The organism is Mammaliicoccus sp. A-M4 (assembly GCF_022386955.1).
Classification (GTDB): Bacteria; Bacillota; Bacilli; order Staphylococcales; family Staphylococcaceae; genus Mammaliicoccus; species Mammaliicoccus lentus.
Window position 1 is genome coordinate 1 of record NZ_JAJNHH010000012.1, and the last position, 110,302, is coordinate 110,302.

The following is a 110,302-nucleotide window of genomic DNA, read 5'->3' on the forward strand; positions in this document are numbered from 1 at the left end:
CAGGATCAAACTCTCCATAAAAGAAGTAAGCTTGATTAGCTCTTGTTGATTGGTTAAGCCAATCACTCTTTGAAGTACTTTCAGTACTCAAATTATTGGAATTAACGTTGACATATTGTCATTCAGTTTTCAATGTTCATTTTAAAAATTTTATGGAGCGGGTGATCGGAATCGAACCGACATCATCAGCTTGGAAGGCTGAGGTTTTACCACTAAACTACACCCGCTTATTCGATTTAAATTGATGAATGGTGCGGCCGAGAGGAGTTGAACCTCCACGGGATTTCTCCCACTAGGCCCTCAACCTAGCGCGTCTGCCATTCCGCCACGACCGCGCATGGTTTGCAGCTCTTTCAATCAATTTCTTATTTAAGTGACTGTCATTAATTATATTACTTAATGTTTACAAAGTCAACAATTTAGTTTAACTTTTTAATGTAATTTTACTTTCTTGAAATTGCCTTAACGTTTTGGTTCGTTTTGTTTAAGCAACGTTTATTATCATACGACGGATTTCTAATTTCGTCAACAACTTTTGTACGTTTTTTTATAAAAAAAGTACTACACTTCAAATTTCTAGCGTAGTACTTTCCTTTAGTTTATTTTTGATACTATTTTTAACTTTCCACCACATTGTCCACATCTATATTTCTGTGTATTTACCTTTTTGATTCTTTTAAATTTCAATTTACATTTAGTACATGTATATACATAATTAGCTCGTTCATCATAACTTTTAATAGGTTTACAAAATCTCGGTGCATCTACTAATTGTATTAACTGCTTAAAATCTTTATCTCTATGTTGATATCCTTTACCTTCTATATGTAGATGATAGTGGCAAAGTTCATGTTTAATAATATCAATTAGTGCTTTTTCACCGAAATGATTAAGTTGTTCTGGATTAATTTCTATATTATGTGAATTAAGTAGATATCGCCCACCCGTTGTTCTTAAACGTTTATTAAATATTGCTTGATGTTTAAAGGGCTTTTGAAAATACTCCAACGAAATTTGTGAAACAAGTTCTTGTAGTTCATTATTTTCCATTAGGATCTATCATTGTTAGTGATACTTTTTGTTTTTCTAGATTAACATCTAACACCCATACATCTACAATATCTCCAACACTAACAATATTCATTGGATGTTTTACAAAACCTTTAGATAATTTAGATATATGAACTAAACCATCTTGTTTAACTCCTACATCTACGAATGCACCGAAATCTACTACATTTCTTACAGTACCACTTAATGCCATATTTGGTTTTAAATCTTCCATGGATAAAACATCTGATTTCAGAATTGGTGTTTCAAACTGATTACGTGGGTCCCTAAGAGGTGCAATTAGTGAAGAAATGATATCTTCTAATGTAGGCACACCTATATTTAGTTTCTCACTCGTTTCATTTAATTCTATTTTATTTAATTTTTCTTTTAAGTTATCTGTTCCTATATCTTCTTTAGATAACCCTACATATTTAATTAATTCATAAGCTGCTTCATAACTTTCTGGATGTATAGCAGTTTTGTCTAAAGGTTCTGTACCTTCTAAAATTCTTAAGAAACCGATACTTTGTTCAAATGTCTTATTACCTAATCTAGGTACTTTTGCAATTTCAGAATGATGTTTTATAGCGCCTTGCTCTTCTCTAAACTTGATAATATTATGCGCTACAGTATTGCTCAAACCAGATACATAACTTAATAATGATGGTGAAGCCGTGTTTACATCAACACCAACTTGGTTTACAGCAGTTTCTACAACGAATTTTAAAGTTTCTGATAAACTCTTTTGATTAACGTCATGCTGATATTGTCCTACACCTATTGATTTAGGATCAATCTTCACTAATTCACTCAATGGATCTTGTACACGTCTACCTATTGACACTGCACTTCTTTCCTCAACTTTAAAGTCTGGGAATTCTTCACGTGCAACTTCCGAAGCTGAATATACTGATGCTCCCGCTTCGTTAACAATTATAAACTGACAAGATAAGTTATGTTTTTTAATCATTTCTGCCACAAATTGTTCCGACTCTCTACTTGCAGTACCATTACCTATAGCAACCAGTTCAATCTGATGCTTATTAACCATATCTAAAAATACTTTTTCCGATTGTTCTATTTTAGATACTGGTGGATGAGGATAAATTACATTCTTATCTACAAATGAACCGTACTCATTTATTACTGCTAATTTACAACCAGTTCTATAGGCTGGATCTAGTCCTAATATCTTTTTACCTTTCAATGGAGGTTGTAATAATAAGTTTTTCAAATTCTCAGAGAAAATTTCAATAGCATGATTTTCAGCTTTTTGAGTTAATTCAGTTCTTATTTCTCTTTCTATAGATGGTAATATTAAACGTTTTAAACCATCTTGTATTGCTTCTTTTATAACTTCAAAATGTTTATGCTTTTCACCAATATATTGTTTTATCAAATATGACTCTAACTTTTCTTGGTCTATATCAAAACTTACTTTTAGTACACCTTCTGTTTCGCCACGATTAATTGCCAACACTCTATGAGGTACGATTTTTTTTATAGGCTCTTCATATTCGTAATACATTTCAAATATATTTTTTTCATCTTCTGCTTTTTTCTTTTTCTCAGTTACCAGTTTACCTTGAGTTTCAATTTGATTTAATATGTATTTTCGGTATTTTGGTTCATCAGAGACAATTTCGGCGATTATATCTTGTGCACCTTTAATAGCATCTTTTTCTGATTTAACTTCTTCAGTAATATATTGAGCCGCTTCATCTTCAAGTGTATGTGTATCTTCGCCTTTAATAATCCATGTTGCTAAAGGCTCAAGCCCTTTTCTTTTTGCTTCTGTTGCTCTCGTTTTTTTCTTTTTCTTAAATGGACGATACAAGTCTTCTATTCTTTGAAGTTTTGTTTGTTTTAAAATATCATTTTTTAAATCTTCAGTAAGCAACCCTTGTTCATCGATAAGTCGTATAACTTCTTCTTTTCGTTTCTGTAAATTAACAGCATAATTATATTCAGTTTCTATAAGTTTGATTTCAACTTCATCTAATCCACCTGTTAGTTCTTTTCTGTATCTCGCAATAAAAGGAACTGTATTCTTATCTTCTAGCAATTCTAGAACTGTTTTAATTTGTTTTTCTGAAAACGGATGGTTATTTTTTATAATGTTAATCAATTCTTGATTCATAGTTGCCTCCTAAAAATGTTTATAATTTATTTTAACATAAATCACGAAGTTGAAATTATTGCTAACTTATTATTAATATAAAAAAGTCCGAGACATAAATAAATGTCCCAGACTCTCTATCGTTATAGTTTATTTACTTCATGGCTGCTTCTTGCAACTTTTTAATTGCCGTTCTTTGTAATCTAGAAACATGCATCTGGCTAAGTCCAATTTTTTCTCCAGTTTCTTTCTGACTCAAGCCTGTTATAAACGTGTATTGAATGATTTCCCGTTCACGCTCTGTTAATATTGGTAGAATTTTTTCAAGTATCATTCTTTTTTCAGTTAAATCGTAACCTTCTTCTGAATCTCCCATTATATCTAACAGCGTAACAGTCGATCCATCTTTATCTGCTTCAATAGTGTGGTCGACACTCAATGCATTATAACTTTGTCCCATTTCCATAGCTTCTAATACATCTTCTTCTGTTACTTCTAACCTATTTGCAATTTCAATAATTTTAGGCGAACGACCTAATTCATTCGTTAACTCTTCATTAGCTCTTTTAATCTTTGGGCCAATTTCTTTAATTCTTCTAGGAACGTGTACACTCCATGTTTTGTCTCTAAGATATCTTTTAATTTCACCAATTACTGTCGGCACTAAAAAAGCTTCGAATTTACGCTCGAACGATGTATCAAATCTTTTAATTGCGCCTAACAACCCGACCATACCTACTTGAACGAGATCTTCATGGTGTGCTTGACCTTTAGAATATCTATAAGCTAATGATTCGATTAACTTTTGATAATGTAATACAAGTTTTTCTTGAGCATCATTATTATTATTTTCCTGATAGTCTGCAATCCATGCATTTATTTCATTTGGTGAAACTTCTTTATAAGCTTTGGACTCTTCCGTCATGTGTTTGCACCTGCTCTTTAGATAAATACTTTATCATACTTATTGTAACACCAGCGTCTTTTTGAACACTCACTTCATCCATTAATGATTCAATAAGAAACAAACCTAATCCGCCTTGTCTCATGAAATTAACATTATCACTTTCTTGATATGGACCTAACACTTTTTTGGCTTCTTCATAGTTAAAGCTTTTACCTGAATCAGAAACGATAATTTCAATTTTATCTGTATATACAAGATAACCGATAAGTATTTCTCCATCAACTTTATCACTATAAGCATGTTTCACTGCGTTTGTGACCGCTTCTGATACTGCAATTTTTGAGTCTTCTATATCTTCATATGAAGCACCAGCACGATTGAAGACACCAGATAATGTTAATCTTACTAGTCCTACGTATTCCGCTGCTGCAGGAAATCTCATCTCTATATAATCATAGTTAGATGTCATTTTATTTTACCTCCGTTCCCTTGTTGACATGCATGAGTTCTTTAAGACCCGTAATTTCAAATAATCTTTCAATTCTTTCTGATACGCCGAGTACATATAAAGATTTCCCATGCTCGTTTAATGATTTTAATGTGCCAACAAATAAACCTAAACCGGTAGAATCTAAATAACTCACATCTTGCAAGTTTACATGTATATCATGAGTTCCTTTTTGTCTAATTGGTTGTAAAACTTCTTGTAGTTCTGGCGCAGTGTATACATCTAATTCACCACCAACCTTTATTTCGTAATAATTTTCATGTTCTGTTGTTTCAATGTTAAGATTCATTCTTCCTTACACCCCTACTTATATTAGACTTTCATCATTAATATCTACCCTATATATTTAATATTAATCTTATTATTTTACACGTTTTACAATTAATATCGTTAAGTCATCTCGTTTGTTAGGATTTTGAAGCTTCACAAGCTCTTCATATAGTATTTGTACGATATCTTGTGGATGTAACTGTTTATGTTCTTTTATCATATTAAGTAAATCTTTAGTTTTGATGAATTCATTTTGCTGATCTCTTAATTCAGTAACGCCATCTGTAAATACTATAATCATATCTTGCAATTCAATTTTAATTTCGCTTTGTTTATACCTTGTATGTTTATTTACACCAAGTACAATTCCTCTTTCGGTCATTTCCTCAAACTCTCCAGTTTGATCTCTGTATATATAACCAGGTTCATGACCAGCAGAGCTATAATAAAGCATATTATTAATTTCCTCATAAAGTCCATAAAACATCGTGACAAACATATTTTGGTTAACGTTTTTTTCGACTACTCGGTTTAAACGTTTTAAACCATCACTTGGTAATTGAGAATGGCCGTATGAGTCCATTCCAAATTTAATCATACTCATCGCAAGTGCTGCAGGAATACCTTTCCCTATAACATCTGCCACTGCAAAGCTCATTGTGCCATCATTATGGTCAATCAAATTGAAGTAATCTCCACTTACTCTTTGTGCTGGCACAGAAATTGCCCCAATTTGAATGCTATCAAACTGAGGGATTTGGGGTTTCAGCATCGTTTGTTGTAGACTTGACGCCACATCCATTTCCTTATCATGAATTTTAATCTTGTTTAACAATTTCTTATAGTCTCTATATGTGAAACCATAGCCAATGATTACTTCTATTAATACGTCAAAAGAACTTACAATCTGTTGTTTTGTTAAATCATTTTGATTGCGAATGATTTCTAAATGCAATTGCACGATTTCTTCTGGCGAAACATTATCTTCAATTGCTTCATTAGAATAAGTTTGGCAATTTGATAGAATATCATCATTTGAAGTATTTACGTATTCTAACAATAATTGTTGATAATATTGCTTCTTCTGCTCTGACACAAAGTCACCTCGTTTCTAAAAGACTAAAAAAGCTTTAGGCTAATCCTAAAGCGATTGTTGCTTTAAAAGATGTATAATTCTTCTAAAACATATATTCAATATCCTATGTATTACCTAATGTATCAAATTTATATTGCAAAGTGAGATTGAGGCTAATTGCAATTGCAGAATCAACCTCTTTCATCTTTGCATCAGATAAATATGTTAATTTTTCTTTCAACCGTTTCTTATCGATTGTTCTAATTTGTTCTAGCAAAATAACTGAATCTCTATCTAGTTTATATTTCGCTGCTTCAATTTCTACATGTGTAGGTATTTTAGCTTTATTAATCTTCCCAGTAATCGCTGCTACAATAACAGTCGGACTATATCTATTACCTGTGTCATTTTGTATAATAACGACTGGTCTTGTTCCCCCTTGTTCAGAACCAGTTACTGGAGAAAGATCTGCGAGATATACATCTCCTCTTCTCATTTATTCACCTTGTTGAGAAGTTAAGTGTGACTCATTAGAATCACAAGCTTCACATTCACTATAATATGCTTCAGACGCAAGGGAGAGATTTAAATCAGCCATATAACGGTATCCTTCTTTCAGTGTTTGTTCTAAACTTTGATTGCGATTTTGTGTTAACGATGTCATAACAAATACCTCCAGATTAATTAAGCGTTAAAATTATGAAAATTAAGTTATTAATATCATAACAAATGTATTTAGTTTTGACTATATCATTTTAGTAATTCATTTGTAATTTCACTATTTTCACCTGCGTAATATATACGTGGTAATCGTTTTTTCAGATTACAAAGCACCTCATAATTTATTGTATCTAAAGCGTTTGCAATTTTTTCAGCTGACTGTTCCGAATCAATATCGTTATCCATGAGAATAACCTTATCTCCAACTTCTACATCATCAGGTACTTTAATCATTGTTTGATCCATGCAAACTCTACCTATTACAGGGCACTGAGAACCATTGACATTAACATACGTATTTTGCATTTTTCTTAAATAACCGTCTGCATAACCAATAGGCAAAGTTGCTACTTTCGTTTTTTCTGAGGTCGTGTACGTTGCTCCATAACTAACAGTATCGCCTGCTTCGAGATATTTAGTTTGAACAACTTCTGTTACAAGTTGTGCTGCTGGCTTTAATTTCAAGTTTGAAATTTCTTGTATATATTGTGATGGATAATATCCATATAGTGAAATACCAAACCTTACAGCAGTACAAATAGAAGCGTCATATCTTAAAGCACCAGCAGAATTTTGAGCATGAACATACTCTGGAGTATGTGAAGATTCTACAAATTTCTCGAATAAATTATATTGTTGTTCAGAAAAGTCATTTGGTTCATCAGCAGATGCAAAATGGGTATAAACACCTTCAAAAATTAAACGTTCATTCGTTTCAATCGTATTAATGACATGTTGGTATGATTCGATACTTCTCAGTCCGATTCTACCCATTCCTGTATCTATTTTAACATGCATCCAAAGTGGCTTATCTGTTTCATCATTTAAATATTCAATTGCACTTGATAACCATTCTTCTGATGGCACCGTTACTGCTACTCTATGTTGAACTGCTTTATTAATATCTTGAGTGCTGATTACACCTAATACTAGAATCTTAGCTTTAATACCATGCATTCTCAGTTCTATTGCTTCGTCTAAAGTAGCAACAGCAAAAAAGTCTACCCCTTCATTCATAAGATATGTTGCTATTGGCACACTTCCTAATCCATATCCATTAGCTTTAACTACCGCCATAATCTTTTTATTTGGGTGTAAACGGCCTACTGCTTGATAATTTTCTAGAATCGCTGGTAGATCAACGTTGATATAAGTTGGCCTATAATATTTTTCGGACAACAGCAAAGCACCTCCTTGTATAATATTTGTATTTTATCATATCGCTGTTATTCTTGCTTACTATTATCCACTTCTACTACAACAAATGCTTCCGCGTACGATTGAGTATGTGCAATGGAAACATGCGTTATAAATCCCTCACATTTAATATTCGGTTTCCCTTTTGAATCAGGTAAACAATTAACAGAATGAAATCCATAATCTTTTCCTATACCTGTTCCCATTGCTTTAGTAAAAGCTTCCTTTACAGCAAATCTACCTGCCAAAAATTCTACTTTCCTATCTTCTAAAGAAATGTTATTAAAAATTTCTATTTCATCATCTGTGAGTATTTTTTGTGCCATTGATGGTCGTTTATTATACCAATCACGAATGCGGTCAATCTCAATTAAATCAATCCCTACTCCGTGAATCATACGTTTTCACCTTCATTTTCATATTCATCTTTATTATCATCAATTCTATTTTGTATAGAACGTTTAATTTCGTTTGCTATATCAACTTTTAAATATTTTAATCCGCTATTTCCACCTGCAGTAGATAATGAAATACTAGCTAAGTTAAATTTTCTCATGAAAAAACCTTCATACAAGTCAACATTCTGAATTCTACCCATCGGTATTGTCGATTCTTCAATCATAAAAATACCTGATTTAATATTTACTTCATCATTTGTTATGTCATAACGGAAATTGCGGTACATATAATATGGTTGAATGATTAAGCCATATATACCAATAATCAAACCTATTCCAATAGGAATTAATATAAACCATTTCGAAATATCTGTTAACCACAATTTAAGTACGACAAACATAGCGATTGTTATGATTAAAATTATTGCTAAAGTAATCAGAGTACCTATTCGTTCAACTGTTTTTCCTTTTGGATTCATTTTATGTTTAGGAAGCATCTTCACTTACCTCCTTTTCCTTATACCAATTATAAATATCGATAGCGTCTTTTTTATTAATAAATCTCAAGCCTTTAGACAACATTCCATTACCATATGCAAGATGAATATTAAAATGTGCTATATCTTTTCTTTTAATAATAGGATTTTCGCTTAACTCATACGTTAAAATTTTATCTCTATTTGCCCAAATTGTTTCATATTCAAATGGCGATGCATTTAAAATACTAATCGAATCATCAAATACTTTAAATCCGGATTTTGTAGTTTGAACAGTCGCATATAATAACATGATTAAAATAATTGCCGCTCCTATAATCCAAGTGTATGACCATAAGTATATTTGTATAGGTAATACAATAGCGATAATAAATAAGCTTGGAATAAAAATTCTTCTTCTAATTCCTTGTAATGGTAATCCTTGTTTTACTGGTTTAAATTGAAATTGTGGAATAATTTCTTCAAGTAACTTGTATGCTTTCTGTTTCTTTAAAAATGGTAATATCGTTACATGTGTAACATCTAACTCTTCAGCATTTTCAAAATTACCGTCTGTCGTTATAATTGCAGAAATTTTAGTATAACCAATCATTCTTCTAAAAAGTGTTTCTTCTTCTTTCAATGCTTGAATTCTTGTAATTGGTACTGTTCTTTTCTTAACTGTTAACAATCCGTATTTTACAGTTAAAAGTTCTCCGTCAAACGTTAGCTGATACCTAAAGTTCTTAACAAAGACAATTAATGAACCAATAATATAACTCAATATAACAAATATTACGCCTAAACTTACCATAATAACTGTTAAATTAACAAATTGGTTAATAAGCGGATCTATTAATGCTTCGACATCCATAACTTGTGCTAAAAAGCCATACAGTGACCCTAAAGCTGCGAACACTATTAAAATACCACCACTTGTAAAACTCATTTTCAATAATTCTTTTACTGATAATCTGTAGAAAACGACATCTTCTTTCTCATTTATCGTTTCTTGTTCATTTTCATTTCGTTCTTCTTTATGTTCATCATTTAAATCAGCATCATTATCACTAACTTTACTATTTGCATTTTTAATTTTATTTTTTCTTTCTTTTATGTAATTAGATAAATCATCGCTTTGTTTTTTAGTGACCGTATCTAGTTCTATACCATCACTTGCAGTTTTTACACTTAGATTAACACCACCTAATATTTGATGGACTATATTTTGAGATGTATCCATAGATTGTATACGTGCAATGTTTAGTTCTTTTCTATTTTTAGAAAAAACGCCCCATGTCATAATAAGTTGGTCATTTTCAATCCAATATCTTGTTTTGTATATTTTAATACTTTTAGTAATTGTGCCCAATACTGAAAAAATTAAGATAGCCCCTGGAAATATTAACTCGAAAATATTATCGAATCCACTTCTAATTACTAAAAAGATACCTATAATTAAAGGGAATAAATTGGATTTTATAGATTGTAATAGTCCACTGACATATGAGATTGGATGTAATTTTTGAGGATTAAACATCATCTGTCACCTCTTTTACTTTAGTAATGATTTTCTTCCTTGTTTCTTCGGCTAATTTTCGATTAACCATTGGTAGTCTGATTCTACTGCCCGCTGTTACGACTACAACGAAATATATATTAAATCTTCTAGAAATTGGTCCATGTTCAATTTCAATAAATTGAATTCTATTAATAGGCTGTACTGAACGCTTTTGATAGTATAACCCTTTTTGAATTTCAATTGAGTGTTCACTTATTTCAAATGAAGTTCGCTTCAATCGTATAATCGGATTTATAAAACCTAAAACAATTATGATTACCAATAAGGCTGTAACAGGATAAATTAGAAAATGCCACCAATCAAACCTTTGCCATAACCAAATAAAAACACTGTATAACAAAATTAAAAAAACAATTGAAATACAATGATCGATATAATCATATTTTATAGATTGCTTTGGCATTTTGTTATCTAAAACTTTTTTATACATACTATCTCCTTCTCCATTACAATTTAGGTGTATTATATCATAAAAAAAGACGCATAACCTTTGAGATTATGCGTCTTTTTTAATTATTATTTTGAATGCTCAGCGAATGTTCTACCTGAGAATTGTTTTTTTGAACGTGGTTTACTAGGTTTATTATTTTTACCTTTATTACGATCAAAATTATTGTTTTTATCATTGCTACGACGTTTGTTTTTGCCATCAAATCTAGTTCTAGATTTACCACGACTACCGCCACCACTGCGGTTGCCTTGTTTACCTTTGTAACCTGATTTTTTAGATAATGGTTTCTCAAATGTTAATTGTACGTCAGCCTCATCATTAGATTTAATTAATTCTTGTAATAAAGCTGCTACTAATTTTTGATTACCGTATTCACTGATTAATTCTTCAGCAATTTTTTCGATACGGCCTTCAATTGGGTTTTCTACCCATTTTTTAACTTTATCTTTAACATCTGATTCTTTTGCTTTCATTACTTCACCTGGTGTTGGTGGACGTAAAGCAGTCATTTGACGTTTGTTTGCTTTTTCAATTTGACGGATATAATCCATTTCAATTGGGTTAACAAATGTTACTGCAGCGCCTTTTTTACCTGCTCTACCTGTACGACCAATACGGTGAGTATAGCTTTCAGTATCTTGAGGAATATCAAAGTTATAAACATGACTTACGCCAGAAATATCTAATCCACGTGCCGCTACATCAGTAGCAACTAGAATATCAATTTGGTCATTTTTGAATTTTTTCAATACTTCTAAACGTTTAGCTTGTGTAATATCTCCGTGTAAACCTTCAGCACGATAACCTTTAGTGATTAAAGCACTTGTTAATTCATCTACACGTCTCTTTGTACGGCCAAATACAATTGCTAATTCTGGATTTTGTACGTCTAGTAAGTTTGTGAAAGTTTCGAACTTCTCAAGTTCTTTAACAATAGTATAATATTCATCAATTTGAGGATCAGAAAGTTCGTTTGACATCGTCTTAACGATTTTAGGGCTCTTCATGAATTTTTGTACTAATTCTTGAATTGCTTTAGGCATAGTAGCAGAGAATAGTAATGTTTGACGATTTTCACTTGGAAGTTTAGACATTATAAATCTCATATCATCTATAAAGCCCATGTTCATCATTTCATCTGCTTCATCTAATATTAAAGTGGTAATAGAATCTGTTTTTAACGTTTTTCTATTTAAGTGGTCAATAACACGTCCAGGAGTACCTACTACAATTTGAGGTCCTTTTTTCAATGATTTAATTTGTCTATCGATTGGCATACCACCAAATACAGTGATAACATTTACGTTTTGACCTTTACTAAAGGTACGTAATTGTTCTGCTACTTGCATTGCTAATTCACGCGTCGGTGCAAGTATTAATGCTTGTACGCCTTGTTTGTCGGCTACTTTATCTATTAATGGAATACCAAAAGCACCTGTTTTACCTGTACCAGTTTGTGCTTGACCTAACACATCTGTACCATTTAATGTATGTGGAATACTCTCCACTTGAATAGGTGTTGGTTCAGTAAATCCCATTCCGTCCAAAGCGTTTAAGGTAGCTTCGGAAATACCTAATTCTTTAAATTTTTGCAAAATAATTCTCCTTTTATATAGTTAATTCTCTCGTCTTTTTTATTCAACTTCTATATACTACCACCCTTTTTACAATAGCGCAATCTGATAAAACTGTAGTTTACATTTAATTTTCACTAATTAAAATGCAAAAAAACTGCGCTAAAAAAGGGTTTAGCCCAGTTTTAAAATATTTTTTTATTTTTAAATATAAATTTTTCAACTTCATAAAAAACAGTTTTATTAACTTTTGATATACAAATTTCATGTGGTCCTCTATCAACTTCTACCAATTTAGCATTTTTCATTCTTTTAACTAATTGACGAGATTTTTCAATTGGTACTAGTCCATCTATTGTACCATGTATAATTAAAGTTGGTGAAACTATTTGTTCTGGTATATATAAAGCTCTTTGTTGTAATTTCTTAAACGATAGAAAGGATTCAAAATTAATTCTAATTGTTCTTAGGAGAATCATTTCTAAAATTTTAACATCAGCGTATCTCATGTTATTAATAAATCTATATGGATTTTTAGCTAAATATTTAATATTAACATTCTCATAAGCTGGCGCTATCAAAACTAATTTGTCTGGAGGATGTATTTTAGCAAGTAACCCTGCAATGATTCCTCCCATAGAAAAGCCTACTATAACAATTTTATCTACTTTTTTACTTAGCAGCTCGTATGATTGTTTCGCTTTTTCGAACCACATATCTTCGTCTGTTCCTTTTAATAATAGAAGTGAACCATGTCCTGGATATTCTGGTGCTTCTAGCATAAAATCATAGCGTTCACTTAAATACTCAATCAATGGTAATAATTCGTATCTGCCACCTGTGTACCCATGTAAAAAAAGTATGCCTAATTTCATTTTAGTTCATCAATAATCGTTTCAAGTGACATTCCTCTCGAACCTTTAAATAAAGTGACAGAATCAGAATTTAAATGTTTGCTTAAATATGTTTTTATATCTTCTTTGTTTTCAAAATGACGAGCATCAGTTACAAAGCCTTGTGCCTTATTATAAATATGCGCCGCTTCTTGTCCATAAGTTAAAAGTCTTTGAATATCTTTACCTTCAAAATATAATCCCACTTGTTCATGCATATCTTTACTGATAGAACCTAATTCTAATACATCCGCTAAAACAATTGTTTTATCTTTTTGTTCTATATTATGAAGTGTATCAATTGCTGCTTTCATGCTCGTAGGACTAGCATTATAAGCATCGTTTATAAATAAACCATATTGAGATGTATCAATTTGTTGCATTCTCATGTCTGTAATCGTTAAATCTGCAAGTGCATTTTGTATAACATCATCAGTTACACCTAATTGCTTAGCGACTTGAATAGCATATGTTGCATTTTTCACGTTATGTGCACCTAATATATTTAAATGATAGACAATATGTTCATTATTCAAATTAAAGTTAATACCACTACTTGAAGTTTGGTTCGTATATATTTTAACTTTATTTTGATCATTGAGACCAACAGAAATTGATGACTTATCTAATTCTGCAACTAATGGTTGAAGTAACGGTTCATCACCATCGTAAATCAAGATGCCATTGTCATTTAAACCTTCAGCGATTTCGAATTTAGCTTTTGCTATTCCTTCTCTAGATCCTAAATCTTGCATATGTGATTCGCCAATATTTGTGATTATTGCAATATCTGGTTGTGCAATTTTCGTTAATTCTCTTATTTCTCCAAAGCCGCTCATACCCATTTCTAATATAGAAACTTCAGTGTCTTCATCTAAATCCAATATCGTAAGCGGGCAACCAATTTCATTATTATAATTACCTTGTGTTTTTTTTACTTTGAAGTTTTGACGAAGTACACTTTCTACCATATCTTTAGTTGTTGTCTTACCATTTGAACCAGTTATAGCAACAACTTTTGGATTCACATATTTTAAATACGCTTTAGCTAAATCTTGAAGAGCTTTTAAAGTATCTTCTACTTGAATAATCGGACCTTCAGGTGGATTTGGTATGTCTTTTTGCCAAAAGGCAGCACCTGCTCCATCAGCTAAAGCTTGTTTAACAAAACGATGTCCATCAACGTTTTCTCCTTTAAATGGAATGAACAATTGTCCTTTTGTTAAGCTTCTAGAGTCAATACAAGTACCGTCGACATATGTGTCTAAAAATTCATCTTGAATTTCGCAATCTATCCAATCTTTTATTTTACTTAATTTAAATTTCATACGCATAACCCTCAGTCAATTTTGTATTTAATTTCTTTTTTACTATTATATCTCTCAATAGCAAGTTCAATTAACTTTGTAATTAATTCAGTATAGCTAAGATTCATGTTTTCCCATAATAATGGATACATACTATACTGTGTGAAGCCTGGCATTGCATTTGTTTCATTTATATATATAGTGTTATCTTCTGTTAAGAAGAAGTCTGCTCTTGCTAAACCAGAACAATCAGTTGCTTTGAAAGCTTCTATTGCCATATTACGTAGAGTAGTTGCAGTTTCATCATCTATATCAGCAGGAATTTGAAGTTTTGCCTTCCCATCCTGATATTTAGATTTATAATCGTAGAATTGAACTTCTTTTACAACTTCACCAGGTAAAGTTGTTTCAGGATAATCATTTCCCAATACTGCAACTTCTATTTCTCTCGCGTCAACACCTTGCTCAATAACAAGTTTACGATCGAATTGAAAAGCTTCTTTAATGCCTTCAAGTAATTCTTCTTTATTTGTACACTTACTTATACCAACACTTGAACCTAAGTTAGCTGGTTTAACGAACACTGGGTATTCTAATTTGTTTTGTATAAGTTCAATAATATTATGTTCATACTTTTCATATTCACTTTTTAAAAAGCTGACATATGGTAACTGAGGTAATCCTCTATGTGCAAATAAATGTTTCATCACTAATTTATCCATACTACTAGACGCAGCTAGTACCCCGTTTCCAACATAAGGTATATCTAAGACTTCGAATAAACCTTGTATTGTACCGTCTTCACCATTAGGTCCATGTAATAATGGGAATACCGCATTATACGGTTCACCGTGATTACTTTGTTCTAATAGTCTTGAGATAGGTGTTAATTCTTCAGATTGAAGACGTAGCTTTTCAATATCTTCAATTTTATAATCGATGGACTCTGCTCCTTTTATCCAATCACCATCATTCGTTATGTAAATAATATCTACGTTATATTTATTTAAATCTACTGCATTTATCACATTTTGTGCTGTGAGAATAGATACATCATGTTCTGCGCTTTTCCCACCATAAATGATACATATATTTTCTTTAGACATTAAGACGCCCCCATGTAAATTAGTAGACTACATTTTATCATGTTTTTAATGATTGTTGCACCTTTCTACATCTTTAATTTAAAAATTAACTTCTTGAAAATGGCAAAATTGTACCATCTTATGTACAATCGAGTTATAATGGAAAATATGTAATTTAGCGTTAATTAAAGGAGTATATTAATGGAAACTTCTACTCGTACATTAAATAAGTCATTTATTCAAAGAATCGATTGGCGATTAATATTTATCGTCCTTCTTCTATTTGCAACAAGCTGTTTAATTATCAATTCAGCAATGTCTAGTGGACAATATGAAACAAACTTTTTGTTAAAACAAGTTTTGTATTATGCCATGGGCTTTATTTTGGCCATAATTTTAATATTTATATCGCCAAAAACAATACGTAAATATGTATGGATTGTTTACATCTTAGGTAACCTGTCTTTAGTTGGTTTAATAGTGTCACCTGAATCAAGTTTTACACCGATTATTAATGGCGCTAAAAGTTGGTACAGACTTGGACCAATAAGTGTTCAACCATCCGAGTTTATGAAAATTATATTAATATTGGTGTTAGCAAATGTTGTTTACCAACATAATAGGTTTACATATAATAAATCAATAACAAGAGATTTTAATTTATTATTCAAAATCTTCTTAACTTCTCTCGTTCCAATGGGATTAATCTTGTTCCAAAACGATTTAGGGACGACTTTAGTTTTAATAGCGATTATTTTAGGTGTTATTATCGTATCAGGCGTTACGTGGCGAATTTTGGCTCCAGTGTTTATAGCATTATTTGCTTTTGGATCTAGTGTTATTTTGCTAATGATTTATAAGCCAAGTATCATTGAAAAAGTTTCAGGCATTCAAACTTATCAATTTGGACGTATTAATTCTTGGTTAGATCCATACACATATAGTTCTGGAGACGGGTATCATTTAACAGAATCTTTAAAAGCAATCGGTTCCGGCCAAATATTCGGTAAAGGACTGAATAACGGCGAAGTATATATACCAGAAAACCATACCGATTTTATTTTCTCTATAATTGGTGAAGAGTTTGGTTTTATTGGAACAATAGCGGTGCTTATAATATTTTTAATGTTATTCTTCCATCTCATAAAACTGGCAACGACTACTTCGCACCCGTTCAATGCTATTTTCATCATTGGTTATTTAACATTTGTACTATTCCATGTTGTACAAAATATTGGTATGACGATACAGTTGTTACCTATTACAGGTATACCTTTACCGTTTATTAGTTACGGTGGATCTTCACTATGGTCGCTTATGGCCGGCATAGGTATTATCCTATCAATTTATTATCATGAAAAAGATAAATTTGCAGTTGTCAAAGAAGATAAATAAAAAAAGGATTTATTCATTAGATAAAAACCTAATGAATAAATCCTTTCTTATTTGAGATTGGAGATATTTATTCCAAACTCAATTTATACACAATCTACTGAACAATTATTTCAATTTATTTGTAGCTACGTTTGGTAAACTGCGCATAATCTCAATGCGAGACTTTGTTTCTGTTATGTTTACGCCTAATGATGATAAAAGTTTGACCACATTCTTTACCTTTGACTTAGGTTGTTTCATGGGTACCACCTCTTATTCAAATTAAATATCTTATTATCATTTTACATTATTATATAGTATTTGACTATACTTCAAATGGACTATTTTGTTATTTTTCTATATATTTTGTTAATTTATACTAAAATTTTAACATTTATATCTTAAATAACTTCATATCCTGCATCAAAAATTGCATTTTCAATATTATCTATGCTTGCTGGATCTTCAAATACAACACGCACTTGATTATCTTCAGGGCTTGCTACAACTTCTTTAACACCAATTAATTGCCCTACTGATTCTTCTACAGCTTGTTTACAATGAGCACAACTCATTCCTTCAACATCTATGATACGCTCTTTCATTATGAACATCTCCTAATCATATTTTTATTTATTTACATTGATTTATATATATACCTATTTTGTTTAATTATATGTATATATATGAAAATGGTCAAATACAACCTTTCCATTTTTATTTTAAATGTATTATACTAGTTTAAAGATACAGAAATGGAGGCATTGATATGAATTTTGCACCAAATTTTTCATTTGATTTTTCTCTTATTATATCAGTGCTATTGGTATTGGCATTTATATTAAACGTTGTATTTGGATTTGTTATCATATTCCTAGAACGTAGAGAAGCGAGCGCAATTTGGGCATGGTTGTTAGTATTATTATTCGTACCATTACTCGGTTTCTTTTTATACTTATTATTTGGTAGACAAATTCAGAATAAAAGCATCTTTAATTTAGATGAACAAGATAAAATAGGTTTAGAACATATTGTTAATGAACAACTTAAAGCAATTGATGAAAATAATTTCGAAGTAGATAAACCAGAAATAGCGAATTATAAACATTTAATTCATATGCTTTTATACAATAATTCAGCCTTTTTAACAACTGATAATAAAGTGGAAATTTTTACTGATGGCAATGATAAATTCGATGCATTAATCGAAGATATTAGAAATGCTAAACATTACATACATATTCAGTATTATATTTTTAGAAAAGACAATCTAGGTAAAAAAATATTAAACGAACTCGAGAAGAAATTACACGAAGGCTTAGAAGTCAAAATGTTATATGATGATATGGGCTCACGTAAACTTAACCTTTCATCATTCAAAAAGTTTAGAGAAATTGGCGGAGAAGTGGCAAGTTTCTTCCCTTCTAAATTACCTCTCATTAACTTTAGAATGAACAACCGTAATCATAGAAAAATCGTAGTGATTGATGGCGAAGTTGGTTATGTTGGTGGATTTAATGTTGGCGATGAATATTTAGGACTAGATAAAAAGTTCGGTTATTGGAGAGATACGCATTTACGATTAGAAGGCGACTCTGTTAATGCCTTACAACTTAGATTTATGATGGATTGGAACTCTCAATCAACACGTGACAAAATGCGTTATGAATCAAGATACTTCCCAGATGTTGAATCTGGAGGTAAAGTTGGTGTACAAATTGCTTCCAGTGGTCCCGACGAAGACTGGGAACAAATCAAATATGGTTATCTTAAAATGATTTCAGAAGCTAAAAAAAATATCTATATTCAAACACCATATTTTATACCTGATTCATCATTCTTGGACGCTGTGAAAATAGCTGCATTATCTGGTGTAGATGTGAACGTCATGGTACCTAATAAACCAGATCATCCTTTTGTTTATTGGGCTACTTACGCTAATGTTGGTGAATTAATAAAAGCCGGCGTTAATGTTCATATATATGAGAAAGGTTTCATTCATTCAAAAATGGTCGTTATAGACGACGAAATTGTAAGTATCGGTACGGCTAATATGGATAACAGAAGCTTCGTATTAAACTTTGAAGTCAATGCATTCATTTATGATGAGGAAATAGCTGAATCATCAAGATTAGCATATCAAAACGATATAAAACATTCTTCAACATTAACTATTGAAAAATATGATAGTAGAAGTACATGGATAAAACTTAAAGAAGGTTTAGCTCGATTGCTAACACCACTTCTTTAAACAATATGAGAGTGAGACAAAAATCTTATTTTGTGAAAATGGTTTCGTAGTCCCACTTAGTCACCTTTACCAATATAATATACAGTCCGGGACAATTATTTATGTCCCGGATTTTTTTAAGGAGAAAATAATATGGATAAACAATGGATTATAAAAGATGCTGAACGTCATGTCCGTTCATTACACAAAGAGGATACAACAGGTCATGATTTTGAACACATTATGAGAGTGAGGCATATTGCATTAGATATAGCTCAACATGAACAAGTAAATACTTTCATAGTAGAACTAGCAAGTTTGCTCCATGATTCTGTAGATAGCAAATTATTTAAAGACGCCAATAAAGCTTGGGATAATTTATACGTATGGATGAACAAAGTACAACTTTCAACTGAAATACAAAAAGAAATCATTCATATTTTAAAATACATCAGCTATAAAGGCGGCAAAAATAAAGGTAAGCTTAATAGTTTAGCTGGTAAAGTTGTACAAGATGCGGACAGAATAGACGCTTTAGGTGCTATAGGTATTGCTCGAACATTTCAATTTGCAGGTCATTTTAATGAACCTATGCATATTACAGATTCAAAACCTAGAGATTTAAATACGATAACAGCAGATCAATATCATAATGAGCCTAATACTGCGATTAATCACTTTTATGAAAAGTTATTATTACTTAAAGACCAAATGAATACAGTTAGAGGAAAAGAAATCGCAGAAGATAGACATAAATTTATGCTAATGTTTTTAGAACAATTTTTCGAAGAATGGAATGTCGGAATATAGTGTCGTCGAATGTTGCACGTGGACCTTGTCTTGCAACTTAGACAACAAAAAAAGCGGAAATTCTTATTTAAAAGAATTTCCGCTTTTTCTATTTTACAGGATTGTTGTTACCCTGACTTATTTCTTTTTCTTTTTATTTGAAACGAGCTTAGCTGGTTTCTTATCATTGTTAGCTTCTTGTTGGTTTTTTTCGTGCGCTTCAATGATTGGTTTCATTTCTTCTTCAACTTTACTGTTATAGAAGACATTACCTAACCAAGTTTGAACAACTAGGAAAGCACCACCGACAGCCCAGTATAAACCTAATGCTGAAGCTGAAATGTATGACATCCAAATAATCATGATTGGAGAAATGAACATCATCATTCTCATCATATTCTTTTGTTCATCAGGTACATTAGCGTATTTCATAGAAACAAATGCTTGTAATGCATAGATGATACCTGCAATTATAGTAATGAAGATATCTGGTTGCGTTAAGTTGAACCATAGGAATTGTGGATATTCTGTAATTCCACCTTCAGTTGGGAACTTCAATACATAGAACAAGCCCATTACGATAGGCATTTGAATAACAATTGGTAAACAACCCATGTTCATTGGGTTAATACCGTGCTTTTTGTATAGTGCCATCATATCTTGATTGGCTTCCATTTTTTCTTCTTGAGTTCTAGCACGTTTAACTCTTTCCTGAATTTTTTCCATTTCAGGTTTAGCTAATTTCATTTTTTCACGCATTAATTTTTGATTTTTATACGTTTTCATCATGAATGGGAATAAGACTAAACGCACGATTAACGTAATAATTATAATTGCTAGTCCATAGTTGTGATCTAAGTTAGCGCCGAGCCAATGAATTAAATTGTCCATTGGTTTAACAAATGTATTATAAAAGAATCCATCTCTATTCTCAGGTTTAGAATAATCACACCCAGCTAGCACAACCATTACACCGAATAATAATGGCCATAAAGCTTTTTTCTTCATTTTTCCACCTCTATTGATATACTCACATAAAGGTTATTCTACCATAGTTTCTATTCAACATAAATCAATATTTTAAATTTATAGTACTTTTTTATATTGATTATGAAAGCCCTTCACAGTTTGTTCAATATTTGTACTTTTTGCTATAGCTGAAATAATACTAACCCCATCCGCACCAGCGTTTATCAAAGGTATGACGTCAGCTTCTGTTATACCTCCAATAGCAACAATTGGTATATTTTCATCATATTTTCTTAAGTTAGAAATGAGGTCATAACCACCTTCTTCACCTGCATCACTTTTTGAAAGCGTTGAATGTATAGGACCTGTACCTATATAATCAACAAGTGAAACATCTGATAAATCATATTCTTCTTTATTAGCAACGCTTAATCCAATGATTTTATTTTCAAAATTATCTTTAAATAACGATACATTTTTATCGTCTTGTCCAACATGGATACCATCAGCATTTATTTTTAAGGCTAAATCGACATCGTCATTTACTATGAACGGTACATTATATTTTTTACATAGTTCAAATAATTGTTTCGCTAATGTTTCTTTGTCTTTGCCTGTTTTACTATTAGGTCCTTTTTCTCGATATTGAAACATTGTAATACCTGATTTTAATGCTTCCTCAAGAACAGTATATAAATTTTTGTTAGGGACGTCTTGGCTGCCTGCTATAAAATAAACTTTTAGCAATTCTTGTTTAAACATTATTTCACTTCTTTCACATTCTGTTTTTGCTTAACAATTTCATCCGTTATTGCATTCAATTGATCAATAAATGCAACTTTGAATGTACCTGGTAAATGTGCGCCGGATTGTTCACTCGCAATTTCGCTAGCGATATTATACGTTGATAATGCTTCTCCTAATAAATCTACTGTAATTTGTTTTTTATTTGCAAGAAAAGCACCCACTACAGCACCTAGTAAACATCCTCCACCAGTAATTTTTGTCAGCATTTCACTACCATTATTTAATTCTAAATATTGATTATTACATGCAATAACATCTGTTTTTCCTGTTAATATAATCGGTAAATTCAATTGTTTATGCGCTTTTTTAGCAATTTTTACTACGTCTAACGAATCATCACTATCTGTGCCTTTCATAGTTGTTTCTTCGTCAACTAAAGCTAATATTTCTGATGCGTTACCTCTTATTACATCAACTACTTGATCGTTAAGAAGTGTTTGGCAGAATGTCTTTCTAATTGTGGATGCTCCAACTGCAACTGGGTCTAGTACAACGGGCACTCCGTTATCATGCATTATTTTCGCATATTCTTTCATATCATATGCTTTATCGGTTGTAATTGTACCTATATTTACTAAAAAGGCGCTTGCTACTTTCGAAAATTCTTCCGCTTCTTCTGGTTCTTCACTCATAGCTGGACTTGCTCCTAGCGATATTAAACCGTTCGCTGTAAAGTTTTTTACAACATCATTTGTATAACATACTACGAGTGGTCCTGTTTCTCGAATATTTTGTAGTTTACTCATAATCCAATCCCTCTACTTTTTGATATGCGAAATGATTTACTGGTCCTCTACCTTTTCCTATTTCTGGCGTGTACTTAATTGCTAAAGTAATAAATCTCTTAGCTGTATTAACCGCTTCTTCTATCGTATGTCCTTTAGCTAATTCTGCTGTAATCACTGCGCTAAATGTACAACCAGTCCCGTGGGTGTGTTGCGTATCAAATCTTTCACTCTTCCAACTTCTTATACCCTCTTGTGTAAATAAATAATCAATAGCATCACCTTCTAAATGACCGCCTTTAATGACAACACCTTTAGAACCAACTTCATTTAAGAAAAATTCTCCAGCTTTTTTGATTTGTTCTTCTGTTTGAATTTTATACCCTGTTATATCTTCAGCTTCTGGTATATTTGGCGTTACCACAGTAGCTAATGGTAATAATATAGATTTTAATTTATTTTTACCTTTATCATCCATCAGTGAATCTCCACTTTTAGCGACCATTACAGGATCAATGACATAAGGTTTATTAGCTTGTTCAATATAAGGTTTGATTGTTTCCATCATTTCTTCTGATGCAATCATGCCCGTTTTTATTGCATCTGGCGTTTCATCATCGAATACACTTTTCAATTGAGATTCAAGTACTTCTATAGGTAAATGGTAGACATCTTGTACACCTAAAGTATTTTGAGAAACGATACTAGTTGGAACTGCCATTCCATATACTCCTGACGCTTGAAATGATTTTAAATCCGCCATGATACCTGCTCCGCCCGTTGGGTCGGTACCAGCAATCGATAACGCAATGTTTGGTTTTTTCATATTTATCTCTCCTCAAATTTCCATTTTTCTTGAATATACGACATGTTGAAGAAATTGCGTTCATGAACAGTGCTTTCTAAAAAATTTCTTTCGACTAGTTCTATTTCTGCTTTAGATGCATTTTCACTAAAAGTATCGAGCCAGTTGTCTAGTACGTCCATTAGTTCATCCATACCTTTATAGTAAAATTTAAACCATTCTTGTAACTTATGATTAGACGAAAAATTATTTCTCTCAATAGCTAGTTGAGCTATCCTTCTATATACATATGGACATGGTGCCATAGCTGCTACAGTATAAGCAACATTTTCATGTGCGTACGCATTATAATACATATGCTTAATATAGTGATCTGCAGTAGGATACCATGCCCCATCTTTTATTACTTCATGATAACCTTCACCGATATAATCCGCTAATATTTGATGAGCTCCTACTTCCCCTGAAGAAGCGAATTCTATTTGTTCTAATAAAAATTTCAACTCTTCTTTAGAGTCTATTTTAGGAATTAATAGCGCATAGATTTTAGCAAATTCATTTAAATATCTGGCATCCGCTTTTAAATAATGCTTTACAGCTTCTGCTGAAATGTCATCATTTACAAACCCTTGAATGAATCCATCATTATATATTTCTTCAATAATTGGTTCTACTTTTTGTTGTAACTGCTCAGAAAAACGCATGTTATCTCTCCTAATAATTTTTTAAATAAAAAATGACTTCTTTCGTATAAAAAGAAGTCAATTAAAAGTAGAGTATACGTTAATTGACCACTTTCCTACGTTGGCATTATCCAAATCAGGTATAAGGGACTGAACGAATTCATCTCAGCCTATAGGCGCCCCTAGTAGTCATTCCTTTATTCAATTACTTTAAGATTATCAAATACATTTATAATGGTCAAATTAAACAACATTAGTAAAATATAAAAAATCGCCTAGGATATTTCCTAGACGATTGAATTAATATTATTTATATAACTTGAAAATTAAGCTTTTAGCTTACCACCAATTGTTTTGAGCACGGAAAGCTATTGCTGCGTCAACAGAACCATAACGTTGTTTCGCGTAGTTTAACATACCTTTAGTTTGTGTAGCTACAGAACCAGTTCCCCATGATTCTTTAGTTTGACCTAAACCTTGGTAACCGTTAGGGCTTACCGCATTTGGATTACCACTTGATTCTGGTAATACAATTGTATTCCACATTGCTTCAGTTCCACCTGCAGCTAAGAATTGAGCTTTAGTAGATCCACCAGTGCTAGCCGATTGAGCTTTAGTAGATCCACCAGTGCTAGCCGATTGAGCTGGCGCTTTATATGAAGTTTGTGAAGTTTGAACTTTATTATATGTTGGTTGAGCTGGTGCTTTGTATGATTGTGTTGGTGCTTGATAGTTAGCTTGGTAAGCTGGTGCTTCAACTTGTGTTTCAGTTTGTTGAACCGGAGCTTGTTGAGCTACTGGAGCTGTTGCTGGTTCAGCTGATTGTGCTGGTGCTTGTAATGATAAAGTTTGACCAACAACAATTAGATCTGAATTTAAGTTGTTCCATGCTTTCAATTGAGATACTGTTACATCATATTTAGATGCAATTTTCCCTAAAGTATCTCCTGAAACTACAGTGTATTCTGTAGTCGCTTCAGTATTTTCTGCTTTCGCTTCATTAACTTTAATTACTTGGTTAGGTAAGATTAAGTTTGAATTTAAACCATTGTCCGCTTTAAGTGCGTCAACTGTTGTTCCGTATTGTTTAGAGATCTCAAATAAAGTGTCTCCCGATTTTACTGTATGAGTTGCTGCATCAGCTGTAGCTGTTACCCCTGTCGTAACTGCAACTGCTGCTGTTGAAACTGATAATAATTTTTTCATGATTGAATATTTCCTCCTGTAAGGTTATCTCTTTATTTATGATTTTTACTTTATAAACTATATCATTAAATTTGATGACATAGGTTACAACCATATGAAAAATTACAGCCAATTATTACAATTGTATTACATAAATCTCAAGAATATTTTACAGCTATATACTTTCTTGAGAACTTTCATGAAAGTATTCTTTTAAGTTGTGTAAAATTAATTAAAGTGCAATTTGTAACACCACTGTAATTGGTTACACAATTATAATTAAACTCTTAAGTCATATATAAACTACTTATAAAATATAAAATACTTCCCACAAATTTTAGAATAAGTTTGTAGGAAGTAATTAAACGTCCAATAATTTGAACAATTTAATAAGCGTCTGGCTATATATATTCTAGACACACTGGAATATAGAATCGAGAGTATTTTAGTTTTGGAAGACTATTTTTATTAATAGAGGAATTAGAATGAATCTATGATTTTACTACCATAGATTTATTCGAGGTTTGTGGTTGTTCAGATGTGTCTGTTTCATCATGTATAATTTCAATCATTTTATTATACTGTTTATAAACTTCATCTTGCGACAAGTTATCTTGTTCGTTCTCTTTGGCCTTTTGTTCAGCTGTATTTCTTTCATCGCTCATTCTAACAGATAGTTCTTCTGAATAAGTGTCAGCACTTTCACTTATTAAATCACTTATCTCTTCTTTAGATTGAGGGACACCTTTCCTATTTGTTGAAGGCATATTTAAAAACTTTATCGTTTCACAAATAATTTCAGTAATATATTGCTTTTTATCATCTTTAATATATACACGTGTTTGTATTTGGCCTGTTAAAGCTATTAATTGACCTTTCTTCGTATATTGATGTATGTTATAAGCTAATTTCCCAAAAGCTTTGCACACAATAAAGTCAACAACCATATTACCTTCTTTAGATTTATAACCCCTTTCAACTGCTAAACAAAATGTAGAAATGATAGTGTCACCTTTCTTAAAATAGGCAGGGTCTTTAGTTAACCTCCCAACTAAAACAGATTTATTAAGCATATCTTTCACCTCCTTATATTTTTAATATAAGGAATCAACATTTTTACGTCAAAATCCATTTTTTTATATTTTCCATCATAATTTTCAACAATATCCTTAGAATATTGTTATTTACTTAAAAAGTGCTTTATAATAGAACACAAAGTTAAACATTCGTAGTTTTAACATTTAAGGGGGATGTTTATGAAAACATTTAAAGCAGTTCGCTTTCAAATCGTAAATGATGAACAGATTACAGAATATGAATTGTTAGATGGTATTATTATAAATAAAGAAAATAGTGGAACAGGTTGGTTATTAGAAATTTTAATCTCTGATATTCATTATGAACAAATGAAAGAATATCATGACACTCAAAAATTATTAGACACACGCGTCGTTATTACAAGACCATCTAATGATCCTGCATTATTTGATGCGACTATAAAATATATAGAGCAATTAGATGAAAAAATTTCAGTAGTATTTGAATGTCATATTTATACTTTAAGACAAGTTTATGCTGAACGATTACTAGAACAACTAATAGAAGAAGGATTAACAGGTGAAGAACTTAAAACTTCATTTAATCGACTTATGCAATCTAAACCAAAATTAAAAGATGAAAAAAGTAATATATAATAAAGAGTGAGATATAAATTTCTCGACTATTTACAACAAATAAAGCCACACCATTGAACATTCAATGGTGTGGCTTTATACATCTATATATTTTTTATTTTTGATCCACAAGTGCAAAGCTAATTTCACAACTACATGCAACTTCTCCATCTACTGTTGCTTTAGCAGTACCTTTTCCTATTGGACCTTTAATTCTATTGATTTCTACTTCTAATCTTAGCGTGTCACCAGGCACTACTTGTCTCTTAAATCGACACTTATCGATTCCTGCAAACATAGCTAACTTACCTTGGTTTTCTTCTAATCGTAGCATTGCTACTGCACCTGTTTGCGCTAAAGCTTCAACGATTAGTACGCCAGGCATTACGGCATAATCAGGAAAATGACCTTGGAAGAAAGGCTCATTTCCAGATACTTGCTTAATACCAACACAACGTTTACCATCTTCTAATTCTACAATTTTATCTAATAATAAAAATGGATAACGATGAGGTATTATTTTTTTAATTTCATTATAATCGTAAATAATTTCTTCCATCATGAACTCCTTCCTGTTAATTCAAAGATGTGCTGCCAAGTTTCAGGTTTAAATACACCAAATGGATTATGCAAAATGCCATAACCAATCATAGTCCCGACAACAAATAGCAAGACCATTAAAATTAGCAATATAAGTAATTTCATCCATAACGGTATTACACGATGTTCAACTTCAATACCTTGAATCGTTTCAACTCTACTCGTTTGAATTTTTTCTTTAAACCTTTTAAATGGCGACTTTCTATTTTTTTCGTCAGTTCTCGATGATTGTGTTTCAGTCATACTAAACCCTCGCTTTATCTTTTAACTTGCCTTCATCATTAATGCGTTCTACATCTGCACCTAATGTTTTTAGTTTACCATGAAAATCAACATAACCTCTATCTAAATGTTTAAGTTCTGTAACATTTGTATAACCATCAGATACTAGTCCAGCAAGTATAAGTGCTGCACCTGCTCTTAAGTCTGTTGCTTTTACATCTGCACCTTGTAAGTCATCATGTCCCGTAATCATAGCACTTCTATCGTTAATAAATATATCAGCATTCATACGTTTAAATTCTTCAACATGCATGAATCTATTTTCAAAGACAGTTTCAGTTATTTTACTTGTTCCGTTAGCAGTTAATAACAACGCCATAATTTGAGATTGCATATCCGTAGGGAAACCAGGATGTGGCATCGTTTTAACATCGATAGCTTTAATTTCACCAGGCACTTGAATATTTAAACCATCTTTAATTTCTGTTATTTGAACACCAGCTTCTTCTAGTTTCGAAACTAAGCTTGACATATGTTCTCTTATTGCTCCGATTACATTTATATTACCTCTTGTAATAGCACCAGCGATCATAAATGTACCAGCTTCAATTCTATCAGGAATAATAGAATGCTCCGCACCTACTAAATGATCAACTCCAATTATTTTAATTGTATCCGTACCTGCTCCATGTACTTGAGCACCCATTTCATTTAAATAATTAGCTAAGTCAACTATTTCTGGTTCTCTAGCAACGTTTTGTATTTCAGTTTTTCCGTCTGCTAATACAGCTGCCATCATAATATTTTGAGTAGCACCAACGCTTGGGAAATCTAAATAAATTTTACTGCCTTTTAAACCATTAGGTGTAGTTGCTTCTATAAATCCATTATGTAATTCTATTTCAGCACCCAATGCTTCGAAGCCCTTTAAATGTTGTTCAATTGGTCTTGATCCAATTGCACAACCTCCAGGTAAAGCAACTCTAGCATGACCTTCTCTTGCTAATAATGGACCCATTACTAATATGCTTGCTCTCATTTTGCTTACATATTCATAAGGTGCCTCTATTTTTAAAGGATTAGATGAATCAACCTTTACAGTATTATTATCTGCCTCATATTCTATTTCTGCATTTAAATGTGTTAATACGTTATTTATTGTATCAACATCACTTAACTTTGGTACATTCGTTAAAACGCTTTGACCTTCAGACGGTAAAAGTGTAGCTGTCAATATAGGTAGAACTGCGTTTTTAGCCCCTTCTACAACAACTGTTCCTTCTAGACGTTTCCCGCCTTTTACGACGATTTTATCCATATAATTGTCCTCCACAAATACATCACTATTATTTAATTTACAAAAGTATATATATATTAAATACACACTTTTAATTAATCATAAACATTCACCAAAACATTATACTACTTTTTTGTTCTTTTTACATACATTTATGTATTTTCTTGTAATTTTTAGAAAAGTAATTTTAATTGTAACGAATATTGGAGGATATCTAAAATAAAACGACTCAGACTTGTACCTAATAAAACAGCTAAAATGATTATAAATGTTTGAGCTTGCGCTATATGATTTTTCTTGAAAATTTGCTCTAACCTAACGCCTTGTAACGCCCAAAAAGCTAAACATACACATACAACATGAAGAATTAATCCTATAATACCTAATTGACCATAATATTCCATACTCTCAATCCTTTCACTAGAACAAAGGGAGTGGGACAGATATTTCATTTTCCTAAAAATATTTCATAGTCCCATCCCGGCAAAGATGACCAGAATTGAAATAACTTTGATATAAGCGTATTTTCAGTCCAGTCAGCTACTGCCATTATAATAAATTAGGCTGAGACATATATTTTTGTCTCAGCCTGTATAATTATCTAAATTTAGCCACTTCAATTCGATTAATTGCACGACTTAACGCGCGTTCAGCACGTCTATAATCAACATCATCACGATTACTATGTAATCGTTCTTCTGCACGTTCTTTAGAATTAATCGCACGTTCTTTATCTATATCCTCAGCTGTTTCAGCTGACTGAACTAGAACAGTAACTTTATCAGTTCTTACTTCAACAAATCCTTCGGAAACAGCTAAATACTCTGTACCACTTGCTTTGTTTACTTTAACATATCCTGTTTTTAATGCTGCAACAGTTGGAATATGGCCAGCCATTACACCCATTTCTCCAGTTTCAGTATGTAAAACAACAAGTTCAACATCTTTTGCTGAGTAAACAGATCCATTAGGAGTGACAACATCTAAGGTAAATGTATTCATTTTCCATTCCTCCTAATTAGTATTAGACCTCTACACCCATGTTTTTAGCATTTTCAAGAACTGCTTCGATACCACCGACTAAACGGAAAGCATCTTCTGGTATATGGTCATATTGTCCCTCTAGTATTGCTTTGAAATCTTGTACAGTTTGACTAACTGGTACATATGATCCTTTTTGGCCAGTAAATTGTTCTGCTACATGGAAGTTTTGAGATAAGAAGAATTGAATACGACGAGCACGTTCAACTGTTTTCTTATCATCATCTGATAATTCATCCATACCAAGGATAGCTATGATATCTTGTAATTCTCTATACTTTTGTAAAGTCTGTTGAACACGACGTGCAACGTCATAATGCTCGTCACCAACAATTTCAGGTGTTAAGGCACGCGACGTTGAAGCCAAAGGATCAACCGCTGGGTATATACCCATTTCTGTTAATTTACGCTCAAGGTTTGTAGTTGCATCTAAGTGAGCGAAAGCAGTAGCTGGCGCTGGGTCAGTATAGTCATCGGCTGGTACGAATACCGCTTGAATAGATGTAACTGATCCTTTATTAGTAGATGTAATACGTTCTTGTAATTGTCCCATCTCAGTAGCAAGAGTTGGTTGATAACCAACTGCTGAAGGCATACGACCTAATAATGCAGAAACTTCAGAACCTGCTTGAGTAAAGCGGAAGATGTTATCAATGAATAATAATACATCTTGTCCTTGTTCATCACGGAAGTATTCAGCCATAGTTAAACCTGATAATGCAACTCTAGCACGAGCGCCTGGTGGTTCGTTCATTTGTCCAAAGACCATTGCCGTTTTCTTAATAACGCCTGAATCGCTCATTTCATAGTATAAGTCGTTACCTTCACGTGTACGTTCACCTACACCTGCGAATACAGAAATACCACCATGCTCTTGAGCAATATTATTAATTAATTCTTGAATAAGAACTGTTTTACCTACACCGGCACCACCGAATAGACCGATTTTACCACCTTTAATATATGGCGCTAATAAGTCTACTACTTTAATTCCAGTTTCAAGAATTTCTACTTTTGTAGATAAATCTTCAAACTTAGGAGCTAAACGATGAATAGGGTCACGACGAACACTTTCATCAAGCTCTTCACCTAAATCAATTTTTTCACCTAAAACATTAAACACACGACCTAATGTAGCATCTCCAACCGGTACTGAAATAGCTTTACCAGTGTCTACTACTTCTTGACCACGTTTCACACCATCAGTTGATGCCATAGCTATTGTACGTACAACATCATCACCAAGGTGTAATGCAACTTCTAATGCTAAATTAAAAGTGTTACCGTCGGGACGGTCTACTTTAATTGTCAAAGCATTATTAAGTTCCGGCAATTCACCATGTGGGAAACGTACGTCAATAACTGGCCCTGTAATTTGCGTTACTCGGCCTAATCCCATGTAAATTCCTCCTAATCTTATTCTAGTGCAGCTGCTCCGCCTACAATCTCAGTAATTTGTTGAGTAATTGCAGCTTGTCTAGCTCTGTTATATTGTATTGATAATTCGTCAATTAATTCAGAAGCATTGTCTGTAGCATTTTTCATAGCCGTCATTCTAGAAGCATGCTCACTTGCTTTACCGTCTAATACAGCACCATAGATTAAACTAATAGCATATTGTGGTAATATAACTTCTAAAATAGTTTCTTTATCTGGTTCGAATTCGTAGCCAGCCATTAAGCTTGAACCTTTTCCTGTATCTTCATCAGATAAAGGTAGTATCCTTTTAGACCTAACTTGTTGCTCAAGAACACTTACAAAGTGACTATAGTATAAAGTCAGTTCATCGTAGAATTCTTCGTTGAATAAGTCTACTGCTTTTTCAGTTAAAGCTTGAACATCTTTAAAAGTAGGTTGATCTGGTAATCCCGTATATTCTTCAACAACATTATAATCTCTGTTCTTCAAGAAATCTCGACCTACACGACCTACTACAACAATTGCATATTCATCTGGGTTGTTGTTATGTTTTTCTTTAATATCATTTACTAAATTTTTTAATATATTTGCACTATATGGTCCTGCTAATCCTTTGTCAGAAGTTATCACTAAATAACCTGAACGTTTTACTTCTCGTTTTTTAAGCATCGGATGAGATACATCCGAACTTTTAGAAGCAATAGCTGTTATTGCATCTTGCATTTTATTCATATAAGGTTCAAATGCACTTGCGTTTTCTTCAGCTCTACGTAATTTAGAATTAGAAACCATGTTCATTGCTTTTGTAATTTGACTCGTACTTTGCGTAGAAGTGATTCTTCCTTTGATTTCTCTAAGTGAAGCCACAATTTCACCACCTTTTATTTAAAGCTTAATATTACTCTACTTGAGATTTATTAAATACTTTTTTGAATCCTTCGATAGCAGAAACAAATTTATCATCAGATGGTAATTGTTTTGTTTCGCGAATTTCTTTATATAAATCGCTAGCATTAGAATCGATCCAATTTAAGAATTCATCTTCAAATCTTGTAATGTCTACAACAGGAATGTCATCTAAATGACCTTTAGTCAATGCGTATAAGATAACAACTTGTCGTTCAACAGATAATGGTTTATTTTGATCTTGTTTAAGTACTTCTACTGTACGTTTACCACGTTCTAATTTCGCTTTAGTTGCAGCATCTAAGTCTGAACCGAATTGAGCAAATGACTCTAATTCACGATAAGAAGCTAAGTCTAAACGTAAAGTACCAGCAACTTTCTTCATTGCTTTAATTTGTGCCGAACCACCAACACGTGAAACTGATAAACCTGCGTTAATCGCTGGTCTTACACCTGAGAAGAATAAGTCTGATTGTAAGAATATTTGACCGTCTGTAATTGAAATAACGTTTGTCGGTACGTAAGCAGAGATATCACCTGCTTGCGTTTCAACGAAAGGTAATGCAGTAATTGAACCGCCACCTAATTCATCATTCAATTTAGCAGCACGTTCTAATAAACGACTGTGTAAGTAGAATACGTCACCTGGATAAGCTTCACGGCCTGGCGGACGACGTAGTAATAATGATAATTCACGGTAAGCTGCCGCTTGTTTCGTTAAATCATCATAAACAACTAATACGTGTTTACCATTGAACATGAACTCTTCACCCATAGCTACACCAGAATAAGGTGCAATATACAGTAAAGGAGCAGGTTGAGCTGCAGATGCTGATACAACGATTGTGTAATCTAATGCACCATGTCTACGTAATGTTTCAACTGCTGTACGAACTGTAGATTCTTTTTGACCTATAGCTACGTATATACAAATCATATCTTGGTCTTTTTGGTTTAAAATAGTGTCGATTGCTACAGTAGTTTTACCTGTTTGACGGTCACCGATGATTAACTCACGTTGTCCACGTCCAATTGGTACTAATGCATCAATCGCTTTAATACCAGTTTGTAGAGGTTCATCTACTGATTTACGATCCATAACACCTGTTGCAGGTGATTCTACAGGGCGTGTTTTAGAAGTGTTAATTGGACCTTGTCCATCTATTGGCTGTCCTAAAGGATTCACAACACGTCCGATTAATTCTTCGCCTACTGGTACTTCCATGATACGTCCAGTACGCTTAACTTCATCGCCTTCTTTAATACCTTCTGCAGGTCCTAAAATGACGATACCTACGTTATTTTCTTCTAAGTTTTGTGCCAAACCTAAAACGCCAGTATGAAACTCTAAAAGTTCACCAGCCATAACATCATTCAAGCCATGAGCTAATGCAATACCATCCCCGACTTGGATAACTGTACCAACATCGGTAACTGACATTTCAGACTCATAGTTTTCAATTTGAGAGCGTAATAAAGCACTGATTTCTTCAGCTTTAATGGCCATCTATGTCACTCCTTAATAATTATTTCATTTGATGAAATGATTTTGTTAATTGATTTAAATCATTCTGAATCGAGCCGTCGTAAACTTTCGTACCTATCGTTACACGAACACCGCCAATTAAAGAATCATTTATTTCATTTTCTAAAATTAATTTCTTTAAACCTGTACGCTTAATAAAAACTTTCCCTATTTCATCTAATTCTTCGTTAGATAACGGATAGACAGATTCAACTTTCATTAAATCTTGACTATGTACTTGATTATAAATATTTCTATAATCTATAAAAACACTAGGAATTAAAGACAATTTGTTGTTATTAGCTAATAAGAATAATGTGTTCATTAAAGGTTTAGATATGCCTTTGAATACATTTTCAACTAAAGCTTGTCTGTCTTCTTGAGCTAACTTTGGATTATAATCTATAGCCTTAATTTCATCTAGATTTGGTTTCACACTATTTTCTAGCGTTTCGAGTTCGTTTAATATTGTGTCTTCTATGTTATGTTCTTCTGCTACATCATATAAAGCTTGGGCATATTTTTGACTTATATTCGCCATTATTTTTCCCCTGCCTCTTTAATGTATTTTTCAACAAGTTCTTTTTGATCTTGTTCAGAAATCTCTTTATTAATTACTTTAGAAGCTATTAATACAGAAAGTTCAGATACACGATTATTAATATCAGCAATTGCTCTTTGTTTCTCTTGCTGAATCTCTGCTTGTGCTGATTGAATTAACCCATTTGCTTTAACATTTGCATCACTTATAATTTGCTCTTGTTGTACTTTAGCTTGATGTTTTGCATCATCAAGAATTGTTTGTACTTCTTCTTGAGTCTTTTTAAGGATGTCTCTATTTTCTTCTTCTAATTTTTTTGCATTTACCTTTGCTGCTTGAGCGTCATCAATATCTTTATTGATAGTTTCTTCACGTTCATCCATTATGGATTTCAATGGTCCCCAAGCATATTTCTTTAATAAAGCTAACAGGATTAAAAACGTGATTAATGTGAATAAAGCTGTTCCCCATTCAACGCCACTGCCTGTTGCACCTAAAACCAATACGTTATGATCCACTGCCAATTACACTCCTTTCATTGCAAGTCAAGGTTCTAACACCTCATAAATGAATGGCGAAATCCTTTTTAGATAGACTCCGCCTGTTCTAAAAATATGTTAGCTTATCGGTTCATTACCATGAATGCTACTACAACTGCAATGATAGGTAGGGCTTCAACTAAACCAACACCGATAAACATAATTGTCATTAATGGACCACGTGCTTCTGGTTGACGTGCAACACCTTCAACTGTTCTTGAAACGATAAGACCGTTACCAATACCTGCTCCTAATGCTGCTAAACCGATTGCGATTGCCGCTGCTAATACACCTAAACTCATTATAATTTTCCTCCTAGAATTAAAAATATTAATTGTTTTTTAAATTTTATATTAATGATCTTCTGCCACTTTGTGGGACATATAAACCATTGATAACATTACAAATATGTACGCTTGAATTGAACCTATAAAAATTGAGAATGCTTGCCATACCATAGCAGGTAAAAATGCGCCTAAAACTCCTAAAGCGCCGCCAGCAGCTAAAGTACCTAGTAAACCTAATAATACTTCACCTGCAAATATATTACCGTACAAACGTAGACCAAGCGTCAATGTTGAAGCAAATTCTTCAACAATTTTGAATGGTACCATTAAAGCTACCGGTTGAACGAACGATTTTAAATATCCACTCGTTCCACGCATTTTCACACCGTAGAAGTGTGTGAGCAATACCATTAAAGTAGCTAATGTTAATGTCACAGTAGGATCTGCTGTTGGTGATTTCCACCATAATGTGTGTCCTACAACAATTGAGAATGGAAGTCCTAACATATTAGAAACAAAAATAAATAATATTAATGTTACTGCAAGGAAATGGAATTTCCCTCCCTCTTTCCATGCCATATTACTTTGAATGATGCCTTTAACGAAGTCAAAAATCCATTCAATAAAGTTTTGAGCACCAGAAGGTCTTACTTTTAAATTTCTAGTACAAGCTACAGCTATCGCAAAAACGATAATTGCTGAAACTACTATCATTAAGACACTTGAAAGATTGAATATTAAGTCAAACCCTCCAAAATTGATGGACCACAAAGGTGATTCGTGTTCCATATTTTCACCTCTTTTCACAATTTTAATTATTTAATCGAGATTTTTGAGTGACCTAAACATGATTAACACATATGCAATCATCAGCCCTACTAAAATTCCGATAATATCAACAATTATTGGATATTTAAGCCAGAAACAACATGCAACAATAGTTACAAGGTACCTTACCCAGTTTCCAGTTGATAATTGTAATGATTCAGCATTTTTTGCTCGATTGAGGTAAACTTCCCATGAAAACAAGTTAACAGCTGATGCTATTGTTCCAATTATTAGTCCTAAAATGAACTCATGTTTCAAGAAGAAATAAACGACAACTAGAAAAATAACGAAGAAAATAAAATACTGTAAATAAGACTTGAAAAAGCCCTTGAAATCAAACATACAGCTGAAACTCCTTTAATTAGTTGTATATCTTTGAAAACCGTTTCATCACACAATTTTCATGATAATATAGTGGCCTTATAGTGTCAATGCTATGTCAAAAATAGAAAACAAATTTTTGTCATTTTTTTGTCACAGAATTGACACAAACCACTTCTAACTTATTTTGTTTTGAACGGTGCAGGTGCTTCAGTCAAAATATCAAAATAATACTTAATATTTTCACATATTCTCTTAGATGCTAAGCCATCACCATATGGATTTTGAGCAATGCTCATGCTTTCATATGAAGATTGATCATTTAATAGTTTTTTCGTTTCGTTGTAGACATCCTCTTCTTCTACGCCAACTAGTTTTAACGTACCAGCTTCCACCCCTTCTGGGCGCTCAGTTGTATCTCTCAATACAAGGACTGGCTTCCCAAGTGAAGGTGCTTCTTCTTGTACACCGCCAGAATCAGTAAGAATCAAATGAGAATTTGCCGCAAAGTTATGAAAATCAATAACTTCTAATGGCTCTATTAGTTCGATACGATTATGATCACTTAATAATTGTCCAGCTATATCTCTGACCTTTGGATTTTTATGCATTGGGTATACAACGACAACATCTTCATGCTCTTCAACAATACGTCTAACAGCTTTGAAGATATTTTCCATTGGTTTACCAATATTTTCACGTCTATGCGCTGTTAACAACACGATGCGTTTATCTTTATGGCGGTTAATGATTTCACTTTCGTAATTTTCACTAACCGTTGTTGATAATGCATCAATAGCTGTATTACCTGTAACAACAATAGATTCGTCTTTTTTATTTTCTTGAAGTAAATTATGTTTAGACTGATCAGTTGGTGAGAAGTGTAAATCAGCAAGGACCCCCGTCATTTGTCGATTCATTTCTTCTGGGAATGGAGAATACTTATTCCAAGTTCTTAAGCCTGCTTCAACGTGTCCAATTGCGACTTCGTTATAAAAAGCAGCTAAGCTACCAGCAAAAGTAGTAGTTGTATCTCCATGTACCAATATCATATCTGGTTTCGCTTCTTGAATAACACTTTCAAGTCCACCTAGCACTCTAGAAGTTACTTCAGAAAGTGTTTGCCCTTGTTTCATGATATTCAAATCATAATCTGGTGTGATATCAAATGTTTCAAGAACTGAGTCCAGCATTTCTCTATGTTGTGCAGTCACAACTACAATTGGTTGTAACTCCGGATCATTTTTCAGTTCTGAAACCAAAGGTGCCATTTTAATAGCTTCAGGTCGCGTACCAAATATCGTCATAATTTTCTTCATTGTAATAAAATCCTCCTATTATTATTTAGTGCCAAACAGACGGTCGCCTGCATCACCAAGTCCTGGTGTAATGTATGCATGCTCGTCTAATTTTTCATCTAAAGCGGCAATATATATATCTACATCTTCATGTGCTTCTTGTAGTGCCTTAACCCCTTCAGGTGCAGCAACTAATCCCATAAAGCGGATTTTAGTAGCGCCACGATTTTTTAATGATTGAATAGCTTCAATCGCAGATGCACCTGTAGCAAGCATAGGATCTACTACAATAATTTCACGTTCTTCAATATCTTGAGGTAACTTAACAAAATACTCTATTGCTTCAAGTGTTTCTGGGTCACGATATAAACCAACGTGGCCAACTCTCGCAGCAGGTACAAGTTTCATAATACCGTCTGTCATACCAAGACCAGCACGTAAAATAGGAATGAGCGCTAATTTCTTACCTGATAATCTTTGCGCTGTCATTTTTGTAACAGGTGTTTCAATTTCTACGTCTTTTAAATCAAAATCTCTTGTAACTTCATAAGCCATAAGCATGCCTACTTCGTCAACAAGTTCTCTAAATTCCTTTGTTCCAGTTTTTTTATCACGAATATAGCTCAATTTATGTTGAATGAGCGGGTGATTAAAAACATGTACTTTACCCATAAGGCAATCCTCCAATAACTATTATTTGTTGTAAAGTGGGAACTTAGAAGTTAATGATAATACACGTTCATGTGCTTCTTTTAATGTAGTTTCATCTTCAGGATTTTTTAGCACTGTCGCCATTATTCTACCAACTTCTTCCATTGCACTTTCATCAAATCCACGAGATGTAACAGCTGGTGTACCTAATCGAATACCACTTGTTACGAAAGGCTTTTCTTGATCAAATGGTATTGTATTTTTATTACAAGTTATGCCTACTTCATCTAAAGCATTTTCAGCAACTTTCCCTGTAATACCAAGAGAACCTTTAACATCGACACAGATTAAATGGTTATCTGTTCCACCAGATACAATACGTAAACCTTCTTCTTCTAGTGTAGCAGCTAACTTTTGAGCATTCTTAATCACTTGTTTTTGGTAATCTTTAAATTCTGGTTCTAATGCTTCACCAAATGATACAGCTTTACCTGCAATGACATGCATTAATGGACCACCTTGGATACCAGGGAAAATGATTTTATCGATTTCTTTAGCATATTCTTCTTTACAGAAAATCATGCCACCACGAGGTCCTCTAAGTGTCTTGTGCGTCGTAGTTGTAACAAAGTCAGCATATTCTACTGGGTTTTGGTGTAATCCAGCAGCAACTAAACCAGCGATATGAGCCATATCTACCATTAATTTAGCGCCTACTTCATCTGCAATTTCTTTGAAACGTTTAAAATCAATTCCTCTTGGATAAGCAGAAGCACCAGCAACTATTAATTTTGGTTGAGTTTCTTTAGCTACTCTTAAAACTTCATCATAGTCAATTTGTTCATTTTCTTTAGACACGCCATACTCCACAAAGTTATATAGTTTACCACTAAAGTTAACTTTAGCTCCGTGAGTTAAATGTCCACCATGACTTAAATTCATTCCAAGTACAGTATCACCTGGTTCTAAAGCAACAAAATACACAGCCATATTTGCTTGTGAACCAGAATGTGGTTGTACGTTAACATGGTCTCCACCGAAGATTTCTTTTGCGCGTTCTCTCGCTATATCTTCTACGATATCAACATGCTCACAACCACCATAATAACGACGACCAGGGTAACCTTCTGCGTATTTATTAGTTAATACAGAACCTTGAGCTTCCATCACCGCTTCAGAAACAAAGTTCTCAGACGCGATTAATTCTATGTTGTTATTTTGTCTGTCGAACTCTTTCTCCATTGCTTCGAAAAGTTTTTCGTCTTGCTTTTTAATAAATGACATGTACAATCCCTCGCTTTTAAGAATTTAATACTTTGCTCTTTCACCGCCAATTAATTTTGGACGGCTTGTTGCTACTGTTACTACTGCTTCACCGATTTGTCTAGTTTCAACTGATATCGGTACTGCTACATGCTTAATATGCATACCAATTAATGTTTGACCAATATCAATACCTTTATCGCATTTGATATGTTCAACTAATACAGGATCATCCATATGTTGATATGCATAGGTTGATAAGCTGCCTCCAGCATTCCGTTGTGGAACAACAGAAACCTCAGTCATTAAGTAGGGATCAAACAGTTCGCGTTCGATTGTAATAGCTCGATTTATATGTTCACAACCTTGAAATGCAAAATGAACACCTGTCTCTTTATGTATTGAATCAAGCGTTTCATACAATTCTTTCGCAATCTCTGCTGAACCATTCGAGCCTATTTTTGCCCCTCTAATCTCTGAAGTAGAACATCCTATAATACATAGTTCATTTTCATTAAAAAATTGTTTAGACTTAAGTTCATTGATTAATTGTATTAAATTATTTTTCATGAACAATCGCCTTCAATTTTATCTATGCGTTTTTGATGTCTACCGCCTTCGAACTCGCTCGTCAACCAAGTTTTGACGATGAGAAGTGCTAATCCTTCACCGATGACACGTTGGCCTAATGCTAATACGTTTGAATCATTGTGTTGCCTTGTTACTTCCGCAGTAAAAACATCATGCACAAGTGCACAACGTACCCCTTTTACTTTATTAGAAGCAATCGACATACCAATGCCAGTTCCACAAATTAAAATACCTTTATCGAAATTACCATTTGCTACATTTTCTGAAACAGGTTTAGCATAATCTGGATAATCCACTGATTCACCTTTATGTGTTCCAAAATCTTTATATTCAATGTTCATTTCTTCTAATAATTTTTTAATTGCTTCTTTGTATTCAAAGCCTCCATGGTCTGCTGCAATAGCTACTTTCATCTTCCCACCTCCCAATTTGTTTATACTTTCATATTATAACGTATTTTTCATGCGTGATATAGCTATTATACAAATTATTTGTATTCTTAATTACTCTGTAATAATTCGATTATCAATTTCTTAATTTCTTCATAAGTATTTCTATACACACCTATTTGCTGTCCAATTGGATCTACTACGTCTCCAGCTTTTCCACTCGTATAATGTTTTAATGAATCAATATTTTTATGTTCATACATGGATTGCAATATCGATTTGTGATTTTCTGTCATAGTCAAAATTAAATCTGCATCTAAATCTGCATCGCTAAATTGTTGCGCTGATTCAGGAATCGGTAAATTATTTTCCAATATAATATCCATTGATTGTTGAGATATCGGTGCACCGTTAAATGCTGAAATACCTCTCGAATGTATTTCGTAATCAGGCATCAAATCTTTAGCTATAGCTTCTGCTAATGGACTTCTACAAGTATTACCTGTACATACAAATATTATTTTCACAATTCATCTTCCCCTTTAAATCTATGTCCGCTTGCTTTATCTATTCTATTCATTAATGCAACAGTTTGATCTGTTCGTTCATAACCATTTATCAATATATGTTCAATATCATTTAATTGGTCTGCGATTCTTAATGCATCGTACAAATCATGATGAGCACCTTTAATATCATTTTTATTTTTTCCTAAAGGAATAAATTTAATGGTTTCAGGAACTAAATGCTCTATGCTTCTTGGACCAATAAAAGCTAGTTTTTTACTATTTAATAAATTAAGGTCGAGCGGTTTTGTTATACCACCCTCTATTAACGTTACTGGTTGAGAAGGTGCATAGTGCTGATATTTCATTCCTGGGGCAATTGGTTTATTTATATCTATTTTTTTATCTATAATACTATTCGGCAAAACCTCATTAATCATTTCAGCAGTTATAGACCCTGGTCTTGCTATTTTAAAAGGAAAAGTCGTACAATCTATTACTGTACTTTCTATTCCTTCATCTATATCTTCAGCTTGTATAATTCCATAAATCCTCGTATTTAAGTCATGTTTTACATGTTCAAATTTTGTAGGCGAAGGTCTCCCACTTAAATTTGCACTTGGAGCTGCAATTGGTAAATTGACTAATTGCAAAATCTCTCTTCCAATAGCATGACTAGGCATTCTTACAGCAACTGAATTCAACCCTCCCGTTACTCTATCATCTAAATATCCTGACTTATATGGAACGATAAATGAAATTGGACCTGGCCAAAAAGCATCCATCAACAATTCTGTTTCTTCTGAGATATTTTCTGTAAAATCTTTTAATTGATTTTTATTATGAATATGAACGATAAGTGGGTTATCAGATGGACGACCCTTAGCTTTATAAATATTTTTAATCGCTTCTTCGTCTTTTGCATTTGCTCCTAATCCATATACTGTTTCCGTCGGCAAAGCTATAAGTTGATTTTGACGGTAACCATCTATAATCTGATTGATGTGTGGATAACTAGCTAAGTTATGAACAAACTTACGCACATCCCAAACATATGTTTCCAAGGCTATACTTCCCTTCCTCATCGTATTTACTGTATACAAATAAAAGTTATACACATTTCGTGGATAACTCAACCCTTTTGTGCATAACTTATTAACAACCCATCCAATTAAATTGTATCATACGATTCTTTTGATTTATATCTTTGATAATTGCCAAATTTTTAACTTTATAGTGTTCATGGATATATGATTTTAAAATTTCACCTTGTAAATGACCGATTTCAAATATGACTAGTCCATCTTTTTTCATCACTTTATCTAAATCATTTAGTATGCGTTTGTAAATAGCTAAACCATTGTTTTGTGTGAATAAAGCAAGGTGTGGTTCATATTCCAGTACGGTTTCTGACATTTCTACTTTTTCTTCGTAGCTTATATAAGGTGGGTTTGATAAAAGTACATCGACTTTAATGCCATTATTAATCAGAGGTTTCAAAGCATCGCCTTGAAGAAACTCAATTTCTGCTTGATTTAATCGAGCATTTTCTTTCGCAACTTTTAATGCATCATCGCTAATATCAGTTGCAATAACATTTAAATTAGTACGCTCCTTCTTTAAGCTAATTGCAATAGCCCCTGTGCCTGTTCCAATATCGCAAACTGTTTGTTCGTGTTGATTTATAGTATTTAATGTTTGCAAAACTAATTCCTCAGTTTCAGGTCTAGGGATTAGAACATCATTATTTACTATGAATTTTCGTCCATAGAACTCAGCAAATCCAACGATGTACTGTACGGGTTCCCCTAAATACATTCTTTCTCTATAAGTCAAAAATTTCTTAAGTATATTATCTGGTACTGGCTCTTGTTGTTTTAAAAGGATTTGTGTTCTGGACAAACCAGATATGTCTTCTAATAGCCAATCAGCACGAGAAGTTTCTAACCCTCGTGCTGATAAAGCTTTATATGTTTCAGTTAATAATGTATGAAAATTATAATTCTCCATTGTTTAAATCTTCCAATTTCTCTGTTTGTTCATGCATCGTTAACGCATCTATAATTTCACCAATTTTACCGTCCATTATTTGATCTAATTTTTGAATTGTTAAACCTATGCGATGGTCAGTAACTCTGTTTTGTGGGTAATTATATGTTCTAATACGTTCAGAACGGTCACCTGTCCCAACAGCTGATTTCCTTTTTTCAGCATATTTGGCATGTTCTTCACGAACCATCATATCAAAAACTCTTGCTTTTAATACTTTTAGTGCTTTTTCACGGTTTTTAATTTGTGATTTTTCAGAAGATGTTGCAATAATACCTGTAGGTACGTGTGTAATTCGCACAGCTGAGTCAGTCGTGTTAACGTGCTGACCACCTGCACCACTTGAACGATAAGTTTCAATTTTCAAATCTTCACTACGAATATCAACTTCCACGTCTTCAGCCTCTGGTAATATAGCAACAGTCGCAGTTGAAGTATGAACTCTACCACCCGATTCAGTTTCTGGAACACGTTGCACACGGTGAGCACCATTTTCATATTTTAATTTACTAAACGCACCTGTCCCTTGAACAGAAAAACTGATTTCCTTATAACCACCATGATCGCTTGGGTTTTCTTCTACTACGTCTATTTTGTATCCTTCCATTTCAGCAAAACGAGAATACATTCTAAATAAATCTCCAGCAAATATTGCAGCTTCATCTCCACCTGCTGCACCACGTATCTCAACGATTACGTTTTTCTCATCATTTGGATCTTTCGGAATAAGTAAGAACTTCAACTCTGACTCTAATTCTGGGATGCGATCAGTTAAACTGTTAATTTCATCTTTTAACATTTCTTGATCGTCTTTGTCATCTGTTTCTTCTAGCATTACTTTCGCGTCTTCGATATCAGTTTTCACTGATTTATATGTTCGATAAACGTCTACTGTTTTTTGTAAATCAGATTGTTCTTTAGAATACTCCCTAAGCTTATCCGTATCAGATACAACATCAGGATCACTCAATAGTTCGTTAAGTTGTTCATATCTATTTTCTACGATTTCTAATTGATCAAACATTTATATCACTCCTTGTTTCTGTTCTTATAATATGATGATCTCTACATCTCGGTTCATAACTTTCATCTGCCCCTACTAAAATAATAGGATCATTAATATGAGCGGGTTCCCCGTTAATAAGCCTTTGTGTGCGACTGGAAGGTGATCCACAAACAGCACAAACAGCCTGTAATTTAGTTACGATTTCAGCGACTGCCATCATTTCAGGCATAGGTTCAAAGGGCACACCTTTGAAATCCATATCCAGTCCTGCTACAACTACACGATAGCCTTCTTCGGCTAATTTTTGTGCAACTGCAACGATTTCATTGTCAAAAAATTGAACTTCGTCAATACCAATTATATCAATACCTTGTAAATCGTGCTTTAAAATTTCACTTGAATGTTCAATGCTTATAGCATCTAATTGATTACCGTTATGAGACACGACTGCTTGTTCACTATAACGATTGTCGATAGCCGGTTTAAATACTTTAACATCTTGTTTAGCATACAAACCTCTTCTGAGCCGTCTAATTAGTTCTTCAGATTTACCACTAAACATACTTCCGCAAATACATTCTATCCAACCGGAATGGTAATTTTCGTACATATTACTTGTCCACCTTTTTCAACATAATCGCTTAATTATATCATATTATAAATTTCTGTTCTTAATTTTTACAAAAAAAAGCACCCTTTAAAAAAGGATGCTTGATGCGCTTCATGATTAGTTGTTTGATTTGAAACCAAATTTTTTGTTGAAGCGTTCCACACGACCATCCGCAGATGCGAATTTTTGACGTCCAGTATAGAATGGATGTGAATCAGAAGAGATATCTAAACGGATAACTGGGTATTCGTTGCCATCTTCCCATTCCATTGTTTCACTAGAAGTACGAGTAGAACCACTTAAAAATTTGAAGTCTGTAGTCGTATCTAAAAAGATTACTTTATGATACTCTGGATGAATTCCTTGTTTCATTTCTTTCAGCTCCTTTGCCCTGAACCATCTGGAACAGAGTTTATTTGTGACTTATTCACTCAATACTTACATATTATATATGTTGAGTAATTAAATTGCAACCTTAAATTTTATATGATGGACTTGCCAGTTTTAGCACTTTCTAACATAGATTTTCTTAAAACTTCAAAGAACTCTTCATTAGTTTTTGTGCGTTTTAATTTTCTTATAAAACGTTCTGCAAAATCATTTTGGTCCGTAAATAGGTTTCTTAACTGCCATACCATTTCTAATTCTTTTGGATCAAGTAACAATTCTTCTTTACGTGTTGAACTTCTTCTTATGTCAATTGCAGGGAATACTCGTTTCTCTGATAATTTACGATCTAAATGAAGTTCCATGTTACCTGTACCTTTAAATTCTTCATAAATCATATCATCCATGCGTGAACCAGTTTCAACAAGTGCAGTTGCTAAAATTGTTAAACTACCACCCGCTTCAATATTTCTTGCAGCGCCGAAGAAATGTTTAGGTCTGTGTAAAGATGCTGGATCTAAACCACCGGATAAAGTTCTACCACTTGGTGGAATAACTAAGTTATATGCACGTGCTAATCTCGTTAATGAATCCATTAAAATGATTACGTCTTCACCAATTTCAACAAGTCGCTTAGCGCGTTCTAATAACAACTCAGCTACTTTGACATGGTGTTCTGGTGGCTCATCAAAAGTAGAATTCACTACTTCTGCTTGTTCTACAGATCTCTCAATATCTGTAACCTCTTCAGGTCGTTCTCCAATTAATAATACAAATAATTTCGCATTAGGTTGATTTATTGCAATAGCATTAGCGATTTCTTTTAATAATGATGTTTTACCTGCTTTAGGAGGGGCAACTATCATTCCACGTTGTCCAAGACCAATTGGTGTAATTAAATCCATAATTCTTGTTGAATAATTTTTTTCTGTTGTTTCTAATTGGATACGTTCTTGTGGGTATAAAGGGGTTAACGCTTGAAAGTGTGGTCTTTTTTTAACTTCTTCTGCATTTTGATCATTCACAAAATCTACTTGTAATAGACCGTAATACTTTTCATTTTCCTTAGGTTTTCTAACTTTACCAGTTACTTTATCACCTTTTTTTATTTCAAAACGTCTTATTTGGCTAGCTGAGATGTAAATATCTTTCTCACCTTTAGAGTAGTTAACTGTTCTTAGGAAACCATATCCATCAGGTTGTATATCATCTAAAATGCCTTCCATATAATAGTTTCCGTCTTTCTCCATTTGTGCTTCCATAATGGCTAAGACAAGTTCTTTTTTATTTAATTTACTATAGCTACTGATTTTGAGTTCTTTAGCCTTAGTTGTTAATTCTTTAGTTGTATAATTCTTGTATAATTCGTGAAACGATTCATACTGAGGACTTGTTCTGACTCTTTCTGCCATGATATTGACACCCATTTCTTAAAATCTATTTATTACTTTTACCCAGATTTACAATCTGCCATTAAACTATAGCATTTTTTTACGTTTAAAACAAAATATGTTGTGAACTTTAATTAAAAAATACTTTTATATGGTAAAATATACCTAAACATCTATTTTTATCTCTTTTTATAGTAAAATTATACTAAAATTTGTTACTTCAATCGTGAAAATAGCTTAAAACATCAAGAAATAATACATTATTTTTGTAATTATAACTTAATTATACAATGTGAATTTACTCAATTTTGAACGTTAGTAGCTGTTAATTTCCAAATCCTAATTACTATTTATTAAAAAACCAGCAACTTTCTATTTTGATTAAGAAAGTTGCTGGTTTTAATATTCACAGGAATAATTTATCCTGTATCATTTTTATAATACTTATTTAAAGTAGCCTGGTATTGCTTTGACTTCTAGGAATTCTTCTATACCATAGTCTCCCCATTCTCTACCAATACCTGATTGTTTATAACCACCGAATGGTAAGTCAGGTTTTCTACCTGCGTCATTTAACTCGACAGTTCCTGCTTCGATTGATTTAGCTACTTTTCTAACTTGATCTGTATCATTACCATAAACATAAGCTGCTAATCCGTATACTGTATCATTAGCAATTTCAATTGCTTCATCTAAATCTTTATAGGTAATGATTGTACCTACCGGACCGAATATTTCTTCTTGAGCAATTGTCATATCGTTTTTAACATCTGTAAACAATGTCGGTTTTATGAAATAACCTTTTTCTAGTCCTTCAGGTTTGCCTACTCCACCTGCTGCTAGTGTTGCGCCTTCATCGATACCTTTTTGAATATAACTTTGTACTGTATCAAATTGTTTTTTAGAAATAACTGGACCAATATCTTGTCCTTTTTCTCTAGGTTTACCAACTTTTACATTGTTTATAGCTTTTGTTGCAGCTTCTATAAATTCATCTTTAATACTTTCAGGTATAATTGTACGAGTTGCTGCTGTACAAACTTGACCAGTATTTAAAACAAATTTAGCTACTGCTCCTTTAGCTGCTTTTTCGACATCAACATCATCTAAAATAACTAATGGTGATTTACCACCTAATTCTAATGAAACTTTCTTGAAGTCTTGTGCAGCTTTTTCCATAATTTTTCTACCAGTTGGGCCTGAACCTGTAAATGACATCATGCGAACATCTGGATGCTCACTTAATGGATTACCTACACCTTCACCATCGCCATTTACTAAGTTGAATACACCTTTTGGTACTCCAGCTTTTTCAAATATTTCAGCTAAAATGATAGCTGCAAACGGCGTTTCTTCTGATGGTTTTAACACTACAGGTGAACCTGCTGCAAAAGCACCAGCTAATTTTAATGATGTTTGGTTAGTTGGGAAGTTCCATGGTGTAACTAAACCTGCAACACCAATACCTTCTTTAACAACTAAGTCATCACCACGACGTTCTTCAAATTCTATTCTATCTATCGCTTTACTTGCTTCTCTAAAATGATTTAATCCCATTTGATAATGAACTGATTCTGATTTTTCTATCGGTGAACCAAGTTCATCTGTCATTGCATCTATTAAATCTTCTTTTCTATTTTCATACTCATCAGCAATTCTTTCTAATAATGCTTTTCTTTCTTCTACTGATGTGTTTCTAAATTTTACATATACACTTTTTGCTGCTGCTACAGCATCGTCAACATCTTCTTTGTTACCTGCAGCAATCTTACCTGCAACTTCTTCAGTTGCTGGATTGATTACGTCAAGAGTTTGACCACTATGACTATCTACCCATTCGCCATTAATATATTGCTTTACATCTTGTCTCATATATTATCTTCTCCTTTATAGTCATTACATTATTTATTATAGTATGTTATACCCACTTTTTTAAAATAATGTGTTTATAGAAATAAAAAAGAAGTAGGACAGAATTCTAATTTTCCAATCAGATTCCTGTCCTACTCCTATTTTCGTATCTTAAACTTAAATAATTTTTAGATAAGTTTATAAAACAAAACACTGTTTTATGAATGGTTTTCCTCTAGTTCTACATTGCGTTGCGCCCACTCTTCTAATGGGACAAGTGCTTGCGCTAATTCGTAACCTTTGTTAGTAAGATGATATTCAACTGATAGAGGTGTTGTTGTCACAACTTTCTTTTCTACTAATCCCCATTCACTTAATTCAGTTAGTTTGAGGGATAAAGCTCTTGGTGTAATACGTTTCAAATCTCTCTTCATATCAGAAAAATGAGCTGCTTTGTCATTACAACGAGATAAATAATTGAGTATTAAACCATTCCAACTACGCCCGATAACTTTAAAAGTTTCTTCTAAGTATGGACACATTTCCATGTTACTCACCTCTTTTACTTCATACTCCTATATTACTACATTTTATATATAAAGTATATATTTTATACTCAAACTTCTTCAGTCCAAATATCTGCCCCTAAATGTTTTAATTTGTCTACTATACCACTATAACCTCTATAAATATGGTTAACATTATATACAGTTGTAACGTCTTCAGCAATTAATCCCGCAATTAATAATGATGCACCCGCTCTCAAATCACTAGCAGCCACACTGGCACCTGTAAGCTTTGATGGATAATATATAGCTGTTCCGTTTTCTAAATTAACTTTTGCTCCCATTCGCAATAATTCATCAACATGTTTAAACCTTGCTGGGTAAATTGTTTCTACTACTTTACTTTGTCCTTTTGCTTTTAATAAAAGCGGTGTGAATGGTTGTTGTAAATCAGTAGCAAAACCTGGGTAAACTGATGTTTGAATGTCTACAGGTTTATATTCATCCCTACCTCTAATAATGATAGAGTCTTCTCCTAATTCAATCTCAGTGCCCATTTCTTTTAATTTCGCAATCAGAGGTTCTAAATGTAGAGGGATGATGTTTTCAATCAATACTTCTTCTCCCATAGCAGCTGCTGCACACATATATGTTCCAGCTTCTATTCTATCAGGAATAATTGAGTGATTAGTTCCATGTAAATTCTCGACACCTTCAATTTTTAAAGTATCAGTACCTGCGCCTCTAATTTTTGCACCCATATTGTTTAACAACGTAGCAACATCTACTATTTCAGGTTCTTTAGCAGCATTTTCTATAACTGTTTTACCTTTAGCTAAGCATGCAGCTAACATGATATTAATAGTTGCTCCAACACTTACAACGTCCATGAAAATTTTTGCCCCAGTTAATTCTTCAGCAATTAAATACATAGCACCTTGTTCATTCGTTACCTTAGCACCTAAAGCTTCAAACCCTTTAATATGTTGATCGATTGGTCTCGGACCAAGCGGACAACCTCCTGGCAAACCAATTACACACTTTTTAAAACGCCCAAGCATTGCACCCATCATATAATAAGAAGCTCTTAATGATTGAACTTTATTATTAGGTAATGGTAGATTAACCGCATCACTTGAATCAACAACGATTTGATCACCATTTAATTCAGTTTTTATATTTAAATCTCCAAGCAGGCTCATTAATGTCTTAACATCTGAGATATCTGGCAAGCCGTCTAGAGTTACAACATCATTGGCCATTAAACTAGCAGGTATTAATGCAACCGCACTATTTTTGGCACCACTAATTTGGACTTTGCCATTTAGTTTTTTTCCGCCTTTGATTTTTATTACTTCTTGAGACATATGTTTACTCCTTTACTTCATCGTCTTAGAGAATGCATACTCTCTCAACATGAATAATATGATAATTAATTCCATTATATACTATTCAATAACATAAACGCAAAAACGTAAAAAGTAAATAGTAAGAAATAAATTCATAAAAAAAAGACCTTGAAAAAGGTCTTTTTTTAAATAAATTAAGCTTGGTTTGAAGTACCAAATTCTTGGATTTTACCTTGTACAGTTGCTTTAATCGCTTCACGAGCAGGTCCTAAATATTTACGTGGATCGTAAACTTCACTGTCGTTGTTTAACACTTCGCGAACTGCTTTAGCCGAAGCTATTTGGTTCTCAGTGTTAACGTTGATTTTAGCTGTACCGTATGAGATAGCTTTTTTGATATCGTGTGTTGGGATACCAGTACCACCGTGTAATACTAATGGTAAACCAGTTGAAGCACCGATTTCTTCCATTTCTTTAAATCCTAAGTTTGGTTCACCTTTGTAAGGTCCATGAACTGAACCTAGTGCTGGAGCTAATGTGTCGATACCAGTTCTTTCAACTAGTTCTTGACATTCTTTAGGGTCAGCATAGATAACACCTTCAGCGATTACGTCGTCTTCTTGTCCACCAACTGTTCCTAATTCCGCTTCAACAGAAACACCGTTAGCGTGAGCATATTCAACAACTTTTGACGTGATTTCAATATTTTCTTCAAATGAATGATGAGAAGCATCAATCATAACTGAAGTGAATCCAGCATCGATTGCTTCTTTACATTTGTCGAAACTTGAACCATGGTCTAAATGAATAGCTACAGGTACTGTAATGCTATAATCTTCAATTAATCCTTCAACCATTTTTACGACAGTTTTGAAACCGCCCATATAACGTGCAGCTCCTTCAGAAACACCTAAAATAACTGGTGCATTTTCTTCTTGAGTAGCTTGAAGAATCGCTTGTGTGAATTCTAAGTTATTTAAGTTGTATTGACCAACTGCATAACTATTTTCTTTCGCTTTAATTAACATTTCTTTCATTGAAACTAAAGGCATTGAGTTTCCTCCTATATGTGCAAGGCACGAATATTTACAAACTAATTATACCAAATTATTTTCATATTTGCATCTTTTGAAAGCCCTATCCTAAATGTTTTCTTACAATTTTCATAACTTCTTCAATTGTAAACGGCTTCATTAATACACCAGTTATATTGTCTTTAGTGAGCGTCTCTATATCTGTAGACGTTTGGAAAGCCGAAATGATATAAACTGGAACATCTGGATTTGTTTCTCTTATTTTAAATAAAACTTTTTCTCCTGATATACCCGGCATTCTTTTATCTATAAATATAAGTTTATATTCATTTTCGAGAAATTTATTTATACCTTCTTGGCCATTTTCAGCTGTATCAACATGATATTGATTTAACTCAAAAATTTCCTTTAATAATTGTCTTATATTTTTTTCATCATCTATAATAAGTACATCCATTGAAGATACCTCGCTTTTTATATAAAATAAATTTATTATCATTTAAAGGAGAATGCAATAGTGCTTAAAATTTTTAATACACAGCTGAACGGCATTTTTAGTAAAATAGATGCACAAGAAGAAGAAATCGCAATTGCTTCACAATTACTTATGCAAGCTGCTGGTGGTGAAGGTAAAATCCATATAAAAACTTTTGATGAGGCTAATCACCTTTCATCATTTATAACAGATAGCAAAGAAAGTTTGCCTCAATCTCAAACAATGTCTTCATTAACAGATATAGATTCCATCGATACAACGGATCGCGCTTTATTAATTGCGCCATTCTTTACTGATGAATTAAATACTTGGATAGAGAAATTAACTGATAAAGATGTTGATTTTGTTGTTATAGCGAATAAAGACAAAGAAAATAAGGCCCACGAAACTTTAATGCATTATATTGATTTATGTACACCACGACCAATCGTACCTACAGCTGATTACAGCAAAATTATAACACCACATATGATGGCAATAAATTACATACATTATATCATGTATGCTGAAATGTATGAGATTACTCAAGACTTAAATGAAGAAATATAATAAGCAAATGTTGCAAGACAAACGCCACGTGCAACATAGAACGTCAGAATGTTGCTAGACAAGCGTCACGTGCAACATAAATTCTCCTTATTGACAAGACTATCGAGAAAAGTCAATAAGGCCCTCGTTATTGACACGTTTGGTGAGAAAAGACAATAACTTGCCCGATACAACCTAAAACTGAGAATCACTAAAAAAGAAGAGTCTGGGACATAAATAATTGTCCCAGACTCTCTTTAATTTAAAACCTATAATTATTGTTGATGATTAATACTTGCTTCTACAAATCCATGGAATAATTTTTGTGGACGTGTAGGACGAGATATAAATTCTGGGTGGAATTGACATGCTACAAACCATGGATGATTTTCTAATTCTACAATTTCTACTAATCTTCCATCTGGGCTTGTACCAGAGAATCTCATACCGTTTGCTTCTAATTTTTCACGGTAATCGTTATTGAACTCATAACGATGACGGTGTCTCTCTTCTACTTCTGTTTCGCCATATACTTTATGTGCAATTGTCCCTTCTTCGATTTTACATGGATAAATGCCTAATCTTAAAGTACCACCTAAATCTTCAATGTCTTTTTGTTCTGGTAATAAGTCGATGATTGGATAAGGTGTATTTGGATTTAATTCTGCTGAATGTGCATCTTGTAAACCTACTACGTTCCTTGCAAATTCAACTGTTGCTAATTGCATACCTAAACAAATACCTAAATAAGGTACATTGTTTTCACGAGCATATTGAATTGCTAAAATCTTTCCTTCAACACCTCTATCTCCAAAACCACCAGGTACTAAAATACCATCAACATCTGCTAATTCTTCTTTATAATTAGTTGAATCTAAATTTTCAGAGTTAATCCATTTAATTTCAATATCTTTTTTAAAGTCATAACCTGCATGTTTTAAAGACTCAGCTACTGATAAATAAGCGTCTTGTAAACTAACATATTTACCAACTAATCCTATTTTTACAGAACCATCTAGATTACGTACTGTTTCTAGTAATTGATTCCATTCAGTTAATTCTGCTTCTGGTGCTGCATCTAATGATAAACGATTAATAACGATATCATCCATATGTTGTTCTTGTAATGCAAGTGGGATTTGATAAAGTGTATCTGCATCTCTACATTCTATTACTGATTGTTTCTTAATATCACAGAACAATGCAATTTTATCTCTTAAATCTTCCGTCATTTCATACTCAGTACGAACAACAATTAGATCTGGCTGTATTCCTAAGCCTCTTAGTTCTTTAACACTATGTTGAGTTGGTTTTGTCTTCATTTCACCAGCAGCTTTAATGTATGGAAGTAAAGTACAGTGAATATACATAACGTTTTCTCTTCCAAGATCACTTTTAATTTGTCTAATTGCTTCTAAGAATGGTAATGACTCTATGTCACCTGTTGTACCACCAATTTCTGTAATAACAACATCAGCATTTGTACTTTCACCCGCCATTAACAATCTTGATTTAATTTCATTTGTAATATGCGGTATAACTTGAACAGTACCACCTAAGAAATCCCCACGTCTTTCTTTTTTAAGTACGTGTGAATATACTTTCCCAGCTGTTACGTTTGAATATTTATTTAGATTAATATCTATAAATCTTTCATAATGTCCTAAGTCTAAATCTGTTTCAGCGCCATCTTCTGTTACGAAAACTTCACCATGTTGATAAGGACTCATTGTCCCTGGATCGACATTTAAATATGGATCGAATTTTTGTATCGTTACATTAAGTCCTCTATTTTTAAGTAATCTTCCTAGTGATGCTGCTGTAATACCTTTACCAAGAGACGAAACTACGCCACCTGTAACAAATATGAACTTTGTCATGTCCTTACCTCCATTTGATAATTAAAAAATAAAAAAGCTCCCACTTACATTAATTAAAATGTAAGATGGGAGCTATAGTTTATACGTTTGTCCTATTTAAAGGAGCCCAAATAAAATATTACCATCTTTTAATGAAAAGTCAATTATAATTCTTCTTCTTCCTCTTCTTCCTCGTCGTCGTCTTCTTCCTCTTCTTCGTCAACGACTAACCCAGCTTCATCTAATTCATCTTCAACTTCTTCATCTTCTGGATCTGCAGGATCATTTAATCCTTCTTCATCATCTTGAGCGATTGTTATATCAACATCTTTAGTTTTATCTTCTTCACCTAATAATGTGATGCCTGTATCTTCTTCATCATCTTCATCTAACACGTTGAATTTTTGAATAGTTGGTGCTATCTTCTCTTCGATATCTTCAACTGAATACCAGTCACGAAGACCCCAAATATTCTCGCCTACACTTAAAAAGCGTCCATCTGTATTTAAATCTGTATAAAATTGTAGGATACGGTTTTCAATTTCAGAATCTTTATAATTACCGATACGTTTAAACTCATCAACCATGTCATATAAATTTGTTTCTTTGCTATTCTCACTTAAGTAAATATAAGCCATTTCTATAAATGAATGTTCATCGACCATTTCTTTAGTAAAATCTTTTAATTTCATGCTTTACTCTTCCTTTCAACAATCGTACTATTGTCGCGCATTAATATTTATAATCATAACAGTTTACGATTATAATTGACAAGCTGATTTTTAGCAAATGTTTGTTAATAGTTAATATATTTCATCAACTTAATATAATCGTCAGCTTTTTGTATTTCAACAAAGTTCGCTTTGTAACATAATGCTTTTAATTTATTGTTTGAACCAAACAGAGATATGTGCAACTCTTTCTTGTCTGGGAACTTCCTTCTTACGAAAGTACTAAGTTGTCTTAATGCACTTTCAGCTATACCTTCTTTTCTTTCGCTCTCTTCAACTTCTATACTTCGAATATCAAAGTTATCACTTTTATGTTCTAAAACAATAATGCCCACTTTTTTATTATCTTTCATTAAATGTATGTTTATAAATTCATTATCGTAGTCGTCATCATGTAATTCTAGTTTTAACGAAGATACATACTTAGAATCTAAATCTAAATAATACAATCGTTCTTTGCCAAGTGGTCCTTCTTCTTTAGTTGCGGTATGCATGAAGCCTGCTCTTTCATACAAGTTCCATGCTGCCTCATTTTCAGCATCTACTACTAAAAATAAATGATCAAAATCAGGAAACACTAATTGTACATATTCAGGCAAATTCATCATGATTGTCGTACCATAACCATTACCTTGATATTTTTCATTGATTGAAAGTGAACGAATATACACAACATTTTCTGGTGTTTCATAACCTTCATGCTGATAATATTTATGTAAAACGAAGAAACCAACTATTTCATTGTCTCGATTAACTACGACATTTGGTCTTCTATCAGAATCTTGTATCGCTTCATCTAGAACTTCTTTAGGTAGTGAAGAATATACTTGTTGACGCTCATTTAATTGAAATTCAGATAGTGCTGTTCTCATACTTTCTTCAAATGGTTTAATAAAAATATCACCGAACTGTTTTTCTTTAATCATTTACGATCCCCCCGTTGATTTAAATATATCATAACCAATTATAAGTTACTTCCGCAATTAAGAACCTTTTATTTATAAAATATGTATGTTATCTCTATAATTTTTAGGGTACTTGAATATAGACTGTTAAAGTTTAAAAAGGGGGAAAACAATGAGTCAGTCGAATGAACAACCAGATAATCAGAGTAACAAAACAACGTTAGTGTTCTGGGTATCCATGTCTATAATCATATTAATCACTTTATTAGCCGGAGTATTTCCTTCAGGCTTTGGAAAGTACGCCAATATTTTATATGGATGGATATCCAATAGTACGGGATGGTTATTCCTTATTATTGTATTTGTTTTAGATATATTTTTAATAGGGTTAGCTATAACTAGATTTGGACGTTTTAAGTTAGGTAGAGATGACGAAGAGCCAGAATTCTCATTCATATCATGGGTTGGTATGCTGTTTTCTGCAGGCTTAGGTGTAGGTATCGTCTTTTGGGGCGTTGCCGAACCGATGACACATTATTTAAAATCACCTCTTCCTAATGAAGTAGACGGTAGTACATTAGAATCAGCAAGATTAGCAATGGGATATACATTTTTCCATTGGGGTATATCTCAATGGTCAATCTTTGCTATGGCTGGGCTAATCGTAGCATTCTTCCAATTTAGAAAAAGAAGAAATGGCCTAATTTCTACTGCTATGGAACCAGTATTTGGTGAAGCTTATAAAAAGCCATATAGAAATGTCATTGATGTGTTAGCGATTGTAGCTACTGTTATGGGTATTGCTACTTCAATCGGTTTAGGTATTATGCAAATCGGTGGAGGGCTTAATCATGTATTTGATATACCCAACAATAATTGGACTAAAATTATTATTACTATCATTATGACATTAATATTCCTAGGATCTGCCGCTTCAGGCTTGAACAAAGGCGTAAAATGGTTAAGTAATTCAAACATTTTTATATGTTTTGCATTACTAGTATTCATTCTAATTTTAGGACCAACACAATTTATATTTGAAACATTCACAGTTGCAATTGGCGATTATATCACGAATTTTGTTCAATATAGTTTAAGATTAAATCCATATGAAGGAGATAATTCTTGGATACAACAATGGACAGTGTTCTATTGGGCATGGGTGATTGCATGGTCTCCATTTATAGGTGGATTTGTAGCTCGTGTTTCTCGTGGTAGAACAATACGTGAATTTGTAATCGGTGTTCTAATTATACCACCACTTATCTCAATGAGTTGGATTGCGACATTCGGTGGAACAGCAATGTATCTTGTTATCAATAAAGGTGCAAGTATAGCAGAAGATGTTAAAGGTGATTACACAGTAGCACTCTTCTCATTATTATCACACTTCCCTCTATACGAGTTCACAAGTATACTAGCGATTATTTTAATTTTCTTATTCTTAGTTACGAGCGCTGATTCAACTACATTTATTCTTTCAAGTATGTCGGACAGAGGCTCAATTACACCACCATTCAAATACAAATTAGTTTGGGGTATACTGATTGGAGCTATATCAGTCGCAATGACGTTAGCAGGTGGTTTAGAAAGCTTACAAACTGCTTCCATCGTCGCCGGTCTTCCATTCGCATTCATACTCTTTATGATGATATTCTCTATCATGAAAGCATTACGAAGAGAGCCTACTAAGCATTTCAAAATGACTTATATCGATGACGACACAGATTTTTCTAAATCATTAGAAGAACGTGAAGACGAAGAAAATAAAAAATAAAAAATATATACACTTTCACATAGAAAATTTGAATTTCTATGTGAAAGTGTTTTAATTTATACTTAACTTTCTTATCATTATATTTATAGTATAATGAATAATAATTTATGTCGTTATATTATTAAGGTACAAACGCATATTATAATAAGGAGTACATTCATGAAAATTATTCAACCAAAAATAAAGAAAGAATTTGAATATGAACCTGAAGAACACTATACACTATTACAATCTTCTTATGATTTATATTTTAACAAAGCGCATATTGAATTCGATGAAGACACAACGCAAATGGATACACTATATTTTAACCAATGTACGTTTGAATCTATTGATTTTACAAAAATACATGGGCTTGACCTTGTGTTTCATGGCTGCGACTTATCAAATTGCCAGTTTGAAGACGCTTCATTAAATAGAATACAATTTAAAGATTGCCGTATGATTGGTGCGACATTTACTGACTTAACACTTAAACATGTCCAATTTTCAAATTGTCAGTTAAAGATGAGCCAATTTGTTAATTGCCAATTTGACCACGTTTTATTTAATGATAATCAAATGTCTGAAACTTACATATCATTCTGTAAGCAAAAAGCTCTTGAAATTAAAGATTGTAGTTTAACTTCATTAGAAGTAGTAGAAACATCTTTAAATGGCGTTGATTTATCATCAAATGAAATAGAAGAACTTGTAATACAGCCTACAGATTTAAAGGGCGCTACTGTTTCGGAATACCAAGCCTATGACATACTCCCTTTATTTGGAGTCAAGGTAACTTAAAGTTAAAGGATGATCAGCATGAATAAAATGATAGATTTATTAAAACAATTTGGTTTAAGTGAATATGGATCAAAAGCTTATATTTATTTAGTACAAAACCCAGGTATTACTGCATACAAATTAAGCGAACTATCAAGCGTACCCAATTCAAAAATTTATGAATCATTAAATAAATTAGAAGAACAAGGACTTGTATACTATAATTTACAAAATCAAAAAAAGTTTTATTATGCTATTTCACCTAAACAAACAGTAGAATTATTTGAGAAGAAACAAAATAATGCATTGATTCAATTAGAAGAAGAAATGGATAAATTAAATATCGCAAATCAAAATGACGCAATACAAATAGAAGTTTTAACAAACGCATCAAACATATATAGTAATATTTCAGAAACGGTTAAAACTGCAAAAAAGCAAATAACTGTTTCTATTTGGCCAGATATATATGAAGTCATAGACAAAAATGCGCATAAAGATATTCATATCCAAGGAATGACTTTTCAAGTAGATAAACCAGGACACGATTTAATCAATCACAGATATACCAATTATGTTCAAAGCTCATTGACCCTTAAACCATTTATCGTAATCATCGATAATCAATATATGATTTACGGTCAAACACCAGATGATGATATGCGTGCGTATATCAGTCGAGATAGTACGCAAATTAAAATGATGAAAGATTACATTTGGCACGACGTTCTTGTGAATTTATATATAAGCAAGTTCGAAGAAAATATAGAAGACGAAATAACCCTTAAGAGAAAAAGATTTTTCTCTTAAGGGGTATTTTAATGGAAAAATTATTTTACTACGTCGGGATGTAGTAACTACCTAAGTAGTTAGTAATAATGTATCAAACTATCTTCCCACCGTCAACACGAATCGGTAAATATAATTTCTTTAACTTATGACCATTACGGTCGAGGTAAGCTAGTTCTAAATCATTTTCTCCATCAGGATCTATTGGTGTATATCTAAATGTAACGTGTCCCTCATAAACATTATGCTTATCAAAGTATGGTCTATCCGGCACAAGTCTTTTACCTTTTTTCGTTTTAAATTCATCAGACTGTTGTAAGATTTCATCATTAACACGTAAAAATAAACTTGCATAAATATTATTATAATATTTATCTGGATAGGCATCCTTTTTAACTACTTTGATATCAGCACTTAAAAATATCTCTTTATCTTTAACTTTATAACTCAAATTACTAAATTTCATTGTTCCAAAAGTTATATTATGCGTTTGATTAAGTTTAATTTTCTCTTCCTTAAATTCATAATCTTGAAATTCTGCGTTTACTTTACGATACTGAATGAATCCTAATATAACGAGAACTACAAATACAATTAAAGAAGATAATAGAATTACTTTATTTTTCATTCTAATGCACCTGCTTCTATATGAACAACCTCATCTACAACACTTTCTATGTCTTCAAATTGATGTGAAGCAATCAGTATTGTACATCCTTGCTGTTTTAATTTTTCAAAGATTTGAACAAGTTTCTCAATACTCTTTCTATCCAAAGCATTGGTAGGTTCATCTAAAACAATTAACTCTGGTTCCCCCATTAGCATTTGAGCGATACCTACTTTTTGTTTCATACCTAGTGAATATTTTCTAACTTTTCTTTTATCTTTATAATCTAATCCAAGTTCTACTAAATATTTAGTCATTTCATTGATATCTGTTATTCCTTTTAATGCAGCTACTAATTTAAGATTTTTTAAAGCCGTAAATTCAGTTATAATGCTTGGTTTTTCTATAAATACACCGACTTTAAGAGGGTATTTTGAGCCAAATTTAAGCGGTTCATTATTAATCATTACTTGCCCATCAACTTTAATCAATCCTAATATCGCCCTTAAAAGCATTGTCTTGCCAGAACCATTACGTCCTTTAAATCCATAAACTTTTCCACGCTCAATTTCTAAATTAATATTTTTAAGCAATTGATTGCGTTGGTGTTCTTTTGATACATCTATTAATTTAATCATACTTCATCATCACCTCTTTGAAATTTCATGTGATGATCACGTCCTAATTCAAAAACCAATAACATATTCACCATAACAATAGATAGCACACAACATATAAAATTTGTGTAAGAAACGCCTTGTATTCTTGAAAATAAAGATGTATTTAAAATGTTAAAATCTAAATCAAATCTTGTTGTGGCGATAATCCACATCAACGATATTAAAAAGCTTATATAAAATTTATAAGCAATGTAACTCCAAATAAATACAATCATTAAGAAATAAACACTTATTATTAAGTTCAATAAGTGAGTTACATTATGCGAAAATTCTCCGTCAATAGCAGAAATGGTAAACCATATACCTAGAATATAAATTAAACTCATAATGAATGATATGATGATAAGAACCATCCATCTTCCCTTAATATTTAATAGCATTTGCCACTCTACAATGTAATATTGATAAAGAACATGTATAAAGCGATAAATGAAAAATATGGCAAGAAACATAATCATTATGTACAACCCAGGTATCCTATATAAATGCACACTTAACTCAGCTTCATTATTACCACGAAAAATAAAATTCCATAAACCATCTCTTAAATATGGTCTGAATAGCATTAGTACCAAAATAAATATTCCGTTTATAATCATGAACGTTTTCCATAAACTTTGTATAATACCAACAGTAAATTTTAGAATATTCATCACATTATTTCCTTTTTCATAATAGTCCATTCAACAATTAAATAGACAAACACTATAAATAACAATTGATATATCATCCACGACCAAGAAATTGAAAATAATTTCTTTGAATCAAGAATTAACCAATTCCATTTTCCACTTTGCATTATGACAAAATCTAAAAGCACAAGCACATTTACAAGTAATAATGATATTGCACGATTAAAAAACCTTAAATATAAAGTAAGTGACAATAATGAAATCGTAAAATTCCCTACTATCATCAAGCAAGCTGTTACAATAAACACTATATTAAATTGAAGTTGAAAGTTCATAGCAACCATACTTGCCAACATCATTTCGATACTTATTAGCAAAGATATAAAACCGACATATAACAATACATCTATCTTTAAATAATTTCTATATCCAATAAACACTTTATGAACAAGTTCATTTCGGTAAAACACAATCGTCATAATGGTTAATATTGGTAGAACAACATAAGTAAGCGTAAACTTTCTTAATAATAAATTTGTAAATTGAAAATCATCAGAAGGAAAATACCCGACGTTTCCCTTCTGATAGAAAATCATTAATCCAAAGAATAAAATATGCCACGCTAGAAATTTTGTATTAATCAATGATGTAAATCGATATTTAATCAAGTTCATATTTGCGCATACCTCTTATATAGAAATAAATTGATAAACTGATAAACAATATGAAAGTCAAGACAATCGGTAAAAATTTGAAATACATGAATTCCGTTCGTCCCGTTAAGAAATATATTGGAGGAACTACATATGGTTTATATGATAAATTTGTTAATATAATCAATAAAATTTGAAAAATAAATGGACCAATCATTGCCAAAATTCTATTATTCGTATATATAGAAAGAGTTATCCCAAATATATTCATTATTGCCCCCCAAATACCAGCCAATAAAATATATAATAAGATATATAATAATGGCATTGTATAGTATAAAGGTACACTTAATGTATTTGAGCTATGAATTCCTATTAGATTATTAGTATATCTTTCTGGCGATATATTAGGTAATATTAAAAATTCACCTATAAGATTCATTAATAAAGGAATTATTACAAGAAGCGAAGCAATAATACTTGAGTATAAAATCACCTTTATATCTACTGATTTATTCACATGATACATATAAGCATGATGTAATAAATGTTGCTTACGATCTTGTATAAAAATATCACTTACACCTATGGATACAGCTAAAGGCATAATCAATAGATAAACCGTTTGTAAAGCACTAAACCCATCAAATAATAAAGATCGTGTATATGGTGTGTTTTCTAATACTACATAGATACCATAAGTTTGATAAGCATTGTATAAATGCAATAGAGCAATTATCGTTAAAAGGATAATTGCTATAAATAGTTGTAACCTTAATATGCGTAATTTCCTATATTTAAACATTATTATCACCTTTATGTAGAAGCTCTTTAGTGGCATAATTTTCTACTATTTAAATCTTGAACTTTTTTTACATTATTTTACATTTTAATCTAATTAAAGTTCTTTTACAACAATGCTTTAATTTATTTAATTTAATTATTACCAACTTATTCAAGGCATAAAAAAAGACTTTTGCTATTTAGCAAAAGTCTAAAATTAATATTTTATTCCCTTAACAAGGCATCGCGTTTAATACTACTTTAGGATCTGTAACTGTACCAATCATTCCCGGTTTTAAGTTCACACCTAATGCAATATTATCTTGTTTTAAATCTTCTAGCCATTCTTCAAATACTTCAGTTTCTACTTCGATGATGTCATATTCCTCAAAATCATTGCGGTGTACTTTTTCTACAAGTTTTCTTGTACTCCACACTGTCATCATATTTGGTAGGCTGCTGTCTTCTTCTGAAACGATAATAAATTGCTTTTGCCCTTTTACTGTTAACCCGTATACGTAGTCTTCATTGCAAATATCTTCAGCAAATTCTTCAATACGAATATCATCTAACTCACTCATGATTTGTTCGATAAATCTTATCGCTTCGACTTCTGTACCTGAAAATTCTTCATAACGGTCTACTATGAATCGGTCACCTTCGTCTAATATATCGTCCATTTCATAAGTTACAAAGCGGTCTAGATCTAATTCCATCACTTTTTCGTATGTTGTAATGTTAGTTTCTTTTAAATACTTTTCTGCGTATTCTTGTTTTGACCAAATTAAACGAGTATTTGTATCTGCATCTCTTAAAATTCTTTTATCTGTTAGAACAACGTAAAATTTTTCTTTCGTTAATATTTGTTTGAACATAGACATATCCTGGATAGCCATTGTTATACCACCCTCTTCTTTATATTTAATACCAATAAAATATAGTATATTTAAAAGCTATAAGTCAATGAAAATTCGCTTTAATTTCCATAATTATTTTAAACGCTATTCATCGTAGAGTTCAGAAAGGAATTTTTGTTCTAATTGAAGTGCTTTAGATTCTGTTTCAGCATGCCATATGCCAGCAAATCTTGCATTTACTTTATTCTTTCCAAACCAATCCCCATCGAAGAATGAGAGTGGATAAAGATGGCCATCTTCAACATATTTTTCAATCACTTTATAAAAGTGTTCGTTATCTCCTTTTGCATGGTAACTTAAAAATTTATGAAAACCATCTTTTAATCTATTTTTAAGTAAAAGCATACTCGTTGAACCATTTTGTCTAAAGTTTAAATCTATGGCATATATTTTTCCTTCTTTATCTATCAGTAAATCAAAGCCTGAAACACCTTTATAACCATAATCAACACCATTTTGCATAATTTCATATCCTGCATCTATAACGCTTTGTGGTACTTCGTCTGAATTAACATTACCATTATAAAATCCGTAGTCATCTGTTAATTGTTTAACTGCCCCTATATATTGGATACCAGTATCTTCACTATATACATATTGTACACAATAATTGTCTACCTCTTCGATAAATTGTTCTATAATAATATGTTCTGTTTCAGTAGCTTCTTTAATTCTTTGATTTGCTTTCTTTAGATCATCTTCAGTATAACATATCATAACCCCATACCCACCTGCTGTCGGTAATTCATCTCCCGGCTTTAATACAAGAGGTAGTTCCCAATTTTTAATTTCTTCTTCATATTCTTTAACACTAACACATTCACGTCTAGGTAAATACTTTCCTTTAGTCCACTGTGATAATTTCGATTTATTATTTAAGTCTATAAACTTTGGTTTATATATAGCATAATCGTCCTTATCACATAAATGTTCTCCATGAATATATTGAAAGAATATTTTATTACGTTTATTTGTTAATTGCTGTATCAATTGTTCGTAACTTTCTTTATCTTTAAAACGATGTATATTGTCTGGCACTTTTTCTCCAACTAGATTTAACAAATCTTCTATCCTTTTTGTTAAACATGCTTCATGAATAATCATTGGCATTTTACTAATAACCAATTCTCTAGCTGTTAAAAAATTAGATTGATCTTCTTCGGCTTTTAACCAAGGATTATCTTCATAGGATGGCCTCGAATTATAGATAATATTATCTTCATATAAATCTTTAAGTGTTAATAATAAAGGTTTATGATAGGCTTTTGTCATAATAAGTTCTCCCTTAATGTTTGATGATGCTCGATAATCTCATTTCTAAGGGGTACGTTCTCTATTAATTCTAATCCCATCGATGCTAATATTTTAGCACCGCTTATCAATGCTTTATCTCCCATTGTACTTGCTGCAGCTTGGCAAAATTCTTTCGTATGACCAACTAAATTAGATGGTCCGATTTTAATATGTGGATGTATAGTAGGTATGATATGACTTACATTCCCCGTATCTGTTGATCCAAAACCAAAATCATCTTCTATAACATCTTCTCCTAAAGATTCTGCATGTTTTCTAAACAATTCATCTAAAGGTTTATTAATAACAAATTCATTTACACCGTTTTGTATTGGTCTTACTTCTGACTTACAACCAGTTTGCAATGCAGCTCCTTCAGCGATTTTTCGAACTCTATCAGTTAGTTCATCTAAATGTTTACGTGAGGTTGCTCTAGTATAAAATCTTGCATGTGTAAAATCAGGAATAATATTTGCCGCTTCACCTCCATTTAATATTACACCGTGCACTTTATCTGTTTTCTTAATTTGTTGTCTCAACATACTTACACCGTTAAAGAAGGACAACATAGCGTCTAAAGCATTAATCGCTTCAAAAGCATTCTCAGACGCGTGAGCACTCCTTCCATAAAACTTTACGTCGAATACATCTACTGCTAATGATGGCACTGTGACATACGTCTCATGGCCAGGGTGTACCATAAGTGCAATGTCTAAATCGTCTATAATACCCGCTTTAACATAACTAGCTTTAGCACTACCATTAACCCCGCCTTCTTCTGCTGGACAACCAAGCACGACTATTTTACCGCCCACTTGGTCAATAACTTTTGATAAACTAATACCTGCTAAAACGCTAGAAGTACCGATTATATTATGTCCACATGCATGCCCTAAGCCTGGCAATGCATCATATTCCGCTAAAAAACATATCGTTGGACCTTCTATTTTCGTGTCATATGTAGCTATAAATCCAGTCGGATGCTTTGCTATATTTTTCTCTATCTTAAAATGATGATTTTTCAGTTGATCACTTAACAATCTTGAAGCAAAAACTTCTTCATTACCTAGTTCTGGACGTTCGTGTATTTGATGGCTCATAGACAAATATAAGTGTTTATTTTGTTCAATATAATTTAAAATATTTTGCGATAAATTGCTCATTCACTATACAACCTTTCCAATATAAAAGCGCACTCCTTAGTTAGGAAATGCGCCAATCGAAATTTTATCTCTCAGTTGAACACTGCAGGATTTGGCACCTTTCCATGTAGGGAGGTTGCTGGACGTCAAAGGGCCTTTCCCTCAGTCACTCTTGATAATACGTATGAAATTGTTTTAATTCTAACTTTAACACTCGGATATGTCAATGTTTTGCGAGCGCATCATTTGAGTTTAAGTACCATTTTTCAGCCTTTTTCTCAAATTCTTTAATCATACTATCTTTACCTTGATAATACTCTACACTATCCGCTGGAAAATCTATAGATAAGTCATGTTTAAGGCGACTATATCGTTCTCTCTCGCCGTTAAATGTTCTCAAATAATCTCTAAAAGAAATAAGTCTCAATATGTGCGGGCTGTCTTCATCATAGATATGTAAATGATGAGAGACATCACCGTTATGATTATATTTTTTAAAATAACGATTTCCAATAACGCCTCGTTCACCTTTAGACTCGTAACCTAGTGCAGATAATTCCTTTGTATAATCATCTATCGTTTCACTATCTTTTACCACCATTAAAATATCAATGATAGGTTTAGCTGATAACCCTGGGATAGCTGTAGATCCAATGTGTTCTATATTTATGCTATGTTCTTTTAATAACGATTGTAAATATTTCTTTTCTTCTAAAAAAAGATGTTGCCATATACTATCGTATGGGACGACTCTTAATCTCTCCATACACATCACTCCATTTTCAGAATAATTTATTTTATTATCTTATAAAGTAACACATAAAGAAAGTAATTGAAATCTGAATTTATTGTTTTTTCAAAATTTACTTGATATAATGATGCCGAAATCAAAGGAGGAATCTTCATGACAAAGATGAATGTAGAAAGTTTTAATTTAGATCACACTAAAGTAGATGCACCATTTGTAAGACTTGCGGGAATTAAAGAAGGTTTAAATGGAGATGTTATTCACAAATATGATATTCGTTTTAAACAACCAAATAAAGAACATATGGAAATGCCCGCTTTACACTCTTTAGAACATTTAATGGCTGAAAACATTAGAAACCATACTGATAATGTTGTAGATGTAAGCCCAATGGGTTGTCAAACAGGCTTTTACGCTTCATTTATAAATCATGACGATTATGATGATGTCTTAAATATTATAGAAAAAACGTTAAAAGATGTTGAGCAAGCTACAGAAGTTCCAGCATGTAATGAAGTACAATGTGGTTGGGCAGCAAGCCACTCATTAGAAGGTGCTCAACGACTTGCAACTGAATTCTTATCGAAAAAAGATGGATGGAATGTAATATTTAAAGAAGATTAATAAAATACACTATTATGTTTAAAATAGAAAAAAGGAGTGAAACGGAGATTTAATTTTTCAAAAAATCTCTGTTTCACTCCTTTTTAATTACATTTTTCTAACGATTTTAATAAGTACATATTGTAATGGTAATCTACCCCATAAAGCCCATGTAGGTAATTGTTTCCCATTTAACGGTATATTTTTTTGTGCCATATATACGTTTGCTGGAAATACAGCAACTAAGAACCATTCAATTAATTTCTTAGTCATACTACTTGGTTTTCTAACGAGTAATAAAATACCGAAAATAATTTCCATCACGCCTGAAATCCATACAATTCCTTTTTTAAAGGGTAAGAAATTAGGTACAATAGCTTCAAAACCTTCTGATCTCATAAAATGCATAAGGCCTGCAAAACTAAATGCAAGACCAAAAATACGTCTTACTGCGTTCATTATTTAATCCCCATTTCACTTAAATAGCTCTTACCGAACTGCGGTAATTCTACATTAAAGTTATCTGCAATTGTTGCACCAATTGAACTAAACGTTGTATCCCCTGAAAGTTCGTGGTATTCCGTAATGCTTGGGCTAAACATTAATAATGGAACATATTCACGAGTATGGTCAGTACCATCAGCTGTTGGATCATTACCGTGATCTGCTGTAATAATAACTAAATCATCTTCGCGAACATTTTCTAACAATTCACCTAAACGATTATCGAAATCTTTAATTGCTTGAGCGTAACCTTCTTTATCTCTTCTATGGCCATATAACGCATCAAAATCAACTAAATTTAAGAAACTAATTCCTGTAAAGTCTGTATCTACAACTTTAAGAAGTTGGTCCATGCCGTCCATATTATCTTTCGTACGTATTGCTTTTGTTACACCTTCTCCGTCATAAATATCATTAATTTTACCAATTGCAATTACATCGTAATCTGCATCTTTTAGCGTGTTCATGACAGTTTTACCAAATGGTTTCAATGCATAATCGTGTCTATTAGATGTTCTTGTGAAATTACCTGGTTCTCCTAGATAAGGTCGTGCAATAATACGCCCGATTAAATATTTAGGGTCTTTAGTTAGTTCTCTAACTTTTTCACAAATATCATATAATTCCTCTAATGGAATGATATCTTCGTGTGCAGCAATCTGTAATACTGGGTCTGCTGACGTATAAACGATTAAATCGCCTGTTTCCATTTGATGTTTACCGTATTCTTCTATAATTTCAGTACCTGATGCTGGTTTATTTGCCACAACTTTTCTACCTGTTAAATCTTCTATTTCTTTAACAAGTTCTTCAGGGAAACCTTCAGGATATACTTTGAATGGTTTATCAATATTTAATCCCATGATTTCCCAATGTCCTGTCATTGTATCTTTTCCTACAGACGCTTCACTTAATTTTGTATAAAATGCTTCAGGTTTTTCTACATTATTGATAACTGGTAAAGATTCTATATTTCCAAGTCCTAATTTTTCTAGGTTTGGTAAGGATTCTTTGAAACCTTCTAGCGTATGCTTTAATGTATGTGAACCTTCGTCACCAAAATCTTTAGCGTCTGGTGCTTCGCCTATTCCTACTGAATCCATTACAATTAAATGAATACGTTTAAATCGGTTTGTCATTTGACACACTCCTAATCTGTAATCACTTTATGGATTAAAGTCGGTTTCACTTGTTCATCAGAAATATCAATGTTATTTAAAATTTTCTCTTCAACATCTTTAATATCTTCTTGATTTGCATAGATTGTTACAAGTGATTCTCCTTCTTCAACTTTATCTCCAACTTTTTTATTTAATACTAAACCAACGGCTAAGTCAATTATATCATCTTTTGTAGCTCTTCCTGCCCCTAAAAGCATTGAAGCAACACCAATCTCATCAGCTACAATGTTAGATACATATCCAGATTTTTTCGCCTTTACTTCAAATGTATGTTGAGCTTGAGGTAATTTAGAAACATCATCAACTACCGAACCATCTCCGCCTTGGTTTTCAAGGAATACTTTAAACTTCTCAAGTGCTTTACCGTTTTGGATAACTTCTTGTAATTTTTCTCGTGCCTCATCTAAATTCTCAGCTTTTTTAGCTAAAACAACCATTTGAGATCCTAAAGTTAATACAAGTTCTGTTAAATCTTCAGGTCCTTCACCTCTTAACGTTTCTATTGCTTCTTTCACTTCAAGTCCATTGCCAATTGCTCTTCCTAATGGTTGACTCATATCAGAAATAATAGCCATAGTATTTCGCCCTACATTATTCCCTATTTTCACCATTGCATGCGCTAATAATTCTGAGTCTTCTAGCGTTTTCATAAACGCACCAGCACCCGTCTTCACATCTAAAACAATCGCATCTGCTCCAGCTGCAATTTTCTTACTCATTATAGATGACGCAATAAGTGGGATAGAGTTAACTGTTCCAGTAACATCACGTAGACCATAAAGCTTTTTATCTGCTGGTGTTAAGTTTCCAGTTTGACCAATAACAGCTACTTTATCTCTATTTACTAAATCAATAAATTCTTGTTCTGATATTTCTACATGGAAACCTTCAACCGCTTCTAATTTATCTATTGTACCGCCAGTGTGACCTAATCCTCGGCCACTCATTTTTGCTACAGGTATATCTAATGCAGCTACTAAAGGAGCCAATACTAAAGTAGTTGTATCTCCCACTCCACCTGTTGAATGTTTATCCACTTTAATACCTTCAATTTCAGATAAATCAATTTGATCGCCTGATTCAACCATTGCCATCGTTAAATATGCACGCTCGTTATCAGTCATATCTTGGAAATATGTCGCCATTGCAAAACTTGAAGCTTGATAATCAGGTATTTCTCCATCAGTATACCCTTTAATGAAAAATTCAATTTCTTCTTTCGTTAATTCTTTCCCGTCTCGTTTCTTAGCTATAACATCTACCATTCTCATAATGAAACCCTCCTGTTTATGAATACGCTTACTTGTATTTCAAAAGATTAAAGGTACATAAACGTACCTTTAATTTTAATAATCTGAATCAGATGATTCACCTTTTAATATTTTCACACCTGCTGAAGCACCAATACGAGTTGCACCATTATCAATCATCGTCTTAACATCTTCGTATGAACGGATACCACCTGAAGCTTTAACGCCTAAATCAGGACCAACTGTTTCTCTCATTAATTTGATATCTTCTGCAGTTGCGCCACCTGATGAGAATCCAGTTGATGTTTTAACGAAATCTGCACCTGCAGCAAGAGCTAATTCACATGCTCTAACTTTCTCATCTTCTGTTAATAAACAAGTTTCAATAATTACTTTAGTTGTTACACCATTTGCTGCTGCTACAACACTTTCAATATCACGTTTAACTTCTTCATCACGACCGTCTTTAAGCGCACCAATATTGATGACCATGTCTACTTCTTGTGCACCTTTTTTAATAGCGTCTTCTGTTTCAAAAGCCTTCACTTCACTTGTTGTTGCCCCTAAAGGGAACCCAATTACTGTACAAACTAATACATCTGTACTTTCTAATGCTTTTCGTGCATGTGCAACATGTGTTGGATTAATACATACAGATTTAAATCCATATTCTTTCGCTTCTTCTAATAAAGCATCAATTTGTTCCAGTGTTGTGTCTGGTTTTAAAGCTGTGTGATCGATATATTTTGCTAATGTCATAGTGAATCCTCCTCGTATATTCTATCTTTAACTATATTATAAACAAGCTTTGAACAAATGTAAAATGATATAAGAAATTTTGTTCATAAATCTAATAATGCTTGTGCTGTATATTGATCAGTGATCAATATATTACTTAAACGACCTTCTAAAGCACCACGTATAGCAGAAATTTTGTGGTCTCCTCCAGCTACTAAAATAGAATTTTCAATTTCTTTTAGAGCATCTAATTCAATACCTATCGTTCGGTCATTTATAGCTTGATCTGCAACTTCCCCTTGCTCGTTATAAAAGCGTGAGCAAATATCTCCCACAGCTGAGTGTTTAATTCTCTCTTTTTCTTCATCGTTAAAAAATCCTAATTTAAATAATAAAGAAGAATCTCTAACTGTTCCTACTGTAAACAAAGCGATATTAACTTGTCTTCCTTGTTCTAAAATAGATTGGATGTGTCTATCTTTTTCTACCATTTGCTTAACTTCTTTCACATCAAATATAACTGGTAGAGGCAAATCTCTGGGTGTCGCATTATAAGCTTGTGCAAACCTTTCAAGGATTTGATGGCTTCTTGTGTCTATATGAGAAAAACTAATACCACCTTTAAGTTGTATTACACCAATATCCTTTAAATGTGTAGACTGTAAAAATTGAGACACTTGATACATTGTTTTACCCCAACTAATGCCAATATTATCTCCATCTTTAACAATAGTATTTAAATATTCCGCGGTACGCTTTCCAATAGCACTTTGTACGTTTAAATAATCATTATGCGATGCATGTTCAACAATACAATCTTTCAATTGGTATTTAGCTTTTAATAGTGAAGCTAAACTTTCAGCATCTTGATATGGATCTTCAATTGTTACTTTGACAAACCCATGTTCTTTCGCGTGATTCAATAATCTCGATACAGTTGGTCTAGAGATATTAAGCTTTTGAGCTATTGCTTCTTGACTTAAACTATCTTCATAATATAGTTTTGCTACGCGTATGCTGTCTTTATTTTTTTGTAAATCCATCTCCATTCACCACTTTCTTTCAACTTAATCGTACAAAAATTCGCAAAAAATTGAAACAAATGTTATCTTTAAATTGAAAAAACTTTTATTTTTAAAGGAGAAGATAGTTATGACACAAGGGACACCGCATATTCAACCAAATGGTGTAAAAATTGCAAAAACTGTACTAATGCCTGGGGATCCATTACGTGCTAAATTTATTGCTGAAAACTTTTTAGAAAATGTTGAACAATTCAACGATGTAAGAAATATGTTAGGATACACAGGTACATATAAAGGAAAAGAAGTATCGGTTATGGGCTCAGGTATGGGTATCGCTTCAATCGGTATTTATTCTTATGAACTATATAATTTCTTTGATGTAGAAACGATTATCCGAATTGGATCATGCGGTGCTATGCAAGAGAATATCAATTTATATGATATTATTATTGCACAAGGTGCATCTACTAATTCTCGCTATGTTGACCAATTCAACGTACCAGGTTACTTCGCACCAATTGCTGACTTCGGTTTAGTATCAAGCGCTAAAAATAAAGCAGACGAAATTGGAGCAACTACTCATGTAGGTAATATCTTCTCAAGTGATATTTTCTATAATGCAGACACAGAAGTAACAAGTAAATGGGCAAGATTAGGTATTTTAGGTGTTGAAATGGAATCAGCAGGTTTATACGTAAATGCTGCTGCTGCCGGTAAAAAAGCACTAGGTATCTTTACAGTTAGTGACCACTTATTAAGAGACGAAGCAACAACAGCAGAAGAAAGACAAAATTCATTTACTCAAATGATGGAAATTGCTTTAGAAATCGCTGAATAAAAAAGAAGCTAAGACATTATATGTCTTAGCTTCTTTTTTTATAATGTTGTTACATTCAAAGGAGCTATGTTACACGTGAACCTCGTTTTGCAATATTCAGGTCCTTTATTGTCATTTCTCATCAAACGTGTCAACAACAGTGCCTTTATTGTCACTTCTTACCAAACGTGTCAACAACAATGCCATTATTGCCTTTTCTTGCTAAACGTGTCAACAAGCAAAACTATATACATCAAATATTCTACATTCTTTAATAATAAAAAAGCACCGGCTTATTGAGAATTCTCAATAAGCCGGTGCTTGATAATGAGATAGATTTATTTAAACTACCTCATTTATATTTTATTATCCTAAGAATGATTTAAGCATCCAGTTGTGTTTTTCAAGACTTGTTACCATACCTAATAACATGTCTCCTGTCATTTCGTCATCTAATTTTTCCGCTAATTGTATACCTTCTTCTAATTGTCCAATTACAGTTGTGAAGTCTTTTGATAATTGTTCTACCATTTGGTTAGCTGATAGATTTTTCTCTGCTTCTTTAACTTCTGACCATTCTAAAGCTTCTTGTAAAGTAGCGATTGGGTTACCATCGATTGCTAAAATACGTTCAGCAATGTCGTCGATATATACACTTGCTTCATTGTATAATTCTTCAAATTTTTCGTGTAGTGAGAAGAAGTTTGGTCCTTTTACATACCAATGATAATTGTGTAGTTTAGTGAAAAGTACTGTCCATTCTGCTACTTGTTTGTTTAATACTTCAATTACTTCTTTATTGTTATTCATTTATTACACTCCTCTAAGATTTGTTTGTTATTTGGTCTCTTCTGATTACAATAACTATTATATTATAATCATTCTAATCTGTCAACGCTATTTACACACTTATTTAGAATCATTATAAATAAGTTGCAAATTCTAAAAGTTTTTTTCTCAAATAAATTAAGGTAAAAGACTACATTAGTCTCTTACCTTATTCACCATAAAATAAACATTTATTTAGATTTTTCGAGTTTAAGTGGTACTTTAATTTCTTTATCTACTTTTTTACCTTCCATCAGTTTCAACACTGAATTTACTGATTCTTGTCCCATTTTTTCAGGTTGCTGAGCGATTGTTGCATCTAACTTACCTTCTTTAATAGATTGCATCGCATCTTCATTTCCGTCAAATCCTACAACGAGTATATCTTTATCGCCTACCGCTTCTATTGCTCCTAAAGCCATCTCATCGTTATGAGAGAATATTGCTTTAACACCTGGATGAGCTTGTAATATGTTTTGAGTGACATTGAGCCCTTCTGCACGATCAAATTTAGCGCTTTGCTTTGCGATAACATCTAATGATTTATCTGCTACTTCATGGAATCCTTTTCCTCTTTCTCTAGTAGCACTTGCGCCAGGTACACCTTCTAATTCAGCGACTTTAGCATTTTCACCTAATTCATCTAAGATAAATTTGCCACCCATCTTACCGCCTTCTATATTATCCGAAGCAATAAATGTAGCGACATCACCTTTATCAACTGATCTATCTAAAGTAATAACTGGAATACCTTCATTGTTAGCAGATTGAACTGCACTAGAAATGGCACTTGAATCAGTTGGATTCACAACTAAATAATCAACCTGTTGTTGAACTAAGTCTTCTATATCATTTGTTTGTTTAGCAGAATCATCCCTCGCATCTACTACTTTAACATTCATACCTTGCTTTTTAGCCTCTTTTTGAAGTCCTTCTTTAATTGAAACAAAAAATGGATTATTTAAAGTCGAAACACTTACCCCTATTGTAATATCTGATTTCTTTTTATTCGTTTTACTACCATTGTCTTTTTTTAATGGAGATTCTAACGAACATGCTGATAAAAACACTACCAACGAAAGAAAAAGTATTAAAAATTTCTTCATCATTTATCCCTCACTTTGTTAATTATTTTTTACGATCTATAAGAACAGCAATTAATATAACAATACCTTTTACTACTTGTTGATAGAATGAAGATACACCTAATAAGTTCAATCCATTATTCAACACGCCGATAATAAGTACACCAATTAGTGTACCAACGATACGCCCTTTACCACCTGTTAAAGACGTTCCACCTAACACTACTGCTGCTATGGCATCTAGTTCATATGAAGTACCAGCAGTCGGTTGAGCTGAATTTAGACGTGATGTTAATATTGCTCCAGCTAAAGCTGACATTAAACCAGATATACCATAAATTAAGATTTTCACTTTATTAACTTTGATTCCTGAAATTTTAGAAGCTACTTCATTTCCCCCGATGGCATATGTATGTCTACCAAAAGTTGTCTTCTGTAGAATAATTGCCAATACAATAAATACGATAATCATCGTTACTGCCGGTACTGGTATACCAAAGAAATAACCTTTACCAAACAATTGGAATAAATAACTATCACCTAAGTCTGTTATAGGATTACCATCTGTAATAACTAACGTTAATCCTCTAAAAATTGTCATAGTTGCCAATGTTGCAATAAATGGCGCCATGCTACCGAAAGTAACCAAAACACCGTTAAATACCCCTAGTAAAAATCCTCCTAATACACCAACAATTAAAGCTACAATTGGATCAAGACCACTCGTAATTAAAATTGCTGTAAATGCACTTGATAAAGCTAATATAGACCCTACTGATAAATCTATACCACCTGTCAAAATAACAAACGTCATACCAAAAGCAATTAAACCGTTAATAGATACTTGTCTCAATAAGTTAAGTAAATTCGATAAATCTAAAAATGCAGTATTTAAAACACTTATAACAACCACTAAAAGAATCAATCCTATAAATGGTATAATTTTTTCTAACAATGATGATTTAGCTGTTAACTGTTGCATTTAATTCCCCTCCTGTAGCCAATGTCATAATATTTTCTTCTGTAATTTGTTCCGCTTCAACTTGTCCCTTTATTTCTCCTTCTTGTACAACTAAGACTCTATCACTCATACCGATAACTTCTGGTAATTCTGAAGAAATCATTATAATAGAAACACCGCGCTCAGTTAATTCGTTCATTAATTGATAAATTTCTCTCTTTGCTCCAACATCAATACCTCTAGTCGGTTCATCTAGTATTAAAACTTGTGCACCCGTACCAATCCATTTAGCTAAAACTACTTTCTGTTGATTACCACCGGAAAGTGAAGAAACAAGTGCTTTTCTATTTGTTTTAATATTTAGTCGTTTACTCATTTGATCAGCAAATATATGAACAGACTTTTCTTTCGTAAAACCTTTATTGGAAAAGCTTTCTAAAGAAGGTAAAACCATATTATCTTCAATAGAGAAATCTAATATCAGACCTTCGTCCTTTCTGTTCTCAGTAATAAGCCCAATTCCGTTTTTCATAGCGTCTTCAGGTGAATTAATGGAAACTTTTTTATCGTTAATCGTAATGTCTTTACTGCCTTTATCTATGCCGAATAAACTTCGCATTATTTCAGTTCTGCCAGCCCCCATTAGTCCACTAACACCAAGAATTTCTCCTTTTCTTAATGAAAATGATATATCTTTAATTTGATGTTCATCATTATTTAACGATTTAACGTCCATGATGATATTACCAGGTGAAACAGTTCTTTTCGGGAATTGTTCTGTTAAATCTCTACCTACCATTGATTTAACTATCTCATCATAATTAGTATCATTCGTTTCTTTATATAACACTGTTTTACCATCTCTCATTACAGTTATCTCATCAGATATCTCAAAGATTTCTGCCATTCTATGTGAAATATATACAAATGCAACGCCTTGTTTTTGCAAGCTTTTAATAAGCTTAAACAATTGATTAATTTCTTTATCCGTTAAAGCAGCTGTTGGTTCATCCATAACGATTATTTTAGCGTTCGTCATCAATGCTTTAGCAATTTCTATCATTTGTTGTTCACCAATAGAACATTTTCCTGCAACTTTTTTAAGTGGTATTTTAAAGTTTAACTTTTCAAATACTTTCATTGCTTCTTTCTTCATTTGTCTCTCGTTTAAGATTCCAAATTTATTTCTAATTTCTTTACCAATAAACAAATTTTCTAACACTGTTAATTCTGACCAAATATTTAATTCTTGGTGTATAAAAGTTATGCCTGCTTCTTCAGCCATTTGTGCATCTTTATATTCAATATTTTCATCTTTGTATATTATCTGACCCTCATCTTTGCCGTGTATACCTACTAAAATTTTCATTAACGTAGATTTACCTGCCCCGTTTTCTCCCATCAATGCATGTACAGAAGCTTCCTTTAAAATAAAATCTACCCCAGTTAATACTTTATTTTGTCCAAAAGCTTTATGTATATTCTTCATCTGTAACATGGTAACCCTCCTTTAGAATAAAACATCACTTTCCAATATGACATTTGCAAATGGTGTTGCTTCTCCAGTTCTAATAATCGCGACTGTATCATTTGTTAATTCTTTAAATCGTTCATGTGATACATATTCTGTATCAATATTAGATTGAGTAATCTTTTCAAAAAGCGAAACATTATCTTCTTTTATTTCTTCCGCAACGATCATTTTTTGAACCGACATATGCTTCATCACTTCTTCGTAAACGCTTTCAAAATTTGGTACACCAAAAGACAGTGCTAAATCAATCTTCTTCACTTCTTTTGGAATTGGTAGACCACAATCTGCTATTACTATTCTGTCAGTATGACCAAGATCACTTAATACTTTAGATATTTCACTGTTTAAAATCCCTGTTTTATACATGCCATTCTCCCTCTATTTCTGAAAGTTTAGGCATACCACCTTGTGCACCCATACCTGTTACTGAATAACTTGCTGCTAAGTTTGCAAAATCTAACGCTTTTTCTAGATTGAATTCTTTCTGTAACGCTACTGCAAATGCACCGTTAAATGTATCACCTGCGCCAGTAGTATCTTTAACTTCTCGTTTATAACCTGGTACTTCTACCTTTTTGTTACCATCGTGATAGACTGCACCTTTATCTCCTAAAGTAACAATCAATTTATTCGGATATTTTGCTAACGCTTCATCCATATTTCCTTTAAACATTCCGTCACTTTCTGTTTCATTAGGAGTTAAGTAATCAGCTTTTTCAATTACATTATCACTAACTTCTCTAAAAGGAGCTGGATTTAATATAGATGTAATTTCATTTTCCTTACAGTAATCAATTACATGTTCAACTGTTTCACTAGGTATTTCTTGTTGAAGAAGAACGATGTCACCTTTATTAAGATGTGCTAAATGTTTCTCAACATATTCAGGTGTTACTTCGTTATTGGCAGATGGAACAAAAATGATACTATTATCTTGTTCAGCTAATGTTATGTGAGCAGTACCTGACGGCATTTGTGTAACGGGTTCCACACCATCTACTAAAACGTAGTTATTTTGTAGATTTTGATAAATTTCTTTACCGAAATCATCATCTCCTATGCGCCCTACTAAATATACTTCTTTCCCTAATCTTGCTGCTGCCACAGCTTGATTAGCGCCTTTTCCACCTGGTGTAGTGAAAAAACTATCTCCTAATATTGTTTCACCTTTTTCAGGTCTTTTTGAAGCTGAAACTACTAAATCTATAGACATACTTCCTATAACCATAATCTTTTTCATTTTACTCTCTCCTCGTCGATTGTCGTTCTATTAAACTAACGTCTAATATTTGATGATGTTCTCTTCCTTTACCTTCTAGTTGATTGATAAGCTGTTGACAAGCCTTTTTGCCTATTAAATATGCTGGTTGATGAATTGTAGTTAAACTTGGTGTATACATACGAGATAATGGTATATCATCATAACCTACAACTTGAACATCAGAAGGTACTTTAAATTCATGATGTAACAAAGTACGCATAACAGCAAATGCGCTCACATCATTACTACAAATAATACTATCAATATTGTGCTTATGAATCATCGATACTAAATCTTCTTCAATGAGAAAACGTTCATCTACAGTAATGTAAGGGATGTTCTTTTCATCAAAAATAGATTTAGCACCGGATAGTCTTTCGTTAAATGATTTATATTGTAAGTTTTGTTGCATAATTAAAACAGATTTTGTCGAACCTTTTATAACGGCTTGAGCTTGTAACTGTCCACCTTTATAATGATTTGTTTCAACAAATTCATGGTCGGCATACACTCTGTCTAATAAAACAAATGGCATATTATATGATTTAAAAGAATCAAATGTTTCTTGAGTAGATAATTGTGATGCAATAATCCCACTACAATTATGCACATTGAATGTGTTTATATACGCTAATTCTTTTTCTTCATTTCCATCACCATTACCTAAAATGATGTGATAACCCTTAGCCATCGCTTCATCTTCAACACCTCTAGCGACAACCGTGAAAAATGGATTGCTAATATCAGGTAATAATAATCCTATCATTTTAGATTTACGTTTATACAATGTCCGAGCTGTTTCATTCGGTCTGTAATTTAAATCTTTGATCGCTTTATTAATCTTCTTTCTTGTTTCTTCTTTGACATACCCACTTCTATTAAGAGCTCTTGAAACTGTCGCCACTGAGACACCAGCGTATTTAGCAACTTCTTTAATCGTAGCCATTCGTTCAACTTCCTTTTGTGTAACCGTTTACATAAAAGGATACCACCACTCTAAAACTATTGCAATACTAATCTAAAAAATACTGACGTTCTTCTTTAGTTGGTAGTTTACATGCTTGCTTAAATTGGATGCGATGTCTTATTTTTGCAAATGAATCGTAACCTAGATTTCTAAGAAAACGAGGCACTATTTTCAATAGGAATGCAAAAATTTTATATTTCTTAATTTGATTCAATAAGTGAATAATAGCATCTGTTTTAGTAAATACTTGTGATTTATCAACTACAACAATTGTGTCTATATTTTTCAATTCAGGTTGAGCTTTAATTAAGTTCTCTCCATATTGCCCTTCTAATTGTGCAAATTGGAATCTCGTTGGAATATTATGATGAATCAACCACATTACTACTCTATTACAATAACCACAATCACCGTCATAGTATACTATAGCCATAAATATCACCTTATTCCTTTCTCTAGTTTTAAGATAACACGATTATAAGAAACATTAAATTAATAAGGGAGTGAACCAGAAATATCATTTTGCTAAAAAGACTTCATAATACCATCCCTATATAATGAAACAGTCCGAGATATTTATATATGTCCTGGACTGTTATTATTGTTATTGAGCTTCTTTAAATTGTTTATATTCTTGTTCGTTAATTGTTATAATTTTAAATCCTATGTATCCAAATATTATAGATATGATTGGGACCGTATAATTAAATACTGCATACATCCCATACTCCAATACGTTTACATTTAAGGTCTGAGCTATAAACACACCACAAGTATTCCATAAGAAAAATACTGAAGTCACTGTTCCACCATCTTCTAGAGCTCTAGATAAATTTTTAGGGTGTAACCTCTTTTCTAAAAACGTATTAATATACATTCTTGATGGTACAACAATTGAAATATATTGTTCTGAGCATGAAGCGTTTGTACCAATACATGAAATAATAACAGAAGCGATTAGTCCACCAGTACCTTTAGCTACTTTCAAAACTTGTGTAATAATTGCCTTCAACATACCCGAATATTCGAGTATTCCACCAAATGTCATCGCAACAATTGTCATAGAAATGGTATAAAACATCGACTCCAAACCACCCCTATTAAATAGTTCTTTTACGAGTTCATTCTTTGTTTCTAACACATATCCTGTTTGTAAAGCTTGAACGCTATCATGAATACTTCCACCTTGAACAAAAATTTGTGATAAAAATCCTAAAATAATACCAACTACCAATGCAGGTATTGCAGGTACTTTTAAGGCTACTAAAATAATAACAATCAGTGGTACTAATAGTAACCAAGGTGAAATGACAAATTTATCAATCATTTCATTATTAATTGCATCAATTTTACCTTGATTAATGTCACCTGCGGAAAATTGTCTACCGAGTATAAAGAAAGCAATTAACGAAATTACAATAGCAGGTACAGTTGTATAGAACATATGCTTAATATGATCGAATAGATTTGTACCAGTTAAACCAGCTGCTAAATTTGTGGTGTCAGATAAAGGGCTCATTTTATCACCAAAATAAGAACCTGATATGATAGCACCAGCAATCATTCCCGCTGGAATATCCATACTCAGTCCTATACCCATTCCGGCTACGCCTACTGTGGCCATCGTAGACCAACTACTACCAATTGCTAAAGATACAATGGCGCATATAATAGCAATGGTCACTAAAAATAATGAAGGCGTAATAAGCTTTAAACCGTAATAAATCATCGTGGCAACTATACCGCCACCTATCCATGCCCCAATGATTAAACCGACTAGTATAATAATAACAATCGCAGGTAGTGCTAATTTTATCCCCTTATACATCATTTCTTCTATATCTTTCCACGTATGCCCATGATAATAGGCAACTATGGCTGCTATAGCTGTCCCTATCATTAAAGGAATATGAGGTGCTAATTCTAAAACAACAACAGTATAGAGCATGCTTACTATCATAAATAGAAACGGAACAATAGCCCATACAAAACTTATATTCTTTGTTGTAGATTCTTTTACCATAATGACTAATCCCACTATAATAAAGCGCTTACATTTAAAATTGTATAACTTTCCACCATAATTTACAAATTAAATTTTAAAATATAATTTGATTATAAATACAAAAATGCATTGTAAAAGTTAGCCTTTGGCTAACTTTTACAATGCATTTCATTAATATTAAAAAGATTTATAATCTAAGCTACATTTAACATATCCAATACTTCTTGCATTATCACTTCAAAATCATTTTTATAATCATCGTTAAAGCGTAATATAACTGCTCTTTCATCTGTTTTTAAGCGGTTTTTTAATATATATTTCTTTTCAAATAGTCTCTTAATGGCACGAGCAGATTTGTTTTGCTTTATGTATCCTTTTTCAATTGCATCTTTAAGGTGTACTTCTTTCACTTCATTTAATTTCATTAAGAAGAAAAATTCATGTTTCTTTAAGCCATACTTTTGTTCAATTACTACAAAGATATTGTCAATTTTATTTTGGTAATCAAAGAATTCAGAACATGAAGTAATTGCTTCTGAATAAGATTGAGTGCTCATTGTTGTAACCTCCTAAAAATTAGTTAATTAAATTATCTTAAAATAATCTTACCATAAAATTAAATAACATCAATATGGAATTTAATAAAATATTTGACATTTTGTGTAAATTAGAATAATTTATATGACTACATACAAAAGAGGTTTTTTTTTGAAGACATCTACAATTTTTTTAAATACAAAAAAAGATTATAACGATAACGTTATAATCTAAAAGGAATAAACTATTTCAGTTTTTATTATTTTTATCTTTCAAATAAAATTCTTTGCTTGTGAAAAATTCTCGTGTCAAGTCTTTAACTTTAGGTGATAACATAATAACAGCTATAATATTGGGAATAAGAATGCATGCTAACGCTATATCTAATAAATTCCACAATTGTGTACCTGCCCCAAACGCACCGAGCGCTATAGATAAAACATATACTATTTTCATAATAAATCCAGCTGTTAATCCAAATAAATATTCTGCCATTCTTGAACCATAATAAATAACTACAATTATAGTAGAGAATACAAAGAATACCATTGATATAGAAACAATCCAACTTCCAAATGTACCAAATGCATCATTAAAAGCTCTAGCTGTCAGTGCAGCTGATTGTTCTTTTGCATCATCTGCTTTCCAAACGTCTGAAACCAATACAACAAACGCTGTTGTACTACATATAATTAAAGTATCAACAACTATTTCACTTACACTCCAAAAAGCTTGTCTCACTGGATGATCTGTCTTAGCAGCAGCGTGAGCAATTGGAGAAGTACCTAAACCTGCTTCGTTTGAATAGATGCCTCGAGCAAACCCCCATCTAACCGTTGTAGCTAAAGCAGCTCCAAAACTACCTCCTAATGCTGCATCAGGATTAAAAGCTTTTTCAACTACTAACGCTATGACTCCCGGTAAATGTTGAATGTTCATTAAAATGATAATAAAACCCATAATACAATATAATCCAACCATAACCGGCACAATCATTTCAGTGAATGTTGCAATTCTTTTAATACCTCCAAACACAACTAAAGCAGCTAACACAGCTAAAATGATTCCTGTATAACCCATATCGATATTGAATGTATCTTCTACCGTGCTTGCTGCTGAATTTCCTTGCACCATAATACTCGGAATGAGTTCCAACATAAGCGCGAATGCAAAAATAAAAGCGAATACTATTCCAACTTTTTTATTTTTCATTCCTTTTTTCATATAGTATGTAGGTCCCCCTACAAATTCGCCTTTACTATTCTTTTCTCGATAATGTATACCAAGTACGTTTTCACTATACTTTAGAGCCATCCCTAAAAATGCAATAACCATCATCCAAAATACTGCACCAGGTCCACCCATCATGATTGCTGTAGGTACCCCTACGATATTTGCTGCACCAACAGTAGAAGATAAAGCAGAAGTTAACGCTTGCCTCGGTGTAATCGTTCCTTCACCTTTAGGTTTTTTATTAATACTGCCAAATGTTTGTTTCATCATATAGCCAAAATGCCTAAACTGTATAAACCCTAAATAAATTGTTAAAAATAAACTAGATACTAATAATAGAGTTACGAGTGGATATCCCCATAACCAATCTGAAAATGCTACTATTTTGTCCATAAACACGTCCCCTTTGTTGTTTATTGATAAGAGCAATTTTAATTATATATATCATATTACAGAAAATTCTATCAATTTAAAAGATAATTTTTCACTTATAAATTAAAAACACCATTTGATATTAAACAAATAGTGTTTTTCAATGAAAATTTATTTTATTTATCCAACGTGTATTACACGACAATGTTTTAAAAATTGATGTGAATATTGTTTTTTTATATCTTCAACTGTCCCATAACATAAACCTATCATTCTCCATTTTGGATTATGGCGGTAGAATGAGTCTTTTTCTAAACTCCATTTTACCATTTTTCCATCATGATTATATCTAGGTAGTGTCATTTCATGACCATCTAAAACATTTAGGAATAGTTGGAATATTTCAGGGTCTATTCGCTCAAATTGATCGATTACAAGCCATTCTCTTTCTGAATTTGTGATATACCCCGTGATAAATCCTTCACGATAATATAGAGCTCCACTTTCGTTAGGTAAATACCTACCGTATAACATTTCTTCAGAAAAATCTGGATGCCCTGTTGTATAAATACCTTTAGCAAGCTCGCGCTCTACGTAATGTTTTGCTTTTTTTATACCTTCTTCTTTACTATCACATAACATTAATATAATTGGCTTATCTTTTTTATCTTCTTGTTCTTGTGGAATCGAGACTTGATATTGTTGTGAATTATTTTGAGAAAACTCACCTCTACTCATATCCATCATTGCATCATATTGAGCTTTTGTTAAATTAGCTATAGATTGCTTAGAATTTTCTTGTAAGAAATATAATTTTTTTAATGTTTGATGTCTATTTAGTTCTGCTACACTTATAGGATTAATATCCTTTTCATATCTAATAGTTATGCAAGTTGAATCAGTTCGTCCTGGTTGTGGTGGAAGTTTATGTATACTATCTGTAACTTCACCAATACCAATAATAGAATGATTCGCGTTTTTATTTAAGAATACAAGCTGATCCCCGATTTCAAGTTGTGTATAATAAATATAACCATTTCTTTTAATACCATTCACTGTATGTGTAAAAATAGTATATGTTTCATCTTCTTCAAACTGTATTTCTTCTGAAAGTAAGAAATATCTAGGTATTTTAACTTCTCCTTGTCCTAGGCCAATAATTAATTCAAATTCTTCTTTAGATATACGATTGAATAATTGATCCGTTAGTTGCTTAATACGCAATTCTAAATGTTCACTTCTCTTTAAGTATTCAACTGAAAGCATTGTTAAAGAAGTTTCAAATTTAAAATGAATGCTTACTTTTTGGTTGCCGCCTGTCTGAACATCAATAATTTCCCCATATCCTAATAATCCCACTTGATTTTGGACTTGATAATAAATTACTTTATCACCAGGTTTTGCCGTCTTAAAGGCATGGTAACCTTGAGTAGGATTAAAACTTGCACCCGATTCAAATACTGCAACTTGTCCTTCTAGAGGTTCTGTATGATTCCACCTATTATATCCACAATTTAACCAAAAGTAGTTTGTTTCTTCAGACATATGTATACTCCTTGTTATAAATAATTATCAATTTTAAACGATTTACTATGTAAATATGACGTTTATTATACTAATCATATTTTTTACATGACATTAATATTAACATTGTATAAGACATTAGCATCCGTGTCTATGTTTACACAAGTAAAAACTGAGACATTATATATGCCTCAGTTCAAGATTAATGTATAAAATTATAACTTGGTACGAGTGAAGCTGGTACAGTTCTGTATGTTAATACACCAGGTGAAGATGTAAAATTCATTTCTGATACTTGAATACTACCGTCATTATTAATGCGTTCAACAAATGAAACATGACCGTAATAACCAGCAGAAGATTGTAAAATCGAACCTACAGCAGGTTTATGATTTACTCTATATCCATCTTTAGCTGCAGCGCTAGCCCAGTTGTTCGCATTCCACCAATATGTGCTTATTGGTTTACCGATTGCTTTACGTCGATTAAATACGTGCCAAGTACATTGACCCCAATCATATAAATTTTGGTGGTAGAACATAGGAGGTGTATAGCTACCAGTGTTATTAGAGCTTGATTGTCCACCACCTGTTGACACTGAACCACTTACTTTTAATTTTTGTCCCGGATAAATAATGAAATTTGATAAACCATTTAAAGACATTATTTTTTGATATGTTGTACCATATCGAGCAGCAATTACTGATAATGAATCTCCTGATTTAACCGTATAAGTAGTTGTACTAGTAGATGTGTTTGATGAACCCGTATTATTTGAACTTGAACTACTAGAAGTCCCTTTTACTTTTAATTTTTGGCCAGGATAAATAATTGTATTATTCAACCCGTTTAAAGACATTATTTTTTGATATGTTGTGCCATATTTACCAGCAATTACTGATAACGAATCCCCTGATTTAACCGTATAGTATGTTGTTGATGACGTTGAAGTCGATCCTGTATTCGTATTAGACGAACTAGAAGAACCAGGTACTTGAATGATTTGATTCGGAAAAATTAGATTAGAGCTTAATTTGTTTAAGCTTTTAATTTTTGCGATAGTTGTATTATGTTTTTCAGCAATTAACCAAAGTGAGTCTCCGCTCTTAACTTTATATGATGCAGCTTCAGCACTTTGTGATGTTAAAGCTACTGCTACAGAAGCACCTACAAATGCTGTTAATGTCTTCTTCTTCAAAATTAGTTACCTCCATTATCTTACATTTTTATATAAAGATATTAATTCTTCCTAATTATACACTGTTATGGCGCAATTTTATATTACAGTTTTATTTCATTTATATTAATAGAATTATAGAAAAATTCTTTTAAAGACAATTAATTTTTTTATTTATATGATGAGAATACACTGTAAAATTGAAATAAATGACAATATAACAATTTAAATCTGCACAAAAAAACTGTCGTCAAAGTTATTAACTTTACGACAGTTTAAATGTATATTACAAAACTAATAATCTATTTATTGAAGTATTAACGATAAACCGGCTAATGTTGGCATTAAATTAACTAGAACGCCTCCGATTTTCAACCCCATTGTTATTTCTTTATCTTTAAAAGTACTAATAGCTAATATTAGCCCAATTAAAGCAATAATAAATGGTATCACTGGATTTGGATATTTTGGCTGTTCAAAAAATATTCCTAGACCAGCTATAACGGCACAAACAAGTGATAAATATAAGAATTTTTTCATATTAGTATAACTCCTATCTAGACGTAACTTACTATAACTTCTAGTTGCCCGTTAATGTGATTATCTAAATCATCAGCCGTTAATATGAGGTGACTTCCCGTTGACACTTCATATACATTTCCGTCTGTTATGATTTCACCTTCCCCAGAAATAATACTCACTAAGCAATAATCTCTAGGTTTTCTGAAGTTAAATGTACCTTCTATTTGCCATTTCGTAACAGTGAAAAAGTCGCTTTCTACAAGCATTTGACCTTTTTGTTCATCAGAATCTATTCTCACAGGTGCTACATTTGGGCTTGTTGGTCCTATATTGATAACATCAATACTTTTATCAAGATGTAATTCACGTTCCTTACCATCTCGCTCAATTCTATCGTAATCATAAATTCTGTAAGTAGTATCTGAGTTTTGTTGCGTTTCTAGTATCATAATACCTTCTCCGATTGCATGCACTGTACCACTTGGCACATAGAAAAAGTCTCCCTTTTCAACTTTAACGCGCTTGAATAAATGATCCCAATCTTCATTTTGAATATATTCTTCAAGCTGTTCTTTCGAATTTGCATAAGTTCCATATATAATTTCTGCGTCTTCTTTTGCGTCAAGAACATACCAGCACTCAGTTTTACCAAACTCACCATTTTCATGTTCGTGTGCATATTCATCATCTGGATGAACTTGTACAGATAATTTTTGGTTTGCATCTAATATTTTCGTAAGCAATGGAAATTTCTTTTCTGAAGGATTTCCAAATAATTCAGGATGTTCTTCCCAAACCTTATCCAATGTTTGACCTTCGTAAGCTCCATTGGCAATAACATTAGGTCCATTTTGATGCGCTGAAATACCCCAACATTCCCCAATATTACCATCAGGAATGTCGTAGCCCATTTTTTCTAAATTACGTCCTCCCCAAATACGCTCTTTAAATACGGGTTTTAATACTAATGGAGACATTTAATCATCCTTTTCTTTTTTGTCGTTAAAAATATATGTAAGTTCAATTAATTAAATTAAATATATACCCTTCGTGATTGTACCATATAGTGCTTTACTTATGAAATACTGAAATGGCAGTGGGACGGAAATCTCATTTTTCTAAAAAGACTTCATAGCCTCATCCTAGAAAGAATGAGACTACATTTTAACTTATTATTTACTCCAATATATATCTCCACCAGGTCCTAATGGTAAACCTAGTAAGAACCATATAATCATAAATATAGGCCAAACGATCGCCAATACAATCGAATATGGCATTAAACTAGAAATTAATGTTCCAAGTTTCATATTCTTATCATATTTTTGAGCATATGATAGTAATAGTGGTAAGTAAGGCATCATCGGTGTTATTGGATTTGTGATTGAATCTCCTATACGATAAACCAACTGTGTAAACGCGGGATGATATCCTAATAACATAAACATAGGTATAAATATTGGTGCTAATATCGCCCATTTTGCGGATGCGCTACCTATTAGCAAGTTAATTAAACAACTTAATAATATTAATCCTATTATTAACACTACACCATTTTGACCTTGTAATAATTCTGCGCCTTTAACTGATATAACTACACCTAGCTTGCTCCAATTTAAATACGCTAATAATTGTGAAGCAAAAAATACAATTACAATAAAACTTCCCATTGTCGCCATTGAATCAGTTAACATTTTCCCTAAATCTTTTGTATTTTTAAGTTTACCTGACATAATTCCATAAACAAAACCGGGAACAAAGAAAACAACAAGAATGATTATACCAACACCATCCATTAGTGGCGATTCTTCGATTAAGCTTCCAGTTTTAGCGTTTCTTAGCCAGCCATTTTCAGGTATTGATAAAGCTAATAAAATAACTATAACCGCAAAGAAACTCCAATTAGCAAACTTTAATGCTTTGTTTTCTTTAGATGTTATTTCATTATCATCACTTGAACTATCTGTTTCTTCTTTATATGTACCTAGACGTGGTATAACAATTTTCATACTTACAAAATAAATTGCTGGTAATAAAATGATAGAAGATGCTGCTATAAAATACCAGTTCATAGCTACGTTCAACGAAATATCTTTGCTAATAATTTCAGCTGCTGGTTTGGTAAATGCATAAACAAGCGCATCACTCATACCTAAAGTTAAATTAGCTGCAAACGCCCCTAAGGCAGAAGCATATGCCATCGCTAAACCAGCTATCGGATGATAACCAAGTTTAATAAAAACTAATGCCGTCAAAGGTGGTAAAACTACTGGAGCTGCATCTCCAGCAGCATTCCCAATAATACCTACAAATATAATAATGGGTACTATAATTTTCTTAAGCGCTTTATTAACTATCATTATCATTAATTTATCAAAATATCCTGTTTTTTCTGCTACACCTATTCCAAGCATAACTGCAAGTACAAGGCCTAATGCTGGGAATTCGGAAAAGTTTGTTATAGATTCACTTAATATTTTAGAAAAACCTTCTCTAGAAATTAGATTTGTTACTTCTACTGTTTTTCCTGTACCTGGGTTTTCTACTTTTATATTGAACAAAGATACAAACCAAGATAGTACAATTAATCCTACACATAAAAGGAAAAATAATATACTTGGATCTGGCAATCGGTTTCCTGCTTTTTCTATGAAGTTTAAGAATCTATTAATAATAGAAACTTTTCTCTTTGTCTGATTCATAATAGCCCCCTTAATATAAGAAATTAGAAATATTATATCATAAAATATCTATATATTTTGAAGTTTCTGACGATTTGTAATGTATGATTTTATTATTTATATAAAATCTATTTATTCGGTATAATTTGGATATTATTTTTTTAATAATTAATATTGCTAAACTCTTGAAGGAACCTTATACTTAAGATACAAATATTAAATTGTAATAAGCTTTTTCATTATTGCAATGATAAGTTACAGTTTATTATTTTACTGTGAGAAGTCTTTATATATGATTATGAAATGGAACGGATGGGTTATACATACCCAAAGCGATAAGCATCCTGAAGCTTATCGCTTTTTATTTTTATAAATAGTATATATAACGAATAGAGGCCGAGACAAATGTCTCGGCCTCTTTCGGTTTATTGAGCAAGTGTTTCGCCTCAAGCTTATTTAATATCATTAATCATCATCTAATGTGTTTTAATACTGCGTTTTCAACTTCAGACAAATGAAATGCCATTTTTTCTTCAGCTAATTTACTATTTTGACTTTTTATAGCTTCGTATATATCTTTATGTTCATTATAGAGCTTCTCAATCGATTTGCTTTTTGTATATAAATATATTCTTCTTGTTTCTTTCATAGTATGTTGCATTAATTCTGATACATTGCGCAATAGCTGTTTTAACATGTAATTATTTGAAGCATCTGCAATAGCAAGATGGAATCTTAAATCTGAAGCTTCTCCTAATTCATTTTTTTTAATTGCTACTTTCATATCAAAAAGTGCCGCTTCAATTTCCTTAAGATTATTTTCATCACGATTAGATGCTGCCAATCTTGCTACACCAACTTCAACTATATTACGTACTTCTAATAAATTTTCGATGTCTTCCACATTAGCATTAATTGCTTCAAGATTAAATTTTGTTTCTTCTCTATTTATAACAAAAGTTCCTTGTCCATGTTTAATATCGACATATCCCATTGCTCGTAAAGCATTCAACGCTTCTCTAATAGTAGCTTGACCAACACCAAAACTCTCAGATAATGCTTTGATTGACGGTAATCGATCACCAGGATTTATACGACCTTCGTTAATATCAAATATGATGACATCTGCAACTTTTTCATATAATTTCTGATTCGATATTTTCATTTTTTATTTCTCCACCTTGTAAAATCATTAGTAGAGCAATTATATCATTTTATATTTTTGACTTGATCACATTTTAAGATTTTTTAGAAAATTCCCTTTCAATGCTTGAAATTGCTTCTTCTAATGTTGCTCCTGTTGATAATGATACGCTCGCTAGAAATGCTCCTTCAACAATAGGCCCGTCAACTTTATATAATTTGTAATCGCCTTCGTATAAATCAATAGCCATTTCCAAGTTCATTTCTGCTGACCCAATATCGTAAAATAACAATGCATCTTCTGTCAGTTCATCGATGATTTCGTTAACTGTATCGATACTTGTTCCTATCTCACCTTCATTATTTCCGCCTTTAGCAATTACTGTTACATCTGGTGACATTTGTGCTAACAAATCTTTCACACCTTGTGCTATATCTTTACTATGACTAATAATTCCTATTGTCGCCATTTTCTACACATCCTCACTTAAAGCATTCAATACAAATACCATACTCTGTGCACCTGGATCGATATGTCCAATTGAATCCTTTTTGAAATATGCTGCTCTACCTTTAGTAGCTTCTAAATCTTTCGTATCATCTGCAAATTGTTGTAATTGTTCTTTACTTATAGATTGATTGTTTTCTAAGTACTCAGATGTTTTTTGTAGCACATCATACATCGTTTTTTCGCCACCAGAAACTTTACCTCGTGTTGCTACAGCATTTTTAAATTCATCAATGTATTCTTTCAAATTATCTTGATTAATTTCATCATAGTTAAGAGAAGCCATTTTTACAAAACTAAATCCATAGAGTGGACCAGACGCCCCTCCTACAGAACTCATTAATGTCATACCTGTTGATTTCAAAACTTCATTCAACGTATTCCCAGAAATTTTCTCGTCAACTGCTTTGAAACCTCTCAGCATATTAACGCCATGATCCCCGTCACCAATTGCTCTGTCTAAGTCTGTTAAAAGTTGTTCTTCTTGTTCAAAAGTATTTCTTAAATCTTTTAATTTTTTAGTTAATAAATCTGCATCCATGGATAAATCCTCCTATACGAAATATTTACTTTCTGTCGGTGCATCAAAAGCATCGCGATATTCATCATCATAAGGTACTAAAGTAATAGAAAAACCTTGCATATCTAAAGCTGTCATATAATTACCGATTAAATATTTTTCGATATTTAATTCATTTTTTTTAGCATATTCATTAAAGTAATGTGAAACAATCGCTAATTCAGAATCTGGAGTTGCACCCATGCCATTAATCATTACGATTAATGTTTTATCTGATATTTCTTTCTCTAATTCGTGCATTAACCTTTTAATAATTTCATCGATTGGTTCAATGTCCTCTTGATATATACCACGTTCACCATGAATACCGATTCCTATTTCCATTTGATTCTCTTTTAAATCAAAACCGTATTGACCAGTAGTTGGTACTAAACAAGGATAAATAGCCATACCAATTGTTCTTATCTTTTCGATAAATGTTTCTGTTCTACTCTTTATATCAGCGAGATTGAATCCATTATCGGATAAGAAACCTGCATATTTATGGACTAAGACTGTTCCGGCCACACCTCTTCTATCTTCTATGTTTTCGATAGATATATCATCTCTCACCACGATTGACTCACAAGAGATACCTTCCATCTCAGCCATTTCTTGCGCCATCTCAAAATTCATTACATCCCCTGCATAATTTTTCACTATTAAAAGAACACCTTCATCTGTAGCTACATGTTTGATTGCTTCTAAAATTTTATCAGGAGTAGGAGATGTAAACACTTCACCACATACAGCTGCATCTAACATACCCTCTGCCACATAACCAGCATGAGCAGGTTCGTGGCCTGAACCTCCTCCAGAAACTAAAGCAACACCTTTTGTTTTTAGTTTTTTTCTTACTACTACATTTTCACTTATTATTTCAACCGCATCATCCATTATTTCAATGCCTTTTAACATATCAGCAACAAAATTTGTTTTTTCTTTCATTAATTTCTTCATACTATGACCTCCCGATTGAATTCTATTACCTCAATACTATTATAAAACGTTTAAGGTAGTAAGCGTTAACAATATGGATATATATAAAATCCATACACAAGAGACATTATCAAGAATTCGTATTAGCTGCATTGAATAATACGTTATTCTATAAAAGTCATGTTATGCATGGATTTTATACTAAGTTATTTATTTTATTTGATACACTCTTGTTTCAAAAGGTTTTAACTTTTGTGTTTTTTCAATATCTCTATAATTATTCAGTAATAAATCATAATCTTCAATTTTAAAAGCTTTAGATATATCTGCTTCTTCACTAGTTAAATTACACATTATAATAACTTGATTGTTATCAAGCTTTCTCTTATAAGTATAAATTTGTGGATGATATTCATCTACTAATTCATAAACACCATAATTAAATACATTATTAGATTTTTTAAGTTTAATTAGCTTTTTATAGTAACTTAAAATTGAATCTTCATCTTCTAATTGTTGTTCAACATTTATACTTTTATAATTAGGATTTACATGGAACCAAGGTCTTTCTTTTGAAAATCCTGCATAATCAGTTTGGTTCCATTGCATCATTGTTCTCGAATTATCTCGATTTACTTTACTGAAATCATGTAATAATTGCTCTACGTTTTCTCCATTTTCTTTTTTTAATCTAACTTCATTTTTGACTGATACATCATTAAATTCTTCTAATGATTGGAATGGATAGTTAGTCATACCTATTTCTTGTCCTTGATATATAAATGGCGTCCCTTTTTGTAAGAAATAATTCGTCGCATGACTTGTCGCACTTTCATACCAATAATGTTGATCGTCTCCCCACGTTGAAACAAGTCTTGGTTGATCGTGGTTTTCAATAAATAAAGCATTCCAACCCTTACCTTCTAATTGGTTTTGCCATTTGGTCATAACTTCTTTATATCTTTGAATGTCGAACCCTGCATCTTCAGTATTCCATAATCCTAAGTGCTCAAATTGAAATATCATATTAAATATTCCATTTTCAAACCCGACCCAATTTTCAGCATCATATGGAGAAACACCGTTCGCTTCACCGACTGTCATGATATCATACTTATTAAAAGTTTCGTCTCTCAGCTCTCTTAAATGTTCTAAAATACCTGGCCTATTTGTATATCGATCGAACGCAGGTTTAAAATTCGTTTCATTTTCAGCATATTCAATATCACCATCTTCAAATGATTTTTGAATATGTGTAATGGCATCTACTCTAAATCCATCAATTCCTTTATCAAACCACCAATTAATCATCTTATATAATTCTTTTCTAACATCTGCATTTTCCCAGTTAAGGTCTGGCTGTTTTTTACTAAATATATGCAAATAATATTCATCAGTTTCATTTGTTTTTGCCCATGCAGAACCATTAAAAATACTTCCCCAGTTATTGGGCTCTTTATTATTATTTCCTTCTTTCCAAATATACCAATCTCTCTTAGAATTTTTTTTACTGGATTTTGATTCTATAAACCATGGATGTTCATCTGAAGTATGATTTATAACTAAATCTAAAATTAATTTCATACCGAGATCATGCGTTTCTTCTAGTAATAAATCAAAGTCCTCCATCGTACCGAATTCTTCCATTATATCTTGATAGTCACTTATATCGTAGCCATTATCATCATTAGGTGACGTAAAAATTGGAGAAACCCAAATTACATCAATTCCTAAATCTTTTAAATAACTTAATTTCTCTCTTATGCCGTTAATATCACCTATCCCATCGTCATTAGAATCTTTAAAACTTCTTGGATAAATTTGATAACAAACAGCTTCTTTCCACCAAATACGCTCTTCCATATTTAAACATTCTCCTGTCTTTTTGTAGATGCTCTTTCTATAATCTCAGTCGGTATAATAGTGTTTTTCTTAATTATATGTGGATCTTCTATTAATTTAATCATGGCTATACCTGCTTCTTCCCCTAAATATTCAGGATGAATATTTACAACTGTTTGGGGTGGCGAAGCAGATTCATTAATGAAAGAATCATTAAATGTTGCAGTCATTACATCATCAGGAATTCTTATATTGTAGTGATACAAAGCACTTAATAAATTTATATTTAACATGCTATCTGATGTAATAATTGCGCTTGGAAATACTTCTTGTTCCTTCATTTTCTTAACGACTTCCATAATTTCATTTCTTTCAGGTCGTGCATTAAAAATATGAAATTCATTAACATTATTTTTTATGCAAACCCTTTTAAACCCTTCAATTCGATCTATTGCCACTGCATACGAATCTGGTTCAGCAATAAAAGCTAAATGGTTATGTCCCTTATCTATCATAAACTGCGTCATTAATTCGCTCGCTTCAATATTATCGTTATCAATATGAATAATATCTCGTTCTTGTAGTTGCTTGCCTATAACAACAAACGGGAATTTATTTTTTTTAAGTAATTTTATAATTGGATCATTTTCTTTTGAATACAGCATGATAAATCCATCAATAGATTTAGATTTCATTAAACTTTCTACTTCTGCGATTAATTCTTCTGACTCAATCGCAGTGGTCATAATCGTAGAATACGCTCTTTTTTTACATGCGATAGATATGCCCATCAATACATCGGTAAAGAACGGATTTTGAGTCATTTCTTTAGATGCTGTCTTTAAAATTAATCCTATTGTTTTTGTTTTTTGAGTTACAAGTGTTCTTGCAGCTACATTAGGTTCATAACCTAATTTTCGCATAACAGCTTTTACTTTTTTCGATGTATTTTCACTGATGCTTTTATGACCGCTTATTACTCTTGAAACTGTTGAAGGGGCTACATTAGCCTCTTTTGCGACATCTTTAATTGTAACCACAAAACCACTCCTTATTATCCTTTAGTTGCACCTGCAGTTAATCCAGTGACTAAATATCTTTGTAAAAGTAAAAATACGATTGAAATTGGGATTGCTATCATCATAGCACCTGCAGCAAAAACTGTGAAATTATTACCGAACTGGTCATTTATAAAATTAAATAATCCAACTGCCAATGTATATTTTTCAGGACTTCTTAATAAGATTCTAGGTAATATAAAGTCCATGAATGGTCCCATAAAATTAAACAGTGCTACTACTGCTAATATCGGTTTAGCTAAAGGTAACATAATTGTGAAGAATATTCTCATATGCCCAGCACCATCCATTTTGGCTGACTCATCTAATTCTTTTGGTATTGTATCAAAATACCCTTTCACTAAAAACGCATTCATCGGTATTGATCCACCGATATAGATCAAAGTTAGCCCAAATAATGAATCTAAAAGACCGATAGTATTTAACAAGATATAAATAGCTACCATCGCCATTAAAACAGGAAACATTTGAAGTATTAAAAATGCTATTAACCCATATTTTCTACCTACAAATCTATATCTTGAAAAAGCATAAGACGTTAAACCTACAAATATAACTGAAAATAATGCATTTGCAGTCGCAACGATTAATGTGTTTTTATACCAAGTTAAATAATCACTAGAAGGATCTGTTAATAAAAATATATAGTTTTTTAGCGAAGCATCTTTAGGTATCATACTTGATCCATATAAATTTGAACCCGAGTTTAAAGATAATCCTAATGTCCATAATAACGGATAAATAATGATAATAAACATAACAGCCAAAATACTATACATCAAAATAGCTCTTAATATATTTTTGTTTTTCTTATTCATTAAATATCCCCCTCATCTTTAAACGTACTTGTTTTTCTAAATTGTATAAATGCAATTATTGCGATAAATATCCCAATAATTAATGAAATAGTAGCTGCCATATTATAGTTTTGCATATCGAATGTTAAGCGATAAACCCATGATATTAATATATCTGTACTTCCTGCGTTTTGGCCTGATACTGGCGGTCCACCTTTATTAAATAAATATATAAGGTTAAAGTTATTAAAATTACCTGCATATTGCATAATCAATAACGGAGCAGTTGCAAACAAAATATGAGGAAATGTTATGTTTCTAAATTTCTGCCAACTCGAAGCGCCATCCATATCAGCTGCTTCATACCAATCTGATGAAATACTTTGTAATACACCAGTAAATAAAGCAAATACAAAAGGAAACCCTAACCATACTTGAATGAATATCAAAGCTATTTTCGCCCAAAATGGATCGTTTAACCACGCTGGTGCTATACCTAATAAGGGTTGCAATATATCATTATTTATTGAACCAAAATCATCGTTAAATATTGCTGCAAATATTAAAATAGTAACAAATGATGGTACTGCCCATGGAAGAATCAATACTGTTCTAATTAATTTTTTAAACTTTACCAACGGGTGATTTACAATTATAGCCAACAATAATGCCAACACAATTTGTAAAGTTGTAGCTACTAGTGTCCATACAATTGTCCAAGTTAATACATTAAAAAAAGTTGTCTTCCAAATAGGAACAGTTAATAACGATTTAAAATTATCAAAGCCAACCCATTCTAATAAATTTCTAGGAGGTGCATTATATAAATTATAATTCGTAAAAGCTAAAAAACACATAAATAGTAATGGAAATACTACAACAAAAATTAATAAAAAAACACCTGGTGAAATCAATAAATAAGGGAATGTTTTATCCCATGTTGCAACCATACGTCCTTTACTATCTTTAATTTCGTGACCTCGGTTATATTGTTCGGCGTTTCTATATGCATCGATTATATTTACAACGTAAAGTGTGATAGCAAATGCTATAAGTATGAGGGATATAATCCCTTGCGCTAACAATACTCTTGAATCATCTAGTTTTGGCACTGTACCAAGCGTAAATAATCCCCAAAATCCAATGTTCATAAACTGATAAAAAACACTTATAAAACTAATAAAAAATATAATAAAAATACTGCCTTTTATGTATCTTTTATTATAAAATTGTCCAACACCTGGAATAACGGACAATATCCCAGCTAATTTAGGATTTCTATTCTTCATATTTGACACCTTCTTTTATTTTTTAGATGCATTCATAATTTTCACCTGTTCGTCTATATTACTTTTTGCTTCATCTAATGCTTCTTTTGAATCTTTCCCATTTGACATAAATATCGCTGCATTTCCCATAGGATCCCAGACCTGACTCATTTCTGGAATATTAGGCATTGGAACAGCATTTTGTGCTTGTTGCTCATATGGTCTTAGAAGTTCATTTTTAGATGAAACATCTGTACGTCCTGTAATTTCTTGCATATCGTCAGTATATTTCTGCATGTTCTTTTGATTTGTTAGAAATAATAATAAATCTTTAGCCCAATATTTCTCCTTACTGTACTCTGATATAAACCAACCACGAACACCTAAAAATGGTTTCATTTGTTTGCCATTATCTTTAGGTAAAATCGCTGTACCAAAATCGTCACCTAATTCTTCTTTAAACTCTGAAGTTTGCCATGGACCAGTCACAAACATGCCAACTTTTCCTTCTTTAAATAAACCAACAATGACATCTTGATCTGCTGACTTTGTGATATAACCTTTTTCATACCATGATTGCAGTCTTTTGCCACTTTCTACTACAGCTTTATCATTTACTGCTACATCTGTAGTATCAAACCCGTTATCTTTTTCTTTAAAAATGTATCCGCCTTGTGAAAATAAAAATGGGTAATTAAAGTAAAAGTTTTTAGCATCAAACATGAAACCATATTGTTTTTTATCTTTATCAGTTATGTTTTCAGCAATTTTTTCTACATCTTCCATAGTCTTTGGTGGTGTTTTTACAAGCTTTTTATTATAAACGACAGCCGTTGATTCAACTATTACTGGTAATGCTAATTGTTTACCTTCGTAGTTTAATGCATCTAATGCATCTTTTGAATATCCTTCAAGTTCTTCTTCTGTAAAATCAATTTCTGCTGCCAATCCTTGTAAGTATGCATCTCCTGCTCTATCCTGAGGTTGAAAGAATAAATCAGGTCCTTTTCCAGAGGGGCCATCTAAAGATAAATTGTCAACTTGGTCATCTTGTGCAGTGTTTTTTAGAATAATTTCTATTCCTGTTTTTTTAGTGTATTCTTTCGTTACTTCTTTATAGAAAGACATTTGCCTATCTCCATCAACCCACATTGTTAACGATTCAGGTTTTGAAGTCTTTTCATCATCATTTAAAGCTTTATCAATATCTTCTTGTGTACGTTTTGGACCACAACTTACTAATAACGTAACAACTAGTATCACTGAGCAAAATTTTATTATTCGCTTCATATACTCTCCTTCTTTCAAGTGTTAATTTGACACTGATTTAATTTTTTATTTTTTCTCCGGTTTCTTTATCTAAGAAATGACATTTATTTAAATCGATGGCTAATTCAATTTCTTCATTAGGATTTACTACTGTTCTTGCATCTAATTTCGCTGAAAATTCAATGTCACTAAACAAACCATGTATCATTATTTCTGAACCTAATAATTCACTTACTAATACTTTTGTTTTGAATGTTGTATCCCGATGTGCTGATATAAATATTGGTTCATCGTGAATATCTTCTGGTCTTATACCAAATCTTATGTCTTTCCCATCATAACCAGCATTTGTTAATAATCTTGTCTGTCTCTCATTCAACTTAATCACTTGATCGCCTATTTCTAAGTTATCTTGATTTATTTTTGCATCGAAAATGTTCATTGCAGGTGAGCCAATAAATTGAGCAACAAACTCATTTTCTGGCGAATCATACACTTCTCTTGGTGTACCTATTTGCATGATATCTCCATCTTTCAATACAACGATGCGACTTGCCATTGTTAATGCTTCAGTTTGGTCATGTGTTACGTAAATTGTTGTCGTTTGTAGACGTTCATGTAATTTCAAAATTTCAGTCCTCATTTGAACACGTAATTTTGCATCTAAATTAGATAAAGGTTCATCCATTAAAAATACTTTAGCATCTCTAACAATCGCTCTACCTAAAGCTACTCTTTGTCTTTGTCCACCAGATAAAGCTTTAGGCTTTCTCGGTAAAAATTCTTTTAAACCTAAAATTTCTGCAGCATATTGTACCCTTTTGTCTATTTCTTTTTTATTCATTTTTCTAAGTTTTAAGCCAAAAGCCATATTATCGTATACTGTCATATGTGGATATAAAGCATAATTTTGAAATACCATCGCTATATCTCTATCTTTAGGTGCTACATCGTTCATTCTTGAACCATCAATAGAAAATTCTCCATCCGTTATATCTTCTAGCCCTGCTATCATCTTTAATGTTGTTGATTTGCCACACCCTGACGGACCGACAAACACTATAAATTCTTTGTCTTTAATATGTAAATTAAAATCATTAACCACCGTATTTCCTTTATCATAGGTTTTCTTAATATTTTCTAATTTTAAATCGGTCATATGATTCCCTCCGTTAATTGAAATCGCTTTCATTTTTAAATATAAACTTATCATATGTGTAATTTAACAATTTGTCAATGAATTTTACGCAAACGTTTGCATTTATATTTATATACATATATTAGCTTTATAAATACATATCTATAATCTAGCGCAAACGTTTGTTTTAATAATGTATTTTATTGTTGCAATTTTAGTTCATAGGGTGTACTATATGAAAAGTAATAAGTTCAGGAGGTGTACTAATGGAAAATAATGAATTAAAAAAAGCATTTAACCTATTTCAAGAATCTATTGTTAACATTCATAGCGAAGTAGCAAAAATTTTAAATAAGTCTGGGTTAGATGAAGTAATCTCTAAAGAACAATTTCAAACTCTAAAAATTATTAAAGAATCTCCTAAATGTACATTTAGCTTTATAGCTCAAAGACAAGGTGTTTTTAAAACAGCAATATCTAACAGAATTAATAAACTAAAGCATTTAGATCTTATTTCAATCCAACAAGGTGAAGATAAAAGAGAAAAATCTGTATTGCTAACTGAAAAAGGATTATCTCTTGTTAGTCGTACTGAAGATATAATCTATGAAACTTTTAGTCGTAAATTATCTTCTCATTTCTCTGATCAAGAAATCATCACATTCGTTAAACAGCTCCAAAAAGCAAACAATCTTATAACTGGAAAGGATAATGCTAAACATGTTTGATGATATAAAAAACTTATGGACACATAAATTTATGCTCATTTCTTTAATAGCAATCATGCTTTTACCGCTTATTTATAGTTCTGTATTCGTGGGGTCTTTGTGGGATCCTTATGGTAAAACTGACGAATTAAAAATATCAATAGTCAATTATGATAAAGGCGGCGAAATTAATGGTGAGAAGACGAATATAGGTAATGACGTCGTTGATAAATTAAAGGATAATGATAAATTCAAATGGGAGTTTGTAGAACAATCTACTGCAGATAAACATTTAGAACGCGGTGAATCTTATGCAGTTATAACAATACCTGAAAATACAACTAAAAACGCTGGGTCCATGTTAGATAAATCTCCAGAAAAAATTGATTTAAATATTAAAACAAACCCTGGATATAGTTATACTGGTTCTCAAATTGCAACTAAAGCAGTAACAGCAGTTGAAGATAACCTAAGTAGTTCTATTCGAGACAAATACATTACAGAAGTATTTAATGGCATGAATAAACTTACAGATGGTTATAAAGATACCTCTAAAGCTTTAGGACAAATGTCTGATGCAGAATCCCAACTTATAGATGGTAATCAACAAGTTGAATCTGGGTTAGAACAAATGGCACCTATGGCCGGAGCTCAAGGAGAGCAACTTCTACAAGGTAGTAAGCAAGTATCACAAGGTCTAAACGAACTACAAGCTAATAATAATAAATTGAAAGATAATATTGATAAAGCTATTAAACAGTCTGAAGGTCAATATTTTAATAAGAAAAATACAGATTCCATCAATAAACCAGTTAAATCAAGTGAAAACGACTTAACTGAAGTAGATAATTATGGTCAAAGTTTCGCACCATATATTCTTGCATTAAGCTTATATGTCGGAGCAGTAGCCTTTGCTGCAGTTTATCCAATAGATAAACGTATGGGAGATTCAACAGGAATCAAATGGTGGTTAAGTAAATTTGTTATTTATTTCTTACAATCTGTAGGTTCAGCACTCGCACTAGCAGTACTATGTCTATATATATTTGATATGGATATCGCCAACCATGGATATTTCACACTGACACTTCTATTATGGAGTTTAGCAGCTTATATGATTGTTACTTTTTTAACTGTAGTATTAGGTAATATCGGTAAATTCTTAGCAATCATATTATTAATTTTACAGTTAGGTTCAAGTGAAGGTACTTTCCCTATTCAATTATCAGGCAAGTTCTTCCAAGACTTACATCCATTTTCTCCAATGAGCTATGTCATTAAAGCATTAAGAGAAAATATATTTAACTTTACAAGCGACGTAACGTACTTACAATCTATGTTGATTATTGGAAGTATCGCAATTGTCTTTGCATTACTATCAATGCTTGTTTATACAATACGTTCTAAATATCCAAACTTTAGACGTAAAGCAAACGAAAACGATTATTAATATAGCTACGTATCCCTATTTAAAAAGAAGCTGGAACATTATAAATGTTCCAGCTTTTTTGATTTTAGGTTAGAAAAAGTAAATTCGTGAGTCTATTTAATCGTAAATCCAACAAGAGAGGATCTATTTGGATTTTCGGCGTAATTAATCCAATAAAATGGGCTTTACTTGGATTTTCGTCTTAGTTAATCCAATAACAATATATTCTATCCAAAAAAGAGCCAGAGATTTATATCTCAAGCTCTTTTTTTAATATATTTCTTAACTATATTTATTTTTCTTCATAGTCTATTACAATTTTACCTATACTATTTCCTTTTTCTATCATTTCATGAGCTTTTGTAATTGTTTCTACAGTTAAGCCTTTTAATGTTTGATAATGTGTTGTTTTAATAGAGCCTCTATCTATTAATTTCATCAATTCACTTAAATATTTATGATGTTGTTTCATATCTTCAGTTTCATATTTAGGTCTTGTAAACATAAATTCAAATGAAAATGAAACACTTTTATCTTTTAATAAATTTAAATCTACTTTATCCATAAAATTAACTAACGCTACAATTTTACCTCTAGGCTTTATCATTTCTGCCATTACTGCAAAGTATTCATCACTATTATGCGTATCAAAAATATAATCTACTTCATTGATACGGTGAGCTTTTAATTCATCTGGTAAATGGTGTTTATGATTTAATACAATATCAGCGCCCATTTTTTCAGACCATCTTCTTGTTTCTTTTCTAGAAGCTGTAGTGATTACAGTTAAACCTAGATGTTTTCCAATTTGAGTTGCTATTGAACCAACACCACCAGCTCCATTAATAATCAGTAATTTCTTCCCTTCATTATCTTCAGGGTTTGTTGATATATTTAACCCTTCGCATAGCGCTTCAAACGCTGTAAGTGAAGTTAAAGGTAATGCAGCAGCTTCTACATTGGATAAATGTTCTGGTTTAATACTTACTAGTCTTTCATCAACGAGTTGATATTCTGCATTAGAACCTTGTCTTATGTTAGATCCTGAGTAGTATACTTCATCTCCAACATGGAATAATTCAACATCATTTCCAACCGCTTCTACAACACCTACTGCATCATAGCCTAATACTTTGTAATCATCGTAGTTTGCCGTTCGTAACTTTGTATCTACTGGGTTAATACTTGCTGCTTTTACATTTACAAGTATATCTTTACCTTCAGCTTTAGGCGTAGGTAAGTCTAATTCTTCAAAACCGTTTTCTTCATTTAAATCAAAGCCATTTTTAAATCCAATTGCTTTCATTTAATCCCCACCTCTTGTTTTATTTTATAAAGGCTTACTATAATAGTTATGATCTTCATCTAAAACCATACCTAATTTTTGATATAGTTTGTTTCCAGCTACATTTGTTTTCTCAGTCTCCAAATACATTATCTCATACCCATTTTCTTTACCATATTGAAATGCTTGGTTCATGAGTTTCTCTCCAACGTGTTTACCACGTGCTTGCTCAGTAACAAATAAATCATTAATAATAAGTAGTTGTGACATTTTCATCGAAGAAAGCATCGTATATAATTGTATAAATCCAATAACATCATTTTCTTCTTCAGCTATAAATATAGTAGCATTTTTATTTTTTAAATTATTATACAGAAATGTATTAGCCTGTTCTTTATTAGATTTTTTCCCCGCATGAACACGATATGCATTAAAAATTGGTACAATTCGTGAAATGTCATCTTCGTTAATTTTTACGATATTCAATTGTATATCCCCCTGTTTATCTATAAAAATTTATCTATCACTCATAATTGTGTTTTCATCAGCTTTAAGTTTCGGTCTTACTACAAGTTCGCCACTACATTCTGGGCAAACATAATATAGATTTTCTGCACAATCACGGCAAAAAGTATGTTCTTTAACACAAATAAAAGCATTACTTTTTTCATGGAAAACATAATCGCAATTGTCGCATTTTGTTTTCATTTCCAATACCATCTCTATCACTCCATTATTGTATGTTAATATTGATTATAATTATCATATCATTTTTTAGTATTTAATATTAATATGAAGGTGATTATATTGGAAAAAGAACTTGTCGGTAAATGTAAGATTTGTCAAAAGAATATTTATTGTAACAGTGGTTTTATAGAAGGTATTGTTTTAGAAGATAAGACATTAATTTGTTTTAAATGTACAAAAAAACAGGCTGAGACATAATTAAATGTCTCAGCCTAATTAATTATACACCTTGATCGAGTTTATCCATCATAGTTTTCATCAATTTTATTTGTCCAGTATGGTAATTAGTATGCGTAACACCAAAAGGTATTGTTTCAGCAAAAGTTGTCATATTAGCTAATGGCTCATTTCGTTTACGATCTAATTGGTCATCTACAATATTTAATATTCTGTCTAATTGTGTATTTAAAATACCTTTTAGTTCTTTAAATGTTGGTTCAGCGCCAGTAAAGCTTTGAGGTGAAGTACCAGGTGCAAATGACTTTCCTAATTCAGCCCCTAAAGTATTCTCTTCCTCAGTCGTACCAAAAACAAATGTTTCATTCGCAACTATGATATGACCTAGCTGCCACTTAATATTATTATTAGCCAAGTCTAACTGAAAGTCTGCCTCTTTCTCATCAATATCTTTTATAATATTTGATAACATATTATAAGAAATTTCAAACTGTTCTTTTAGCATATAAATCTTCCCCCTATTATTATTTCATTAATATGAAATATCTCCTCATGATTTGGAAGTTAATCAAGTGACTTTCTACTTTATCTTAATATCCTATATACAACATAACTTGTTATAGCATATGTATCAAGAAACAGGCTTTATTACATGACTGTATAGGGAGTATAATTTTATCGTATATTATTTAACCAATAGCCAATCTAATATATCTAGAAAACTTTTAGCTTATATATTCTTTTCTGCTACAACTATATAAACAGGCTGATTAGCAATTTTACCTTCTGGATAAAATACATCTACTTTATCAAATCCTGCATCTCGAACTTGTTCTACCATATCTTCTGACGAGACTCTTGGAGCTTTTGTTAAATCTAGCTTTTCTAATTCAATACATAGAAATACGCCTTTATTTTTTAAGACTCTATATATTTCATTTAAAGCCTGCGAAAGTGGACTTACTTCATGCAGTGATATTGATGCAATTGCTCTATCGAATGTTTCGCTACTTAATTGAATATCTTTAAAATCTGATACCAGTGTTTCAATATTCGTAATTTCTTTTTCCTTAGATTTTTTATCTAAATAATTTAAAATGTCTTTATCAAAATCAATTGCAGTTACTTCATCTACGTACTTAGATATTGGAAGACTTATATACCCTACTCCAGCTCCAAGATCTAATACTTTATCCACTTTATTTAGAGAAATAAATGATAGTATATCTTCTACTGGAATTCTTTGTATCGTCTCTAAGTTATTGATTTTCTTTGTTAATTTTTGATTCATTAAAATACCTCCTCAAATAGATAAAACAGAATTTATATATAAATTTAATTATGTTTCTTTGCTTATATCGTGCTTTAATAAAATTTAATTTTAATGCAGTAATTTACCTTTCAAAGATATTAAAGACTTTTTATATCTTTGATTGAATCATATTAACACCAGATATAATACAAGTCAACTTGGAGGTTTAGAGATTTTAATATATTTTATATAATGATAAAAATATTTATTAGTTAAGTATAAAAAAATCCCATAAGCATTTGCTTATGGGATTCAAAATAATATTGGTAAACAATATTAACGTTTTGAGAATTGTGGTGAACGACGAGCGCCTTTAAGACCAGGTTTCATACGTTCTTTCATACGTGGATCACGAGTAAGTAATCCTGCGCGTTTTAATGAAGCACGGTATTCTGGGTCAGCTTCTAACAATGCACGTGCAATTCCGTGACGGATAGCTTGTGCTTGTCCTGTTAAACCGCCACCTTGAACGTTTACTAAAACATCATAGTTTCCTTTAGTTTCAGTTACTTCAAATGGTTGGTTTAAATCTAAAATTAATGATTCAAATGGTAAGTAGTCACGTACGTCACGTTTGTTAATTGTTATGTTACCTTCACCAGGTACTAAACGTACACGTGCTACTGAATGTTTACGACGGCCTGTGCCTTGATATTCAACTTGTGCCAATGTAGTATCCTCCTCTTAATTAACCACGTAACTCGTAGTTTTCAGGTTGTTGTGCAGCATGTGGATGCTCTGCACCAGCATATACGAATAATTTTTTACCTTGTTTTTCACCAAGTTTATTATTTGGTAACATACCTTTGATAGATGTTTCTAATAAACGAACTGGGTTTTTCTCTTTTAATTCACCAGCTGAAATTGATTTGATTCCGCCTGGGTGATTTGAGTGACGGTAGTAAATTTTATCTTGTTCTTTGTTACCTGATAAGTAGATTTTGTCAGCATTGATAATTATAACATTATCTCCTGTATCAACGTGTGGTGTATAAGTTGCTTTATGTTTACCGCGTAAGATTGATGCGATTTCTGATGATAAACGACCTAACGTTTCTCCTTCAGCATCAACAACAAACCATTTGCGATCGATGTTTGCTTCATTAGCCATAAATGTTTGACGCATTATAGTGTCCTCCTAAATTTTAAAAAAGTTCTGGTCAAGATGTATGAATTCGCCTGTACCAAAGAAAAAACATACATCTTATATTCCGTTATCTGATTCCTGCTTCTATATCTTAAAACACAATAAGATTCCGGGGCTTATCGTGGTGGTGATATAAAACAATACCGTTAACTATAATATAATTTATTTCGCTTTTTGTCAATTGATTTCAAACAATTTATATAGAGTTTTTCTTATGAATGTGAATGTGTTCTCCAAACTCTTCTTTGAGTTCTTCTTCGCTAAGATAAATTCTTTCTAAGTATAATCCATGTGCAGGTGCTGTATGTGGCACTTTATTACGATCTCTTTCTTCAAGTAATTTATGAATTTCCTGACCGCTTCTTTTCCCTTCACCTACAAGAATTAAATAAGCTACCATAACGCGTACCATATTATATAGAAAACCAGAACCTGTCACGATAAATTCAAAGCCTTCTTCCGTTTCTACAACTTCACTTTGATAAATTGTTCTTTCTTTGTTTTTTACTTCTGTCTTTTGTGAACAAAAACTTGTAAAATCATGTGTTCCTAAAAATGATTTAGCTGCTTCGTTCATTGCGTTTATATCGACCGGTTTCTTTTGTTGTACTTTTGTATCGTGTTCAAATACTTTTCTAGCTTCGTCTATATAAACTTTGTAACGATATTTTTTACCTACACAATGATATCGACAATGAAATGTATCACTGATTTGTTCTACGCTTTGAACATATATATCTTTTGGTAAAGCAGAATTAAATGCATACTGCCATTTATCTGGGGCGATACTCAACTCTGTATCAAAATGAAAATACTGCTCTATAGCGTGAACACCTTTATCCGTTCTACTAGAAGGATGAATTCTAACAAATGTACGGTGCATTCTTTTTAGAATTCTTTCAAATTCATATTGGACCGTTCTTTCATGGTGTTGTATTTGAAAACCCATGAATTGTCCTCCATGATATGAAATTTTCACTAACATCCTCAAAATAGGCACCTCAATTTCTTAATAAATATATAACAATTGCTATGATAATAATTGTTGATAATGCTAACGTATCTCTCATACGCCAATTTAAATTACGATATGTTGTTCTAACATTTGATGCATTATAACCTCTTGCTTCCATTGCTATTGCTAAGTCATCTGCTCTCTTAAAAGCCGAAATAAACATAGGAATTAATAAAGGTATAATAGCTTTAAATCTATTCATAATACTTCCAGACGTAACATCTGAACCTCTTGATGTTTGAGCCTTTATTATTCTTTCCAATTCATCCATTAAAGTAGGGATAAACCTTAAAGATATAGACATCATCATAGCCATTTCGTGAACTGGAAACTTTATTTTTTTTAACGGTCTTAGCATTGATTCTATTGCATCTGTTAAACTAATTGGGCTTGTAGTAAGGGTCATAATAGTTGAAATCATAACAAGTAACACAAGTCTTAATACAATAAATGTACCTTGTACTACACCATTTTGTTCAACTGTAAATATTTTAAAATCAATGAGCACAGGACCGCCTTTTGTTACGATTAAGTGCATGACGAATGTAAAGATAAATAGAATCATCACTGGAGTAAGACCTTTAATTAAAAACCAAAGTTTTATTTTTGATAAATACATAATGAATAAAACGGATAAAATCATGAAACAATAACTCAACCACGAATTACAAAAGAATATTAACACCATAAAAAGTAGTACAAAAATCATTTTCATTCGAGAATCAAGTTGGTGAATAATTGTATTACCAGGAATATAACGACCAATTATCAGTTTATCTGTCATGTTTCATCACCCACTTATCATACATATCTTTAAACATTTCTTCAGAAGTTGCAAGTTGATCAAATTGCATATTGTATTTGCGCTCAACAGCTTGTTGTAATTGGATGATTTTTGGAATGTCTAAATGTGCTTGTCTCACTAATTCTTCATTAGTAAAAATATTAATAGGTTTATCTTCAGCTATTAATTCTCCTGCTTTAATCACTTTCACTTCATCTGCGTATTTCAAAACGATGTCCATTTGATGAGAAATAAGTATTACTGTTATACCTAGGTCCATTTGTATTTTTCTGAACAAATCCATCATGTCTTGTTGTCCTTTAGGGTCTAAGCCCACTGTAGGCTCATCAAGGACTAATATCTCAGGTTCCATAGCTAGTACACCCGCGATAGCTATACGTCGTTTTTGGCCACCTGAGAGCTCGAATGGCGACTTCTTTAATAAAGCATGTTCCATACCTAATAAATCCATTAATTCTTCTGCTCTTTTAACTGCTTTATCTTTATCCATACCATAATTAAGTGGACCGAATATAATATCTTTTTCGACTGTATCTTCGAATAATTGATGTTCTGCAAATTGAAAAACGATACCAACCTTTTTACGAACAGGAGATAATTTCTTAGATTTTGTCTTTCTATTGATTTCTATTTCATCAATAGTTAACTGCCCTTCAGTTGGTTTTAATATTGCGTTTAAATGTTGGATTAGCGTAGATTTCCCCGACCCAGTCTGTCCTACAACTGCATAAAATCTCGATTCGTTAAAAGTGGTTGAAATATGATTTAACGCTCTATATTGAAATGGCGTTTTTAAACCATAGTCATAACTTACATTATTAAATATAATTTTCATAAGCGATTCACCAACTGTTCAAAAGATGAAAACGCGTAATTATTTAATAACAGGCTATTCATTCTCATTGCGAAAGGTAAATCTAATCCTATTTCAGTTAAATATGCCCCTTCTTTAAATATTTCTTCTGGGACATCTTGTTTATAAACTTTACCTTTATTCATAACGATAATTTCATCAGCTTCTACTGCTTCTTCTAAATCGTGTGTAATTGAAATGACTGTTAAGTGACGTTCATCTTGTATAGTTTTAATTAAATTCATGATGCTTCCTTTTCCTTCAGGGTCTAACATTGCTGTTGCTTCATCTAAAATAATGACATCTGGCGACATAGCTAAAATACCTGCAATTGCAACGCGCTGTTTTTGACCGCCTGACAAATGAGATGGCTCGAATGTCTTCATTTCTAACATACTTACTTCAGTTAATACTTGATCTACAATTGTATGCATAAGACTATATTCTATGCCTTGGTTCTCCATTCCAAACGCAACATCATACTCTACAGTAGAGCCTATAAACTGATTATCAGGATTTTGAAAAACGATACCGATATGTTTTCTAACTTCGTCGATATTTTCTTCAGATACTTTAATATCTTTTACAATAATATCTCCTTCATAATTATTGTTGATACCCATGAGCAATTTAGCAATTGTAGACTTACCTGAACCATTATGGCCAACGATTGATGTCCATTTACCGCGTTTTATATTAAATGTAACATTTTCCAATGCAGTAGGTTCATCTTCATCGTATTTAAATGTAACATTCGAGAACCTAATAATTTCGTTCTGCACCATCTATATTCATCCTTCGAAAATTAATTGTCTCTCTATTTGATAAAGTCCGTATAATTGTGTAAAAGTAAAAAGGCCATATAACAGTCCTTTTACGGTACAATGTTTTTAACGACAAAAACATACCCAGGA

Annotated in this window: 122 protein-coding genes, 2 tRNA genes and 2 riboswitches; of the genes, 12 read left to right on the forward strand and 112 right to left on the reverse strand. The window is 32.2% G+C overall.

What is annotated here, in order from left to right; translation table 11 throughout:
* Window positions 1-153: 153 nt before the first annotated feature.
* From LQ682_RS10545 to LQ682_RS10635, 19 genes are all read right to left on the reverse strand, one after another.
* Window positions 154-227 (reverse strand) — tRNA-Gly (locus LQ682_RS10545).
* Window positions 228-249: 22 nt separating this feature from the next.
* Window positions 250-335: transfer RNA gene (locus LQ682_RS10550), tRNA-Leu, on the reverse strand.
* A gap of 259 nt (window positions 336-594) precedes the next feature.
* On the reverse strand, window positions 595-1,050 hold the full coding sequence (locus LQ682_RS10555) for a SprT family protein (protein WP_103268918.1): 456 nt from the start codon (window positions 1,048-1,050) through the stop codon (window positions 595-597).
* Entirely contained in the window at window positions 1,040-3,193 is a 2,154-nt protein-coding gene (locus LQ682_RS10560; protein WP_103268919.1) for a Tex family protein, read from the reverse strand. The genes LQ682_RS10555 and LQ682_RS10560 overlap by 11 nt, the downstream gene beginning before the upstream one ends.
* 133 nt (window positions 3,194-3,326) lie before the next feature.
* On the reverse strand, window positions 3,327-4,097 hold the full coding sequence (gene sigB / locus LQ682_RS10565; protein WP_103268920.1) for an RNA polymerase sigma factor SigB: 771 nt from the start codon (window positions 4,095-4,097) through the stop codon (window positions 3,327-3,329).
* Complete coding sequence (gene rsbW, locus LQ682_RS10570) at window positions 4,072-4,548, reverse strand: anti-sigma B factor RsbW (RefSeq protein WP_016999689.1); 477 nt, start codon at window positions 4,546-4,548, stop codon at window positions 4,072-4,074. The genes sigB and rsbW overlap by 26 nt, the downstream gene beginning before the upstream one ends.
* Window position 4,549: 1 nt before the next feature.
* The gene (locus LQ682_RS10575; RefSeq protein WP_016999690.1) at window positions 4,550-4,876 is read right to left on the reverse strand and encodes an anti-sigma factor antagonist; all 327 of its coding nucleotides are present in this window, start codon (window positions 4,874-4,876) and stop codon (window positions 4,550-4,552) included.
* A gap of 72 nt (window positions 4,877-4,948) precedes the next feature.
* Window positions 4,949-5,953 carry a SpoIIE family protein phosphatase gene (locus LQ682_RS10580; protein WP_064204137.1) on the reverse strand — a complete coding sequence of 335 codons (1,005 nt, stop codon included), beginning with the start codon at window positions 5,951-5,953 and terminating at the stop codon, window positions 4,949-4,951.
* A 103-nt stretch (window positions 5,954-6,056) separates the two neighbouring features.
* Window positions 6,057-6,428: a type II toxin-antitoxin system PemK/MazF family toxin gene (locus LQ682_RS10585; protein WP_016999692.1), complete on the reverse strand. Its 372-nt coding sequence runs from the start codon at window positions 6,426-6,428 to the stop codon at window positions 6,057-6,059.
* Window positions 6,429-6,596, reverse strand: a complete 168-nt coding sequence (mazE, locus tag LQ682_RS10590; protein ID WP_016999693.1) for a type II toxin-antitoxin system antitoxin MazE — start codon at window positions 6,594-6,596, stop codon at window positions 6,429-6,431. It abuts the gene before it with no gap.
* Between the two features lie 86 nt (window positions 6,597-6,682).
* Window positions 6,683-7,831, reverse strand: a complete 1,149-nt coding sequence (alr, locus tag LQ682_RS10595; protein ID WP_103268921.1) for an alanine racemase — start codon at window positions 7,829-7,831, stop codon at window positions 6,683-6,685.
* A 47-nt stretch (window positions 7,832-7,878) separates the two neighbouring features.
* The gene (gene acpS, locus LQ682_RS10600; protein WP_064204140.1) at window positions 7,879-8,247 is read right to left on the reverse strand and encodes a holo-ACP synthase; all 369 of its coding nucleotides are present in this window, start codon (window positions 8,245-8,247) and stop codon (window positions 7,879-7,881) included.
* Complete coding sequence (locus tag LQ682_RS10605; RefSeq protein WP_064204141.1) at window positions 8,244-8,744, reverse strand: PH domain-containing protein; 501 nt, start codon at window positions 8,742-8,744, stop codon at window positions 8,244-8,246. Before LQ682_RS10605 ends, acpS begins: the two co-directional genes overlap by 4 nt.
* The gene (locus LQ682_RS10610) at window positions 8,734-10,266 is read right to left on the reverse strand and encodes a PH domain-containing protein (protein ID WP_103268922.1); all 1,533 of its coding nucleotides are present in this window, start codon (window positions 10,264-10,266) and stop codon (window positions 8,734-8,736) included. Before LQ682_RS10610 ends, LQ682_RS10605 begins: the two co-directional genes overlap by 11 nt.
* Complete coding sequence (locus LQ682_RS10615) at window positions 10,256-10,735, reverse strand: PH domain-containing protein (protein ID WP_016999698.1); 480 nt, start codon at window positions 10,733-10,735, stop codon at window positions 10,256-10,258. Before LQ682_RS10615 ends, LQ682_RS10610 begins: the two co-directional genes overlap by 11 nt.
* Window positions 10,736-10,821: 86 nt before the next feature.
* Window positions 10,822-12,351 carry a degradosome RNA helicase CshA gene (gene cshA / locus LQ682_RS10620; protein WP_064210827.1) on the reverse strand — a complete coding sequence of 510 codons (1,530 nt, stop codon included), beginning with the start codon at window positions 12,349-12,351 and terminating at the stop codon, window positions 10,822-10,824.
* Between the two features lie 164 nt (window positions 12,352-12,515).
* The gene (locus LQ682_RS10625) at window positions 12,516-13,205 is read right to left on the reverse strand and encodes an alpha/beta hydrolase (protein WP_064204144.1); all 690 of its coding nucleotides are present in this window, start codon (window positions 13,203-13,205) and stop codon (window positions 12,516-12,518) included.
* Window positions 13,202-14,551: a UDP-N-acetylmuramoyl-tripeptide--D-alanyl-D-alanine ligase gene (locus tag LQ682_RS10630; RefSeq protein ID WP_103268923.1), complete on the reverse strand. Its 1,350-nt coding sequence runs from the start codon at window positions 14,549-14,551 to the stop codon at window positions 13,202-13,204. Before LQ682_RS10630 ends, LQ682_RS10625 begins: the two co-directional genes overlap by 4 nt.
* Window positions 14,552-14,562: 11 nt before the next feature.
* Window positions 14,563-15,636 (reverse strand): D-alanine--D-alanine ligase, encoded by a 1,074-nt coding sequence (locus tag LQ682_RS10635; protein ID WP_064204146.1) that lies wholly within the window; start codon window positions 15,634-15,636, stop codon window positions 14,563-14,565.
* Between the two features lie 180 nt (window positions 15,637-15,816).
* On the opposite strand from LQ682_RS10635, the gene LQ682_RS10640 reads away from it, so the two are divergent.
* Window positions 15,817-17,010 carry an FtsW/RodA/SpoVE family cell cycle protein gene (locus LQ682_RS10640; RefSeq protein WP_103268924.1) on the forward strand — a complete coding sequence of 398 codons (1,194 nt, stop codon included), beginning with the start codon at window positions 15,817-15,819 and terminating at the stop codon, window positions 17,008-17,010.
* Window positions 17,011-17,115: 105 nt separating this feature from the next.
* Here the strand turns inward: LQ682_RS10640 and LQ682_RS10645 are convergent, their stop codons facing one another.
* Window positions 17,116-17,250 (reverse strand): Lmo0850 family protein, encoded by a 135-nt coding sequence (locus LQ682_RS10645; RefSeq protein WP_016999704.1) that lies wholly within the window; start codon window positions 17,248-17,250, stop codon window positions 17,116-17,118.
* 140 nt (window positions 17,251-17,390) lie between these two features.
* Complete coding sequence (locus LQ682_RS10650) at window positions 17,391-17,594, reverse strand: copper ion binding protein (RefSeq protein WP_016999705.1); 204 nt, start codon at window positions 17,592-17,594, stop codon at window positions 17,391-17,393.
* Window positions 17,595-17,758: 164 nt separating this feature from the next.
* Between LQ682_RS10650 and cls the strand changes: the two genes are divergently transcribed.
* Together cls and LQ682_RS10660 are read left to right on the forward strand one after the other, a co-directional pair.
* A complete protein-coding gene (gene cls / locus LQ682_RS10655) occupies window positions 17,759-19,240 on the forward strand; it encodes a cardiolipin synthase (protein ID WP_103268925.1) in 1,482 nt (493 codons plus the stop codon).
* A gap of 132 nt (window positions 19,241-19,372) precedes the next feature.
* On the forward strand, window positions 19,373-20,029 hold the full coding sequence (locus tag LQ682_RS10660; RefSeq protein ID WP_103268926.1) for an HD domain-containing protein: 657 nt from the start codon (window positions 19,373-19,375) through the stop codon (window positions 20,027-20,029).
* A 117-nt stretch (window positions 20,030-20,146) separates the two neighbouring features.
* Here LQ682_RS10660 and yidC read toward each other — a convergent pair whose 3' ends face one another.
* The 7 genes from yidC to LQ682_RS10695 all read right to left on the reverse strand — a co-directional run bounded on the left by yidC (window position 20,147) and on the right by LQ682_RS10695 (window position 26,255).
* The gene (gene yidC / locus LQ682_RS10665) at window positions 20,147-21,016 is read right to left on the reverse strand and encodes a membrane protein insertase YidC (RefSeq protein ID WP_016999708.1); all 870 of its coding nucleotides are present in this window, start codon (window positions 21,014-21,016) and stop codon (window positions 20,147-20,149) included.
* Window positions 21,017-21,094: 78 nt separating this feature from the next.
* A complete protein-coding gene (gene thiE / locus LQ682_RS10670; protein ID WP_103268927.1) occupies window positions 21,095-21,739 on the reverse strand; it encodes a thiamine phosphate synthase in 645 nt (214 codons plus the stop codon).
* Window positions 21,739-22,530 (reverse strand): hydroxyethylthiazole kinase, encoded by a 792-nt coding sequence (gene thiM / locus LQ682_RS10675; RefSeq protein WP_103268928.1) that lies wholly within the window; start codon window positions 22,528-22,530, stop codon window positions 21,739-21,741. The genes thiE and thiM overlap by 1 nt, the downstream gene beginning before the upstream one ends.
* Window positions 22,523-23,335: a bifunctional hydroxymethylpyrimidine kinase/phosphomethylpyrimidine kinase gene (gene thiD / locus LQ682_RS10680; RefSeq protein ID WP_103268929.1), complete on the reverse strand. Its 813-nt coding sequence runs from the start codon at window positions 23,333-23,335 to the stop codon at window positions 22,523-22,525. Before thiD ends, thiM begins: the two co-directional genes overlap by 8 nt.
* Before the next feature lie 2 nt (window positions 23,336-23,337).
* A complete protein-coding gene (gene tenA, locus LQ682_RS10685) occupies window positions 23,338-24,018 on the reverse strand; it encodes a thiaminase II (RefSeq protein ID WP_103268930.1) in 681 nt (226 codons plus the stop codon).
* Window positions 24,019-24,093: 75 nt separating this feature from the next.
* Window positions 24,094-24,191, reverse strand: a riboswitch (TPP riboswitch).
* Between the two features lie 145 nt (window positions 24,192-24,336).
* Complete coding sequence (locus LQ682_RS10690; RefSeq protein ID WP_103268931.1) at window positions 24,337-25,203, reverse strand: LysM peptidoglycan-binding domain-containing protein; 867 nt, start codon at window positions 25,201-25,203, stop codon at window positions 24,337-24,339.
* A gap of 470 nt (window positions 25,204-25,673) precedes the next feature.
* Window positions 25,674-26,255, reverse strand: coding sequence for a single-stranded DNA-binding protein (locus LQ682_RS10695; RefSeq protein WP_016999714.1), 582 nt, complete (start codon window positions 26,253-26,255; stop codon window positions 25,674-25,676).
* Window positions 26,256-26,438: 183 nt separating this feature from the next.
* On the opposite strand from LQ682_RS10695, the gene LQ682_RS10700 reads away from it, so the two are divergent.
* On the forward strand, window positions 26,439-26,876 hold the full coding sequence (locus LQ682_RS10700) for a YwpF family protein (protein ID WP_016999715.1): 438 nt from the start codon (window positions 26,439-26,441) through the stop codon (window positions 26,874-26,876).
* Window positions 26,877-26,970: 94 nt separating this feature from the next.
* Here the strand turns inward: LQ682_RS10700 and fabZ are convergent, their stop codons facing one another.
* The 30 genes from fabZ to LQ682_RS10850 form a co-directional block, all read right to left on the reverse strand.
* Window positions 26,971-27,414 (reverse strand): 3-hydroxyacyl-ACP dehydratase FabZ, encoded by a 444-nt coding sequence (fabZ, locus tag LQ682_RS10705; RefSeq protein WP_016998917.1) that lies wholly within the window; start codon window positions 27,412-27,414, stop codon window positions 26,971-26,973.
* On the reverse strand, window positions 27,414-27,698 hold the full coding sequence (locus LQ682_RS10710) for a DNA-directed RNA polymerase subunit beta (RefSeq protein WP_103268932.1): 285 nt from the start codon (window positions 27,696-27,698) through the stop codon (window positions 27,414-27,416). The genes fabZ and LQ682_RS10710 overlap by 1 nt, the downstream gene beginning before the upstream one ends.
* A 1-nt stretch (window position 27,699) precedes the next feature.
* Complete coding sequence (gene murA, locus LQ682_RS10715) at window positions 27,700-28,995, reverse strand: UDP-N-acetylglucosamine 1-carboxyvinyltransferase (protein ID WP_103268933.1); 1,296 nt, start codon at window positions 28,993-28,995, stop codon at window positions 27,700-27,702.
* A 152-nt stretch (window positions 28,996-29,147) separates the two neighbouring features.
* Window positions 29,148-29,378 (reverse strand): DUF1146 family protein, encoded by a 231-nt coding sequence (locus LQ682_RS10720; protein ID WP_016998911.1) that lies wholly within the window; start codon window positions 29,376-29,378, stop codon window positions 29,148-29,150.
* 193 nt (window positions 29,379-29,571) lie between these two features.
* Complete coding sequence (locus tag LQ682_RS10725; protein WP_016998910.1) at window positions 29,572-29,976, reverse strand: F0F1 ATP synthase subunit epsilon; 405 nt, start codon at window positions 29,974-29,976, stop codon at window positions 29,572-29,574.
* A 22-nt stretch (window positions 29,977-29,998) separates the two neighbouring features.
* Window positions 29,999-31,414, reverse strand: coding sequence for a F0F1 ATP synthase subunit beta (atpD, locus tag LQ682_RS10730; protein WP_064204155.1), 1,416 nt, complete (start codon window positions 31,412-31,414; stop codon window positions 29,999-30,001).
* 17 nt (window positions 31,415-31,431) lie between these two features.
* Window positions 31,432-32,301 (reverse strand): ATP synthase F1 subunit gamma, encoded by an 870-nt coding sequence (atpG, locus tag LQ682_RS10735; protein WP_016998909.1) that lies wholly within the window; start codon window positions 32,299-32,301, stop codon window positions 31,432-31,434.
* 31 nt (window positions 32,302-32,332) lie between these two features.
* The gene (atpA, locus tag LQ682_RS10740; protein ID WP_016998908.1) at window positions 32,333-33,847 is read right to left on the reverse strand and encodes a F0F1 ATP synthase subunit alpha; all 1,515 of its coding nucleotides are present in this window, start codon (window positions 33,845-33,847) and stop codon (window positions 32,333-32,335) included.
* 19 nt (window positions 33,848-33,866) lie between these two features.
* The gene (locus tag LQ682_RS10745) at window positions 33,867-34,406 is read right to left on the reverse strand and encodes a F0F1 ATP synthase subunit delta (protein WP_103268934.1); all 540 of its coding nucleotides are present in this window, start codon (window positions 34,404-34,406) and stop codon (window positions 33,867-33,869) included.
* Window positions 34,406-34,930: a F0F1 ATP synthase subunit B gene (locus tag LQ682_RS10750; RefSeq protein WP_016998906.1), complete on the reverse strand. Its 525-nt coding sequence runs from the start codon at window positions 34,928-34,930 to the stop codon at window positions 34,406-34,408. Before LQ682_RS10750 ends, LQ682_RS10745 begins: the two co-directional genes overlap by 1 nt.
* A 98-nt stretch (window positions 34,931-35,028) precedes the next feature.
* Window positions 35,029-35,247, reverse strand: a complete 219-nt coding sequence (gene atpE / locus LQ682_RS10755) for a F0F1 ATP synthase subunit C (RefSeq protein ID WP_016998905.1) — start codon at window positions 35,245-35,247, stop codon at window positions 35,029-35,031.
* Between the two features lie 51 nt (window positions 35,248-35,298).
* Window positions 35,299-36,021 (reverse strand): F0F1 ATP synthase subunit A, encoded by a 723-nt coding sequence (gene atpB / locus LQ682_RS10760; RefSeq protein ID WP_016998904.1) that lies wholly within the window; start codon window positions 36,019-36,021, stop codon window positions 35,299-35,301.
* Window positions 36,022-36,051: 30 nt separating this feature from the next.
* A complete protein-coding gene (locus LQ682_RS10765; RefSeq protein WP_016998903.1) occupies window positions 36,052-36,402 on the reverse strand; it encodes an ATP synthase subunit I in 351 nt (116 codons plus the stop codon).
* A gap of 161 nt (window positions 36,403-36,563) precedes the next feature.
* Window positions 36,564-37,700 carry a non-hydrolyzing UDP-N-acetylglucosamine 2-epimerase gene (gene wecB / locus LQ682_RS10770; protein WP_064210830.1) on the reverse strand — a complete coding sequence of 379 codons (1,137 nt, stop codon included), beginning with the start codon at window positions 37,698-37,700 and terminating at the stop codon, window positions 36,564-36,566.
* A gap of 21 nt (window positions 37,701-37,721) precedes the next feature.
* Window positions 37,722-38,351 carry a uracil phosphoribosyltransferase gene (upp, locus tag LQ682_RS10775; protein ID WP_016998902.1) on the reverse strand — a complete coding sequence of 210 codons (630 nt, stop codon included), beginning with the start codon at window positions 38,349-38,351 and terminating at the stop codon, window positions 37,722-37,724.
* Window positions 38,352-38,372: 21 nt separating this feature from the next.
* The gene (locus tag LQ682_RS10780) at window positions 38,373-39,614 is read right to left on the reverse strand and encodes a serine hydroxymethyltransferase (RefSeq protein WP_016998901.1); all 1,242 of its coding nucleotides are present in this window, start codon (window positions 39,612-39,614) and stop codon (window positions 38,373-38,375) included.
* A gap of 24 nt (window positions 39,615-39,638) precedes the next feature.
* Complete coding sequence (locus LQ682_RS10785) at window positions 39,639-40,163, reverse strand: TIGR01440 family protein (protein ID WP_103268935.1); 525 nt, start codon at window positions 40,161-40,163, stop codon at window positions 39,639-39,641.
* Window positions 40,160-40,597 carry a ribose 5-phosphate isomerase B gene (gene rpiB, locus LQ682_RS10790; protein ID WP_016998899.1) on the reverse strand — a complete coding sequence of 146 codons (438 nt, stop codon included), beginning with the start codon at window positions 40,595-40,597 and terminating at the stop codon, window positions 40,160-40,162. The genes LQ682_RS10785 and rpiB overlap by 4 nt, the downstream gene beginning before the upstream one ends.
* 86 nt (window positions 40,598-40,683) lie before the next feature.
* Complete coding sequence (locus tag LQ682_RS10795) at window positions 40,684-41,100, reverse strand: low molecular weight protein arginine phosphatase (RefSeq protein WP_016998898.1); 417 nt, start codon at window positions 41,098-41,100, stop codon at window positions 40,684-40,686.
* Complete coding sequence (locus tag LQ682_RS10800) at window positions 41,097-42,143, reverse strand: L-threonylcarbamoyladenylate synthase (protein WP_103268936.1); 1,047 nt, start codon at window positions 42,141-42,143, stop codon at window positions 41,097-41,099. The genes LQ682_RS10795 and LQ682_RS10800 overlap by 4 nt, the downstream gene beginning before the upstream one ends.
* A gap of 91 nt (window positions 42,144-42,234) precedes the next feature.
* Window positions 42,235-43,089 carry a peptide chain release factor N(5)-glutamine methyltransferase gene (prmC, locus tag LQ682_RS10805; RefSeq protein WP_218688351.1) on the reverse strand — a complete coding sequence of 285 codons (855 nt, stop codon included), beginning with the start codon at window positions 43,087-43,089 and terminating at the stop codon, window positions 42,235-42,237.
* On the reverse strand, window positions 43,076-44,152 hold the full coding sequence (prfA, locus tag LQ682_RS10810; RefSeq protein WP_016998895.1) for a peptide chain release factor 1: 1,077 nt from the start codon (window positions 44,150-44,152) through the stop codon (window positions 43,076-43,078). Before prfA ends, prmC begins: the two co-directional genes overlap by 14 nt.
* Window positions 44,145-44,744 carry a thymidine kinase gene (locus tag LQ682_RS10815; protein WP_016998894.1) on the reverse strand — a complete coding sequence of 200 codons (600 nt, stop codon included), beginning with the start codon at window positions 44,742-44,744 and terminating at the stop codon, window positions 44,145-44,147. The genes prfA and LQ682_RS10815 overlap by 8 nt, the downstream gene beginning before the upstream one ends.
* Before the next feature lie 117 nt (window positions 44,745-44,861).
* The gene (locus LQ682_RS10820; RefSeq protein ID WP_016998893.1) at window positions 44,862-45,116 is read right to left on the reverse strand and encodes a type B 50S ribosomal protein L31; all 255 of its coding nucleotides are present in this window, start codon (window positions 45,114-45,116) and stop codon (window positions 44,862-44,864) included.
* A gap of 110 nt (window positions 45,117-45,226) precedes the next feature.
* Window positions 45,227-46,543: a transcription termination factor Rho gene (rho, locus tag LQ682_RS10825; protein ID WP_103268938.1), complete on the reverse strand. Its 1,317-nt coding sequence runs from the start codon at window positions 46,541-46,543 to the stop codon at window positions 45,227-45,229.
* 423 nt (window positions 46,544-46,966) lie between these two features.
* Entirely contained in the window at window positions 46,967-48,394 is a 1,428-nt protein-coding gene (locus LQ682_RS10830) for an aldehyde dehydrogenase family protein (RefSeq protein WP_103268939.1), read from the reverse strand.
* A 197-nt stretch (window positions 48,395-48,591) separates the two neighbouring features.
* Complete coding sequence (locus tag LQ682_RS10835; protein ID WP_016998891.1) at window positions 48,592-48,921, reverse strand: winged helix-turn-helix transcriptional regulator; 330 nt, start codon at window positions 48,919-48,921, stop codon at window positions 48,592-48,594.
* Window positions 48,922-48,989: 68 nt separating this feature from the next.
* Window positions 48,990-50,246 (reverse strand): UDP-N-acetylglucosamine 1-carboxyvinyltransferase, encoded by a 1,257-nt coding sequence (locus LQ682_RS10840; protein WP_016998890.1) that lies wholly within the window; start codon window positions 50,244-50,246, stop codon window positions 48,990-48,992.
* A 176-nt stretch (window positions 50,247-50,422) separates the two neighbouring features.
* Window positions 50,423-51,280, reverse strand: a complete 858-nt coding sequence (gene fdaB / locus LQ682_RS10845; protein WP_016998889.1) for a class IIb fructose-bisphosphate aldolase FdaB — start codon at window positions 51,278-51,280, stop codon at window positions 50,423-50,425.
* A gap of 85 nt (window positions 51,281-51,365) precedes the next feature.
* A complete protein-coding gene (locus LQ682_RS10850) occupies window positions 51,366-51,719 on the reverse strand; it encodes a response regulator (protein ID WP_016998888.1) in 354 nt (117 codons plus the stop codon).
* 60 nt (window positions 51,720-51,779) lie between these two features.
* On the opposite strand from LQ682_RS10850, the gene LQ682_RS10855 reads away from it, so the two are divergent.
* A complete protein-coding gene (locus tag LQ682_RS10855) occupies window positions 51,780-52,307 on the forward strand; it encodes a DUF2529 family protein (protein WP_103268940.1) in 528 nt (175 codons plus the stop codon).
* Window positions 52,308-52,561: 254 nt separating this feature from the next.
* Here LQ682_RS10855 and LQ682_RS10860 read toward each other — a convergent pair whose 3' ends face one another.
* The 3 genes from LQ682_RS10860 to LQ682_RS10870 all read right to left on the reverse strand — a co-directional run bounded on the left by LQ682_RS10860 (window position 52,562) and on the right by LQ682_RS10870 (window position 55,802).
* Window positions 52,562-54,166, reverse strand: a complete 1,605-nt coding sequence (locus tag LQ682_RS10860) for a CTP synthase (RefSeq protein ID WP_016998886.1) — start codon at window positions 54,164-54,166, stop codon at window positions 52,562-52,564.
* 143 nt (window positions 54,167-54,309) lie between these two features.
* Window positions 54,310-54,837, reverse strand: coding sequence for a DNA-directed RNA polymerase subunit delta (gene rpoE / locus LQ682_RS10865; protein ID WP_016998885.1), 528 nt, complete (start codon window positions 54,835-54,837; stop codon window positions 54,310-54,312).
* Between the two features lie 104 nt (window positions 54,838-54,941).
* A complete protein-coding gene (locus LQ682_RS10870; RefSeq protein ID WP_103268941.1) occupies window positions 54,942-55,802 on the reverse strand; it encodes a GNAT family N-acetyltransferase in 861 nt (286 codons plus the stop codon).
* A 151-nt stretch (window positions 55,803-55,953) separates the two neighbouring features.
* Here LQ682_RS10870 and LQ682_RS10875 point away from each other — a divergent pair, with 151 nt between their 5' ends.
* The 3 genes from LQ682_RS10875 to LQ682_RS10885 all read left to right on the forward strand — a co-directional run bounded on the left by LQ682_RS10875 (window position 55,954) and on the right by LQ682_RS10885 (window position 59,130).
* A complete protein-coding gene (locus tag LQ682_RS10875; protein WP_103268942.1) occupies window positions 55,954-57,558 on the forward strand; it encodes a BCCT family transporter in 1,605 nt (534 codons plus the stop codon).
* Window positions 57,559-57,717: 159 nt separating this feature from the next.
* Window positions 57,718-58,341, forward strand: coding sequence for a pentapeptide repeat-containing protein (locus LQ682_RS10880; protein ID WP_016998882.1), 624 nt, complete (start codon window positions 57,718-57,720; stop codon window positions 58,339-58,341).
* An 18-nt stretch (window positions 58,342-58,359) separates the two neighbouring features.
* A complete protein-coding gene (locus LQ682_RS10885) occupies window positions 58,360-59,130 on the forward strand; it encodes a TrmB family transcriptional regulator (protein ID WP_239724230.1) in 771 nt (256 codons plus the stop codon).
* 73 nt (window positions 59,131-59,203) lie between these two features.
* Here LQ682_RS10885 and LQ682_RS10890 read toward each other — a convergent pair whose 3' ends face one another.
* The 9 genes from LQ682_RS10890 to LQ682_RS10930 form a co-directional block, all read right to left on the reverse strand.
* Entirely contained in the window at window positions 59,204-59,737 is a 534-nt protein-coding gene (locus tag LQ682_RS10890) for a hypothetical protein (RefSeq protein WP_103268945.1), read from the reverse strand.
* Complete coding sequence (locus tag LQ682_RS10895) at window positions 59,734-60,354, reverse strand: ATP-binding cassette domain-containing protein (protein WP_103268946.1); 621 nt, start codon at window positions 60,352-60,354, stop codon at window positions 59,734-59,736. The genes LQ682_RS10890 and LQ682_RS10895 overlap by 4 nt, the downstream gene beginning before the upstream one ends.
* Entirely contained in the window at window positions 60,351-61,049 is a 699-nt protein-coding gene (locus LQ682_RS10900) for a hypothetical protein (protein WP_218729570.1), read from the reverse strand. Before LQ682_RS10900 ends, LQ682_RS10895 begins: the two co-directional genes overlap by 4 nt.
* Window positions 61,049-61,702 (reverse strand): hypothetical protein, encoded by a 654-nt coding sequence (locus LQ682_RS10905; protein ID WP_103268948.1) that lies wholly within the window; start codon window positions 61,700-61,702, stop codon window positions 61,049-61,051. Before LQ682_RS10905 ends, LQ682_RS10900 begins: the two co-directional genes overlap by 1 nt.
* On the reverse strand, window positions 61,689-62,486 hold the full coding sequence (locus LQ682_RS10910; protein WP_239724173.1) for a hypothetical protein: 798 nt from the start codon (window positions 62,484-62,486) through the stop codon (window positions 61,689-61,691). The genes LQ682_RS10905 and LQ682_RS10910 overlap by 14 nt, the downstream gene beginning before the upstream one ends.
* Before the next feature lie 211 nt (window positions 62,487-62,697).
* Window positions 62,698-63,360, reverse strand: coding sequence for a DUF2750 domain-containing protein (locus tag LQ682_RS10915; protein WP_016998874.1), 663 nt, complete (start codon window positions 63,358-63,360; stop codon window positions 62,698-62,700).
* A gap of 105 nt (window positions 63,361-63,465) precedes the next feature.
* Complete coding sequence (gene ldmS, locus LQ682_RS10920) at window positions 63,466-64,653, reverse strand: L-aspartate--L-methionine ligase LdmS (RefSeq protein ID WP_103268950.1); 1,188 nt, start codon at window positions 64,651-64,653, stop codon at window positions 63,466-63,468.
* The gene (locus LQ682_RS10925; RefSeq protein ID WP_070044868.1) at window positions 64,650-65,837 is read right to left on the reverse strand and encodes a M20 family metallopeptidase; all 1,188 of its coding nucleotides are present in this window, start codon (window positions 65,835-65,837) and stop codon (window positions 64,650-64,652) included. Before LQ682_RS10925 ends, ldmS begins: the two co-directional genes overlap by 4 nt.
* Before the next feature lie 61 nt (window positions 65,838-65,898).
* Window positions 65,899-65,998, reverse strand: a riboswitch (SAM riboswitch).
* Between the two features lie 41 nt (window positions 65,999-66,039).
* Window positions 66,040-66,582: a GrpB family protein gene (locus LQ682_RS10930; RefSeq protein WP_016998871.1), complete on the reverse strand. Its 543-nt coding sequence runs from the start codon at window positions 66,580-66,582 to the stop codon at window positions 66,040-66,042.
* A 138-nt stretch (window positions 66,583-66,720) separates the two neighbouring features.
* Between LQ682_RS10930 and LQ682_RS10935 the strand changes: the two genes are divergently transcribed.
* Window positions 66,721-67,188, forward strand: a complete 468-nt coding sequence (locus LQ682_RS10935) for an S-ribosylhomocysteine lyase (RefSeq protein WP_016998870.1) — start codon at window positions 66,721-66,723, stop codon at window positions 67,186-67,188.
* An 87-nt stretch (window positions 67,189-67,275) separates the two neighbouring features.
* Here the strand turns inward: LQ682_RS10935 and LQ682_RS10940 are convergent, their stop codons facing one another.
* The 5 genes from LQ682_RS10940 to LQ682_RS10960 form a co-directional block, all read right to left on the reverse strand.
* The gene (locus tag LQ682_RS10940) at window positions 67,276-67,626 is read right to left on the reverse strand and encodes a DoxX family protein (protein WP_016998869.1); all 351 of its coding nucleotides are present in this window, start codon (window positions 67,624-67,626) and stop codon (window positions 67,276-67,278) included.
* A complete protein-coding gene (deoB, locus tag LQ682_RS10945) occupies window positions 67,626-68,810 on the reverse strand; it encodes a phosphopentomutase (RefSeq protein ID WP_016998868.1) in 1,185 nt (394 codons plus the stop codon). The genes LQ682_RS10940 and deoB overlap by 1 nt, the downstream gene beginning before the upstream one ends.
* A gap of 11 nt (window positions 68,811-68,821) precedes the next feature.
* The gene (locus LQ682_RS10950) at window positions 68,822-70,123 is read right to left on the reverse strand and encodes a pyrimidine-nucleoside phosphorylase (RefSeq protein WP_016998867.1); all 1,302 of its coding nucleotides are present in this window, start codon (window positions 70,121-70,123) and stop codon (window positions 68,822-68,824) included.
* 75 nt (window positions 70,124-70,198) lie between these two features.
* Window positions 70,199-70,861, reverse strand: a complete 663-nt coding sequence (deoC, locus tag LQ682_RS10955; protein WP_103268951.1) for a deoxyribose-phosphate aldolase — start codon at window positions 70,859-70,861, stop codon at window positions 70,199-70,201.
* Between the two features lie 83 nt (window positions 70,862-70,944).
* Window positions 70,945-71,883, reverse strand: coding sequence for a sugar-binding transcriptional regulator (locus LQ682_RS10960; RefSeq protein WP_103268952.1), 939 nt, complete (start codon window positions 71,881-71,883; stop codon window positions 70,945-70,947).
* 109 nt (window positions 71,884-71,992) lie between these two features.
* Here LQ682_RS10960 and deoD point away from each other — a divergent pair, with 109 nt between their 5' ends.
* Window positions 71,993-72,703, forward strand: a complete 711-nt coding sequence (gene deoD / locus LQ682_RS10965; protein ID WP_064204172.1) for a purine-nucleoside phosphorylase — start codon at window positions 71,993-71,995, stop codon at window positions 72,701-72,703.
* 345 nt (window positions 72,704-73,048) lie between these two features.
* Here the strand turns inward: deoD and LQ682_RS10970 are convergent, their stop codons facing one another.
* The 26 genes from LQ682_RS10970 to LQ682_RS11095 form a co-directional block, all read right to left on the reverse strand.
* On the reverse strand, window positions 73,049-73,492 hold the full coding sequence (locus LQ682_RS10970; RefSeq protein WP_016998863.1) for a Dps family protein: 444 nt from the start codon (window positions 73,490-73,492) through the stop codon (window positions 73,049-73,051).
* Window positions 73,493-73,701: 209 nt separating this feature from the next.
* Window positions 73,702-74,616: a D-ribose ABC transporter substrate-binding protein gene (locus tag LQ682_RS10975; protein WP_026023602.1), complete on the reverse strand. Its 915-nt coding sequence runs from the start codon at window positions 74,614-74,616 to the stop codon at window positions 73,702-73,704.
* A gap of 22 nt (window positions 74,617-74,638) precedes the next feature.
* A complete protein-coding gene (locus LQ682_RS10980; RefSeq protein ID WP_016998861.1) occupies window positions 74,639-75,577 on the reverse strand; it encodes an ABC transporter permease in 939 nt (312 codons plus the stop codon).
* Window positions 75,558-77,054 carry a sugar ABC transporter ATP-binding protein gene (locus tag LQ682_RS10985; RefSeq protein ID WP_016998860.1) on the reverse strand — a complete coding sequence of 499 codons (1,497 nt, stop codon included), beginning with the start codon at window positions 77,052-77,054 and terminating at the stop codon, window positions 75,558-75,560. Before LQ682_RS10985 ends, LQ682_RS10980 begins: the two co-directional genes overlap by 20 nt.
* Before the next feature lie 12 nt (window positions 77,055-77,066).
* Window positions 77,067-77,456 (reverse strand): D-ribose pyranase, encoded by a 390-nt coding sequence (gene rbsD / locus LQ682_RS10990; RefSeq protein ID WP_016998859.1) that lies wholly within the window; start codon window positions 77,454-77,456, stop codon window positions 77,067-77,069.
* The gene (gene rbsK, locus LQ682_RS10995; RefSeq protein WP_239705993.1) at window positions 77,449-78,330 is read right to left on the reverse strand and encodes a ribokinase; all 882 of its coding nucleotides are present in this window, start codon (window positions 78,328-78,330) and stop codon (window positions 77,449-77,451) included. The genes rbsD and rbsK overlap by 8 nt, the downstream gene beginning before the upstream one ends.
* A 1-nt stretch (window position 78,331) precedes the next feature.
* Complete coding sequence (locus LQ682_RS11000; RefSeq protein ID WP_016998857.1) at window positions 78,332-79,297, reverse strand: LacI family DNA-binding transcriptional regulator; 966 nt, start codon at window positions 79,295-79,297, stop codon at window positions 78,332-78,334.
* Between the two features lie 67 nt (window positions 79,298-79,364).
* Window positions 79,365-79,751, reverse strand: coding sequence for a thiol-disulfide oxidoreductase DCC family protein (locus LQ682_RS11005; RefSeq protein WP_016998856.1), 387 nt, complete (start codon window positions 79,749-79,751; stop codon window positions 79,365-79,367).
* Window positions 79,752-79,922: 171 nt separating this feature from the next.
* Entirely contained in the window at window positions 79,923-81,341 is a 1,419-nt protein-coding gene (nhaC, locus tag LQ682_RS11010) for a Na+/H+ antiporter NhaC (protein ID WP_064204173.1), read from the reverse strand.
* A gap of 176 nt (window positions 81,342-81,517) precedes the next feature.
* Window positions 81,518-81,880 carry a transcriptional regulator, SarA/Rot family gene (locus LQ682_RS11015; RefSeq protein WP_239705992.1) on the reverse strand — a complete coding sequence of 121 codons (363 nt, stop codon included), beginning with the start codon at window positions 81,878-81,880 and terminating at the stop codon, window positions 81,518-81,520.
* Between the two features lie 229 nt (window positions 81,881-82,109).
* Window positions 82,110-83,486: an alanine/glycine:cation symporter family protein gene (locus LQ682_RS11020; protein ID WP_103268959.1), complete on the reverse strand. Its 1,377-nt coding sequence runs from the start codon at window positions 83,484-83,486 to the stop codon at window positions 82,110-82,112.
* 159 nt (window positions 83,487-83,645) lie between these two features.
* Window positions 83,646-85,010 carry an EVE domain-containing protein gene (locus LQ682_RS11025; RefSeq protein WP_064204175.1) on the reverse strand — a complete coding sequence of 455 codons (1,365 nt, stop codon included), beginning with the start codon at window positions 85,008-85,010 and terminating at the stop codon, window positions 83,646-83,648.
* Window positions 85,011-85,191: 181 nt separating this feature from the next.
* The gene (locus tag LQ682_RS11030; protein WP_016998852.1) at window positions 85,192-86,187 is read right to left on the reverse strand and encodes a LysM peptidoglycan-binding domain-containing protein; all 996 of its coding nucleotides are present in this window, start codon (window positions 86,185-86,187) and stop codon (window positions 85,192-85,194) included.
* Window positions 86,188-86,472: 285 nt separating this feature from the next.
* Window positions 86,473-86,706, reverse strand: a complete 234-nt coding sequence (locus LQ682_RS11035; protein WP_016998851.1) for a hypothetical protein — start codon at window positions 86,704-86,706, stop codon at window positions 86,473-86,475.
* 17 nt (window positions 86,707-86,723) lie between these two features.
* Window positions 86,724-87,665, reverse strand: coding sequence for a mannose-6-phosphate isomerase, class I (gene manA, locus LQ682_RS11040; protein ID WP_064204176.1), 942 nt, complete (start codon window positions 87,663-87,665; stop codon window positions 86,724-86,726).
* A 195-nt stretch (window positions 87,666-87,860) separates the two neighbouring features.
* Entirely contained in the window at window positions 87,861-89,390 is a 1,530-nt protein-coding gene (locus LQ682_RS11045; protein ID WP_239705991.1) for an AbgT family transporter, read from the reverse strand.
* A 451-nt stretch (window positions 89,391-89,841) separates the two neighbouring features.
* The gene (locus tag LQ682_RS11050) at window positions 89,842-90,534 is read right to left on the reverse strand and encodes a FadR/GntR family transcriptional regulator (RefSeq protein ID WP_064204178.1); all 693 of its coding nucleotides are present in this window, start codon (window positions 90,532-90,534) and stop codon (window positions 89,842-89,844) included.
* Window positions 90,535-90,607: 73 nt separating this feature from the next.
* A complete protein-coding gene (gene dhaM / locus LQ682_RS11055; RefSeq protein ID WP_016998848.1) occupies window positions 90,608-90,982 on the reverse strand; it encodes a dihydroxyacetone kinase phosphoryl donor subunit DhaM in 375 nt (124 codons plus the stop codon).
* Window positions 90,983-90,985: 3 nt separating this feature from the next.
* Entirely contained in the window at window positions 90,986-91,561 is a 576-nt protein-coding gene (dhaL, locus tag LQ682_RS11060) for a dihydroxyacetone kinase subunit DhaL (RefSeq protein WP_064204179.1), read from the reverse strand.
* Window positions 91,562-91,573: 12 nt separating this feature from the next.
* Entirely contained in the window at window positions 91,574-92,539 is a 966-nt protein-coding gene (gene dhaK / locus LQ682_RS11065; protein ID WP_016998846.1) for a dihydroxyacetone kinase subunit DhaK, read from the reverse strand.
* 189 nt (window positions 92,540-92,728) lie between these two features.
* The gene (locus LQ682_RS11070) at window positions 92,729-94,381 is read right to left on the reverse strand and encodes a glycoside hydrolase family 13 protein (protein WP_239724232.1); all 1,653 of its coding nucleotides are present in this window, start codon (window positions 94,379-94,381) and stop codon (window positions 92,729-92,731) included.
* A gap of 2 nt (window positions 94,382-94,383) precedes the next feature.
* A complete protein-coding gene (locus tag LQ682_RS11075) occupies window positions 94,384-95,400 on the reverse strand; it encodes a LacI family DNA-binding transcriptional regulator (protein WP_064204181.1) in 1,017 nt (338 codons plus the stop codon).
* Between the two features lie 14 nt (window positions 95,401-95,414).
* Window positions 95,415-96,257 carry a sugar ABC transporter permease gene (locus LQ682_RS11080; RefSeq protein WP_064204182.1) on the reverse strand — a complete coding sequence of 281 codons (843 nt, stop codon included), beginning with the start codon at window positions 96,255-96,257 and terminating at the stop codon, window positions 95,415-95,417.
* Window positions 96,257-97,525 (reverse strand): sugar ABC transporter permease, encoded by a 1,269-nt coding sequence (locus LQ682_RS11085; protein WP_070044881.1) that lies wholly within the window; start codon window positions 97,523-97,525, stop codon window positions 96,257-96,259. Before LQ682_RS11085 ends, LQ682_RS11080 begins: the two co-directional genes overlap by 1 nt.
* Window positions 97,526-97,540: 15 nt before the next feature.
* A complete protein-coding gene (locus LQ682_RS11090) occupies window positions 97,541-98,794 on the reverse strand; it encodes an extracellular solute-binding protein (RefSeq protein ID WP_016998840.1) in 1,254 nt (417 codons plus the stop codon).
* Between the two features lie 37 nt (window positions 98,795-98,831).
* Window positions 98,832-99,932 (reverse strand): ABC transporter ATP-binding protein, encoded by a 1,101-nt coding sequence (locus LQ682_RS11095; RefSeq protein ID WP_239724234.1) that lies wholly within the window; start codon window positions 99,930-99,932, stop codon window positions 98,832-98,834.
* Between the two features lie 245 nt (window positions 99,933-100,177).
* Here LQ682_RS11095 and LQ682_RS11100 point away from each other — a divergent pair, with 245 nt between their 5' ends.
* A complete protein-coding gene (locus tag LQ682_RS11100) occupies window positions 100,178-100,639 on the forward strand; it encodes a MarR family winged helix-turn-helix transcriptional regulator (protein WP_016998838.1) in 462 nt (153 codons plus the stop codon).
* Window positions 100,632-102,068, forward strand: a complete 1,437-nt coding sequence (locus LQ682_RS11105) for a YhgE/Pip domain-containing protein (RefSeq protein WP_016998837.1) — start codon at window positions 100,632-100,634, stop codon at window positions 102,066-102,068. Before LQ682_RS11100 ends, LQ682_RS11105 begins: the two co-directional genes overlap by 8 nt.
* A 271-nt stretch (window positions 102,069-102,339) precedes the next feature.
* Here LQ682_RS11105 and LQ682_RS11110 read toward each other — a convergent pair whose 3' ends face one another.
* From LQ682_RS11110 to LQ682_RS11160, 11 genes are all read right to left on the reverse strand, one after another.
* Complete coding sequence (locus LQ682_RS11110; RefSeq protein WP_016998836.1) at window positions 102,340-103,353, reverse strand: zinc-binding alcohol dehydrogenase family protein; 1,014 nt, start codon at window positions 103,351-103,353, stop codon at window positions 102,340-102,342.
* Window positions 103,354-103,377: 24 nt separating this feature from the next.
* Window positions 103,378-103,818 carry a GNAT family N-acetyltransferase gene (locus LQ682_RS11115; RefSeq protein WP_016998835.1) on the reverse strand — a complete coding sequence of 147 codons (441 nt, stop codon included), beginning with the start codon at window positions 103,816-103,818 and terminating at the stop codon, window positions 103,378-103,380.
* Between the two features lie 30 nt (window positions 103,819-103,848).
* Window positions 103,849-104,052, reverse strand: coding sequence for a DUF1272 domain-containing protein (locus LQ682_RS11120; RefSeq protein WP_016998834.1), 204 nt, complete (start codon window positions 104,050-104,052; stop codon window positions 103,849-103,851).
* Window positions 104,053-104,299: 247 nt separating this feature from the next.
* On the reverse strand, window positions 104,300-104,761 hold the full coding sequence (locus LQ682_RS11125; RefSeq protein ID WP_239724236.1) for a DinB family protein: 462 nt from the start codon (window positions 104,759-104,761) through the stop codon (window positions 104,300-104,302).
* Window positions 104,762-104,986: 225 nt separating this feature from the next.
* Window positions 104,987-105,547 carry a class I SAM-dependent methyltransferase gene (locus tag LQ682_RS11130; RefSeq protein WP_064204188.1) on the reverse strand — a complete coding sequence of 187 codons (561 nt, stop codon included), beginning with the start codon at window positions 105,545-105,547 and terminating at the stop codon, window positions 104,987-104,989.
* A gap of 297 nt (window positions 105,548-105,844) precedes the next feature.
* Complete coding sequence (rpsI, locus tag LQ682_RS11135; protein WP_016998830.1) at window positions 105,845-106,237, reverse strand: 30S ribosomal protein S9; 393 nt, start codon at window positions 106,235-106,237, stop codon at window positions 105,845-105,847.
* A gap of 19 nt (window positions 106,238-106,256) precedes the next feature.
* Window positions 106,257-106,694: a 50S ribosomal protein L13 gene (gene rplM / locus LQ682_RS11140; protein ID WP_016998829.1), complete on the reverse strand. Its 438-nt coding sequence runs from the start codon at window positions 106,692-106,694 to the stop codon at window positions 106,257-106,259.
* A gap of 217 nt (window positions 106,695-106,911) precedes the next feature.
* Window positions 106,912-107,706, reverse strand: coding sequence for a tRNA pseudouridine(38-40) synthase TruA (truA, locus tag LQ682_RS11145; RefSeq protein ID WP_135021092.1), 795 nt, complete (start codon window positions 107,704-107,706; stop codon window positions 106,912-106,914).
* A 10-nt stretch (window positions 107,707-107,716) separates the two neighbouring features.
* Window positions 107,717-108,514 carry an energy-coupling factor transporter transmembrane component T family protein gene (locus LQ682_RS11150; protein ID WP_016998827.1) on the reverse strand — a complete coding sequence of 266 codons (798 nt, stop codon included), beginning with the start codon at window positions 108,512-108,514 and terminating at the stop codon, window positions 107,717-107,719.
* Complete coding sequence (locus LQ682_RS11155) at window positions 108,504-109,370, reverse strand: energy-coupling factor transporter ATPase (RefSeq protein WP_194201523.1); 867 nt, start codon at window positions 109,368-109,370, stop codon at window positions 108,504-108,506. The genes LQ682_RS11150 and LQ682_RS11155 overlap by 11 nt, the downstream gene beginning before the upstream one ends.
* The gene (locus tag LQ682_RS11160; RefSeq protein ID WP_194201522.1) at window positions 109,367-110,173 is read right to left on the reverse strand and encodes an energy-coupling factor transporter ATPase; all 807 of its coding nucleotides are present in this window, start codon (window positions 110,171-110,173) and stop codon (window positions 109,367-109,369) included. The genes LQ682_RS11155 and LQ682_RS11160 overlap by 4 nt, the downstream gene beginning before the upstream one ends.
* Window positions 110,174-110,302: the final 129 nt, after the last annotated feature.

Coding starts and splice junctions, on each gene's coding strand:
- LQ682_RS10555 (WP_103268918.1), bottom strand. CDS start 1,050: ATGGAAAATAATGAACTACAAGAACTTGTTTCACAAATTTCGTTGGAG.
- LQ682_RS10560 (WP_103268919.1), bottom strand. CDS start 3,193: ATGAATCAAGAATTGATTAACATTATAAAAAATAACCATCCGTTTTCA.
- sigB (WP_103268920.1), bottom strand. CDS start 4,097: ATGACGGAAGAGTCCAAAGCTTATAAAGAAGTTTCACCAAATGAAATA.
- rsbW (WP_016999689.1), bottom strand. CDS start 4,548: ATGACATCTAACTATGATTATATAGAGATGAGATTTCCTGCAGCAGCG.
- LQ682_RS10575 (WP_016999690.1), bottom strand. CDS start 4,876: ATGAATCTTAACATTGAAACAACAGAACATGAAAATTATTACGAAATA.
- LQ682_RS10585 (WP_016999692.1), bottom strand. CDS start 6,428: ATGAGAAGAGGAGATGTATATCTCGCAGATCTTTCTCCAGTAACTGGT.
- mazE (WP_016999693.1), bottom strand. CDS start 6,596: ATGACATCGTTAACACAAAATCGCAATCAAAGTTTAGAACAAACACTG.
- acpS (WP_064204140.1), bottom strand. CDS start 8,247: ATGATTCACGGAGTAGGGATTGATTTAATTGAGATTGACCGCATTCGT.
- LQ682_RS10605 (WP_064204141.1), bottom strand. CDS start 8,744: ATGCTTCCTAAACATAAAATGAATCCAAAAGGAAAAACAGTTGAACGA.
- LQ682_RS10610 (WP_103268922.1), bottom strand. CDS start 10,266: ATGATGTTTAATCCTCAAAAATTACATCCAATCTCATATGTCAGTGGA.
- LQ682_RS10615 (WP_016999698.1), bottom strand. CDS start 10,735: ATGTATAAAAAAGTTTTAGATAACAAAATGCCAAAGCAATCTATAAAA.
- LQ682_RS10625 (WP_064204144.1), bottom strand. CDS start 13,205: ATGAAATTAGGCATACTTTTTTTACATGGGTACACAGGTGGCAGATAC.
- LQ682_RS10630 (WP_103268923.1), bottom strand. CDS start 14,551: ATGAAATTTAAATTAAGTAAAATAAAAGATTGGATAGATTGCGAAATT.
- LQ682_RS10635 (WP_064204146.1), bottom strand. CDS start 15,636: ATGTCTAAAGAAAATATATGTATCATTTATGGTGGGAAAAGCGCAGAA.
- LQ682_RS10640 (WP_103268924.1), top strand. CDS start 15,817: ATGGAAACTTCTACTCGTACATTAAATAAGTCATTTATTCAAAGAATC.
- LQ682_RS10645 (WP_016999704.1), bottom strand. CDS start 17,250: ATGAAACAACCTAAGTCAAAGGTAAAGAATGTGGTCAAACTTTTATCA.
- LQ682_RS10650 (WP_016999705.1), bottom strand. CDS start 17,594: ATGAAAGAGCGTATCATAGATGTTGAAGGAATGAGTTGTGCTCATTGT.
- cls (WP_103268925.1), top strand. CDS start 17,759: ATGAATTTTGCACCAAATTTTTCATTTGATTTTTCTCTTATTATATCA.
- LQ682_RS10660 (WP_103268926.1), top strand. CDS start 19,373: ATGGATAAACAATGGATTATAAAAGATGCTGAACGTCATGTCCGTTCA.
- yidC (WP_016999708.1), bottom strand. CDS start 21,016: ATGAAGAAAAAAGCTTTATGGCCATTATTATTCGGTGTAATGGTTGTG.
- thiE (WP_103268927.1), bottom strand. CDS start 21,739: ATGTTTAAACAAGAATTGCTAAAAGTTTATTTTATAGCAGGCAGCCAA.
- thiM (WP_103268928.1), bottom strand. CDS start 22,530: ATGAGTAAACTACAAAATATTCGAGAAACAGGACCACTCGTAGTATGT.
- thiD (WP_103268929.1), bottom strand. CDS start 23,335: ATGAAAAAACCAAACATTGCGTTATCGATTGCTGGTACCGACCCAACG.
- tenA (WP_103268930.1), bottom strand. CDS start 24,018: ATGCGTTTTTCTGAGCAGTTACAACAAAAAGTAGAACCAATTATTGAA.
- LQ682_RS10690 (WP_103268931.1), bottom strand. CDS start 25,203: ATGAAAAAATTATTATCAGTTTCAACAGCAGCAGTTGCAGTTACGACA.
- LQ682_RS10695 (WP_016999714.1), bottom strand. CDS start 26,255: ATGCTTAATAAATCTGTTTTAGTTGGGAGGTTAACTAAAGACCCTGCC.
- LQ682_RS10700 (WP_016999715.1), top strand. CDS start 26,439: ATGAAAACATTTAAAGCAGTTCGCTTTCAAATCGTAAATGATGAACAG.
- fabZ (WP_016998917.1), bottom strand. CDS start 27,414: ATGGAAGAAATTATTTACGATTATAATGAAATTAAAAAAATAATACCT.
- LQ682_RS10710 (WP_103268932.1), bottom strand. CDS start 27,698: ATGACTGAAACACAATCATCGAGAACTGACGAAAAAAATAGAAAGTCG.
- murA (WP_103268933.1), bottom strand. CDS start 28,995: ATGGATAAAATCGTCGTAAAAGGCGGGAAACGTCTAGAAGGAACAGTT.
- LQ682_RS10720 (WP_016998911.1), bottom strand. CDS start 29,378: ATGGAATATTATGGTCAATTAGGTATTATAGGATTAATTCTTCATGTT.
- LQ682_RS10725 (WP_016998910.1), bottom strand. CDS start 29,976: ATGAATACATTTACCTTAGATGTTGTCACTCCTAATGGATCTGTTTAC.
- atpD (WP_064204155.1), bottom strand. CDS start 31,414: ATGGGATTAGGCCGAGTAACGCAAATTACAGGGCCAGTTATTGACGTA.
- atpA (WP_016998908.1), bottom strand. CDS start 33,847: ATGGCCATTAAAGCTGAAGAAATCAGTGCTTTATTACGCTCTCAAATT.
- LQ682_RS10745 (WP_103268934.1), bottom strand. CDS start 34,406: ATGGCGAATATAAGTCAAAAATATGCCCAAGCTTTATATGATGTAGCA.
- atpE (WP_016998905.1), bottom strand. CDS start 35,247: ATGAGTTTAGGTGTATTAGCAGCGGCAATCGCAATCGGTTTAGCAGCA.
- atpB (WP_016998904.1), bottom strand. CDS start 36,021: ATGGAACACGAATCACCTTTGTGGTCCATCAATTTTGGAGGGTTTGAC.
- LQ682_RS10765 (WP_016998903.1), bottom strand. CDS start 36,402: ATGTTTGATTTCAAGGGCTTTTTCAAGTCTTATTTACAGTATTTTATT.
- wecB (WP_064210830.1), bottom strand. CDS start 37,700: ATGAAGAAAATTATGACGATATTTGGTACGCGACCTGAAGCTATTAAA.
- upp (WP_016998902.1), bottom strand. CDS start 38,351: ATGGGTAAAGTACATGTTTTTAATCACCCGCTCATTCAACATAAATTG.
- LQ682_RS10780 (WP_016998901.1), bottom strand. CDS start 39,614: ATGTCATTTATTAAAAAGCAAGACGAAAAACTTTTCGAAGCAATGGAG.
- LQ682_RS10785 (WP_103268935.1), bottom strand. CDS start 40,163: ATGAAAAATAATTTAATACAATTAATCAATGAACTTAAGTCTAAACAA.
- rpiB (WP_016998899.1), bottom strand. CDS start 40,597: ATGAAAGTAGCTATTGCAGCAGACCATGGAGGCTTTGAATACAAAGAA.
- prmC (WP_218688351.1), bottom strand. CDS start 43,089: ATGGAGAATTATAATTTTCATACATTATTAACTGAAACATATAAAGCT.
- prfA (WP_016998895.1), bottom strand. CDS start 44,152: ATGTTTGATCAATTAGAAATCGTAGAAAATAGATATGAACAACTTAAC.
- LQ682_RS10815 (WP_016998894.1), bottom strand. CDS start 44,744: ATGTACGAAAATTACCATTCCGGTTGGATAGAATGTATTTGCGGAAGT.
- LQ682_RS10820 (WP_016998893.1), bottom strand. CDS start 45,116: ATGAAACAAGGAATTCATCCAGAGTATCATAAAGTAATCTTTTTAGAT.
- rho (WP_103268938.1), bottom strand. CDS start 46,543: ATGGCAGAAAGAGTCAGAACAAGTCCTCAGTATGAATCGTTTCACGAA.
- LQ682_RS10830 (WP_103268939.1), bottom strand. CDS start 48,394: ATGAGACAAGATGTAAAGCAATATATTAATGGCGAATGGGTAGATAGT.
- LQ682_RS10835 (WP_016998891.1), bottom strand. CDS start 48,921: ATGGAAATGTGTCCATACTTAGAAGAAACTTTTAAAGTTATCGGGCGT.
- LQ682_RS10840 (WP_016998890.1), bottom strand. CDS start 50,246: ATGTCTCAAGAAGTAATAAAAATCAAAGGCGGAAAAAAACTAAATGGC.
- fdaB (WP_016998889.1), bottom strand. CDS start 51,280: ATGCCTTTAGTTTCAATGAAAGAAATGTTAATTAAAGCGAAAGAAAAT.
- LQ682_RS10850 (WP_016998888.1), bottom strand. CDS start 51,719: ATGGATGTACTTATTATAGATGATGAAAAAAATATAAGACAATTATTA.
- LQ682_RS10860 (WP_016998886.1), bottom strand. CDS start 54,166: ATGACAAAGTTCATATTTGTTACAGGTGGCGTAGTTTCGTCTCTTGGT.
- rpoE (WP_016998885.1), bottom strand. CDS start 54,837: ATGAAATTAAAAGATTTTACTAAAGAAATGGTCGATGAACATTCATTT.
- LQ682_RS10870 (WP_103268941.1), bottom strand. CDS start 55,802: ATGATTAAAGAAAAACAGTTCGGTGATATTTTTATTAAACCATTTGAA.
- LQ682_RS10875 (WP_103268942.1), top strand. CDS start 55,954: ATGAGTCAGTCGAATGAACAACCAGATAATCAGAGTAACAAAACAACG.
- LQ682_RS10880 (WP_016998882.1), top strand. CDS start 57,718: ATGAAAATTATTCAACCAAAAATAAAGAAAGAATTTGAATATGAACCT.
- LQ682_RS10885 (WP_239724230.1), top strand. CDS start 58,360: ATGAATAAAATGATAGATTTATTAAAACAATTTGGTTTAAGTGAATAT.
- LQ682_RS10890 (WP_103268945.1), bottom strand. CDS start 59,737: ATGAAAAATAAAGTAATTCTATTATCTTCTTTAATTGTATTTGTAGTT.
- LQ682_RS10895 (WP_103268946.1), bottom strand. CDS start 60,354: ATGATTAAATTAATAGATGTATCAAAAGAACACCAACGCAATCAATTG.
- LQ682_RS10900 (WP_218729570.1), bottom strand. CDS start 61,049: ATGAATATTCTAAAATTTACTGTTGGTATTATACAAAGTTTATGGAAA.
- LQ682_RS10905 (WP_103268948.1), bottom strand. CDS start 61,702: ATGAACTTGATTAAATATCGATTTACATCATTGATTAATACAAAATTT.
- LQ682_RS10910 (WP_239724173.1), bottom strand. CDS start 62,486: ATGTTTAAATATAGGAAATTACGCATATTAAGGTTACAACTATTTATA.
- LQ682_RS10915 (WP_016998874.1), bottom strand. CDS start 63,360: ATGGCTATCCAGGATATGTCTATGTTCAAACAAATATTAACGAAAGAA.
- ldmS (WP_103268950.1), bottom strand. CDS start 64,653: ATGACAAAAGCCTATCATAAACCTTTATTATTAACACTTAAAGATTTA.
- LQ682_RS10925 (WP_070044868.1), bottom strand. CDS start 65,837: ATGAGCAATTTATCGCAAAATATTTTAAATTATATTGAACAAAATAAA.
- LQ682_RS10930 (WP_016998871.1), bottom strand. CDS start 66,582: ATGGAGAGATTAAGAGTCGTCCCATACGATAGTATATGGCAACATCTT.
- LQ682_RS10935 (WP_016998870.1), top strand. CDS start 66,721: ATGACAAAGATGAATGTAGAAAGTTTTAATTTAGATCACACTAAAGTA.
- LQ682_RS10940 (WP_016998869.1), bottom strand. CDS start 67,626: ATGAACGCAGTAAGACGTATTTTTGGTCTTGCATTTAGTTTTGCAGGC.
- deoB (WP_016998868.1), bottom strand. CDS start 68,810: ATGACAAACCGATTTAAACGTATTCATTTAATTGTAATGGATTCAGTA.
- LQ682_RS10950 (WP_016998867.1), bottom strand. CDS start 70,123: ATGAGAATGGTAGATGTTATAGCTAAGAAACGAGACGGGAAAGAATTA.
- deoC (WP_103268951.1), bottom strand. CDS start 70,861: ATGACATTAGCAAAATATATCGATCACACAGCTTTAAAACCAGACACA.
- LQ682_RS10960 (WP_103268952.1), bottom strand. CDS start 71,883: ATGGATTTACAAAAAAATAAAGACAGCATACGCGTAGCAAAACTATAT.
- deoD (WP_064204172.1), top strand. CDS start 71,993: ATGACACAAGGGACACCGCATATTCAACCAAATGGTGTAAAAATTGCA.
- LQ682_RS10970 (WP_016998863.1), bottom strand. CDS start 73,492: ATGAATAACAATAAAGAAGTAATTGAAGTATTAAACAAACAAGTAGCA.
- LQ682_RS10975 (WP_026023602.1), bottom strand. CDS start 74,616: ATGAAGAAATTTTTAATACTTTTTCTTTCGTTGGTAGTGTTTTTATCA.
- LQ682_RS10980 (WP_016998861.1), bottom strand. CDS start 75,577: ATGCAACAGTTAACAGCTAAATCATCATTGTTAGAAAAAATTATACCA.
- LQ682_RS10985 (WP_016998860.1), bottom strand. CDS start 77,054: ATGTTACAGATGAAGAATATACATAAAGCTTTTGGACAAAATAAAGTA.
- rbsD (WP_016998859.1), bottom strand. CDS start 77,456: ATGTATAAAACAGGGATTTTAAACAGTGAAATATCTAAAGTATTAAGT.
- rbsK (WP_239705993.1), bottom strand. CDS start 78,330: ATGAAAAAGATTATGGTTATAGGAAGTATGTCTATAGATTTAGTAGTT.
- LQ682_RS11000 (WP_016998857.1), bottom strand. CDS start 79,297: ATGGCTACGATTAAAGAAGTTGCTAAATACGCTGGTGTCTCAGTGGCG.
- LQ682_RS11005 (WP_016998856.1), bottom strand. CDS start 79,751: ATGGCTATAGTATACTATGACGGTGATTGTGGTTATTGTAATAGAGTA.
- nhaC (WP_064204173.1), bottom strand. CDS start 81,341: ATGGTAAAAGAATCTACAACAAAGAATATAAGTTTTGTATGGGCTATT.
- LQ682_RS11015 (WP_239705992.1), bottom strand. CDS start 81,880: ATGAGCACTCAATCTTATTCAGAAGCAATTACTTCATGTTCTGAATTC.
- LQ682_RS11020 (WP_103268959.1), bottom strand. CDS start 83,486: ATGGACAAAATAGTAGCATTTTCAGATTGGTTATGGGGATATCCACTC.
- LQ682_RS11025 (WP_064204175.1), bottom strand. CDS start 85,010: ATGTCTGAAGAAACAAACTACTTTTGGTTAAATTGTGGATATAATAGG.
- LQ682_RS11035 (WP_016998851.1), bottom strand. CDS start 86,706: ATGAAAAAATTCTTATATTTATCACTTGTTTGTGCCGTTATAGCTGGT.
- manA (WP_064204176.1), bottom strand. CDS start 87,665: ATGTCTCCATTAGTATTAAAACCCGTATTTAAAGAGCGTATTTGGGGA.
- LQ682_RS11045 (WP_239705991.1), bottom strand. CDS start 89,390: ATGAATCAGACAAAGAGAAAAGTTTCTATTATTAATAGATTCTTAAAC.
- LQ682_RS11050 (WP_064204178.1), bottom strand. CDS start 90,534: ATGAAAATATCGAATCAGAAATTATATGAAAAAGTTGCAGATGTCATC.
- dhaM (WP_016998848.1), bottom strand. CDS start 90,982: ATGGCGACAATAGGAATTATTAGTCATAGTAAAGATATAGCACAAGGT.
- dhaL (WP_064204179.1), bottom strand. CDS start 91,561: ATGGATGCAGATTTATTAACTAAAAAATTAAAAGATTTAAGAAATACT.
- dhaK (WP_016998846.1), bottom strand. CDS start 92,539: ATGAAGAAATTAATGAAAGAAAAAACAAATTTTGTTGCTGATATGTTA.
- LQ682_RS11070 (WP_239724232.1), bottom strand. CDS start 94,381: ATGGAAGAGCGTATTTGGTGGAAAGAAGCTGTTTGTTATCAAATTTAT.
- LQ682_RS11080 (WP_064204182.1), bottom strand. CDS start 96,257: ATGAATAAGAAAAACAAAAATATATTAAGAGCTATTTTGATGTATAGT.
- LQ682_RS11085 (WP_070044881.1), bottom strand. CDS start 97,525: ATGAAGAATAGAAATCCTAAATTAGCTGGGATATTGTCCGTTATTCCA.
- LQ682_RS11090 (WP_016998840.1), bottom strand. CDS start 98,794: ATGAAGCGAATAATAAAATTTTGCTCAGTGATACTAGTTGTTACGTTA.
- LQ682_RS11095 (WP_239724234.1), bottom strand. CDS start 99,932: ATGACCGATTTAAAATTAGAAAATATTAAGAAAACCTATGATAAAGGA.
- LQ682_RS11100 (WP_016998838.1), top strand. CDS start 100,178: ATGGAAAATAATGAATTAAAAAAAGCATTTAACCTATTTCAAGAATCT.
- LQ682_RS11105 (WP_016998837.1), top strand. CDS start 100,632: ATGTTTGATGATATAAAAAACTTATGGACACATAAATTTATGCTCATT.
- LQ682_RS11110 (WP_016998836.1), bottom strand. CDS start 103,353: ATGAAAGCAATTGGATTTAAAAATGGCTTTGATTTAAATGAAGAAAAC.
- LQ682_RS11120 (WP_016998834.1), bottom strand. CDS start 104,052: ATGGTATTGGAAATGAAAACAAAATGCGACAATTGCGATTATGTTTTC.
- LQ682_RS11125 (WP_239724236.1), bottom strand. CDS start 104,761: ATGCTAAAAGAACAGTTTGAAATTTCTTATAATATGTTATCAAATATT.
- LQ682_RS11130 (WP_064204188.1), bottom strand. CDS start 105,547: ATGAATCAAAAATTAACAAAGAAAATCAATAACTTAGAGACGATACAA.
- rplM (WP_016998829.1), bottom strand. CDS start 106,694: ATGCGTCAAACATTTATGGCTAATGAAGCAAACATCGATCGCAAATGG.
- LQ682_RS11150 (WP_016998827.1), bottom strand. CDS start 108,514: ATGACAGATAAACTGATAATTGGTCGTTATATTCCTGGTAATACAATT.
- LQ682_RS11155 (WP_194201523.1), bottom strand. CDS start 109,370: ATGAAAATTATATTTAATAATGTAAGTTATGACTATGGTTTAAAAACG.
- LQ682_RS11160 (WP_194201522.1), bottom strand. CDS start 110,173: ATGGTGCAGAACGAAATTATTAGGTTCTCGAATGTTACATTTAAATAC.